At 38.8% G+C, this 115,343-nt stretch carries 110 protein-coding genes and 6 pseudogenes (2 of these 116 running past the window's edge); 30 read left to right on the top strand and 86 right to left on the bottom strand.

Annotation, left to right across the window (positions count from 1 at the left end; translation table 11 throughout):
- The 4 genes in view from HT679_RS05480 to HT679_RS05465 are tightly spaced (at most 30 nt apart) and all read left to right on the top strand, a layout consistent with a single transcriptional unit that may run on beyond the window.
- Positions 1–678, top strand: partial view of a gluconate 5-dehydrogenase gene (locus HT679_RS05480; RefSeq protein WP_000185889.1) — the 3' portion only. Its footprint begins 138 nt before the window's first position; only the last 678 of its 816 coding nucleotides appear in the window; its start codon lies off the left edge, out of view; it ends in the stop codon at positions 676–678.
- Positions 679–696: 18 nt separating this feature from the next.
- Positions 697–1,338, top strand: a complete 642-nt coding sequence (locus HT679_RS05475) for an RpiB/LacA/LacB family sugar-phosphate isomerase (protein ID WP_173213407.1) — start codon at positions 697–699, stop codon at positions 1,336–1,338.
- Positions 1,339–1,368: 30 nt separating this feature from the next.
- Positions 1,369–2,370 carry a sugar kinase gene (locus HT679_RS05470; RefSeq protein ID WP_173213405.1) on the top strand — a complete coding sequence of 334 codons (1,002 nt, stop codon included), beginning with the start codon at positions 1,369–1,371 and terminating at the stop codon, positions 2,368–2,370.
- Between the two features lie 9 nt (positions 2,371–2,379).
- The gene (locus HT679_RS05465; RefSeq protein ID WP_049513598.1) at positions 2,380–3,009 is read left to right on the top strand and encodes a bifunctional 4-hydroxy-2-oxoglutarate aldolase/2-dehydro-3-deoxy-phosphogluconate aldolase; all 630 of its coding nucleotides are present in this window, start codon (positions 2,380–2,382) and stop codon (positions 3,007–3,009) included.
- Between the two features lie 263 nt (positions 3,010–3,272).
- On the opposite strand, the pseudogene HT679_RS05460 reads toward HT679_RS05465, so the two are convergent.
- Positions 3,273–6,472: pseudogene (locus HT679_RS05460) on the bottom strand (LPXTG-anchored hyaluronate lyase).
- Positions 6,473–6,682: 210 nt separating this feature from the next.
- Here HT679_RS05460 and HT679_RS05455 point away from each other — a divergent pair.
- On the top strand, positions 6,683–7,159 hold the full coding sequence (locus tag HT679_RS05455; RefSeq protein WP_173213403.1) for a glutathione peroxidase: 477 nt from the start codon (positions 6,683–6,685) through the stop codon (positions 7,157–7,159).
- 287 nt (positions 7,160–7,446) lie between these two features.
- On the opposite strand, the gene HT679_RS05450 is transcribed toward HT679_RS05455, so the two are convergent.
- The 5 genes from HT679_RS05450 to HT679_RS05430 all read right to left on the bottom strand — a co-directional run bounded on the left by HT679_RS05450 (position 7,447) and on the right by HT679_RS05430 (position 13,912).
- The gene (locus HT679_RS05450) at positions 7,447–9,660 is read right to left on the bottom strand and encodes a TIM-barrel domain-containing protein (protein ID WP_173213401.1); all 2,214 of its coding nucleotides are present in this window, start codon (positions 9,658–9,660) and stop codon (positions 7,447–7,449) included.
- Positions 9,657–10,301 (bottom strand): YesL family protein, encoded by a 645-nt coding sequence (locus HT679_RS05445; protein ID WP_173213399.1) that lies wholly within the window; start codon positions 10,299–10,301, stop codon positions 9,657–9,659. Before HT679_RS05445 ends, HT679_RS05450 begins: the two co-directional genes overlap by 4 nt.
- Positions 10,302–10,505: 204 nt before the next feature.
- Positions 10,506–12,071 (bottom strand): extracellular solute-binding protein, encoded by a 1,566-nt coding sequence (locus HT679_RS05440; RefSeq protein ID WP_173213397.1) that lies wholly within the window; start codon positions 12,069–12,071, stop codon positions 10,506–10,508.
- Positions 12,072–12,080: 9 nt separating this feature from the next.
- On the bottom strand, positions 12,081–12,977 hold the full coding sequence (locus HT679_RS05435) for an ABC transporter permease subunit (protein WP_173213395.1): 897 nt from the start codon (positions 12,975–12,977) through the stop codon (positions 12,081–12,083).
- Between the two features lie 17 nt (positions 12,978–12,994).
- Positions 12,995–13,912 carry an ABC transporter permease subunit gene (locus HT679_RS05430; RefSeq protein ID WP_172931953.1) on the bottom strand — a complete coding sequence of 306 codons (918 nt, stop codon included), beginning with the start codon at positions 13,910–13,912 and terminating at the stop codon, positions 12,995–12,997.
- A 202-nt stretch (positions 13,913–14,114) separates the two neighbouring features.
- Here HT679_RS05430 and HT679_RS05425 point away from each other — a divergent pair, with 202 nt between their 5' ends.
- The 4 genes and pseudogenes from HT679_RS05425 to HT679_RS11290 form a co-directional block, all read left to right on the top strand.
- Positions 14,115–15,785 (top strand): histidine kinase, encoded by a 1,671-nt coding sequence (locus tag HT679_RS05425; protein ID WP_173213393.1) that lies wholly within the window; start codon positions 14,115–14,117, stop codon positions 15,783–15,785.
- On the top strand, positions 15,766–17,304 hold the full coding sequence (locus HT679_RS05420) for a helix-turn-helix domain-containing protein (protein ID WP_173213391.1): 1,539 nt from the start codon (positions 15,766–15,768) through the stop codon (positions 17,302–17,304). Before HT679_RS05425 ends, HT679_RS05420 begins: the two co-directional genes overlap by 20 nt.
- Positions 17,305–17,687: 383 nt before the next feature.
- Positions 17,688–18,896 (top strand): ATP-binding protein, encoded by a 1,209-nt coding sequence (locus HT679_RS05415; protein ID WP_173213389.1) that lies wholly within the window; start codon positions 17,688–17,690, stop codon positions 18,894–18,896.
- A 347-nt stretch (positions 18,897–19,243) separates the two neighbouring features.
- Positions 19,244–19,634 (top strand): annotated as a pseudogene (locus HT679_RS11290) (tyrosine-type recombinase/integrase); the annotation flags it as partial.
- A gap of 20 nt (positions 19,635–19,654) precedes the next feature.
- Here the strand turns inward: HT679_RS11290 and HT679_RS11660 are convergent.
- From HT679_RS11660 to HT679_RS05345, 13 genes and pseudogenes are all read right to left on the bottom strand, one after another.
- Positions 19,655–19,794 (bottom strand): annotated as a pseudogene (locus HT679_RS11660) (ATP-dependent Clp protease ATP-binding subunit); the annotation flags it as partial.
- Positions 19,795–19,852: 58 nt separating this feature from the next.
- Positions 19,853–20,614, bottom strand: coding sequence for a type II toxin-antitoxin system toxin PezT (pezT, locus tag HT679_RS05405; protein WP_112444310.1), 762 nt, complete (start codon positions 20,612–20,614; stop codon positions 19,853–19,855).
- Positions 20,614–21,090, bottom strand: a complete 477-nt coding sequence (gene pezA, locus HT679_RS05400) for a type II toxin-antitoxin system antitoxin PezA (RefSeq protein ID WP_025171938.1) — start codon at positions 21,088–21,090, stop codon at positions 20,614–20,616. Before pezA ends, pezT begins: the two co-directional genes overlap by 1 nt.
- 395 nt (positions 21,091–21,485) lie before the next feature.
- Positions 21,486–21,662 carry a hypothetical protein gene (locus HT679_RS05390; RefSeq protein ID WP_173213387.1) on the bottom strand — a complete coding sequence of 59 codons (177 nt, stop codon included), beginning with the start codon at positions 21,660–21,662 and terminating at the stop codon, positions 21,486–21,488.
- 382 nt (positions 21,663–22,044) lie between these two features.
- Complete coding sequence (gene celB, locus HT679_RS05385) at positions 22,045–23,391, bottom strand: PTS cellobiose transporter subunit IIC (protein ID WP_173213385.1); 1,347 nt, start codon at positions 23,389–23,391, stop codon at positions 22,045–22,047.
- Positions 23,392–23,470: 79 nt separating this feature from the next.
- Positions 23,471–23,977 carry a hypothetical protein gene (locus tag HT679_RS05380; protein ID WP_049511261.1) on the bottom strand — a complete coding sequence of 169 codons (507 nt, stop codon included), beginning with the start codon at positions 23,975–23,977 and terminating at the stop codon, positions 23,471–23,473.
- A gap of 18 nt (positions 23,978–23,995) precedes the next feature.
- Entirely contained in the window at positions 23,996–24,310 is a 315-nt protein-coding gene (locus HT679_RS05375) for a PTS cellobiose transporter subunit IIA (protein ID WP_001070943.1), read from the bottom strand.
- A 9-nt stretch (positions 24,311–24,319) separates the two neighbouring features.
- The gene (locus HT679_RS05370; RefSeq protein ID WP_173213379.1) at positions 24,320–26,293 is read right to left on the bottom strand and encodes a PRD domain-containing protein; all 1,974 of its coding nucleotides are present in this window, start codon (positions 26,291–26,293) and stop codon (positions 24,320–24,322) included.
- A gap of 123 nt (positions 26,294–26,416) precedes the next feature.
- A complete protein-coding gene (locus HT679_RS05365; protein WP_173213378.1) occupies positions 26,417–26,731 on the bottom strand; it encodes a PTS cellobiose transporter subunit IIB in 315 nt (104 codons plus the stop codon).
- A 129-nt stretch (positions 26,732–26,860) separates the two neighbouring features.
- Positions 26,861–27,100 (bottom strand): SemiSWEET transporter, encoded by a 240-nt coding sequence (locus tag HT679_RS05360; protein WP_000580381.1) that lies wholly within the window; start codon positions 27,098–27,100, stop codon positions 26,861–26,863.
- Positions 27,101–27,151: 51 nt separating this feature from the next.
- Positions 27,152–28,588 carry a 6-phospho-beta-glucosidase gene (locus HT679_RS05355; RefSeq protein ID WP_173213376.1) on the bottom strand — a complete coding sequence of 479 codons (1,437 nt, stop codon included), beginning with the start codon at positions 28,586–28,588 and terminating at the stop codon, positions 27,152–27,154.
- A gap of 189 nt (positions 28,589–28,777) precedes the next feature.
- Positions 28,778–29,116 carry a putative quinol monooxygenase gene (locus tag HT679_RS05350; protein ID WP_173213374.1) on the bottom strand — a complete coding sequence of 113 codons (339 nt, stop codon included), beginning with the start codon at positions 29,114–29,116 and terminating at the stop codon, positions 28,778–28,780.
- A gap of 76 nt (positions 29,117–29,192) precedes the next feature.
- A complete protein-coding gene (locus HT679_RS05345) occupies positions 29,193–30,629 on the bottom strand; it encodes a glycoside hydrolase family 1 protein (protein WP_173213372.1) in 1,437 nt (478 codons plus the stop codon).
- 107 nt (positions 30,630–30,736) lie between these two features.
- Between HT679_RS05345 and HT679_RS05340 the strand changes: the two genes are divergently transcribed.
- The 3 genes from HT679_RS05340 to HT679_RS05330 all read left to right on the top strand — a co-directional run bounded on the left by HT679_RS05340 (position 30,737) and on the right by HT679_RS05330 (position 33,166).
- Positions 30,737–31,618 carry an AraC family transcriptional regulator gene (locus HT679_RS05340; protein WP_173213370.1) on the top strand — a complete coding sequence of 294 codons (882 nt, stop codon included), beginning with the start codon at positions 30,737–30,739 and terminating at the stop codon, positions 31,616–31,618.
- Between the two features lie 96 nt (positions 31,619–31,714).
- Positions 31,715–32,554: an HAD family hydrolase gene (locus tag HT679_RS05335; RefSeq protein WP_173213368.1), complete on the top strand. Its 840-nt coding sequence runs from the start codon at positions 31,715–31,717 to the stop codon at positions 32,552–32,554.
- Between the two features lie 9 nt (positions 32,555–32,563).
- Positions 32,564–33,166, top strand: coding sequence for a histidine phosphatase family protein (locus tag HT679_RS05330; RefSeq protein ID WP_173213366.1), 603 nt, complete (start codon positions 32,564–32,566; stop codon positions 33,164–33,166).
- Between the two features lie 199 nt (positions 33,167–33,365).
- Here HT679_RS05330 and tnpA read toward each other — a convergent pair.
- The 3 genes and pseudogenes from tnpA to rplM all read right to left on the bottom strand — a co-directional run bounded on the left by tnpA (position 33,366) and on the right by rplM (position 35,140).
- Positions 33,366–33,880 (bottom strand): annotated as a pseudogene (tnpA, locus tag HT679_RS05325) (IS200/IS605 family transposase).
- A gap of 402 nt (positions 33,881–34,282) precedes the next feature.
- Positions 34,283–34,675, bottom strand: coding sequence for a 30S ribosomal protein S9 (gene rpsI, locus HT679_RS05320; protein ID WP_000075973.1), 393 nt, complete (start codon positions 34,673–34,675; stop codon positions 34,283–34,285).
- A gap of 18 nt (positions 34,676–34,693) precedes the next feature.
- The gene (rplM, locus tag HT679_RS05315) at positions 34,694–35,140 is read right to left on the bottom strand and encodes a 50S ribosomal protein L13 (protein ID WP_001044624.1); all 447 of its coding nucleotides are present in this window, start codon (positions 35,138–35,140) and stop codon (positions 34,694–34,696) included.
- A 359-nt stretch (positions 35,141–35,499) separates the two neighbouring features.
- On the opposite strand from rplM, the gene HT679_RS05310 reads away from it, so the two are divergent.
- Complete coding sequence (locus HT679_RS05310; RefSeq protein ID WP_061765502.1) at positions 35,500–35,817, top strand: DUF960 domain-containing protein; 318 nt, start codon at positions 35,500–35,502, stop codon at positions 35,815–35,817.
- A 6-nt stretch (positions 35,818–35,823) separates the two neighbouring features.
- Positions 35,824–35,946: a hypothetical protein gene (locus HT679_RS11550; RefSeq protein ID WP_257881503.1), complete on the top strand. Its 123-nt coding sequence runs from the start codon at positions 35,824–35,826 to the stop codon at positions 35,944–35,946.
- 75 nt (positions 35,947–36,021) lie between these two features.
- Here HT679_RS11550 and folK read toward each other — a convergent pair whose 3' ends face one another.
- The 6 genes from folK to HT679_RS05280 form a co-directional block, all read right to left on the bottom strand.
- Complete coding sequence (folK, locus tag HT679_RS05305) at positions 36,022–36,834, bottom strand: 2-amino-4-hydroxy-6-hydroxymethyldihydropteridine diphosphokinase (RefSeq protein WP_173213364.1); 813 nt, start codon at positions 36,832–36,834, stop codon at positions 36,022–36,024.
- Positions 36,835–36,875: 41 nt separating this feature from the next.
- Positions 36,876–37,430: a GTP cyclohydrolase I FolE gene (gene folE / locus HT679_RS05300; RefSeq protein WP_054378438.1), complete on the bottom strand. Its 555-nt coding sequence runs from the start codon at positions 37,428–37,430 to the stop codon at positions 36,876–36,878.
- On the bottom strand, positions 37,411–38,733 hold the full coding sequence (locus HT679_RS05295; protein WP_173213362.1) for a folylpolyglutamate synthase/dihydrofolate synthase family protein: 1,323 nt from the start codon (positions 38,731–38,733) through the stop codon (positions 37,411–37,413). The genes folE and HT679_RS05295 overlap by 20 nt, the downstream gene beginning before the upstream one ends.
- Before the next feature lies 1 nt (position 38,734).
- Positions 38,735–39,709, bottom strand: a complete 975-nt coding sequence (gene folP / locus HT679_RS05290) for a dihydropteroate synthase (RefSeq protein WP_049512093.1) — start codon at positions 39,707–39,709, stop codon at positions 38,735–38,737.
- A gap of 92 nt (positions 39,710–39,801) precedes the next feature.
- On the bottom strand, positions 39,802–40,509 hold the full coding sequence (locus HT679_RS05285) for a CPBP family intramembrane glutamic endopeptidase (protein ID WP_049512095.1): 708 nt from the start codon (positions 40,507–40,509) through the stop codon (positions 39,802–39,804).
- Positions 40,510–40,566: 57 nt separating this feature from the next.
- On the bottom strand, positions 40,567–41,985 hold the full coding sequence (locus HT679_RS05280) for an NCS2 family permease (RefSeq protein WP_173213360.1): 1,419 nt from the start codon (positions 41,983–41,985) through the stop codon (positions 40,567–40,569).
- Between the two features lie 189 nt (positions 41,986–42,174).
- Here HT679_RS05280 and HT679_RS05275 point away from each other — a divergent pair, with 189 nt between their 5' ends.
- The 5 genes from HT679_RS05275 to HT679_RS05255 all read left to right on the top strand — a co-directional run bounded on the left by HT679_RS05275 (position 42,175) and on the right by HT679_RS05255 (position 47,221).
- On the top strand, positions 42,175–42,987 hold the full coding sequence (locus tag HT679_RS05275; protein WP_173213357.1) for a Cof-type HAD-IIB family hydrolase: 813 nt from the start codon (positions 42,175–42,177) through the stop codon (positions 42,985–42,987).
- 224 nt (positions 42,988–43,211) lie between these two features.
- Positions 43,212–44,231, top strand: a complete 1,020-nt coding sequence (gene adhP, locus HT679_RS05270) for an alcohol dehydrogenase AdhP (RefSeq protein ID WP_000649181.1) — start codon at positions 43,212–43,214, stop codon at positions 44,229–44,231.
- Between the two features lie 234 nt (positions 44,232–44,465).
- Positions 44,466–45,455 (top strand): PTS sugar transporter subunit IIB, encoded by a 990-nt coding sequence (locus tag HT679_RS05265; RefSeq protein WP_138699697.1) that lies wholly within the window; start codon positions 44,466–44,468, stop codon positions 45,453–45,455.
- A gap of 27 nt (positions 45,456–45,482) precedes the next feature.
- Positions 45,483–46,286, top strand: a complete 804-nt coding sequence (locus tag HT679_RS05260) for a PTS mannose/fructose/sorbose transporter subunit IIC (RefSeq protein ID WP_000022712.1) — start codon at positions 45,483–45,485, stop codon at positions 46,284–46,286.
- 23 nt (positions 46,287–46,309) lie between these two features.
- Positions 46,310–47,221 carry a PTS system mannose/fructose/sorbose family transporter subunit IID gene (locus HT679_RS05255; protein WP_000136861.1) on the top strand — a complete coding sequence of 304 codons (912 nt, stop codon included), beginning with the start codon at positions 46,310–46,312 and terminating at the stop codon, positions 47,219–47,221.
- 160 nt (positions 47,222–47,381) lie between these two features.
- Here the strand turns inward: HT679_RS05255 and pepC are convergent, their stop codons facing one another.
- The 11 genes from pepC to rpsL all read right to left on the bottom strand — a co-directional run bounded on the left by pepC (position 47,382) and on the right by rpsL (position 59,890).
- Positions 47,382–48,716 (bottom strand): aminopeptidase C, encoded by a 1,335-nt coding sequence (gene pepC, locus HT679_RS05250; RefSeq protein WP_050971442.1) that lies wholly within the window; start codon positions 48,714–48,716, stop codon positions 47,382–47,384.
- Between the two features lie 111 nt (positions 48,717–48,827).
- Positions 48,828–49,550 carry a pseudouridine synthase gene (locus tag HT679_RS05245; protein WP_138699698.1) on the bottom strand — a complete coding sequence of 241 codons (723 nt, stop codon included), beginning with the start codon at positions 49,548–49,550 and terminating at the stop codon, positions 48,828–48,830.
- A 268-nt stretch (positions 49,551–49,818) separates the two neighbouring features.
- Entirely contained in the window at positions 49,819–50,049 is a 231-nt protein-coding gene (locus HT679_RS05240; RefSeq protein WP_000901572.1) for a GlsB/YeaQ/YmgE family stress response membrane protein, read from the bottom strand.
- A gap of 9 nt (positions 50,050–50,058) precedes the next feature.
- Positions 50,059–51,300 carry an aminopeptidase gene (locus tag HT679_RS05235; protein WP_173213355.1) on the bottom strand — a complete coding sequence of 414 codons (1,242 nt, stop codon included), beginning with the start codon at positions 51,298–51,300 and terminating at the stop codon, positions 50,059–50,061.
- Between the two features lie 21 nt (positions 51,301–51,321).
- Complete coding sequence (locus tag HT679_RS05230; protein WP_173213353.1) at positions 51,322–51,474, bottom strand: hypothetical protein; 153 nt, start codon at positions 51,472–51,474, stop codon at positions 51,322–51,324.
- 20 nt (positions 51,475–51,494) lie between these two features.
- Entirely contained in the window at positions 51,495–51,773 is a 279-nt protein-coding gene (locus HT679_RS05225) for a type II toxin-antitoxin system mRNA interferase toxin, RelE/StbE family (protein ID WP_173213351.1), read from the bottom strand.
- A complete protein-coding gene (locus tag HT679_RS05220) occupies positions 51,766–52,029 on the bottom strand; it encodes a type II toxin-antitoxin system RelB/DinJ family antitoxin (RefSeq protein ID WP_049551202.1) in 264 nt (87 codons plus the stop codon). Before HT679_RS05220 ends, HT679_RS05225 begins: the two co-directional genes overlap by 8 nt.
- Positions 52,030–52,131: 102 nt before the next feature.
- Positions 52,132–56,523: a PolC-type DNA polymerase III gene (locus HT679_RS05215; RefSeq protein WP_173213349.1), complete on the bottom strand. Its 4,392-nt coding sequence runs from the start codon at positions 56,521–56,523 to the stop codon at positions 52,132–52,134.
- Positions 56,524–56,626: 103 nt separating this feature from the next.
- On the bottom strand, positions 56,627–58,708 hold the full coding sequence (gene fusA, locus HT679_RS05210) for an elongation factor G (protein ID WP_000090350.1): 2,082 nt from the start codon (positions 58,706–58,708) through the stop codon (positions 56,627–56,629).
- Positions 58,709–58,986: 278 nt separating this feature from the next.
- On the bottom strand, positions 58,987–59,457 hold the full coding sequence (gene rpsG / locus HT679_RS05205; RefSeq protein ID WP_000087873.1) for a 30S ribosomal protein S7: 471 nt from the start codon (positions 59,455–59,457) through the stop codon (positions 58,987–58,989).
- A gap of 19 nt (positions 59,458–59,476) precedes the next feature.
- Positions 59,477–59,890 (bottom strand): 30S ribosomal protein S12, encoded by a 414-nt coding sequence (gene rpsL / locus HT679_RS05200; protein ID WP_001142332.1) that lies wholly within the window; start codon positions 59,888–59,890, stop codon positions 59,477–59,479.
- 275 nt (positions 59,891–60,165) lie between these two features.
- Here rpsL and HT679_RS05195 point away from each other — a divergent pair.
- A pseudogene (locus tag HT679_RS05195) lies at positions 60,166–60,326 on the top strand (helix-turn-helix domain-containing protein); the annotation flags it as partial.
- Positions 60,327–60,584: 258 nt separating this feature from the next.
- On the opposite strand, the gene HT679_RS05190 reads toward HT679_RS05195, so the two are convergent.
- Positions 60,585–62,582: a thiol-activated cytolysin family protein gene (locus HT679_RS05190; RefSeq protein WP_173213347.1), complete on the bottom strand. Its 1,998-nt coding sequence runs from the start codon at positions 62,580–62,582 to the stop codon at positions 60,585–60,587.
- A 475-nt stretch (positions 62,583–63,057) separates the two neighbouring features.
- Here HT679_RS05190 and HT679_RS05185 point away from each other — a divergent pair.
- Positions 63,058–66,880, top strand: a pseudogene (locus HT679_RS05185) (pullulanase).
- Positions 66,847–67,182, top strand: a complete 336-nt coding sequence (locus HT679_RS11280; protein WP_078137109.1) for an N-acetylmuramoyl-L-alanine amidase family protein — start codon at positions 66,847–66,849, stop codon at positions 67,180–67,182. The pseudogene HT679_RS05185 and the gene HT679_RS11280 overlap by 34 nt, the downstream one beginning before the upstream one ends.
- Positions 67,183–67,433: 251 nt before the next feature.
- Here the strand turns inward: HT679_RS11280 and HT679_RS05175 are convergent, their stop codons facing one another.
- The 9 genes from HT679_RS05175 to ruvB form a co-directional block, all read right to left on the bottom strand.
- Complete coding sequence (locus tag HT679_RS05175; RefSeq protein ID WP_173213345.1) at positions 67,434–68,483, bottom strand: LLM class flavin-dependent oxidoreductase; 1,050 nt, start codon at positions 68,481–68,483, stop codon at positions 67,434–67,436.
- A 118-nt stretch (positions 68,484–68,601) separates the two neighbouring features.
- On the bottom strand, positions 68,602–70,410 hold the full coding sequence (gene glmS, locus HT679_RS05170; protein ID WP_173213343.1) for a glutamine--fructose-6-phosphate transaminase (isomerizing): 1,809 nt from the start codon (positions 70,408–70,410) through the stop codon (positions 68,602–68,604).
- A 190-nt stretch (positions 70,411–70,600) separates the two neighbouring features.
- On the bottom strand, positions 70,601–71,980 hold the full coding sequence (gene bglA / locus HT679_RS05165) for a 6-phospho-beta-glucosidase (RefSeq protein WP_173213341.1): 1,380 nt from the start codon (positions 71,978–71,980) through the stop codon (positions 70,601–70,603).
- A 98-nt stretch (positions 71,981–72,078) separates the two neighbouring features.
- Entirely contained in the window at positions 72,079–73,932 is a 1,854-nt protein-coding gene (locus tag HT679_RS05160; protein ID WP_173213339.1) for a proline--tRNA ligase, read from the bottom strand.
- Between the two features lie 12 nt (positions 73,933–73,944).
- Positions 73,945–75,204, bottom strand: coding sequence for an RIP metalloprotease RseP (rseP, locus tag HT679_RS05155; RefSeq protein ID WP_173213337.1), 1,260 nt, complete (start codon positions 75,202–75,204; stop codon positions 73,945–73,947).
- 21 nt (positions 75,205–75,225) lie between these two features.
- Positions 75,226–76,029 (bottom strand): phosphatidate cytidylyltransferase, encoded by an 804-nt coding sequence (locus tag HT679_RS05150; protein ID WP_049524343.1) that lies wholly within the window; start codon positions 76,027–76,029, stop codon positions 75,226–75,228.
- A gap of 8 nt (positions 76,030–76,037) precedes the next feature.
- Complete coding sequence (locus HT679_RS05145) at positions 76,038–76,796, bottom strand: isoprenyl transferase (RefSeq protein ID WP_166736646.1); 759 nt, start codon at positions 76,794–76,796, stop codon at positions 76,038–76,040.
- A 344-nt stretch (positions 76,797–77,140) separates the two neighbouring features.
- A complete protein-coding gene (locus tag HT679_RS05140; RefSeq protein ID WP_173213335.1) occupies positions 77,141–77,713 on the bottom strand; it encodes a nucleotidyltransferase family protein in 573 nt (190 codons plus the stop codon).
- On the bottom strand, positions 77,694–78,692 hold the full coding sequence (gene ruvB, locus HT679_RS05135) for a Holliday junction branch migration DNA helicase RuvB (protein WP_319946277.1): 999 nt from the start codon (positions 78,690–78,692) through the stop codon (positions 77,694–77,696). The genes HT679_RS05140 and ruvB overlap by 20 nt, the downstream gene beginning before the upstream one ends.
- 133 nt (positions 78,693–78,825) lie before the next feature.
- On the opposite strand from ruvB, the gene HT679_RS05130 reads away from it, so the two are divergent.
- Together HT679_RS05130 and HT679_RS05125 are read left to right on the top strand one after the other, a co-directional pair.
- A complete protein-coding gene (locus HT679_RS05130; RefSeq protein ID WP_000969509.1) occupies positions 78,826–78,918 on the top strand; it encodes a type I toxin-antitoxin system Fst family toxin in 93 nt (30 codons plus the stop codon).
- Positions 78,919–79,236: 318 nt separating this feature from the next.
- Complete coding sequence (locus HT679_RS05125; RefSeq protein ID WP_000970382.1) at positions 79,237–79,329, top strand: type I toxin-antitoxin system Fst family toxin; 93 nt, start codon at positions 79,237–79,239, stop codon at positions 79,327–79,329.
- 825 nt (positions 79,330–80,154) lie between these two features.
- Here the strand turns inward: HT679_RS05125 and HT679_RS05120 are convergent.
- The 11 genes from HT679_RS05120 to HT679_RS05070 form a co-directional block, all read right to left on the bottom strand.
- A complete protein-coding gene (locus HT679_RS05120; RefSeq protein ID WP_173213333.1) occupies positions 80,155–80,571 on the bottom strand; it encodes a GNAT family N-acetyltransferase in 417 nt (138 codons plus the stop codon).
- Between the two features lie 11 nt (positions 80,572–80,582).
- Positions 80,583–81,278: a GNAT family protein gene (locus HT679_RS05115; RefSeq protein WP_173213331.1), complete on the bottom strand. Its 696-nt coding sequence runs from the start codon at positions 81,276–81,278 to the stop codon at positions 80,583–80,585.
- A 194-nt stretch (positions 81,279–81,472) separates the two neighbouring features.
- The gene (gene leuS, locus HT679_RS05110; RefSeq protein ID WP_173213329.1) at positions 81,473–83,974 is read right to left on the bottom strand and encodes a leucine--tRNA ligase; all 2,502 of its coding nucleotides are present in this window, start codon (positions 83,972–83,974) and stop codon (positions 81,473–81,475) included.
- Between the two features lie 349 nt (positions 83,975–84,323).
- A complete protein-coding gene (locus tag HT679_RS05105; protein WP_173213327.1) occupies positions 84,324–85,412 on the bottom strand; it encodes a glycerol dehydrogenase in 1,089 nt (362 codons plus the stop codon).
- 17 nt (positions 85,413–85,429) lie between these two features.
- Entirely contained in the window at positions 85,430–86,098 is a 669-nt protein-coding gene (locus HT679_RS05100) for a fructose-6-phosphate aldolase (protein WP_049524614.1), read from the bottom strand.
- An 18-nt stretch (positions 86,099–86,116) separates the two neighbouring features.
- Positions 86,117–88,555: a glycyl radical protein gene (locus HT679_RS05095; RefSeq protein WP_173213324.1), complete on the bottom strand. Its 2,439-nt coding sequence runs from the start codon at positions 88,553–88,555 to the stop codon at positions 86,117–86,119.
- Positions 88,556–88,716: 161 nt separating this feature from the next.
- Positions 88,717–90,006 (bottom strand): PTS sugar transporter subunit IIC, encoded by a 1,290-nt coding sequence (locus tag HT679_RS05090; RefSeq protein ID WP_153210277.1) that lies wholly within the window; start codon positions 90,004–90,006, stop codon positions 88,717–88,719.
- 16 nt (positions 90,007–90,022) lie between these two features.
- Complete coding sequence (locus tag HT679_RS05085; protein WP_173213322.1) at positions 90,023–90,331, bottom strand: PTS sugar transporter subunit IIB; 309 nt, start codon at positions 90,329–90,331, stop codon at positions 90,023–90,025.
- Between the two features lie 45 nt (positions 90,332–90,376).
- Positions 90,377–90,697, bottom strand: a complete 321-nt coding sequence (locus tag HT679_RS05080) for a PTS lactose/cellobiose transporter subunit IIA (RefSeq protein WP_173213320.1) — start codon at positions 90,695–90,697, stop codon at positions 90,377–90,379.
- 216 nt (positions 90,698–90,913) lie between these two features.
- Complete coding sequence (locus tag HT679_RS05075; protein ID WP_173213318.1) at positions 90,914–91,888, bottom strand: sugar-binding transcriptional regulator; 975 nt, start codon at positions 91,886–91,888, stop codon at positions 90,914–90,916.
- A 12-nt stretch (positions 91,889–91,900) separates the two neighbouring features.
- Positions 91,901–92,647 carry a DeoR/GlpR family DNA-binding transcription regulator gene (locus HT679_RS05070; protein WP_000824973.1) on the bottom strand — a complete coding sequence of 249 codons (747 nt, stop codon included), beginning with the start codon at positions 92,645–92,647 and terminating at the stop codon, positions 91,901–91,903.
- 121 nt (positions 92,648–92,768) lie between these two features.
- Between HT679_RS05070 and HT679_RS05065 the strand changes: the two genes are divergently transcribed.
- The 6 genes from HT679_RS05065 (at position 92,769) to HT679_RS05040 (ending at position 100,044) form a co-directional block, all read left to right on the top strand.
- On the top strand, positions 92,769–93,545 hold the full coding sequence (locus HT679_RS05065) for a glycyl-radical enzyme activating protein (RefSeq protein WP_000406173.1): 777 nt from the start codon (positions 92,769–92,771) through the stop codon (positions 93,543–93,545).
- A gap of 173 nt (positions 93,546–93,718) precedes the next feature.
- Complete coding sequence (locus HT679_RS05060; RefSeq protein WP_173213316.1) at positions 93,719–95,368, top strand: histidine kinase; 1,650 nt, start codon at positions 93,719–93,721, stop codon at positions 95,366–95,368.
- Complete coding sequence (locus tag HT679_RS05055; protein WP_173213314.1) at positions 95,361–96,134, top strand: response regulator; 774 nt, start codon at positions 95,361–95,363, stop codon at positions 96,132–96,134. Before HT679_RS05060 ends, HT679_RS05055 begins: the two co-directional genes overlap by 8 nt.
- Positions 96,135–96,245: 111 nt before the next feature.
- Positions 96,246–97,292 carry an ABC transporter substrate-binding protein gene (locus tag HT679_RS05050; RefSeq protein ID WP_173213312.1) on the top strand — a complete coding sequence of 349 codons (1,047 nt, stop codon included), beginning with the start codon at positions 96,246–96,248 and terminating at the stop codon, positions 97,290–97,292.
- A gap of 12 nt (positions 97,293–97,304) precedes the next feature.
- Positions 97,305–98,396: an ABC transporter ATP-binding protein gene (locus HT679_RS05045; RefSeq protein WP_023946788.1), complete on the top strand. Its 1,092-nt coding sequence runs from the start codon at positions 97,305–97,307 to the stop codon at positions 98,394–98,396.
- Positions 98,386–100,044 (top strand): iron ABC transporter permease, encoded by a 1,659-nt coding sequence (locus HT679_RS05040; RefSeq protein WP_173213310.1) that lies wholly within the window; start codon positions 98,386–98,388, stop codon positions 100,042–100,044. The genes HT679_RS05045 and HT679_RS05040 overlap by 11 nt, the downstream gene beginning before the upstream one ends.
- Positions 100,045–100,146: 102 nt before the next feature.
- Here HT679_RS05040 and HT679_RS05035 read toward each other — a convergent pair whose 3' ends face one another.
- The 26 genes from HT679_RS05035 to rpsC form a co-directional block, all read right to left on the bottom strand.
- On the bottom strand, positions 100,147–100,839 hold the full coding sequence (locus tag HT679_RS05035; RefSeq protein ID WP_173213308.1) for a histidine phosphatase family protein: 693 nt from the start codon (positions 100,837–100,839) through the stop codon (positions 100,147–100,149).
- Positions 100,840–101,071: 232 nt separating this feature from the next.
- Positions 101,072–102,553: an N-acetylmuramoyl-L-alanine amidase family protein gene (locus tag HT679_RS05030; RefSeq protein WP_173213306.1), complete on the bottom strand. Its 1,482-nt coding sequence runs from the start codon at positions 102,551–102,553 to the stop codon at positions 101,072–101,074.
- Between the two features lie 17 nt (positions 102,554–102,570).
- Positions 102,571–103,908, bottom strand: coding sequence for a PFL family protein (locus HT679_RS05025; protein ID WP_173213304.1), 1,338 nt, complete (start codon positions 103,906–103,908; stop codon positions 102,571–102,573).
- 9 nt (positions 103,909–103,917) lie between these two features.
- Positions 103,918–104,184: an ACT domain-containing protein gene (locus HT679_RS05020; protein WP_125454366.1), complete on the bottom strand. Its 267-nt coding sequence runs from the start codon at positions 104,182–104,184 to the stop codon at positions 103,918–103,920.
- 263 nt (positions 104,185–104,447) lie between these two features.
- On the bottom strand, positions 104,448–104,834 hold the full coding sequence (gene rplQ, locus HT679_RS05015) for a 50S ribosomal protein L17 (protein WP_000331493.1): 387 nt from the start codon (positions 104,832–104,834) through the stop codon (positions 104,448–104,450).
- An 11-nt stretch (positions 104,835–104,845) separates the two neighbouring features.
- On the bottom strand, positions 104,846–105,781 hold the full coding sequence (locus HT679_RS05010; RefSeq protein ID WP_000568988.1) for a DNA-directed RNA polymerase subunit alpha: 936 nt from the start codon (positions 105,779–105,781) through the stop codon (positions 104,846–104,848).
- Between the two features lie 42 nt (positions 105,782–105,823).
- The gene (gene rpsK, locus HT679_RS05005) at positions 105,824–106,207 is read right to left on the bottom strand and encodes a 30S ribosomal protein S11 (protein ID WP_001118385.1); all 384 of its coding nucleotides are present in this window, start codon (positions 106,205–106,207) and stop codon (positions 105,824–105,826) included.
- A gap of 17 nt (positions 106,208–106,224) precedes the next feature.
- A complete protein-coding gene (gene rpsM / locus HT679_RS05000; protein WP_000090781.1) occupies positions 106,225–106,590 on the bottom strand; it encodes a 30S ribosomal protein S13 in 366 nt (121 codons plus the stop codon).
- A 17-nt stretch (positions 106,591–106,607) separates the two neighbouring features.
- Entirely contained in the window at positions 106,608–106,724 is a 117-nt protein-coding gene (gene rpmJ / locus HT679_RS04995) for a 50S ribosomal protein L36 (protein ID WP_001808836.1), read from the bottom strand.
- A 24-nt stretch (positions 106,725–106,748) separates the two neighbouring features.
- The gene (gene infA / locus HT679_RS04990; RefSeq protein WP_001029883.1) at positions 106,749–106,967 is read right to left on the bottom strand and encodes a translation initiation factor IF-1; all 219 of its coding nucleotides are present in this window, start codon (positions 106,965–106,967) and stop codon (positions 106,749–106,751) included.
- A gap of 116 nt (positions 106,968–107,083) precedes the next feature.
- Entirely contained in the window at positions 107,084–107,722 is a 639-nt protein-coding gene (locus HT679_RS04985; protein ID WP_023932501.1) for an adenylate kinase, read from the bottom strand.
- Between the two features lie 263 nt (positions 107,723–107,985).
- Positions 107,986–109,296, bottom strand: coding sequence for a preprotein translocase subunit SecY (gene secY, locus HT679_RS04980; RefSeq protein ID WP_049511466.1), 1,311 nt, complete (start codon positions 109,294–109,296; stop codon positions 107,986–107,988).
- Positions 109,297–109,308: 12 nt separating this feature from the next.
- Positions 109,309–109,749, bottom strand: coding sequence for a 50S ribosomal protein L15 (rplO, locus tag HT679_RS04975; protein ID WP_050390701.1), 441 nt, complete (start codon positions 109,747–109,749; stop codon positions 109,309–109,311).
- A gap of 144 nt (positions 109,750–109,893) precedes the next feature.
- Positions 109,894–110,076 (bottom strand): 50S ribosomal protein L30, encoded by a 183-nt coding sequence (gene rpmD, locus HT679_RS04970; protein ID WP_000057241.1) that lies wholly within the window; start codon positions 110,074–110,076, stop codon positions 109,894–109,896.
- A gap of 13 nt (positions 110,077–110,089) precedes the next feature.
- The gene (gene rpsE / locus HT679_RS04965) at positions 110,090–110,584 is read right to left on the bottom strand and encodes a 30S ribosomal protein S5 (RefSeq protein WP_000874202.1); all 495 of its coding nucleotides are present in this window, start codon (positions 110,582–110,584) and stop codon (positions 110,090–110,092) included.
- A 17-nt stretch (positions 110,585–110,601) separates the two neighbouring features.
- Complete coding sequence (gene rplR / locus HT679_RS04960) at positions 110,602–110,958, bottom strand: 50S ribosomal protein L18 (RefSeq protein ID WP_000624044.1); 357 nt, start codon at positions 110,956–110,958, stop codon at positions 110,602–110,604.
- 83 nt (positions 110,959–111,041) lie between these two features.
- Positions 111,042–111,578, bottom strand: a complete 537-nt coding sequence (gene rplF, locus HT679_RS04955) for a 50S ribosomal protein L6 (RefSeq protein WP_000086635.1) — start codon at positions 111,576–111,578, stop codon at positions 111,042–111,044.
- Positions 111,579–111,803: 225 nt separating this feature from the next.
- Positions 111,804–112,202: a 30S ribosomal protein S8 gene (rpsH, locus tag HT679_RS04950; RefSeq protein WP_000245504.1), complete on the bottom strand. Its 399-nt coding sequence runs from the start codon at positions 112,200–112,202 to the stop codon at positions 111,804–111,806.
- A 284-nt stretch (positions 112,203–112,486) separates the two neighbouring features.
- A complete protein-coding gene (locus HT679_RS04945; protein ID WP_001085697.1) occupies positions 112,487–112,672 on the bottom strand; it encodes a type Z 30S ribosomal protein S14 in 186 nt (61 codons plus the stop codon).
- Between the two features lie 17 nt (positions 112,673–112,689).
- On the bottom strand, positions 112,690–113,232 hold the full coding sequence (gene rplE, locus HT679_RS04940; RefSeq protein WP_000013542.1) for a 50S ribosomal protein L5: 543 nt from the start codon (positions 113,230–113,232) through the stop codon (positions 112,690–112,692).
- Between the two features lie 23 nt (positions 113,233–113,255).
- Positions 113,256–113,561 (bottom strand): 50S ribosomal protein L24, encoded by a 306-nt coding sequence (gene rplX, locus HT679_RS04935; protein ID WP_000497691.1) that lies wholly within the window; start codon positions 113,559–113,561, stop codon positions 113,256–113,258.
- Positions 113,562–113,639: 78 nt separating this feature from the next.
- Positions 113,640–114,008: a 50S ribosomal protein L14 gene (rplN, locus tag HT679_RS04930; RefSeq protein WP_000616545.1), complete on the bottom strand. Its 369-nt coding sequence runs from the start codon at positions 114,006–114,008 to the stop codon at positions 113,640–113,642.
- 25 nt (positions 114,009–114,033) lie between these two features.
- Positions 114,034–114,294, bottom strand: a complete 261-nt coding sequence (gene rpsQ, locus HT679_RS04925; RefSeq protein WP_000440801.1) for a 30S ribosomal protein S17 — start codon at positions 114,292–114,294, stop codon at positions 114,034–114,036.
- A gap of 24 nt (positions 114,295–114,318) precedes the next feature.
- The gene (rpmC, locus tag HT679_RS04920) at positions 114,319–114,525 is read right to left on the bottom strand and encodes a 50S ribosomal protein L29 (protein WP_000772918.1); all 207 of its coding nucleotides are present in this window, start codon (positions 114,523–114,525) and stop codon (positions 114,319–114,321) included.
- Positions 114,526–114,534: 9 nt separating this feature from the next.
- Positions 114,535–114,948, bottom strand: coding sequence for a 50S ribosomal protein L16 (gene rplP / locus HT679_RS04915; protein WP_000960946.1), 414 nt, complete (start codon positions 114,946–114,948; stop codon positions 114,535–114,537).
- Positions 114,949–114,951: 3 nt separating this feature from the next.
- A protein-coding gene (gene rpsC / locus HT679_RS04910) for a 30S ribosomal protein S3 (protein WP_000529936.1) crosses the window boundary here: on the bottom strand, positions 114,952–115,343 show its 3' portion. Its footprint extends 262 nt past the window's final position; the window shows 392 of its 654 coding nt (coding positions 263–654); its start codon lies beyond the right edge, outside the window — the gene reads right to left on this strand; its stop codon occupies positions 114,952–114,954.

The raw sequence follows: 115,343 nt of genomic DNA, 5'->3' as shown, positions 1-115,343 counted from the left end.
ATCAATCAAGACCTGGTCAATAAAGGGATTGAAGCTTATCGTGAAGTTGGCATCGAAGCCCATGGGTATGTCTGTGACGTGACAGACGAGGACGGTATCCAAGCCATGGTCAAGCAAATCGAACAAGAGGTTGGTGTCATTGACATCCTCGTTAATAACGCTGGTATTATCCGCCGCGTTCCAATGTGCGAAATGAGCGCCGCTGATTTCCGTAAGGTCATCGATATTGACTTAAACGCACCATTTATCGTTTCAAAAGCAGTCATTCCTTCTATGATAAAGAAAGGGCATGGAAAGATTATCAATATTTGCTCGATGATGAGCGAACTGGGACGTGAAACGGTTAGCGCTTATGCTGCCGCTAAAGGCGGCTTGAAAATGTTGACCCGCAACATTGCGTCTGAATACGGTGGAGCCAATATCCAATGTAACGGAATCGGGCCGGGTTATATTGCCACTCCTCAAACAGCACCTCTTCGTGAGTTGCAAGAAGATGGTTCTCGCCACCCATTTGACCAGTTCATCATTGCAAAAACACCTGCTGCACGTTGGGGAAATCCTGAAGATTTAATGGGCCCTGCTGTCTTTCTCGCTAGTGACGCTAGCGACTTTGTCAATGGCCACATCCTATATGTAGATGGCGGTATCTTAGCCTACATCGGAAAACAACCTGAGTAAAAATAGAAAGAGGATCTTATGAAAATCGCATTAATCAATGAAAATAGTCAAGCTAGTAAGAATCACATTATTTATGATAGTCTAAAAGAAGCGACAAATAAAAAAGGCTACCAATTATTTAACTATGGTATGCGTGGAGAAGAAGGTGAAAACCCATTAACATACGTACAAAACGGCCTAATGGCTGCCATCCTTTTAAATACAAAAGCAGTCGACTTTGTTGTTACCGGCTGTGGTACGGGTGTAGGAGCTATGCTTGCTTTAAACAGCTTCCCTGGTGTTGTCTGTGGTCTAGCAGTGGACCCAACTGACGCTTACCTTTATTCTCAAATCAATGGTGGTAACGCCTTGTCTATCCCTTATGCCAAAGGATTTGGCTGGGGGGCAGAACTGACCCTCAAATTGATGTTTGAACGCTTATTTGCTGAAGAAATGGGCGGTGGCTACCCAAGAGAACGTGTAATCCCTGAACAACGCAACGCTCGTCTCTTAAACGAGGTAAAACAAATCACCTACAATGATTTGATGACCATCCTTAAAACAATCGACCAAGACTTCCTCAAAGACACCATCTCTGGCAAATACTTCCAAGAATACTTCTTTGAAAACTGCCAAGATGATGAAGTCGCTGCTTATTTGAAAGAAGTATTAGCCAAGTAAAGCTATTCTAAACCAGAAAGGAACTAATGGATGACGAAAATATTACTGTTTGGCGAACCATTAATTCGAATCTCACCATTAGATGCCACCAGTATCGGCGATCATGTTGCCAGTTCGACTTATTTTGGCGGATCAGAAATTAACATCGCTTGTAATTTGCAAGCCCTGGGTATCTCAACGAAAGTCTTTACCGCACTCCCTGCCAACGAGATTGGAGATCGTTTTCTCACATTCTTGAAACAGCACCAAATCGATACCAGTTCAATCTGTCGGCTTGGCGATCGAATCGGCCTCTACTTTTTGGAGAACGGCTTTGGTTGTCGTCAAAGTGAAGTTTTCTACGATCGTAAGCATACGAGTATCAGCCAGATTCGGCCAAACATGCTAGATATGGGTTCTCTCTTTCAGGGGATTAGCCATTTTCATTTTAGTGGAATCACTGTAGCTATCGGTCAAGAGGTTCGTACCCTCCTTCTCCTACTCTTGGAAGAAGCCAAGCGCCGAGGGATTATCGTTTCAATGGACCTCAATCTGAGGACAAAGATGATTTCAATCCTAGAAGCCAAGTATGAATTTTCTAAGTTTGCACGTTTCGCTGACTATTGCTTTGGTATTGATCCTCTCATGATTGATGACCAAAATCTAGAGATGTTCCCAAGAGACAGAGCCAGCCTAAAAGAGGTGGAAAATCGCATGCGACAATTAAAAGAAGCCTATGGTTTCAAGGCCATTTTCCATACCCTCCGCTCTAGTGATGAACAAGACAAAAATGTCTATCAGGCCTATGCTCTGGGAGAACGATTTGAAGAGTCTGTCCAACTAAAAACTGCAGTCTATCAACGAGTTGGTAGCGGGGATGCCTTTATATCTGGTGCCCTTTATCAACTACTCCATCATTCCTCCTTAAAAACTACCATTGACTTTGCAGTTGCGAGCGCAACTCTCAAATGTACTCTTCCAGGAGACCATCTCTCCACTTCCGAAACTAGTATTGAAAAATTACTGGCAAATGCACAAGATATCATTCGTTAGGAGAATTACATGACCAAATCAGATACGATTATTGAACTAAAAAAACAAAAAATTGTCGCTGTTATTCGAGGAAATACAAAGGAAGAAGGACTGCAAGCCTCGATTGCTTGTATCAAGGGAGGTATCAAAGCTATTGAAATCGCCTATACCAATCAGTATGCAGGGCAAATCATCAAGGAACTTGTAGACTTGTATCAGGACGATCAAAGTGTTTGTATCGGTGCAGGTACTGTGATTGATGCCGTAACTGCTAGAGATGCTATTCTAGCCGGAGCAAATTACGTTGTTTCTCCATCTTTCCATGCTGAAACTGCAAAAATGTGCAATCTCTATAGCACTCCGTACATTCCAGGCTGTATTACTCTCACAGAGATAACGACTGCACTTGAAGCCGGTAGTGAAATCATTAAACTCTTCCCAGGTAGTGCTCTCAGTCCAGCATATATCTCTGCAGTCAAGGCACCGATCCCACAAGTTTCCGTAATGGTAACCGGAGGAGTCGGCCTAAACAACATTCCTCAATGGTTCGCTGCTGGTGCAGACGCCGTTGGAATTGGTGGCGAACTCAATAAACTCGCTTCCCAAGGCGACTTTGACCGCATTAGCGAGATTGCCCAACAGTATGTTACACTCAGATAAAATGAAGTGAAAATAGTCTGGGACAAAAGTCTAACCTTAAATATAAAAAGCGAACAAAACGAGTTATCTGACACTCAGAATTCTGTATTGTTCGCTTTTTTGTCTAATCTATCGATTTTTAAAATTTATAATAAAGAATTTCTAAAATCAAAATCTTTTTGTTCCAAACTCTTTTTAAAAGAAAAATCCGAAGATGTTTGACTTTCTTCGGATTTTTTCTATTTTCCACAGTTTCATGTGATTCATCTTAGATGATGAACAAATCAGTTATTCTTTCCTCTACGGAATAGATAAGTCGCCCCAAGTAGCAAGAGCCCTAGACTTGCCAAGATTGACTGACCTTCTCCTGTCTGAGGGAGATTCTTTTGATCCGAATGGTTCTTTTCTTCTTCAGATTTTTCCTTTTCTTTTGAATCCTGAGTTTGTGGTTGAGCTGCTTGTTCTAACTTTTTAAAGACTTCCTGATCTGGAGCTGATTCCTGGGTTTCAGGATTGTAGTAGGCAACCTTATAGTCATCCCCTTCTTTTCGAATCGTATAGACCCCACGTTTCAAGACTTGGAATTGGTTGGAAATAGTAGAGACAGAATCATCATATTTCACAATGCCCCAAACTCCTTGTTTGGCATCATAAACAGACTGAAGGATCTCATTGTTATCGATGAGACTACTTTCTAACTCTTTTACCATTTGATTGAAGGTGGCACGATCCACGTTAGGGATGAGCATATAGCCATAAGAATCCCCATTTTACTTATGAGCCTGACTAATCATAAGAAATTCATTTTCAACTTCCTTGTCTGACTGTCCTTCATTGATATCCTTCCAAGATCCCTTTTGGACAGCCTTACTCATACTGATTGAACTCTTCTTAAAGAAAAAGTAACCAATATTCTTTTTCGAATCGGACGATTCTAAGAAGACACTTTGGGTTTCAGGATAATCCTTTTCTTGTTCCGTGAGGGAGGCTTCTTTATCATTGACATAGACTTTATATGGATCACTTGATTCCAGTTTTCTCTGGTCAATTGTAGTTGCAGCAGTATCTATTGAAGTGTTTTGGATATTACTTCCTAAAAAGGCGATCTTATCCTTCAGCATAAACCAGCTCTTATGAGCAGTCAGTGTTTGATTCCAGTTAGTGAGATCCATGGTTGCTGTCGCATTGGCCTCATCTAGTGTGCTCGTTCCAACGAAAGCAGACGGTAGAACTTTACCTGTATCACTATCCGATCTCTTAGCATCTGTTCCTGTCGCACCAGGCATCTTATATGGATTAACTGTTGGCCAGTAGCCATCGCTATAGTGACTCAAATCGCCATTGTAAAGATAGAACATCCCATCACTCGTATACCAACCACGTTTGTTTTCCTTGTTCATGTGTTCGTAATTCAAGATACGACTGGAAAAGAGTGACAAGCCAAATCCAAACCCTTTCTCCGCATTGTACATAGCTGTTTTATCCATCTTATTAAAGGCAGATAGATAACTGGTTCTTGGAACACTTGCGACTCCAGCATCGCTTAACAAAGATTGCATCAAACTGATATCCTTATAAGTCTTCAAATTCTTAAAGACATCATAATAACTATCCGATTGGACAATGGTCTTCACAAAACTCTGCAAACGTTGTTTGGTTTCTCCTTCAGACATATCCGCTATCCGGTGAATCCCTCTTAGCACTTCTACTACGGCCACGTGCCCCTCGCAATTTGCACGACTGATCGAGCGTCCACGACTCATATCCATCAGCTCTCCATTCACCAGCAAAGGGGCAAACGATTTATCAATCCAGTGGTACATAGTTTGCATTTTATCTTTATTGATTGGGCTCTTGGTCTTTTGAATGACTGGCAACAGTTGAGACAGGCCATCAATCAAGACATCCCCATAAGCACCCGTATAGGCAACATTGGTGTGGTCGATATAGAATCCATCTTGATAAAAACCTTCACCTTGGTCTACCAACTTGAACACTTGCTCAATCGAACGAATGGTAGAAGAAATTTCTTGGTCATCCTTGCGCAGTAAAACAGCTATTACTTTTACCCTTCCCATATCCACTAAGTTTCCACCTAGGGACTTAAATGGGTTATCAGTCGTCTTTCGGAAATATTCGGGATCTGGCGCAAATTTTTCAATCACATCTGTATACTTTTTAATTTCCTCATCAGAGAAGTATTCTTTCATCAGAGACAAGGTATTGTTGATGGCACTAGGTGTACTGATTTCATAATCCCGCCAACTCCCAACAATGTTTTTTTCACTATTGTAGACATGTTTATGCATCCATTCCATGGAATCCCTAACTGTTCGAATAACGGTTTCATCCTGATAATAACGAAAAGAAGGATTGGTCACTTGCTTGGCCATCTCCTCCAATTTCCGATAAGTAGCAGTTAGATTCGCAGACGTTTTATAATTTGAAAATTTTTCCCACAAATAGGTGCGGCCCGCCTGACTTGAAATACTGGATAGGCTATCAGCCACTTTTCCTTCCAGTTCCTGGTTTAATTTGGCCATCTGTTCATTTTTAGAATCATAGTATTGATTCCCAGCGATGATACCATTCCAGTCATCCAAACGGGCTGTGTATGCATCCTTAACAGAGGCTAGAATCTTCAAAGGAATCTTTTTCACCTCCTTTCCATCTTTACTGACAATGACATTGGTTGTCCCTTCCTTAAGAGGTTCTAAAATTCCATTTTTGACTGAAGCAAAATCAGGATTTTCTACCTTATAAGTATAGTCTGCAAGAGCAAAGACATGTTTTTTCCCAATTGGTAAATCAATCTTTTCCTCGAGCTGTTTATCTGTTTGAGAATCCTCAGAAGGCTGGTCTGCTACCTCTACCAGCTCAATATCCTTAAAAGAAATAGTCCCAGTTCCCGTTTCATAGAATAACTCCAGCTTGATTTTATCAACATCTAAAGTCGGGCTATAGTCTGCTTCAATGGTCTTCCAGTCCTTTGTTCCTGATGTCGTTTCAAAATTCCACAATTGCTTGTCCTTACCACTTTCCTCAATGATACGAACCTTAGCAATCCCGACTTTATTATCTGTTTTAATCTTGAAACGCAGTTTGTACTTTTTCTTAGCTTCAATAGGGACCATACGGTGAACCACTGCCCTTAATTTCTCATGGCTTGAGATAGTGATAGCCCCATCCTTAGCCTCAATAACTCGAGTTGAGGCATCTGCAGAACTATTCTTCTGGTCTACTCAAGCTGACCACCCCTTAGCTTTGCTTCCTGTCCACGGACTGCTTCCGTCCTCCGTCTGACCAAAATCACCATTTTCAACTAAATTTTTTGTATCCCTTTGCTGATACTGAACTTCTGGCTTTTCTGAATGGTATTCGTAGGCGTTTCTTCCGCTCCAACTGTCAGATAATGGTATAATAAAAATCCTGATAAAACAAGTGAAGACAAACTCACAATGAGTTTCTTTGTTTTTGTTTGCATTTATACACTCCAATAAATCAATAGGAACTAAATCTCAAATTAGAGATTTATAGCAACTAAGTAAATCGATTTAATTAAACCACACCATTTTTTAAGCTGTTTGTAAACGATTTCTATTATATCAAGGACCTATTTTTCAACAACATCTTCCATCCGACTCGACGAAAAAAGTAAAAACTGTTACAATGTAGAAAAAGAAAAGAGGCCCTCATGACTTCACTTTATGATTTTTCCGTTTTAGACCAAAACAACCAATCAACTCCACTAGATGCCTATCGTGGTAAGGTACTCTTGATTGTCAACACTGCTACTGGATGTGGTTTAACTCCCCAGTACCAAGGACTCCAAGAACTCTATGACCGCTATCAAGACCAAGGTTTTGAGATTTTAGACTTCCCTTGCAATCAGTTTATGGGACAAGCACCAGGCAGCGCAGAGGAAATCAATAGCTTCTGTAGCCTACACTATCAAACCACCTTCCCACGTTTTGCAAAGGTCAAGGTCAACGGTAAGGAGGCAGATCCCCTCTATGTTTGGTTGAAAGACCAGAAATCTGGCCCACTAGGAAAACGAATCGAATGGAATTTCGCTAAGTTCCTCATCGGTAGTGATGGGCAGGTCTTTGAACGCTTCTCTTCAAAAACAGACCCAAAACAAATTGAAGAGGCCATACAAACCCTACTATAATTTCACAATCTCACTATGATTAGGTTTCTTTTAGCCTGATGAATAGTGAGATTTTTATTTAACTTTGACTCATACTCAATAAAAATCAAAAAGCAAACTAGGAAACTAGATGCAGCCTGCTCAAACAGATAAAACTAACAGCGAAAAACACCTCACGGAGCGAACCATGAAGTGTTGTAAAGTCTATGTTGTAGGTGCTTATTTCACATTTTCAATGTGACCAATGATAACAAATACCATACCGAAGCTTCATATACACTAAACAAATGACTTTCTAATTATCTCAATTAGTTTTCGCTAGTAAATATCATTTCCAACAAACGCCCTCTCAATTCCTTATCCTGATGATGCAAGATATTCATTAACTCATGAGAATTTTTGGCATTGATGAATTGATTTAATAATCTATCTTTTAATTCATATGGGAGAGAAGCCGTCTTTAGTAGTCTAAAAACTTCATCATTTAGGGATGTCCTTTTATGATCTTTCCATTCAAATCTAGCTGTATCATTCTTATTTGGCAATTCAATGATAGACACATTCGTTCCTTTAAAATGAATTCTATGCCTTCTATTGCTTGGAACGATACTAGAATCTCCTTGTAATGTTAACTCTACCATCCCCATTTCCCAATCGATTGATAATCTTGTTTTATATCTTTGACCATTTTGATCTTCAATCATTTCAAAGGAATGTTGTTTGCCTGGGAATACATACCAATCTACAACTTCAGGTAAATCAACACCCATATCTATCTCAGAACCAACCAAGGGAATGATTGCACCACTTTTTGCAAACACAGGTATAGTCGAAATGTCTCTATAAACACTCAACTTCACACCACCTGTATATTTTTTCTCTGAAAAGAAGTCATACCATTCACCTTCAGGGAACCATACATCTACTTTTGCAGATTGGAATGCCAAATCCATCTTTTCTACAATGGGAGCCACCATCAGTTCTGTTCCAAAAAAGTATTGATTTGGAACATTATAACTCTCATCATTCTCTGGGTAGAAATAATAGATTGGGCTGATTAATGGGGCACCTTCCTCATGTGTCTTTACATTCATGGTATATAGATATGGAATCATCTGATGTCTCAAACGAAGGTATTTCTTCATAATCTTAGATGTTGTTTCTGAAAAAAACCAAGGTTCTTTACTATTGAAGGGACTTCTAGAACTATGTAATCGAGTGATCGGACTAAAAACACCAAACTGTAGCCATCTAGTTTGTAGCTCCTCGTCATAATCCCCCAGCATGTGCCCACCGATATCATGGCTCCACCAACTATAACCGATATTTGATGCTGTCGCTGTAAAATAAGGTTGAAATCTTAAGGAATTCCAACTAATAATAGTGTCCCCTGAAAAACCAACAGGGTAGCGGTGACTACCAGGACCTGCATACCTTGATAAAATTAAGCCACCTTCTGCATTTTTACAACTATCCTGATAGTGATAATGGTTTAAAAGCCACAGTGGATCCAAGACACCTTGAGTCCCTTGTTGCCAGTCAATCCACCAAAAATCTACTCCCTGCTTTTCTAGCTCATAATGAACATCTTTAAAGTAGGCTTCTCTAAAAGATGGATTAAAAAAATCAAAAATAGCAGGTTCTTCTAGTTCTACATTTAACCCCAATCGTTTTGCGACTCGAGGATAAGCTTCTTCATAAGCCCGTATACCATCAGCAGGATGGACATTTAAGGAGAGTTTTAACTTTCTATCATGAAGTTGTTGCAATAACTGTTCTGGATTAGGTATTAAGTTTCTATTCCAACTATATCCTGTCCAGCCACTTCCAAAACGAGCTGGAATTTCAGTTATATGCCAATCCATATCTAACACACCGATAGATAATGGAATGTTCTCTGTTTCAAATCTGTCTATTAAATCCAAGTATTCATCCGACGTATAAGGCCAATATCTACTCCACCAATTGCCTAAAGCATATCTTGGCAACAAGGGTGTTGAACCCGTCAAATGGTAAAAGTCTCTGATTGCTCCTCTATAATCATGCCCATAGGCAAAGAAATAGAGATCAATTTGATTTTCTCTCTCAATATAACCAGACTGTTCATCCCAAATAAATCCTTGAGAATCATCCAATAAGGCTATACCATTTCGGCTAATAATTCCATCTTCTAACGAGATTGCTCCATCTGCCTCATCCAGAGTCCGAGCTGTTCCTTTTAACGTTTCAATAGATTCACCAAAATACCAGCGACTACCATATACGGCAAAATTTCCTTTTAATTCTATAAATAAATTTTCGGCGTTAAATTCTCCTTTATTAAAGTGCAGATGAAAATAGTCCGTCATAATATCTAGTACGTTTGATGTCTCGATATAATCTAACGAAACTTGGCCAAAATCTCTATTATAGATAAGTTGTGTCGTTCTATCCTCAAAACTTCCAGTTTGAGAGTATTCTAACCTTACTAGCTTGTCTGTTAATACAGAGATTCGATAAAACTCTCCCTTAAAAATTTTCACTTTGTTTTCCTCCTTTTAGTAAATTTCTTTACCTTATCAAACATTTTATTTGTTATCGTTACATTCATCAATCCGCAAAAAGCAAATCCCCCAAATGTAAATACGTAAATAGCTGTTAAAACTCGTTCTGGACTACTAAAACTCATATACAGTACAGAAATATTAAATAAAACCAACATGATAGCTTGTATTGGATTTAAAATACAAATTAATACGCTATTTACAATACTATTTTTTAGATTATCTTTAAATAGACCAATATAGGTAAAAATAACACTCATCAAAAGTATTATAACAAATAAAAAGGGCAACACTAACAATAAACTATACTCTGAAAATAAACTTGAATAGCCCCAAAGACAATAGTTCACATATAAAAGTAATTCTATTAGGAGGATAAACAACCAAATAAAAGTTGATTGTTTAAAATTTTGTCTAAAGATCCGAAAATAATGATAAGCAATATCGGTATCTTTACCTTTTAAAATACGATACCACATTGTCGTAAGAGAAGTTAATGATGCCCCAATTGTAACTATTGGAATACAACTAACAATAAATAGAGTATTTAAAATAATTAAATCTGTCAAAAAAGTTAAAATTCTAACCACTTTTCCATCTAATGAAAATAATTTTTGCATAATATATTCTCCATAAAATCAATCGTCTTAACTCTATATTTTAGAATGTCAGTTGCACAAAAATATTACCTAAATTATTTAAAAAACATTTCCAAATTTCTTTAAAAATTAGAATAAAGGAAGCGAGATAATTTGATGTTATCAGTCTCGCTTCCTGTAACTAGCTAGTCCCTTGTTTATACAACCAAGAGTTCATATAAAGTATTACTCTTTTACTTCTTTTTGGTAACGATTATATGCTTCCTGTTGAATCTTCATAAATTCGTCCAATCCCATATTCTTAAGAGTTTCTTTGTATGAGTCCCATTCTTTTTCTATGCCGCCTTCAACTACCCATTTAGATGCTTGTTGTTTGACATAAGATTCAATACTCACATAGATTGATGATAATTTGTTAAGTTCTTCTTGTGAATAAATCACATTAGGGTAAGCTGGCAACGCAAATTGTTTCAAATCTTGGTCCATCTTCAATTTCAATCCATCACCTTGTGTTTGATCGATTTCTACGCGACTATTGATATCATCGCTTACGTATTTAGGACCAAAATCTCGAAGTGAATGAATCCATGCCCATTCATCAGCTGATTTACCATCTTTAGGAGGTAACACTTTAAACTTATCACCATTCTTTTCAGTAGCTATTCCAAATGATCCATAGAAATTCTGAATACTTGCTTCATCTGTATATAATTTATCCAACCATTTCAATAATTTAGCAGGATTTTTACTCTTATTTGTAATCAAAATCTCATTGCGACCATAGTTGTAATGATCTGGATCAGAAAAGACATATTGTTTTCCATCCATACCTTTTAAAGCAGGTAGAGCAATATACTCACTTGAATGTAAGCCAAACGTTGCATCTGCTGTCCAACCACTAGAAACACCTACTCTAGATACTCCCTTATCCATACGTTTCGCAACACTCATAGAGGTATCTTCTGTAAAGATTTCCGGATCAATCAAACCTTTTTTATAAGATTCGTGCATTGCTGCAATCCCTTGTTTATAACTTTCTTCTGTACGAAGGTAGACTGGTTTTCCATCTTTTACAGACATTTCATATGTATTATCTGCACCTAAACGATTATTGAACGGAAGAATATATGAGAATGTTGGATCAAAGTTTCCTGCTCCGAATGGAATTTCATCAGAAGCGTCTCCATTTCCGTTCGCATCTTTATCCTTAAATTCTTGTAGTACTTTTACTAAATCATCATAAGTTTCTGGAACCTTTAATCCTAAATTATCCAGCCACTTTTTATTAATAAATAGCTGATTAGCTACAGTAGGACGCATCGGTAATTTTTTAGGTAGACTGTAGATATGACCATCTGGTGAAGTAATCATCGCTTTAATCTTAGGTTCTTTCTCCATAGCCTTAGTTAAATTAGGCATATTTTCCTTGATTAAATCTTCCAATGGAATAAACAAAGATTGGTTCTGAGCAATTTCTGAATCTGTAAATGCATTTGAACCTAAAAATGCATCTGGTAAATCTCCGCTAGCAACCAACACAGATTTCTTATCTGCCCAATCTGCTGCTACAAGTGTATCCCATTTAACATCAATACCTGCTTCCTTGGCAGAATCTGTTAGAAAACCTTTATGATAATCTTCTCCCCAGTCAGACCAACGAACAGTTGTGATTTTATAAGAGTCTTCTCCAGATTTATCGTCCTTATTCGCATTATTAGAATTTGCACAGGCTGTTAAGCCAGCAAGTGTAACTGTTCCTAAGAACAAATATGTAAATGATTTATTTTTCATGTCTTTCTCCTATTCTTTCAACGCGCCAATCATTACGCCTTGATTAAAATATTTTTGAACAAAGGGATATAGCAACATAATCGGAGCGGTTGAAATAACAATTGCTGCATATTTCATCATATCAGCTTTGATACGAAGATCTGATGCCACTTCTCCTGTTGCTTGCGATTGTAACATTTGATTACTAATTAGTAAACGTCGTAAAATTAATTGCAATGGTTGTAAATTTTCATTCGTTAAATAAATTAAAGCATTAAACCACGAATTCCAAATACCAACTGCAGTCCAAAGTCCAATAACTGCTATAATAGCTTTTGATAAAGGAACGACTATCTTAATAAAATAACGAATTGTACCACATCCATCAATTTGCGCAGCCTCCCACATCCCGTCTGGAATACTATTATTAAAGAAAGTTCTAGCAACAATAATATTGTATGATGAAACTGCAAAAGGTATTACCATTACCCAAAATGTATCAATCAAGCCTACATTCTTTACTGTTAAGTAGGTAGGAATCAAGCCACCTGATACAAACATAGGGATTATGTATAGAATACTCATCCATTTTCTACCAACTAATTCTTTTCTAGATAAAGCATAACCAGCTGGAATATTGACTACTAAAGCAACTAAGGTACCAACAACAGTATATAAAATTGTATTTAAATAGCTACGTAAAAATAAAGGTTGTTGAATAAGATGTAAATATCCATCTAATTTCCATTCTCTAGGAATAAACCATACCTTCCCATTTGCAACATCTGAAGGATTACTAAAAGATGCAATCACTACAAACCATAACGGATAAACAATTAACAGGATGAGGAAAATTGCTAAACCATAGGTAACCATATCAAATAATAATTCAGAGTTTGTTTTTCTTGATTTATGAAACCATTTCACCTTGAGCACTCCTTCCTTTAAAAAAGACCCGTTCTAGTATATCTTTTCGAGAACCAGTTAACAGATAACAAAATTATTAGATTAACTACCGTGTTAAATAACCCTATAGCTGTCGAATAACTATACTGAAAGTTCACCATACCAACTTTATAAACATAGGTCGAAATTATCTCACTTCCTGCTAAATTAAGTGGATTCTGTAGTAGTAACACTTTCTCAAAACCTACACTTAATAAACTACCTGCTCTTAATATTAATAAAATCATAGCAGTCGGCAAAAGCAATGGTAATTCTATATGCCGAATTTTTTGTAACCTAGAAGCACCATCCATAGTTGCAGCCTCATAATATGTAGGATCAATTGCAGAAAGCGCCGCTAGATAAATAATACTATCCCAACCAATATGTTGCCATACATCACTCCAAACATAAACACCTGCAAAATGACTAGGTTTTGATAAAAAATCTGGAATAGTGATTCCAATAGACTTAAATACATTCGCTAACAAACCACTAGTAGGAGATAAAAATAAGATGATCATCCCACACATAACCATTGTAGAGATAAAATGAGGTAAGTAAGTTGTCACTTGAAATATTTTTCTAAATTTCCCAACTCTTAACTGATTACTAATGATAGCTAGTATAATAGGTAAGGGGAATCCTACTACAATACTATAAAGTGAAATTTTTAATGTATTGAACATAGTTGTCCCGAATTGGAATGATGAGAAAAATTGAGTAAAGTACTTAAATCCTACCCACTGACTAGCAAAGATACCATTGGCTGGTGAATAGTCTTTAAATGCAATAATTAGTCCCAACATGGGAATATAGGAAAATAAAATCAATAGCAATATTGAAGGAAAAAGTAATATATATAACGGAATACTATGCTTTAATTTTATTTTATGAAGTTGAGATGCTACTTTCATGTTTTTCCTCCCATCTGATTTTCTACGATTATTTTACACCATATAGAATTCTCTTAATAGAACTTTTTGGACTAGGTTTATCAATTTTTCAGTTTTTTAATTTTAAAAACTATTACTTTTCCGACATCTTGATAAAACATATCTGTTTTGTTACATGATATCGTATTTTCAAAGTGCTATAATTTTAAGAGGAGAATAGTATATGAAATTAAATCACGACTTATCAAAAAAACATTCCATTCATTTTTTCTTTAAACTCCTACTTGTACTACTATTGATAAATATTTTAATCAATATTGCTATGAGTAACATAACCAGAAATTTTATTAAAAACCAAAATATAGTACACCTACGTAGTTCAATTGAAATTTATGCTGATTCTGTTAATGAGAAATTGCATTCTGTAGAACGCTTTATGTACTCAACAATAACGCATAATGAATCTTTAGAGAACTTAAATCATGTACAAACGTTTCTTGAGTATCAAGAAAATCTTAAAAAAGTTCAAACTAGCTTTATAGAGTTTGAATATCAAAATGAAACTCATATGACATTCTTATTAGAAACCGATAGTACTGAACATTTTATAAATGTCTCCAATCTTTATATTCCATATGAAGATTATCTACTGTTAAAATCAAATCTAAAATCATTGCGTAGTGATATAAGTGACCGTAAATGGAAAAATATAACTACTAAAAACAGCGAATACTTAGTTAAATCTGTTCATTACGAAGGAAAAATCATTTATGCCGTCATATCTTCAGAAGATATCCTAAAACCTCTCAAAAAACTCAATATTGGAAATAATGGTAAACTTTCCCTAAAAGAGCCTAACAATATACCCTCCGAAAACTACCTGATTCATGCTCAAAATGAAAAAACGCATTTACCTTTCGATATTTATGTTTTAGTCGATTATGTCGAAGTCTTTAGAAATATCACACTCTTAGAAGTATTTTTATCAGCTGTTCCTATCATTATCACCATTTTATCAATCATCATTATCCTGTATATTCGTCAATGGATGATTAAACCAATAACAAGACTCACTGAACGGCTCTCTCAACTTGGGGACTCCATCCCCCCTTCTGAATTTTTTATATCTGAAGGTATACTAGAAATTGATAAGGCAAATGATAAACTTAATAAAGTAATATTTGACATGCAAGAATTAAAAATACGAGAATACCATTCACAACTAGAACTTAAGAAGATTGAGCTTAATTATCTTAAGAACCAAATTCGTCCGCATTTCTACTTAAATATGTTATCAATGATTCATAGTATGCTTCAAACAAAAAACTATAAAGAAATTGAAGAGTTAACTATCCTAACTTCAAATTATCTCCGTCATTTATTTATGGCTAATCAAGATTTTTCAGAACTTAAAGATGAAGTTCAGCATATTAAAGATTATTTAGAAATACAACGAATTCGATATGGAAATAGCATCTACTTTTCATTAAACTACAATGATGACCTACAAAATACTCTTGTCCCATCATTACTTTTACAAACATTTATTGAAAACACAATCAAACACGGTTTTTCATTTCAGGATTTATTTACAATTTTACTATCAATAAAAAAAGTAAAAACTGAGGACTCAGATTATATTCAGATTTGTATCGAAGATAATGGTCCAGGTTTCTCTGAAGAAATTTTATCAAAACTAAATCAGAAACAGTCTCTAATAACAGAAGATGGACATCATATCGGGATCACAAACACCATCGAACGTTTAAATCTTCTCTATCCCAACGACTATAGTATTGCATTTGAAAATAGTGAAGAAGGTGGGGCTAAAATTCTTTTACTTATTCCATACAAGATTATAGATGGAGGTTATAATGAACATCTTATTAGTTGATGACGATCGTTTTATCATTGAAGCTTTACGAGAGAAAATAAATTGGGCTAAACTACACATTGACACTGTTTATGTTGCCTATAGCCTCACTCAAGCTCAAAATATTATTAGAGAACATCCTATTGATCTCATGATAAGCGATATAGAAATGCCTCAAGGTAGTGGCCTCGATCTCTTATCGTGGATTAGAAATGAAAAATATGATATAAAAACAGTTTTTTTAACCAATTACGCCGACTTCAACTATGCTCAAAAAGCAATTGAATTACAAAGCTTCGAATACTATCTAAAACCCATTAACTTCGAAAAATTAGAATTTATTATTCAAAAAGCCATTAGTAAAATTGAGAATCATAACTTAAACGGAAAAAATGATGCACTTTTACAAATAGAAGATAACTTCTGGTATGATTACCTTAGAAAACCTCAAATTTCTCGCATTGATGAGCTAGAAAATATAGCAAGCAAACAAGATTTTATTCTTCAAAAACACCAGTATTTTTTTCTTGCAGTTTTAACAATCAATCTTAATGAAGAAGATTATTCTGCAGAAACTCCATCATGGACTTCTCAACTAAAAAGAGAACTTCAAAGAATTTCACAACCTTCTTATAAACTGATAAGTCTATTCAAAATGGAAAGCCAGGTTGATCAATATGTTTGTCTCTTTAGAGTAGACTCATCCAAACGTAGTGACAAATTGGCATATGAGATTCATTCTCAAATTTCTAATAACTTTAGTAAATACTCAAACATTATATATAAGAGTTGCCATAAAATATCCGATATTTTATTTCATACCAAAGAACTCTACACTTATAATGAACAATATGTTTCTTATTGGAATACTATTACATGTGTTCCACATAGTTTCCCAACTTCTTTCAAAACAGAAACTCTTTCAATTACTTTTTTAGATAGCTTAAGCGAATATGAATTAAGAGAAAAAATTGATTCACTTGCTTACAATTCTCAAATTCCTACTTTCACACTACAACAAATTTTACTAGATTGGACTCAACAAATAGGAATATATCTAGATCAAAATGGAATCTCGGCACATAAATTATTCCAAAACAGCACTCATGATTTCCTATTCCAACGACGCTTTCATTCAATTGAATCTTTTCAGGATTACTTTGATTATTACTGGTCACATGCTAAGAAATTTGCAACAAACATTGAAAATCAAAAAAATAGTATTCAACGCATCGTCGAATACATAGATCATCACTACTATGAAGATATAAATCGTTCTATATTAGCAGATATGGTTTATCTCAGCGCAGATCATTTAGCTAGAATTTTTAAAAAAGAAACTGGAGAAACTCTTGTTAAATATATAACGGATAAACGCATTAATGCTGCTAAATCTCTCCTATCTCAAACAAATATCTCAATATCACAAGTATCTTGTCAAGTAGGGTATGATAATTATTCTTACTTTACTAAAATTTTTAAACAAAGGACTGGACTTTCTCCTGGAGATTACCGTAAAACTTATCAAAACAAAACGTAAGCAATGTAAATTATTGAAATGCTAAAGACTGTGGTAAGCTTTGACACTCTACAATTTTTCCAAAGATAGCTCCATAAACTTATTTGAAATTGCTGATAAGGTAACTTCTTAAAAAGTCAGTTTGAGAAAAACATCCAGTAAATATTTCTAGGATAAAACGTATACTATCAAGCTTTTACGCCTGATAGTATGCGCTTTTTATTTGAATACTTGCTATAACACCTTATAAGGTTTACTATCATGCCATACCAAAATGGACTATTTTTTAATTACAGAAAAACACTATTTCTAAATACTTAGAAATAATAAAATAAATTCCATTTTATTTCTAAATATTTGAAAATAATATCTATTTGTATTATACTATCTTTGAGGTATCTATTATGAACTATATTAAAAGACCACATTATTTAGATTTTTTAAGAAGACATCGTGACCGTCAAATCATTAAGGTTGTGAGTGGAGTTAGACGAGCTGGTAAATCTGTGCTTTTTCAACTCTATAAAGAGGAGTTACTAGCAACTGGGGTAGACGAGGATCAAATCATATCCATCAATTTTGAGGATCTGAGTTATTATGACCTCCGACATTTTCAAACATTATACGCTTATATAAAAGAGCAATTAGTTAGCGAGAAAACATACTATATCTTTTTAGATGAAATTCAACATGTTGAAAAATTTGAACTGGTAGCAGATAGTCTATTCATCTTGCCAAATGTTGACCTCTATTTGACTGGATCAAACGCTTACTTTATGAGTAGCCAATTAGCTACAAACTTGACTGGTCGGTATGTTGAGATAGAGGTCCTTCCTTTGTCATTTGAAGAATACCTATCAGGTCAATCTCTCTCAGAGAATCTGAATACAACAGAAATTTTTAACAATTATCTCTTTAGTGCTTTCCCTTACTTATTGCAAACATCATCTTACGCTGAAAAAATTGATTATCTAAGAGGAATATATAACTCAATACTGTTAAATGATATTGTCACTAGATTGGGAAATCCAAATCCTACTATTATTGAGCGCATTGTCCGAACCCTTCTCAGTAGTACAGGTAGCTTAATATCAACAAATAAGATTCGTAATACCCTAGTCAGCCAAAACGTTTCAATATCCCATAATACTTTAGAAAATTATTTGACGACTTTGACAGACAGTTTACTTTTTTATTCCGTCCCACGTTTTGATGTCAAAGGTCGAGCATTATTGCAACGCTTAGAAAAATATTATCCCGTTGATTTAGGTTTACGACACCTCTTATTGCCAGACCACAAAGAAGACATTGGGCATATCTTGGAAAATATGGTATATTTGGAATTGAGACGTAGATATTCACAAGTATATGTTGGTAATTTAGATAAATATGAGGTTGATTTTGTTGTTGTAACTGATCTTGGTCACTACGCTTATTATCAAGTCAGTGAAACAACACTTGCTCCTGAGACACTAGAAAGAGAACTTAGACCACTAGAAGCCATTAAAGATCAATTTCCTAAATATCTATTAACAATGGATACGATTCAGCCAACAGCCAATTACAATGGTATTGAGAAGAAAAACATTATAGATTGGTTACTAGAAAAATAGATAATCATAAATCATACATCTAACTAGATTTGCAACAGTCTGTTATCAATGATTCTACCAAAACCCTAACAAGATATAGCGAATTTAGAACACTGATACTTGAAAGATAACATGGGATCTATAACTTTTGGAAGTACTATCATCATAGTCTTGTTAAAGAAAAGCATCACCCACTTTTTCAAATAAGATTAAATTATAACTAAATTATAATGAAAAAGAGACTGAGCAATCAGGCTTTAAAATCCTAAAAACGCATACTATCAGGTATTGAAAAAACTTGATAGTATGCGTTTTATTATGGAAATATTTCCTTCATTTTCTCCTGAAATAGGTTTTTTGGTCTTATTTTCTCTATTTCTAATGACTTACTTCAGCTTCTTACCTCTTGGGAAAAATAACAAAAATACGAACTATCAAAGTTTGGCACCCTCAGTAATCCAGAACAATTTATTTACATATATCGACACCAAAGGAAACATCAACAAACCTTTACATGCCGACTATCTAAACAATAAAATGAAAAGCATCAGAAAGTGACATAAAGAGCCGGCACATGCTACACCTCATAAACTGCGACATACAGGAGCGACACTTGCCAAACAAGCAGGAATGAGCTTAGAAGCTATTTCTGAAGCTCTAACACACAGTGACACAGGAACAACACAGGTTTATGTAAATACTTCTAATGTAGTTCCTATGACAGTTGGAGATATTGCTTATCGCAATCTTAAAAAGTAATGGTGTGAATTTTACCCTATGGAAACATCTACCAAGTAATTTATATCTTCCAACTTTCCCTTATCAAACATTTGATACTAACATTGTATAAAGCAGTATTTACTTTATCAAAGTCATCAATCAATACAATATTTGTTCCCCTGGACAATAAATATTTAGCTTCTATAAAAAAACTATTACTGTCGATTCATCGAAATAAATTACCCCTGCATCACATATCAATTATCACCTAACTCCCTCAACCTTTCCTGTCCTATCTTCAACATCTCTTCTTCCACCGTGTTCCATTTTCCAAAGAGGCATTCTTGTAGAACTTCTGCTGCTGAGGTTTGATCTACTTGCGAATCATAAACACACGATTGATCTCTTTGATAAATTTGAATTTGTCTAAAAAGTTCTTCCTTTTCCAACTCCCGTAAGTTACCAACCAAATGTCCTACAATTCCATCATGGTGTGTTTTAGGAGTCGCTCTAGCTTGACTAGGATCTATAGCGTAGAGCTCCTCATAACGTATCAAAGTACTGAGATAGGACAATTCTGGCTTAGTCGCAATCAGTGCAAGTGAGACTTGATAGCCTCTAGCTGTCAATAATTGTGCTGTTTTACGAGGAACTTCGGTCGTTCTCAAGGTACCTTCGATTAATAAATGATAACCTTGTTTACTCAATTCATCTACAAGATATTCAACCATTTGGCCTGCAAATACTTTGGTATAATCCACACTATCTTTACCATACTTTTCCTGTAGACCAAGGTAGTTCGGATGAAAAGAGCGATAACTATCTCCATCAATGATAATAATATTTCCTTGAAATTCCCTTTGTTTAATACGATGAATCGTTGTCTTACCAGCACCACTCTGTCCACCAAGCAAAATAGCCTTAGGCTGAGATGAAGTTGTTTTTCCACGAGTTAAAGAACGAATGAGTCGATTAGAGGCTTTAATAAAGTCATCCTGGCTAAATTTATCTAATTTCATTAAGCCACCACTAGATGACTAGCTTGTTCTAGCACACGTTCAATGCCATCCAAATAGCCATTATATCGCTCTACATCCTCAAAAGTTGCAACAAGATAAATCTTCGTGTTAATCAAATCAGAAAGATCATCGCTCATTAGAACCCAAGGATTAGAACTATCATCAAATTTAATTCCTTGTTCATCTTGAAAACGATAAAGTTGCGCTAAGATATTTGCTCCTCTTTCCTTTATCAATTCTATTTTTAATGTTAACTGATAATCTTCTACTGGTGTGAGCATTTTTTCCTCCCCTACGATATCGATATAGGAAACATTAAATTTTTTGCAGATACGATCTACTAATTCTGTCGAAACTGAACTTGTCCCATTCTCATAACGACTCAGGCTATTTCGAGAGATGCCAATAATCTTTGCGAATTCAGGTTGGGTGAGATCATGTGTTTTACGTAATGTTTTTATATTTTCTCCAATCATGAGAGTCCTCCTTTTATTTATTTCTATTATAGCAAAAAAAATAGAAACGCACCATTTTTGGTGCGTTATAAAAAACTTTATTGCTGTATCGAAAGACTGAATCGGCATAAAAGCATTACCACTTTTTGAAATATTGACTTTTCTAAATTCACCTGCCCAATGATACATATCTTCAAACAAAAATTGATGAATTTTCAATATATCTTCTACACTATAAACTGGGATAGGATTGATAAATAATTTCAAACTCTTACTAGCAACCATACGATATTCAAGCTCACGTGCTTTTTGTTCATCTCGTTCTTCCTGCTTATTTCTTAGAACTGAAGAATCTGGATAGGTATATAAATTATCTGGATCAATATAGTCATAAGAATTATAACATTTACGCTTCATTAAGCCATCCCCAGACCAAGAGCTTCATCTCGTAATTTTTCAACATCACTAACCGTAGGTCGCCATCCTTCAATCATATTTGTACTTAAAGCATACCAAACACTCTTAAAAACGGAGCGGTTTTCAAAAGCTACTCCCATGATTGTCATCTTTTCTTTATCTATATCTAAGGACATATGCTACCTCCTTTAGTTACATTATACCATGTTTCTATGTAGCTTTTAAATATTTTATTTTGTCTGTAATCTCTAAATTTCAGCACATTTAGCCTATTTTATAAACTTCAAACTCAAAGATGAAAACGCGTTCTTTTTGCTTTTTTACTATTGTATCGTATTCTACGATAACATACTTTACTGTATTGTTTTTTTAAAGTAACAGCAGTTCCCTGTTTATCAACTATTCGAACTACTTTCTATTTTGCTTCATACCCTACATAGCAAAAAAATAAAATGAAAAAGCAGAGAAGAATAACTTAAAAAGATTTCTTCACTGCTAATGTTAACATTCATTATTTAAACTATATGGATTCTATCATCGAATATACTTTTTTTCTTATTAAATGCCTTGCTCTTCTTTCACTAGTTTTTGATCATATACACGGATGAATGGGAGATAAACTAAGAATGCTGCAAATGCACAAACGAGAGCAACTAATACAGCTCGAAGATCTGCTGTCCCTAAGAAAGCTCCAATCCCTACTGGAGTTGGCCATGGAACCTGTGCGATAATTGGCTTAATAAAGTTTAGAGAATTCGCTACGTAATAAATAGTAGCAGTAACCATTGGTGCTAAAATAAATGGTATAGCCAAGGCTGGATTATAGATAATAGGTAATCCAAAAATTAATGGTTCATTAATATTAAATAAGGCTGGAACTACAGATGCTCGTCCTATTGCTTTAAGCTGTTCAGATTTAGAGGCAAAAGCAATATATAAACATAGGCCTAAAGTTGCACCAGAACCACCTGCAATTACAAACATATTAGAAAATTCACCTGCAACAGCGAAGTGCCCGCCAGCAGCATTTTCAGCCATATTAGCAAGAGCAATTGGACTAACAAATGCAAAAACAATGTTAGCACCGTGGATACCTACAATCCAAAGTAGTTGAGTCAATAGATAAATAATCATTAAACCAATCCATGAATTAGTCAGATTGGATACAAAACCAAATGGAATTGCAATGACTTTAAAAATATCTGTTCCCATTGCTACAAGAAGACCATTGATAAAGATAACAACAAATGCAACAACAAATCCCGGAACCAAAGCGGTAAATCCACGAGAAACTCCTTCTGGAACAGCTTCAGGCATTTTAATAACCCAATTATGTTTAACACACATACGATAAATAAGAACAGTCACAATTGCCATAATGATTGCGGTAAAAATCCCTGTTGTCCCAAAACGTGTGACTCCATTTCCCATTGCCCATCCATCTGCAATTACTGCACCTTCTTTTAGACTTGTCACAGTCTTCATCATTCCACCATCAAAAATGATTTGAGGTACTGTCATGACAAAAGCCATCAAGGCGAGCAAGGCACCATTAAGAGGATTCATATTGAGTTCTTCTTCCTCTGCATAAATTTTTGTCAATTCATATGCAAGTGAAAGAACAAAATAAAGAGATAGAGAACCCATAGTCGCATAATTTGCAACCATGTAAAGTGATGTGAATTTATCAAATGAAGCAGAGAAAATATCTGCCACAATTGGCCAAAATGAGAAAGCTTGTGGCAAAATACTGAATACCAAAAACATTGATCCTACAATAGTAAATGGTACAGCTGCCATACCAGCAGCCGTGATAGCACGTACTACTTTAAACTGGGCAAGTTTGCCCATTGGTTCCATAACATGGTTTTCAAGGAAACCAAACAACCCGTTTTGTTGATCCATAAATAGACCTCCTTAATAAAACATAATAATTTTTACTTTTTGAAGACTAGTTTCAAATACAAATGATACTAGATCAGGATTATAAACTAAGTGAGTTCTTTTCCAATTGGACAAATTGTTGATAAGCCTTATCTGTTCGTTTATAAATTTTTTTAATTCTTCTAATGTCTAACAAACTCAGAACTAAACCTAATAGAAGAACTACAAAAACAAATAAACGTGCTACTTGGTTATTTTCAAAAATCGGAAAAAGATTCGTAAACCAACTTGTCCAAGTTAAAACAAGTAATCCTATTGAAATAAGCATTTGTATTCTAACAAACATTAGTGTTATTCCCAACTTTTCTTTCCTATTTCCATAAAGTTTAAATTGTTCAACAGTTGCTAAAATAGAAAATACTATGAGCATAATGGGGAAAATAATAATAAGCGAGGGACTAATAAACTGATTCAAAAGCCAATAAACATTTCCAAAAAAGAAGAGTGCTATTGAATAACGTAGAAGAAGATATCGATTGAAAAAAGTATTAGTTAGAGCCATCTCTCGACGTTGTTGTTCAATTTTTTGTCGTTCTTTTCTATCCATATCATTCCCTCCTTATATTTAGTTAACTTTCTTATAAAGAGCTAACATTTCCTTTGCTACTTCTAATAATGTCATAGTGGTCATTAAATGATCTTGAGCATGTACCATGATAATTTCAATTTTAATTTCCACTCCACTTGCGTATTCTTGCAAGAGTTTGGTTTGTGCATGATGCGCTTCAAGAATTATCTCATTTGATTGATTTAATTTACTTTCTGCATCATCAAAACTACCTTCTCTCATTTTTGCAAATGCTTCATGTATTTCTGACCTTGCATTTCCCGAATGCAGGATAATTTCAAATGCTGCAACCTGCAGTTCCTCTTGATTCATATGAACCTCCTATTTTATCTTCTCAAATATGTTAATAAAATCTTCAAAGTTATTGCAAGATATTAGCTGATTTTGCAATTCATCATTCTCTGTCAGAGAGACTATCTTTTTAGTCACAGTTGCCAAACCTTCGTTCCCATATATTGATGGAGATAGAAGAAATACTAGCTGGACATGTGAACTTTGATTATCCCAGAGTAACGAATCTTTACAAATTGCAATCGAAACCTTTCCCTCTGTACCAAAGGGTTGAATAGGATGCGGAACTGCAATTTTTTCAGAAAAAACAACTGAACTTAATTCTTCTCGCTGTTTAATTCCATAAAGTAAAGATTGTTCAAACTCACTTGATTCACCAACAGATAAACCCTCAACCATCTTTTCAAGTAAATTTACCTTGTCTGATTCAGTACATATTAAAAAATTTTCTTTACTGAAATACTGTCTAAAGCTAGTATTTTCAAACTTGTTAATCTTTGATGATTGTACATGACTAGAAACTTGCATCTGATTCATAGATTTTCGAATCATTTCTATCTCATCACTCTTAAGAAATACACTAACTTTAAAAACTGGAATTTGAAAATATAGATTCGATAAATCAACAGCTGATACTATAAAATCTATTCCTCTAAGTTTTTCTTGATTCAATTCATAATAGCCTATTACATCAACAACTTCTACTCGGTTCCCAAACTCCGTTTCCAAACGATTTCTTAACATTTGGGCTGCACCAAATCCCGTTGCACAAATAGCAAGAATATTAAACTTAGTACTCTCTTTGCTACGTTCCATAGCAGCTAAAAAGTGAAGACTTACATATGCTATTTCATCATCTGATATTGACCACTCTATGAACATATCCATATTTGCAAGAATTTCTCTAGTCATAAAGAATATATCACTATAATTCTGTTTAATTTCATCTACCAAAGGGTTATTTAAGATGATCCGACTTTCTAAACGTACTTGTAGTGTCATTAGATGAGTTATCAATCCTTCAATTAGTTGGAAATCTGAAGAAAAGTTATACATATCATCTAATCCTAAATCCTGAAATGTTTTAAATAAAGATTTTTTTAAAACTTCTTCAGAAATATTCTTCTGATTTTTTTGACATTGTTGACTCTTAGCTAACAAATGCAAAGTAATGTAGTCTATTTCCTGAACTGGAAATTCCTGATTTGTTACTTGACTTACTTTAGAAAGAATTCTTTGGGCAACCTTTCTCTCTATTGCATCATCAGTCATCTGACAGTCTATATTTTTTATTTCAAATCCGGATTTTAAACGAATCATAGACAATGCTATGTGAACTACTAAGTTCTGTAGTACAAAATCAGATAGTTTTAGGTTGGCCTCTTGGCATTCATCCAAAACAATTCTAGCAAATTCTTCTAATGGTACAGTTTGATCAAAAAAGTTAAATTTTACATAGCAATGTATTGTTTTAAAAAATTGATTCTCTAGGAAATAATGCATGATAAAACGTCGTTTATCACGTTCCTCACCTGAGACATAGACTCCTTTATTCGCCCTACTCTCAATAGACAAATTATACTCTGATAACATCACTCGTATCTTTTTGAAATCATGAGATAATGTTGAACGACTAACGTAAAGTTCATCAGCTAAATCATCAAAAAGAACTGGAACTTGCTCAAATAATAATTTATTTAAGATAAATACTAAACGATCATCACCTTTTGAAACCGCAGTTTTCGTATAGTCTTCTTCCAGTTCATAAGTTTGTCTAAACTCCTGGTAAGCGCCTTGATTTTCAAAAAATATTTGATACCCTTGACCTTGTTTTGAAATCAACTGGACGCCTTGAATTATCATGGTCTTCTCAATTAGTTTCAGTGCATTACGAACAGTTCTATCTGAACAGGATAAATATTCTGCCAGTTCTTTGCTTGTAACAAAACGCTCCTTATTTTTTATTAAAAATTGAAGGATATCTTTCTCCTTAATGTTTAACACATTTATTCCCTCCTAAAACGTAGGTTTTCATATATTAAAGCATATTATACACTTAAATCAGTTTATATCAAACTCAAAACAATTTAGCTTAACTTAAATATTTAATGGCATTTTATATGTTTATTAAATATTCTCAAGAATCAAATTGGTCATTTTTTCAATACCAATTGGAATAGGAATATATGCTTGAGGAGGTATTTGTACAACTGGTTTTCCTGCTTTAGAACCAGCCTCTTCAAATTGCTTAAAGTACATTTTTGTTTGAGGACTAACAAGATATAAATCAAAATCCGCTGCTGCGATAGCTTTCCCTCCTTCAGTAGCACTAATAGCATCAACCACAATATCTTTCCCTTTTCCTTTTAGAAATTCTGTGGTTTTTTTTGCCATAAGTGATGAAGACATTCCTGCTGCACAAATAATTAAAGCTTTTGCCATAATATTTTCTCCTTTTCTTAAATCCAATCAAAGCTGTGCTAAGTTGGCTTATTTGTTATCTAATCTCATTATAAGATAAAGCGTTTTCAATGACAATTCCCTCATTTTCCTAAATGATATGGAAAAAAATTATTTATACTTCAATTTATAAAATAAAATTATTCCTGAAAATAGAAATGAAACACTATTTGCTAAAATCAAAGGTAAGTCACCTATACGAATACCATGAGCAAGCCACAATGCAATACCAATAACTTGCATAACATACATACCTAGAGCAATAGATTCCGTATCCTTTGTCTTAACTACACGAAAAACTTGTGGTAAAAATGCAAATGTTGTTAAAATTGCTGCAATACTTCCAATCATATGTTACCCCAATTTACTAAACAAACTGAGAATAACCTCAGTTTGTTTACACTATTCTACTGATTCGCCATTAGATGAAATAACTTCCTTATACCAGCCAAAAGATTTTTTCGGGGAACGATTATAACTTCCCTTCCCATTATCATCTTTATCTACATAAATAAAGCCATAACGTTTCCGCATTTCACCGGTACCAGCTGAAACCAAATCAATACATCCCCATGGAGTATAACCCATTAAATCAACACCATCTTCAACTACAGCCTTTTTCATTTCACGAATATGGGCACCTAGATATTCAATTCTATAATCATCATGTACCATACCATCTGCTGCAACTTGATCTATAGCTCCAAAACCATTTTCAACAATAAAGAGTGGTAAGTGATAGTGGTCTGTAAACCAATTTAACGCATAACGCAAACCTTCTGGATCAATTTGCCACTCCCATTCAGAAGCCTTAACATAATTATTTTTTACTAAATCCTCTGTTTCAAGATAATCAAAATAAGGATTATTTTCACGATGAGAATCGATAGCAAAGGACATGTAGTAACTGAAACCAATGTAATCTACAGTCCCACCAAGTAAATCTTCTTTATCCTGCTCTGTAAAATCAACTGAAATACCTTTTCGTTCCCAATACTTAAAAATATGTTCAGGATATTTACCTAAAACATGCACATCAGCAAAATAATAACGTTTCTGCATAGCTTTCATTGCCATTAAGATATCCTTAGGATTGCAAGTAGCTGGATAAATTGGACACATCGCAATCATACAACCTATTTGAAAATCTGGATTAATCTCATGACCAATTTTTACAGCTCGTGCAGAAGCAACTAATTCGTAATGTGCTGCTTGATACATAATTGCTTCTCTATTATCACCTTCCTCATATACAATACCTGAGTTAGTAAATGGTGCAAAATCTTCCTGATAATTCGCTTGATTATTGATTTCATTGAAAGTCATCCAATATTTAACCTTATCTTTGTAACGTTTAAATACGACTTCTGCAAAACGAGCAAAGAAATCAATCAATTTCCTATTTTTCCAACCACCATATTCGGTCACTAAGTGGTAAGGCATTTCAAAATGAGATAGAGTGATGACAGGTTCAATACCATTCTTTAAGCATTCATCAAAAAGATTATCATAAAACTGTAATCCTTCCTCATTCGGCTCTAACTCATCACCTTTTGGAAAGATACGTGTCCATGCAATAGAGGTACGGAAGCACTTAAATCCCATTTCAGCAAAAAGTGCTATGTCTTCTTTATAACGATGATAAAAATCTATCGCCTCATGATTTGGATAATATTTACCCTCTAAAACTCCCGAAGTAATTTCACGAGCTACTCCATGGCGACCAGCAGTCATAACATCAGCAACACTAATTCCCTTGCCACCTTCTTGCCATCCGCCTTCAAGTTGATGAGCAGCAACAGCTCCACCCCATAAAAATCCATCTTTAAAAGTAGTCATCTTTTTTCCTCCTGACTTTGATACTCTTATTATAAACCTCAAACCAAAAGATGAGAACGCATTCTTTTTCCTTATTGTTAAGGAAAGAAGTAATTTCAAATGGAAATAGAACAATATCTTCTTGTATTCTCGTAATGATATCTTTACGATTTGCAATACTTTCAAACTACAAAAACTCTCACAATAATTCTAATCCCCCATGTCTATAAACGACTTATCGCTTTCTGGTATCCCAGAATCATCTTCTATATAACGTTCAACTTGCATCTGCAAGTGATATTTTGTTCTTAAATCTAAGATTTTCTGCATTGTCTTTGATTGATGATGTTCATCTAAAGCTTCTTGATTTGTCCACTGATCAATAAGAAGAATAGTTCCTTCTTTTTCAATTGGTAAAAAATATTCGTATTTCAAGTTGCCTTTTTGATTTCTAATTTCTGCAACAATCCCTGATTCAAGCATTTCTCTTGCAAACTTTATTGCGTTTTCTCCATCTCCTTTATAATATACATGAATAGTCAATGTCATCTCATATCCTCCAAAATCATCCTTCAAATTTTTAAAAAACAAGTTTAGATGAGGATCTAAACTTGTTTTTTATGAACTAATTATCTAACGTTTCGCCATTACTTTCAATCACTTCTTTATACCAATAAAATGATTTTTTCTTATAGCGATTTAATGTTCCAGATCCATCATCATTTCTATCAACATAAATAAATCCATAACGCTTACTCATCTGGGCCGTTGAAGCTGATACTAAATCAATACATCCCCATGTAGTATAACCTAACAATTCTACTCCATCCTCAATAGCTTCACCTACTTGTTGTAGATGTTTTTTGAGATAATCAATTCTATAGTCATCATCAACAGTAGGTCCATCCGCACCTTCAATTAGAACGTCTTTAGCACCCAAACCATTTTCAACAATAAACAACGGCAACTGATAACGATCATAAAGATTATTCAACACTATACGTAAACCAATAGGGTCAACTTGCCAACCCCATTCTGAACTTCCCAAATAAGGATTAGCAATTCCTCCCAATAAATTTCCAATGCCTGATTGATAATTTTCAGGATCATGTGCTTGAACCGAACTCATATAATAAGAGAAAGAAATAAAATCCACAGTATTTTCAGCTAATAACTCCTTATCCCCTGATTCAAATTTGATATTGATATCATTTTCTTTAAAGAATCTTTGAATATATTTAGGATATTTACCGCGAGCATGAATATCTGAAAATAGATAATTCTGATTCTCAAATTCACGCGCAGCCAGCACATCTTCTGGCTTCGGTGTCATAGGATATGTTGGCATAGCCAAAACCATGCATCCAATTTTAAATTCTGGATTGATTTCATGTCCAACTTTCGTTGCCAAAGCGGATGCAACTAACTCATGATGAACCGCTTGATAAAGATCTTGTTTATATAATTTCTCGACTGGAGTTGCAATACCACCACTTATAAAAGGAACATGTAAAACAGAGTTGATTTCGTTAAAAGTCAACCAATATTTGACTTTATTTTTATAACGATTGAAAACAGTTCTTACATAGCGCTCATAAAAACCAATCAAATTACGATTAACCCATCCATTATATTTTCTAGCCAAGTGAAGTGGAGTTTCATAATGGGATAATGTTACTAAAGGTTCGATACCATATTTAGCTAATTCGTCAAAAAGATTATCATAAAACTGTAAACCTTCTTCATTTGGTTCCAATTCGTCACCATTTGGAAAAATACGAGACCATGCAATCGATGTTCTAAATACCTTAAATCCCATTTCTGCAAATAATGCAACATCTTCTTTATAACGGTGATAAAAATCAATTCCTTCCAATTTGAGATTATCTTCTGTAGGTAGTTCTGTAATGAATGGATTTAGATCATTATCACTTACTGGAATTCCACCCCTAGGTGTCACATCCTGAACCGATAAACCTTTACCACCTACATTATAAGCACCCTCATACTGATTAGCTGCTGTAGCTCCACCCCATAAAAATTCTTTAGGAAATTTACTCATTTATTTTCTCCTTTGTTTTTTTCTATACTTATATTATAATTAAATAAAAGTGACAAATCTTGCACAATAATAGCAAAAAACGATACTATCCTATTAAGAGGAAACCTATGATTGATCTTGGACAACTACATAAAAACACGCCTTATAAAAATGAATTAATTCCCTATTCTCTTACCCGGACTATTATGGAAGATGGTCTACCTGATATTCTTTTTCACTGGCATACAGATATGGAAATCATATATGTACACGAAGGACAAGCAAGATTCCATATAGATACAGACTATTTTAACAGTGAGAAAGGATATATTATTTTAATTCGTCCTAATGCCTTACATTCTATACATCCAATTGAACATACTTATCACTACATGGATGCAATCAACTTTCAATTAGACTTAATTGGTTATTCTACAAAAGATTTTGCAGCAATTCATTACTTACACCCCCTATATAATGGACAACTAGACTTTAAACGTGTGATTAAACCTAATCAACCTGGTTATACAGAAATTAGACAAACACTAATTAATTCAATGGAAATAGGATACTATAGAAAGACATTTTTTGAACTAGAATTAAAAAGTGAGTTACTAAAACTTCTTCATCTTCTCTTTCAATATAATTACGTTTATTCAAGTAAACAATCAATAGATGGTTATCGTAGAGAAGAAAAAATTAGAACAATTATCGATTATATAAGCGAACACTATCAGGAAGATTTATCAATTAATCTTCTAGCAAAACTATGTGGGTATAGTCCAACACACTTTATGAATTTCTTTAAAAAAAATTTAGGAGTTAGTTGTATGGACTATCTCATCCACTTCCGTTTACGTAAAGCTACTGAACTTCTTCAACACTCTACTCTCTCTGTTCTAGAAATTGCCTCAGAGGTAGGTTTTAAAAACTTATCAAACTTTAATCGCCAATTCAAAAAAATTTATAAAACTACTCCTCGAAAATATAGAGAAGAAATGGAAAAATAGATATTTTACCATAGAAAAGTATTACAATTGGCTAGAATAGCAGTAGAAAGATTCATTATCATACTGTAAAATCAAACTAAAAAATGGAGTAAAAGTATGAAAAAAATTATCTTCCTTGATGTTGACGGGACCATTGTTGACTACGATAACCACATACCCGATTCAGCTAAAATAGCTATCCAACAATCACGTAAAAATGGACATCTAGTATTCCTTTGCACTGGACGAAGTAAAGCTGAGATGCCAAACAAAATTTTAGATATTGGCTTCGATGGTATCATTGGAGGAAATGGTTCCTACATAGAGTACAAAAATCAAGTTCTCATGCATCAACTGATTCCGTATGAGACTGCCAAACAAGTTGTTGATTGGCTTGAATCAAGAGGATTAGAGTTCTATCTTGAAAGTAATAACGGATTATTTGCGAGCCGTAATTTTCGTGATGCTGCAAGACAGATACTCCGCATCTATGCCTTAGGTAAAGGAGCTAGTGAAGACCAAATTTTAAACATGGATCCAGAAGATGCGCTACATGGATTAGTTTATGGTGGAGAACTATACCGAGACGATCTTAATAAAATTAGTTTTATTCTCCATTCCTACCAAAATCACTTAGATTCTAAAAAAGCTTTCCCGCAACTAAAAGCTGGTACTTGGGGAGGCCGAGGAGAATCAGCTCTATTTGGTGACTTAGGGGTAAAGGATATTAATAAAGCCCATGCTGTTAACATCATTCTTAAGCATTTAGGAGCGAATCATACTGATACAATTGCTTTCGGTGATGCTAAAGTTGATATTCCAATGCTCGAAACCTGCCATATTGGTGTGGCTATGGGTAATGGGGGTCCTGAAATACTAGCTATGGCTGATATTATAACAGATGATGTTAGACAAGATGGACTTTATAATGCCTTTAAAAAACTTAATCTACTGTAGGATATTAAAATGAAGAAAACTCTCTATTTAATGCGTCATGGACAAACTCTTTTCAACAAACGTCATCTTATACAAGGTTGGTGTGATTCTCCGCTAACAGACTTTGGGATATACCAAGCTCAAGTAGCAAGTGAATATTTCAAAGAACATGGAATTATCTTTGACAGTGCTTTTAGTTCAACATCTGAGCGCGCGTGCGACACTTTAGAAATTGTAACCGATGGAAAAATGCCTTATAAACGAATTAAAGGTCTAAAAGAATGGAATTTTGGTGTTTTTGAAGGAGAAAGTGAAGAACTTAATCCATCTATTCCTTACGAAAACTTTTTCGTCTATTATGGTGGAGAATCTCAATTAGAATTACAAGAGCGAATAAATAACACTATTTGTTCGCTTATGAAGGAAGCTAAGGGCAACTCTATCCTTATTGTGTCCCATGGAGCAGCTATTCGAAATTTTGCTACAGTCTGGGAAAATTACGAAAAAACAACTATTAACAATAGAATGACAAATTGTTGTATTCTCAAATTCACATACTCTAACGATATTTTTTATCTGGAAGAAGTTATCAATCATGATTTTAGCAACTGGAATAATAATTCTATTCAATAAAAATTAGATAATTTAATTTATTACATCCGTTAGTTTTAACCATTATCATCTACGACAATCATAACCACCCGTCAAACGGGTGGTTTGTCACAGGGCTATAAGCCCAAATTACCAGCCAGCGCCTAAAAACGCTGGCTTTCACATTGTTCAAGCCTCATTGCTCTTGACTCGTCACTTGTCTCTTAAAGAGGCTTTAGTATTACTTACCACTATCCCTAAAGGGATCCTCATATTCTTTTACACTCAATTTATCTAGTGCTATATCATGCTTTACTCGTTCTCAAATTTTTATACTCGTGAAGAAATCATCCACTGGATAATTTCTTTAATCTTGAATATATTTCTTAATTGTGGCTTCATTGAGTCCAACCGTACTCACATAATAACCTTCCGCCCAAAAATGCCGATTCCCAAACTTGTATTTGAGATTGGCATGTTTGTCAAATATCATGAGTGCACTTTTACCTTTTAAATACCCCATAAAACTTGAAACACTTATCCTCGACGGAATACTTACTAACATATGTACATGATCAGGCATTAAGTGACCCTCGATAATTTCAACACCTTTATAACTACATAAGTGGCGGAATATTTCTCCCAAACTGCTTCGATAGTGATTATAAATGACTTTTCATCTATACTTAGGAGTGAGCACAATGTGATAGAACACATCCACTTTGTGTGTGATAAACTATGAGCCTTTTGTGCCATATTTTTCTCCTTTCGCTTTACAATTGGCTTGAACACCTTTATTGTATCGCGTTTGGAGTTTTTTGGTATAACCTTCGACGCGCACCCGCATAGCGGGTGGTTTTTTTGTCTCGCACCTAACGGAGCGAGACGGACTGAAAGTCACATAATAAGGTAAACTTTAAGGTAAACTTTTCAAAAAAACACGAAAAAAGCACCCATAAGATAAACTTTTGAGTGCTTTGAAACGTTGATATAATCGTATTGATTAACGTTTTGAGGCAACTGACCTTGTCAGGTTGTAGCCACATTTGTAAGCGACTAAAGTCGCAACAACTGTGTCAATTGCACCAATTTAGTAAGAAAGTATAAAAAAAGAACACCCCGAAAGGTGCTCTGTATAAGTATAGTAATTCTTTCGAATTAACGTTTACTAAATTGTGATGCTTTACGAGCTTTCTTAAGACCTGGTTTCTTACGTTCAACTTTACGTGAGTCACGTGTAAGAAGTCCTGCGCGTTTCAATGAATCGCGGAAGTCTGGGTCTACTTGAAGAAGGGCACGAGCGATACCGTGACGGATAGCTCCTGATTGACCAGCGTATCCACCACCTACAACGTTAACGAAAACGTCGTATGAACCTACAGTTGAAGTAACTGCAAATGGTTGGTTGATGACAAGACGAAGGTCAGCGTGTGGGATGTACTCTTCAACATCTTTTTTGTTAACAGTGATTTTACCAGTTCCTGGAACAAGGCGAACGCGTGCAACAGCGTTTTTACGACGTCCAGTACCTGCATATTGTGCTTGTGACATACTTTATTGTTCCTTTCCTTAGATAAGTCCTGAAATGTCAAGAACTTCTGGTTGTTGTGCAGCGTGAGTGTGCTCAGCTCCAACAAATACTTTCAACTTCATACCTTGAGCGCGTCCAAGTGTATTGTGCGGAAGCATACCTTTAACTGATTTCTCGATCAAACGTACTGCATTTTTAGAACGAAGTTCACCTGCAGAGATTTGTTTCAATCCACCTGGGTGGTTTGAGTGAGTGTAGTAGATTTTATCAGTTGCTTTTTTACCAGTCAATTTAACTTTTTCAGCATTGATAACAATCACAAAGTCACCTGTATCAGTGTGTGGTGTAAATGTTGGTTTGTTTTTTCCGCGAAGTACGCTAGCAACTACTGCAGAAAGACGTCCAAGTGGTACATCAGTTGCGTCAACTACGTACCATTTACGTTCAACTTGGCCTGGTTTAGCCATAAATGTTGTTTTGTTCATGATTTCTCCTATATATAGTTCGATTTTTGTTTACGGTGATGGGTGTTCCTTCCCATCGAAAAGTATTTGGAAGGTTCCGGGGCCTTTCAAATGGGGTAAACAATACCGCCTACTATAATACCAAATTTCACCCCTAAAAGTCAATAGATATGAAAAATATTTTTCCAAACCGTAACTTCTCAAAATAACTGAAAGTTATATAATCAAGTTAATTTGAGAATTTACCTATTAATTTCGATAGATTTTTGGGAATTTTTTCCCTATTTCTCCCTGTAACTAAAATCCTTTTCAAAAATCACCTTTTCTTGATTTTTAATCCTATTTGCTGTATGATAAGGGAAAAGAAAGGGGGCAAAAATATGGCTTTTACCAATACCCAGATGCGGTCGGCTAGTTTTGGCATTGTTACCAGCTTGCCTGATGACGTCATTGACTCTTTTTGGTATATCATCGACCATTTCTTAAAAAATGTCTTTGAATTGGAAGAAGAACTTGAGTTTCAATTGCTTAATAACCATGGAAAAATTACCTTCCACTTTTCAAGTCAACATCTCCCTACAGCTATTGATTTTGACTTTAATCATCCTTTCGACCCTCTTTATCCACCGAGAGTACTGGTTTTAGATCTGGATGGTAGAGAGACTATCCTCCTCCCAGAAGAAAATGACCTATTTTAATACTCAATGAAAATCAAAGAGCAAACTAGGAAGCTAGCCGCAGGTTGCTCAAAGCACTGCTTTGAGGTTGTGGATAGAACTGACGAAGTCAGCTCAAAACACTGTTTTGAGGTTGCAGATGGAAGCTGACGTGGTTTGAAGAGATTTTCGAAGAGTATAAAAACTCTAGCCTTCAGTTGCAAGTGACTGAAAACTAGAGTTTTTCTATTTTTTCAAAGCATTATACAAGTTGCGGATCGGTTGCTTTAATGTAGGATGGATAAAATGAGGCGCAATTTCCTGTAAGGACTCAAGGACAAAAAGGCGTTCCGCTATGTAAGGATGTGGCAAGATGAGGTCGTCTGTATAAAGAATCTGATCCTCTACAAAGAGCAAGTCCAAATCAATCAAACGAGGCCCCCAATGTACTTCTCTCACCCGTCCCATCTCTGACTCAATGGCTAACAAGGTCTCTAATAGAACTGGGGCTGGCAACCAGGTTTCAACCTCAACCACTTGATTAGCAAAGCTATCTTGCTCCACACCACCCCAAGGCTCCGTCGCTAAGACACTGGACTCTTTGAGAATATGGATGCCACGAGCTAGCAGTTTGTCAATGGCTTGTTTCAAGTTTGCTTGCTTGTCCCCCATATTGCTTCCTAGGGCGATAAAGGCCCGTTGCTTGCGACGATGAATGGTCACTGAGCAAGTTTCTAGTGGCAAATGCACTGGCGCCCAAGGCTTTTTCAGTTCCAGCTTTATTTCTTGGACAAGAGGATAGGCCTCAAAGGTACGTTCTACCAGTTTGTAGGCTACCGTTTCAATCAAGTCCTCAGTTGTTTCCTGAAACCAAGTCGTCCACTGCTGACACAGTTCTCCGTAATGGACAGAGGCCGTTAAATCCAAGTCTGTAGCCGCCTTGGTCATATCATAGGATAGGATTGCGGAAATAACAAACTTCTGCCCCAATTCTTTCTCACTAGGAAAAAGACCATGATAGGCAAAAATTTCCAAATCCTTAATCTGCAGTTGATCCATAATGATTCCTTTCTAGAAAAATCCGCTTCAAGCGGATTCTTTTACAGTCCCATTAAACGATAAGCTTGGTCGCGGAGGTCCTTATCTGTTTCAAATAGACCACGAGCTACTGTCGTCAAGGTTGCAGTTCCTGGTTTTCTGACACCACGCATGCTCATACACATATGTTCCGCCTCAATAACAACAAAGGCTCCTTTAGCGCCTAGATAGTCCATCAAGGCATCGGCTACTTCGATATTCAATCGTTCTTGAATTTGTGGTTTTTTCGAATAAACTTCAACTGTACGGGCTAGCTTAGACAAACCTGCCACACGACCATCTGGAATGTAGGCAATATGCGCTTTCCCATAAAATGGCAGAAAGTGGTGTTCACACATGGTATGGAAAAAGATATCCTTTTCTACCACCATATTATCGTCAATAATCTCAAAAGATTTTGACAAATGTTCCTCCGCTGTTTGACCAAGACCTGAAAAAATCTCTTGGTACATACGAGCGACACGAGCAGGTGTTTCCTGCAAGCCCTCGCGATTAACGTCCTCTCCTACAGCCTCGATAATCATTTTTACAGCAGTTTCAATCTTTTGTGTATCCATTTTCGTTTTTCCTCTCCATCAGATAGGCTCTCACTTGGCTCAAGAAATACAAGGAACCAGTGACAATCCTAACTGTTTGTTTCTCTTCTTTTTTATCTGTCAATTTCTGCTCTAGAAAATCCTGCCAATCTAGGTAGCTGAGATTTCTAGACTTAGCTGCCTCTTTCAGCACGCTTTCATCAGTCGCCCGACTGTCGTCAAAATGTGTCAGGGTAAGCTCGGTATCTGGCATGGCCCCCAGCAAGTCCAACATATCCTCTAAGGCCTTGGTTTTGATGCAAGTAAAGAGGATTTCCTTACGATAATCCGCAAAGCGTTCTTGCAAGGTTGCTAATAAAGCCTTGATAGCATGGGGATTGTGGGCCCCGTCCAAGATCATCAAGGGGTTCCTTGACACGACCTCCAGACGCCCCGGCCATCTTGTTTCTTCCAGAGCTTGAGCAATCAAGATATTAGCTGGTAGCTCTCGACCATCTTCTTGACAAAAAGTATCAAGTAAAGCTATGGCCATCCCAGCATTCTCTATCTGGTGCAAACCAAGCAGGCCAGTCTGGAAGCGACCTTGTCTGACAACACTTGTATAGTCAAAGACTTGACCTGTCACCACACTTTCTTTATGACGAACCTGATAATTTGCCCCGTAGGCAAGTCGCGGAGCATCTTTCCCTTCCGCAATGCGGTCAATCACAGCCAAAGCTTCTGGAGCGATACGACCTGTCACCAAAGGAATACCTTGTTTGATAATACCAGCTTTCTGCTCTGCTATGGCTTCCAGGGTGTCACCAAGTAGGGCTACATGGTCCAATCCAATAGTCGTAATTCCTGTCAAAATAGGCTGACAGACATTGGTACTATCTAAAAGTCCACCCATGCCGACTTCCATGATGGCCACATCTACTTGCTCTGAAGCAAAGTAGTCATAGGCTATGGCTGTGATAATCTCAAATTCGGTTGTCTCCTGCAAATTGGCAGCCACTTCTCCTTCAAGCAACGACTGATAGTCTGCCATGAGAGCTTCTAGTCTAGACACTGGAATGGATTCCCCATTGATGCTAATCTGATCTGTGTAATGAATGAGATAGGGCGAGCTAAACACTCCAACTCTCAGGCCTAGCTTTTCTAGCATTTTTTTCAAAAAAGCAATGGTCGAACCCTTGCCATTGGTCCCTCCGATATGGATGACCTTGAGTTTGAGATGGGGATTGCCGCGCAAAGCTAACAGTTCCACCATTCGTTCCAAGCCAAAATGCGGTTGATCCGTCCGATAGTTAGCAATCCACTGATTATTTTCAAATTCTTTCATCTTATTTATATTGTTTTAAATCTAAATTTTCCGCTTCATCAGCCAGACGAATAGCGAAGGCAATTTCAACTGCCATCCTATGACTAGCTACGTCATGCACGCGCACCACTTCTACACCCTGCCTTGCAGCGATACTGGTTACATGAGCCGAAGCCGTGTCCCGATTGCGGAAACCAAGCTCTGTCTCAGGATTGACTTCAAAACCATTCTCCTCTAGGATATTGATGACAAATCGCTTGCGCGAAACTCCGAGAAAGATTGGATAGCCTTTCTGATGTAGTTTATCCAGGTCCCGTAAAAGAAGTAGATTTTCTTTCTTGGTCAGACCAAAGCCGATTCCCGGATCCAACAGGATATTTTCTGGTGCAATACCAGCTTCGTCCGCTCTCGATAAGGCTCTGTCAAAGAAAGCCTCCATCAAGTCTTCGATTGGCAATGTTTCAAAGTCAGCTAACTCTTCCTCTGTAAAAGCTTGACCAAAGCCAAAATGAGGAAAGATGAGCGAGCTAGGATGCTGAGGTCGTGCCATGACTGGATTAAACATGATAACCACTTTCGCTCTCGCTTTAGCTACCACATGGGCCATTTTTTCATCACCCATGAGACCAGTGATATCATTAACTAGATTGGCACCAGCAGCCAAAGCAGCCTCTGCCACCTGACTTTTCCAAGTATCAATGGAGATAAGGACATCACTTTCCTTGCGAATCGCTTTAATCACTGGAACAACACGCTGGATTTCCTCTTCTATCTCAACATAGCTACTTCCCGGCCGAGTCGATTCTCCGCCAATATCTAGCATACTCGCTCCTTCTGCTATCAACTTCCGAGCCTGCTGGAGCGCTTGCTCAAGAGCAAAAAATTGACCACCATCCGAAAAAGAATCTGGGGTTACATTGATAATTCCGCAAATAGCTGTCTTTGCATGATTGGCTTTACTTGACATATCGGTCACTCCCTCAAGGCTTTTCATCATATTATTTCTCTATTTTACCATAAAAAGAAAAAGATGGACACGATTGCATTCATCTTTTTCCCAGTAGAAACAAGTAAGCAATTGTAAAAACCTTAAACAGAAATTCCTAAAATCCGACTCATGATCACCACAAGAGCCAACAAACAGAAAGCAACCCCATTCACAATCATGTGAAGTAAGATCGACATTTCCAAACGTTGGGTTTTGTAGGCTGTCCAAGATAGAACTGTCGACATACCTCCATAAATCAATAAAGAAGGTAAATTACTTGGTTGATGCAATAAAGCAAACACAACCGTACCGACTACAAATCCCAAGTTCTCTTTTCCTCGGAAAATCTTTTTAGGAACAATCCCACGGCACAAGATTTCCTCACAAATTGGAGCAAGCAAGGCCAATAAGAAGAAACTGGAAATCAGAGAACTATTCTGAACCATATCGTTAATCTGAGACTGGTTAGCTGTTGTCGTCTCATTTGACAGTTGCAACAAGATAGAACCAAGTATATTTGAACAGATAATGACTAAATAACTCAAGCCCAAGCGTGCCAAATCCTTAGCTCTTAGAAAAGAAAAATTAAAACTAGCTAATTGCGTTTTACGAGCTCCGATAATAAATAGTGCCAACACTACAATCGAAATACCAGCAACTATCAGTCCTGACTGTAACAGTGGTACTGCATTTAAAGTTAAAATAGCAGTAACCGCTAAAGGAATCTGATATAAAATTACGGCAAGTAAAAAGACCAAAATCCAGACTGCACGATTCAACAATTCTTTCCACATACTTTTCTCTTCCATCATTCATCTCCTAGACTTTGTATTAAAAAAAGGGGGAAATCCCCCTGGGTCATTCTATTATAGGGCCATGCTGATATAGTTAAGGATAAACAAGGCATCCAAAATCCAAATCATGACATGAACATCTTTAGCTTGACCTTTGACAAGCTTAGTCAAAGTGTAAGTCAAGAAACCAACTGCAATTCCTTGGGTGATAGAGTAGCTGAATCCCATAAAGATAGATGTGAAGAAAGCAGGAACCGCTTCAGACATATCGTCCCAATGGATATTTTTCAAGCTAGCCAGCATCATAATCCCAACGATAATCAAGATTGGAGCTGTAGCGGCTGTTGGTACAATCGCTAGAAGTGGGCTAAAGAAGCTTGAGATCGCAAAACAGATTGCTACAACCAAGGCTGTCAAACCAGTACGTCCACCTGCACCGATACCAGCAGCAGACTCAATATAAGTCGTTACGTTCGAAGTACCAGCGATGGCACCAATTGAAGTACCAATCAAGTCAGAGTAAAGAGCCTTGTCCAACTTAGCTGATTGGTGATTTTCACCATTTGTCGCTACGATACCAACTTTTTCACCTGTACCGATCAAGGTACCAATTGTATCAAAAATATCTGTCAATGAGAAGGCAAGAATGGCCATCAGAGTTTCAGGCAAGCGAGCTGTATCTGAAATCAAAGCTCCCAAACCTTCTGAACCAAGAGCTGCACCAAAGATTGTCTTCAAATCTTCAAAAGCTGCACCAACATGGTTATTAGCAAAATCAATACTAGACAAATCTACCAAACCAACTGCGATAGCAAGAACAGTTGTTGTCAAGATAGAGAGGATAATTCCCCCTTTAATTCCTTTGATAACAAAGAAAATTGTGATAGCAAGTCCTGCAAGAGCCACCAAAACAGCTGGATTATTAAAGCTAACCAATCCTGGAACTGCTGAAGAGTTTGCTGCAATCGTTGCTTGAGCTTTGTCAGCCCCTTCTCCTACAACAATATAGTTTCCTGGATCAATCGTGAATTTCAAAAGTCCAGCATTCTTAATCCCTACATAGGCAAGGAAGACACCGATACCAGCTGAAATAGCTGAGCGAAGAGCATTGGGAATCGATTCAATGATCATTTTACGAACATTTGTCAAGGTAATAATCAATGAAATAATCCCACAGATGAAGACCATAGCTAGGGCTTCTTGCCAAGAATAACCAAGTCCAAATACAACTGTAAAGGTAAAGAAGGCATTGAGTCCCATACCTGGCGCTTGAGCGTATGGCAAGTTAGCATAAAAAGCCATCATCAGGGTACCAGCAACTGCACCGATAATCGTTGCGAGGAAGACACCCTGAGCAGGCATTCCTGTTTGCGAAAGAATTTGTGGGTTTACAAAGAGAATATAGCTCATTGCAAAGAAAGTTGTTAAACCAGCGAGAACCTCTGTACGAACGTCTGTACCGTTCTCTTTTAGTTTAAATAATTTGTCCATTATCAATCTCCTTTTAATTTTTACGAACAATAATAGAATTATATCATTTATCATTCACTTTTTCAATATCTTTGTTTAATTTATTTAAGAATTTGATGGAATTTCATTTTTTGTTTGGAATCTGCTTTTCTGTCTGCTTTTTGTTATAATAGAAGACATCTTATCTGGAAAGACACTAGAAAGGTTCATATGACGAAAAAAATTATTGCACTAGACCTGGATGGAACCCTGCTCAACTCAGACAGTCAGATTTCTGACTTTACCAAAGAAACCATTAAAAAAGTTACTGAAAAAGGCCATCAGGTTATTATTACGACAGGTCGCCCTTACCGCATGTCAAAAGATTTCTACCGTGAACTAGGCTTAAACACTCCTATGATTAATTTCAACGGCTCCCTCACTCATTTACCAGACCAAGTTTGGGATTTTGAAAAGTGTTTAACTGTAGACAAAAAATATCTGCTAGATATGGTTCAACGTTCAGAGGACATTCAAGCCGATTTTATCGCTGGAGAATACCGTAAAAAATTCTACATTACAAATCCCAATGAAGAAATTGCCAATCCCAAACTATTTGGTGTAGAAGCTTTCCAGCCTGAAAATCAATTTCAGCCTGAGTTAGTAACCAAGGATCCTAACTGTATTCTGTTACAGACTAGAGCCAGTGACAAATATGCTCTGGCAAAAGAAATGAACGCCTTCTACCAGCATCAACTGTCTATCAATACCTGGGGAGGTCCGCTCAATATCCTTGAATGTATCCCAAAAGGTGTCAACAAGGCCTTCGCCTTAGACTACTTGCTCAAGGTAATGAACCGCGACAAAAAAGATTTGATTGCCTTTGGAGATGAACACAATGATACCGAAATGCTCGCTTTTGCTGGAAAGGGCTATGCCATGAAAAATGCCAACCCAGAGCTACTCCCCTATGCAGATGAGCAAATTTCTCTGACCAATGACCAAGACGGTGTTGCCAAAACCCTACAAGACTTATTCTTATAGTCCATTCTGACCAGCTTGCTAGCTGGTCTTTGTGCTCTTTTCACAGTCTCATCAACCAGTTAATCGATTGTTCTATTTTTTACCCCCAAAACCTTGGAAAAGGCTTTCTTTTGTGATATAATTCACATATAAGTACAAGAGAGCTCGTCACACTTGACTCTGTTGACATAAAATCAATCCAGTCCTGTTGTCCCTGTTCTCGGCCAATATCAAGGAGGATAGCTATGAAAGCTGTTGTTGTAAATCCAGAAAGCACTGGTGTTGCTGTTGAAGAAAAAGTACTCCGTCCACTTGAAACTGGGGAAGCACTTGTAGAAATTGAATACTGTGGTGTTTGCCACACTGACCTCCACGTTGCCCATGGCGACTTCGGTCAGGTACCAGGACGTGTCCTAGGTCACGAAGGTGTTGGTATCGTTAAAGAAATTGCCCCAGATGTAAAAAGCCTTAAAGTCGGCGACCGCGTCAGCGTTGCTTGGTTCTTTGAAGGATGTGGTACTTGCGAATACTGTACAACTGGCCGTGAAACTCTTTGCCGTACAGTGAAAAATGCTGGCTACTCAGTAGATGGTGGTATGGCTGAACAATGTATCGTAACTGCTGACTATGCTGTCAAAGTTCCTGACGGACTTGATCCAGCCCAAGCTTCTTCTATCACATGTGCTGGGGTAACAACCTATAAAGCTATAAAAGAAGCAAAAGTTGAACCAGGTCAATGGGTTGTTCTTTACGGTGCTGGTGGACTTGGTAACCTAGCTGTTCAATACGCTAAAAAAGTATTCAATGCTCATGTTATCGCAGTTGATATCAACAATGACAAACTTGCCCTTGCAAAAGAAGTAGGCGCTGACATTGTTATTAACGGCCTCGAAGTTGATGATGTACCAGGACTCATCAAGGAAAAAACTGATGGAGGAGCTCATTCAGCTGTCGTAACTGCTGTATCTAAAGTTGCCTTCAATCAGGCTGTTGACTCCGTTCGTGCCGGTGGTCGCGTCGTCGCTGTCGGTCTTCCTTCTGAAATGATGGAACTCAGCATCGTTAAAACAGTCCTCGATGGAATCCAAGTCATCGGTTCTCTTGTAGGAACTCGTAAAGACTTGGAAGAAGCCTTCCAATTCGGTGCAGAAGGTTTAGTAGTTCCAGTTGTTCAAAAACGTCCAATAGAAGATGCTGTTGCCATTTTCGACGAAATGGAAAAAGGTCAAATCCAAGGACGTATGGTACTCGACTTCACCCACTAATTTCATAGAAACTTATTTTAAAAGTTGGAAGCTTCTTCCAACTTTTTTATATTAAATTTTTAAATATGGATTCAAAAAAACTTCTCCAAAACTCAATATATCAACATTTTCAGATGTAATCTTTTTAATTATTTTATGATAAATAGTTGACTTTTAGATGAAAACGGTTTATACTTAAAAAGTCTTAAAGTTTTCTTAAACGAAAACTAAAACAAAAAAGGAGGAATGACAATAATGAGTATCGGAATCATTATTGCGAGCCACGGCGAATTTGCTGCGGGTATTCATCAGTCAGGATCTATGATCTTTGGTGAACAAGAAAAGGTTCAAGTTGTAACCTTTATGCCAAATGAAGGCCCTGATGATCTATACGCTAAGTTTAATAACGCTGTTGCTGCATTTGACGCAGAAGATGAGGTTCTAGTTTTGGCTGACCTTTGGAGTGGATCTCCATTTAACCAAGCTAGTCGCGTGATGGGAGAAAATCCCGAACGTAAGTTTGCCATCATCACAGGACTTAACTTACCGATGTTGATTCAAGCCTACACAGAGCGCCTCATGGACGCTGCTGCAGGTGTAGAAAAAGTCGCTGCTAATATCATTAAAGAAGCCAAAGATGGCATCAAAGCTCTTCCAGAAGAGCTAAATCCAGTTGAAGAAGTTGCAAGCGCTGCAGCTGCTCCAGTTGCCCAAACTGCTATCCCAGAAGGAACTGTTATCGGAGACGGTAAATTGAAAATCAATCTTGCCCGTCTTGACACACGTCTACTTCACGGTCAGGTTGCAACTGCTTGGACTCCAGATTCAAAAGCAAATCGTATCATCGTTGCTTCAGATAACGTGGCTAAAGACGACCTTCGTAAAGAATTGATTAAACAAGCAGCTCCAGGTAATGTCAAGGCTAACGTGGTTCCAATTCAAAAACTGATTGAGATTTCAAAAGACCCACGTTTTGGAGAAACACATGCCCTTATCTTGTTTGAAACACCTCAAGATGCCCTTCGTGCCATCGAAGGCGGCGTGCCAATCAAGACTCTTAACGTTGGTTCTATGGCTCACTCAACAGGTAAAACATTGGTCAATACCGTTTTGTCTATGGACAAAGAAGACGTTGCTACATTTGAAAAAATGCGTGACCTTGGTGTTGAATTTGATGTACGTAAAGTACCAAACGACACGAAAAAAGATTTGTTTGACTTGATTAACAAAGCCAATGTCAAATAAGCCATTATTTATGAAAGGATTTTAAATATGTCTATTATTTCTATGGTTTTAGTAGTCGGTGTAGCCTTCCTTGCAGGTCTTGAAGGCATCCTCGACCAGTTCCAATTTCACCAACCACTTGTAGCCTGTACCCTTATTGGGCTTGTAACAGGTCACTTGGAAGCAGGGATTATCCTCGGTGGATCGCTTCAAATGATTGCCCTTGGTTGGTCAAATATCGGTGCTGCTATCGCTCCTGATGCTGCACTTGCTTCTGTCGCTGCTGCCATTATCATGGTTCTTGGCGGTGACTTTACCAAGACAGGTATCGGTGTTGCCCAAGCGGTTGCTATCCCTCTTGCCGTTGCTGGTCTATTCTTAACTATGATTGTACGTACAATTTCAGTTGGATTGGTTCACACTGCTGATGCTGCCGCTAAAAAAGGTGACTTCGGCGCCGTTGAGCGCGCTCATTTTATTGCGCTACTTTTCCAAGGACTTCGTATCGCGCTTCCTGCAACTCTTCTCCTTATGGTACCAACTGAAACTGTACAAAGTATCCTTAGTGCCATGCCAGACTGGCTCAAAGATGGTATGGCTATCGGTGGTGGTATGGTCGTTGCCGTTGGTTACGCCATGGTTATCAACATGATGGCAACTCGTGAAGTATGGCCATTCTTCGCTCTTGGTTTCGTTCTCGCTGCTGTGTCAGATATTACTCTAATCGGATTCGGTGCTATCGGTGTTGCTATCGCTCTTATCTACCTTCACCTTTCTAAAACTGGTGGAAATGGTGGCGGAGGAGCCGCAACTTCTAACGACCCAATCGGCGATATCCTAGAAGACTACTAAGATAAGAAAGGACTGAAAACATCATGACTGAAAAACTTCAATTAACTAAATCAGATCGTAAAAAAGTTTGGTGGCGTTCAACCTTCTTACAAGGGTCTTGGAACTTTGAACGGATGCAAAACTTGGGCTGGGCTTATACACTCATTCCAGCTATCAAAAAACTCTATACTAAAAAAGAAGATCAAATCGCTGCTCTTGAGCGTCACCTTGAGTTCTTCAACACTCATCCATACGTAGCTGCTCCAGTCATGGGGGTTACTCTTGCGCTTGAAGAAGAACGTGCTAACGGTGTGGAAATCGATGACGCTGCTATCCAAGGGGTTAAAATCGGTATGATGGGACCTCTTGCTGGTATCGGTGACCCAGTATTCTGGTTTACAGTACGCCCAATCCTTGGATCTCTCGGTGCTTCACTTGCCCTTACTGGCAATATCTTGGGGCCACTCCTCTTCTTTGTTGCATGGAACTTGATTCGTATGTCATTCTTGTGGTATGTTCAAGAGATTGGATACAAGGCTGGATCAGAAATCACTAAAGATATGTCTGGTGGTATCCTTCAAGATATCACTAAAGGAGCTTCTATCCTTGGGATGTTCATTCTTGCTGTCCTTGTTCAACGCTGGGTAAATATTAAATTTGCTTTCGATGTTTCTAAAGTTCAACTAGATGAAAAGGCTTATATCCATTGGGATAAATTGCCAGAAGGGTCTAAAGGTATCCAAGAAGCATTCGCACAAGTAGGACAAGGATTGTCTCAAACTCCTGAAAAAGTTACTACTTTCCAACAAAACTTGGATATGTTGATTCCTGGATTATCAGGACTACTCCTTACTTTACTTTGCATGTACTTGCTTAAGAAAAAAGTATCTCCAATCACTATTATCCTTGCCCTCTTCGCAGTGGGTATTGTGGCACATGTTCTTCACATCATGTAATCAAGCAACTAAAAAGGAACCAGGTTCTAAGCCTGATTCCTTTTTTCTATGCTTTTATACTCTTCGAAAATCAAATTCAAACCACGTCAGCGTCGCCTTACCGTACTCAAGTACAGCCTGCGGCTAGCTTCCTAGTTTGCTCTTTGATTTTCATTGAGTATTATTCTGCCAAGGCACCCATTGGATCCCATGGTGCAAGCACAATTGGTTCTGCTTCATAGGCAGCTTGTTCTTCTGCTGTCAGCAATTCCTTACGGACAACGATTTGGTAAGTGTATTCGTCCATCCAAGCGTCTGAGGCAACAAAGTAACCATCTGTACCGACCTTGTCTCCCCATGAGTTTTCAACCTTCCACTTGGTTGATTTACCATTTTCGTCCAAGTCAACACCTGTCAAGACCATGGCGTGGGTCATCAAGCTTTCGCTATAGTCCAAACGTCCAGCCTTGTCTTGAGTAAGTTTAATGTCCATGCTTGATTCAAAGTCATAAACATCTGTCGCAAGGATTCCAGCTTTGCGGTTGCTGAGCTGGCCAACATCAGAACCAAACCAAACAGTCTCACCTGCTTGCATTTGGGCAATCGCCAATTCTTTCAAGCGCTCCATTGGAACGTTGATGTAACGAACCGCACGGCTACCAACGACATTTCCCAACATCTCAACTGTGTAAGATTTACCGTATGGTTTATCAGCAGTTGGAGCATTGATAACAGAAACGTAGTCTTCTAAAGGAAGATTGACATATTTCTTGTAAAATTCCTGTGGAGTAATACCTTTTTCGCTTTGGTAGTTATTATCCTTATCACGATAAGCAAAGTCAAATTTACGTGGTGGTAGTCCTAGTGACATGGCAAGGAAGTTAAAGATCTCTTGCAAGAGGTCTTCTTTCTTAGCTTGAACAGTCGCTTGGTCTGCGCCAGAAGCTAGTAAGTCACGCAAGATTTGAGCATCTTGGCGCAGCAATTTGTTAAGGATTGCATTTAGCTCACGGCTGCTACTAGATGAAACAGACTCAGGATAAACTGACTTAGGCACGACACCGTATTTTTCAAAGAGGGAAACGACCATATCCCATTGACCACCATCTTGTTGTGGTATTTGGAGTAAGAAGCTAACCTTACGGCTCGTCAATTCTTGGTCTGCAGTCGCAATGACTTGCTCCAAGAACCAGTTTGATTTCTCATACTTGTCCCAGAAGAAAGTGTGGGCTTGTGACAACTCAAAGTTCTCCAATTTGTATTGCGAGATGAGTTTGTGGCGAAAAGTGTTGAGAGCCGCAAACATCCAGCAACGACCAGACGCTTTCTGGTTAGTGACCTTGTCCTTGGTTAAATCCAATGAGAAAACAGGTGTGTTGTCTACATGGCTTTGGCGACGTTCCAGAGCTGCAAAAATTCCGTTGTGGCTAGCAGCATTTTCAATCGCTTGGTATTTTACATTTGCTTCATAGTTGGCAAATAGTTTATCAGTAAATGATTCTTGAATCGCGTTCATAGATTCCTCCTTTTATTCTACAGTCTATTATAACTCTTTTCACAAAGGAAGCAACTAAAAAACATAAAAGGCAAGGACATTCTTCCTCACCTTTTTCAAATATAAATCAAATTAAGCAATACTAGCAAGGAGAATTTCTAATTCTTCCTTGGTCAAGCGACGCCATTCCCCTCGTTCCAGGTTCTCATCTAATACTAAAGTTCCCATAGTCAATCGTTGCAAGTCCACCACTTCCTTGCCACAGTAGCCCACCATACGCTTGACCTGATGAAACTTTCCTTCTGCAATAGTCACACGGATTTGGCTCTGATTCTTTTCTGCATCTGTGGAAAGAATCTCCAGTCTAGCGGGTTGACAAGTAAAGTCTTTGAGAGGAATACCCTCAGCAAATATCTCCACATCTTCTTGTGTCATAATTCCCTTGACCTGAGCCAGATAGGTCTTATCCACATGACGCTTGGGTGAAAGAAGAGCATGGGCAAGCTGACCGTCATTGGTCAGGAGCAGGAGTCCATGCGTATCGATATCCAAGCGCCCTACTGGGAAAACTTCCTTGCTCCGAGCAATATCATCCAACAAGTCCAGAACGGTTCTGTGCTTGGGATCCTCAGTCGCTGAGATAACTCCTTGGGGCTTGTTCATCATATAGTAGACAAACTCTTCATACTCCAACACTTGCCCATCAAAGCGAATCTCATCTCTTTCTTCATCAATCTGCAATTTAGCTGATTTTTCTTTTTTACCATTTACCGTCACGCGCCCAGCCTTGAGCAAGTTTTTGACCTCAGTCCGACTTCCCACAGCGCAGGCAACTAAAAATTTATCTAATCTCATAGAACTATTATATCATACTCAAAAGGAGGCTGGTACAATGACCAACCTCCTTTTCGTTTCATACTCTTCAAAAATCTCTTCAAACCGCGTCAAGGTCGCCTTGCCGTATATATGTTACTGACTTCGTCAGTTCTATCTGCAACCTCAAAACGGTGTTTTGAGCTGACTTCGTCAGTTCTATCTACAACCGCAAAGCAGTGCTTTGAGTAGCCTGCGGCTAGTTTCCTAGTTTGCTCTTTGATTTTAATTGAGTATCAGATTTAAGAAATTAACTTCCTCGTCTCCAGAAAATCGCTAAGACAATCATGGAACCTAGTACTGCCGGAATAATGGCAGTTCCTGCTATTATCGGTCCCCAAGTCCCAAAAAGCAAGTGGCCTATAAAGGCACCAATCCAGCCTAGAAACATTTTTCCAAAACATCCCATTCGCTCTCCACGATTGGTCAGAGTACCTGCTAAAAATCCCACTAGGAGACCAACGAACATACTTCCTAACATATTATCTCCTTAATTTGCCCAATCTCCGTTACGGAAGAGTGGTACACGTGTCCCATCTTCACGGATACCATCGATATCCATTTGGTTAGAACCAATCATAAAGTCTACGTGAACATCTGAACAGTTAAGCCCCGCAGCTTCAAGCTCCTCTTCGCTCATCTCCGCTCCACCAACTACGCTAGTTGCATAGGCTGCACCGATAGCCAAGTGATTTGACGCATTTTCATCGAAAAGGGTGTTAAAGAAGGTAATGCCTGACTGAGAAATTGGGCTTGGATCTGGTACCAAGGCACATTCACCCAAGGCACGCGCACCCGCATTTTCAAAGACAAGGTCTTTCATGACTTGATCGCCCTTCTCAGCAGTGATGTCAACGATTTGTCCATCCTTAAAGGTTACCTTAATACCTTCAATAATATTTCCGTTATAGCTAAGCGGTTTTGTAGAAGTGACATAACCATCTGCGCGACGGAAGTCAGGCGCTGTGAAGACTTCCTCTGTCGGCATATTTGGCAAGAATCCTTCGCCCTGTGCATTGATAGCACCAGCTGATTCCCAAACGTGGTTCTTCGGCAAACCAAGTGTTAAATCTGTCCCTGGCGCTGTGTAGTGAAGGGCTGAAAATTGTTCTTTATTAAGCATATCTGCCTTGCTCTTGAGGATAGCTGCATGCTCTTCCCAAGCCTTAACAGGATTTTCTTCATAGACACGGCAAGTTTTGAAGATTTGGTCCCAAAGAAGATCGACTGCTTCTTCGTCGCTCGCAGCATTTGGAAAGACTTTCTTAGCCCACTCAAGTCCAGCAGCGGCTGCTACCGTCCAGCTAACCTTGTTGGATTGAGTTGCGATACGCATTGGCTTCATGGCAAGTCCCATAGCTTTGGCAGAAGCTGATAGCTTGTCAGCATCCACTCCGTTCAAGGCACCTGGATCAGATGAACGAACCCCAAGACGGCTAGCCTTATTTTCCAAGAGATAGTTCATCTCAGCAATCTTGTATTCTGGCACATTATTCAGACGCTCCATCGGAGCATGTAGGAATTTCTCACGGTTAATGACATCATCTGTCCACTGAACGATGACCTCATGCGCACCCAAGGCATAAGCTTCTTTGACGATTAAGTGAGCCAACTCACGTTGCTCCACATCGATAGAGAGAGCCAAAGTGTGACCAGGTTGCACATTGATTCCATTCGCAACCAATAATTTCGCATATTTTTCTAGATTTTCTTTAAAATTTGGTAAAACCATGTTATTTTCTCTTTTCTATTTTTATTTTTCTTTCAAAGCAGAGAATAATCCTGCTAAAGCAATAGCACCAGACAAGAGTCCTGTTGATAGAAGAATTGTCTGATCAGCAAGTTCTAATTGATATTCAAATACCTTCTCAGCCGGCTTGTCTTCCGCAAAAATTCTTAGTTTCATGAGAACCTCCTTAAAATAGATTAAAACAAATCACTATGACTGCCTGTCCTAAGCAAATTTAAAATCAATTCATCCTTGTCTACTTTATAAACCAAAAGCCAATCTGGCTGGATATGACATTCACGAACTCCTTGAAAATACTTGGATGCCGTCAATTGATGATCACGATATTTGGCAGGAAGTTCTTTTTCTTGAACCAGAAAATTCAAAACTTCTTCCAGTAATTCTGCTTTCAAACCACGCTTCATAGCCAACTTAAAATCTTTTTTAAACTGTTTATGGTAACGAATCTTAAGCACGCAAGTCCTCCATCAAGTCTGAGACTGATTCAAAAGACTGGCTCATATTACGATTTTGGTCTAAATCCGTTAACACTTGGAGCAACTTCCGATTTTCATCTAGTCTAACATCAAAAGGTAATCCCTGATATTGAATAGCCTGACGAAGGAAAATATTAATAGCCGTTGTCATATCCATTCCCAGATTACTAAACACCTGTTGGGCTTGCTCCTTAACCTCACTATCCAGACGGATGCTCATACTCGTCTTTGACATACTCTCACCCTCTTTCTATAGACTATTTTAACAAAAAAGAAGGCTAATGTAAATCTATTGGATATACATTAGCCTCTTTGGATAGATGATTAAACAATTTTTTTAAAACAACTCATCAAACAAACTCAACTGATTATCCTCTGGCATATTTCCCAGAATACCTATTTCATCCATCTTTTCAACCAAGGTTGATGAGAGTCCACCACGTTTGCGCAATTCTGTTTTAGAGAGGAATTCTCCCTCTTCACGCGCTCGCACCAGCTGCTTGGCAACGTTTTCTCCCAGACCATCCATTGCTACAAATGGCGGAATGAGGGTATCCCCATCGATGAGGAACTCTGTTGCCTGACTACGGTAGAGATCGAGTTTGCCAAACTTGAAACCACGCTCCCACATCTCATTGACAATCTCAAGAGTTGTATAAAGATCAATCTCCACATTAGAGGCTTCATTGTTCTTCCGTTTTTCAGAGATTTCTTCCATTCTGCGTTTGATGGCATCCAAGCCCGCCCCCATAGTCTTGATATCAAAGGCTTTCGCACGGATTGAGAAGTAAGCACAGTAGTAATAAATAGGATGGTGAACCTTGAAGTAAGCTACACGCAAGGCCATCATAACGTAGGCTGCCGCATGGGCCTTAGGGAACATATACTTGATTTTCCCACAGGACTCGATATACCACTCTGGCACCTTATTAGCCTTCATGGCTTCGATATAGCCATTGCGTTCCTCTTCGGAAATCTTGAGCCACAAGCCCTTACGTACCCGTTCCATAATGGTAAAGGCCATCTTAGGTTCCAGACCCGCATGCATGAGGTAAACCATGATGTCGTCCCGACAACCGATAACAGTCGATAGATCCGCAATCCCTTGCTTAATCAAATCCTGAGCATTGCCCAGCCAAACGTCGGTACCGTGGGATAGACCTGAGAGCTGAAGCAATTCTGCAAAGGTCGTCGGATGGGTTTCATCGACCATCCCTCGGACAAAGTTGGTTCCAAACTCTGGAATCCCCAGCATGCCCGTAGGCGTTCCGATTTGCTCAGGTGTTACCCCTAACACATCCGTCCCAGAAAAGAGTGCCATCACGCCTTCGTCATCCATAGGAATTTCATTAGGGTCAATCCCAGACAAGTCCTGAAGTTTCCGAATCATAGTCGGATCATCATGTCCCAGTACATCGAGTTTGAGGACGTTCTCATCAATATCATGGAAGTTAAAGTGAGTGGTCTGCCATTCAGCCGTCACGTCATCTGCTGGATACTGGACAGGCGTAAAATCGTAGACATCCATGTAGTTAGGAATAACAACAATTCCCCCCGGGTGTTGTCCCGTTGTCCGCTTGACACCAGCTGCACCTTGAGCGAGGCGTTCAACCTCTGCATCACGATAAAACTTGCCATAATCTCGCTCGTAACCCTTGACAAAACCATAAGCGGTCTTGGCAGCCACCGTACCAACCGTTCCTGCACGGAAGGCATATTCCTCACCAAAGATATCACGCACATCCAAATGGGCGCTAGGCTGGTCTTCTCCCGAGAAGTTCAAGTCAATATCGGGAACCTTGTCTCCATCAAAACCAAGGAAGGTCTCGAAAGGAATATCCTGTCCGTTTTTACTGAGTTTATAACCACAGTTTGGACAGTCCTTATTGGGCATATCAAATCCTGAACCATAAGAACCGTCTGTGATAAACTCACTGTACTGACACTGACCACAGACATAGTGAGGAGATAGAGGATTGACCTCCGTAATCCCAATCATGGTCGCAACGAAACTAGATCCGACAGACCCACGAGAACCAACCAAGTAACCCCGTTCATTGGAACGTTGCACCAGCATCTGCGATGCCAGATAAATCACAGCAAATCCATTCCCCAGAATAGAGGTTAGTTCTTTTTCAATCCGCAAATCGACAATATCTGGCAACGGATTTCCATAAATCTCAAAAGCTTTCTTGTAGGTCAATTCAGCGACTGTTTCTTCAGCCTTGTCGATGAAAGGCGTGTACAAGTCACCCTTAACAACCTCAACGGGTTCAAAGATTTCTGCCAAGGCATTGGGATTTTCAATAACCAATTTCCGAGCTAATTCCTCTCCCAAGAAGGCAAATTCATCCAACATTTCATTTGTCGTTCTAAAATGAGCCTTTGGAAGTGGTGCTGGTTGGGCATGTTCTCCATGCCCGATAGTTCGGTTAATCATAGCCCCCTGTCCCAAGCTACGGACGATAATTTCACGGTAAATCTCTTCTTCCGGTTCGATATAATGGACATTTCCCGTAGCTAGAACGGGCTTACCAAGACGGTCTCCAACTTCTATCAAACTCTTGATAATGGTCTGGAGTTCCTCCATATCCTTGACCTGCTCCTTAGCAATCAAGGGCGCATAGATAGCTGGTGGCATGATCTCGATAAAGTCATAATACTTGGCCACCTCAACTGCCGCATCCACACCTTGGGAAACAACTGCATCAAAAACTTCACCTTCTGCACAGGCTGATCCTAAAATCAAGCCCTCTCGATGGGCATCTAAAACCGTTCTCGGAATTCGTGGCACCCCTTCAAAGTACTTGGTATTAGACAAGGAAACCAGCTTAAAGATATTTTTTAGCCCTACTTGATTCTTGACATAAATGGTCGCATGTTTAATCCGAGCTTTTTTATAAGAATCTGGACTAATCAAATCAATGTTGAGTCTAGCTAGATTAGTCACACCATGTTTTTCTGCCACCTCTTTGATAAAGATGAAGAGCAGACGACCAGTCGCTTCCGCATCGTAGTTGGCCATGTGGTGATGTTCCAAAGCCACACCAAAACGCTTGGTCAAAGGCCCCAAACCATGACGTTTGTACTCAGGATAGAGGTTTCTAGCAAACTCCAGCGTATCAATCACTGGTTGACTAATCTTAGGCAAACCATGACGCTCATAATTGGCATTCATAAAGCCAACGTCAAAGGTAGCATTATGGGCAACTAAGACTGTATCCTTGCAGAATTCTTGGAATTCTTGCAAAACTTGTTCCAGTGGCTTAGCATTTTTGACATGGTCATCTGTAATTCCAGTCAACTCAGTAGTAAAGGCTGACAAGGGATGACCAGGATTAATAAATTCATCAAATTCAGCAATGACATTCCCCTTGTACATCTTAGAGGCCGCAACCTGAATCAAGTCATTATAGATAGCTGAAAGCCCCGTCGTTTCTACGTCAAAGACCACATAGGTCGCTTCCGACAAGTCCATCTCCACTTCGTTATAGACGATAGGGACACGATCCTCCACGATATTGGCTTCCATTCCATAAATCAACTGGATTCCCGCTTTTTTGGCCGCCTTATAGCCGTGTGGGAAGGACTGAACATTTCCATGATCCGTGATGGCAACCGCCTTGTGTCCCCACTTAGCAGCTGTCGCAACGATTTCTTCTACCTCTGGCAAAGCATCCATAGTCGACATGTTAGTATGAGCGTGAAACTCAACCCGACGCTCACCTTCTGACATCAAATCCTTCCGCTCATAGTGAACAACTTCCTGCACATCCTGCACATTCATCGTCAAATCGCGTGTGAAGTTATTCATCTCCACATTCCCACGCACTCGGAGCCAAGAATTTTTCTTAATTAGATCAAACTTCTGGGCCTCTTCCTCGTTCTTAACCCACTTTTGCATCGAAAAACTTGAAGTGTAGTCCGTCATTTTAAAGTTGATCAAAACACGCCCTGTTCTGGTCACTTTTTGCTCCACATCAAACACAACCCCTTCAAAGACCAGACGATTTTCCTCCGTCGTCACTTCAATCATAGGAGTAATCTCTGCCTTATCTAGCTTTGGCTTAACCGCAGCCTTTTTGGCCTGAAAATCAAAGGCTGGTTTCTCTTCCGCTGGAGGAGGTGCCATCTGTTCCAGTTGCTCCATAGCACGGAGCGCTTCCTCATTGGCGGCTTGAACAATCTGCTCATTTTCAGCATGAAAAGCCTCTTCCTGCTCTTGGGTCAGCACATCATTTTTCTCTACTTGACAGTTAAAAGTTGGAAAACCAAATTTTTCAAGTTGTTCGGCTAAATTAGGAAGATGATTTTTCTTAAAGTGTTCCTTATCAATCGCCTCAGATCCTTCAATAAAGAGTTGGTCCCCCTCCGCACGAACTTGCAAATTTTGATAAAGAGACTTAAAACCTTGACTAGCACATGGTCCCTCAGAGAAAGCCTCCCTATAGTAGGACTGCAAGAGCTGATTTGAAAATTCTTGAGACCGAGTCTTGATTTCAAAAACAGCTTTATTGCCTGTCTTAGAAAATTCCTCACTCAGCCCTTTTTTTAATTCTAAAAAGATTTCAATCGGTAAAATATTAGAAAATACGAAATGAAACTCCCATACCTTACTAATTTTATGAACCACAACTCGCTCAATATCGGCCTGTGATAAAGCAGGATCCTGCCTCATTTCAGCAGGCATCCCCAGTTGATTCATCAAAATTTCAAAACTGTTTGACATTTATTTTCCTCACATTATTCTCCTACTATTTTACCATATTTAGAGGTGTTTTCTAAAGACAAAAGGAAGCCACTAAGTGACTTCCTTCTAGAGTGAGGACAGATTAGTCTTCACCTTTGTTTTTCTTAATGATTTCTTCTTGTACTGACTTAGGTACATCTTCGTAGTGGTCAAATACCATCATGAATGTACCACGTCCTTGAGATGCAGAACGAAGAACTGTTGCGTAACCGAACATTTCAGCAAGTGGAACGTAAGCACGAACGATTTGGCTGTTACCATGTGCTTCCATACCATCTACACGTCCACGACGAGCAGTTACGTGACCCATAACATCACCAAGGTTTTCTTCTGGAACAGTGATTGTTACAAGCATCATTGGCTCAAGGATAGCTGGTTGTGCTGATTTAGCAGCTTCTTTAAGGGCAAGTGAAGCCGCGATCTTGAAGGCAGTTTCAGATGAGTCGACATCGTGGTATGAACCATCGTAAAGCTTAGCTTTAACGTCAACCATTGGGTAACCTGCAAGAACACCGTTAGCCATAGATTCTACCAAACCTTTTTCAACCGCTGGGATAAATTCACGAGGAACCACACCACCGACGATTGCGTTTTCGAATTCGAATCCTTTACCTTCTTCGTTTGGAGTAAATTCAATCCATACATCACCAAATTGACCTTTACCACCAGACTGACGTTTGAAGAATCCACGAGCTTGAGTAGAAGCGCGGAATGTTTCACGGTAAGATACTTGAGGAGCACCTACGTTCGCTTCAACTTTGAACTCACGACGCATACGGTCAACAAGGACGTCAAGGTGAAGCTCACCCATACCAGAGATAACTGTTTCACCAGTTTCAACGTTTGTTTCAACGCGGAATGTTGGATCTTCTTCAGCCAATTTTTGAAGGGCGATACCCATTTTGTCTTGGTCAGCTTTAGATTTTGGCTCAACCATCAATTGGATAACTGGTTCTGGAACGTTGATTGACTCAAGAATGATTTTAGCTTTTTCATCTGTCAATGAGTCACCAGTTGTAGTATCTTTCAAACCAACGGCAGCAGCGATATCACCTGAGTAAACAGTGTCAATTTCTTGACGGCTGTTAGCGTGCATTTGAAGGATACGTCCGATACGTTCACGTTTACCTTTAGAAGTGTTCAATACGTAAGAACCTGATTGAAGCACACCTGAGTAAACACGGAAGAATGTCAAACGACCTACGAATGGGTCAGTCATGATCTTGAAGGCAAGAGCTGCAAATGGCTCTTCGTCAGATGCTGGACGAGTTTCTTCTTCGTCTGTATCTGGGTTAACACCTTTGATCGCTGGGATATCAAGTGGGCTTGGAAGGTAGTCGATAACCGCATCAAGCATTAATTGAACACCTTTGTTCTTGAAGGCAGAACCACACAATACTGGGAAGAATTCAACGTTGATAGTCGCTTTACGGATACCAGCTTTCAATTCTTCGTTAGTGATTTCTTCACCTTCGAGGTATTTCATCATCAATTCTTCGTCAGTTTCAGCAACTGCTTCAATCAATTTTTCACGGTATTCTTGAGCTTGGTCAAGGTATTCAGCTGGGATGTCTTCTTCAAGGATATCTGTACCAAGGTCGTTCGTATAGATTTCAGCTTTCATCTTAATCAAGTCGATGATACCACGGAAGTCATCTTCAGAACCGATTGGCAATTGGATTGGGTGTGCATTTGCTTGAAGACGATCGTGAAGTGTGCTTACAGAGTAAAGGAAGTCAGCACCGATTTTGTCCATTTTGTTGGCAAATACGATACGTGGAACTCCATACTCAGTTGCTTGACGCCAAACTGTTTCAGTTTGAGGCTCAACACCTGATTGTGAGTCAAGAACGGTAACCGCACCATCCAATACACGAAGAGAACGTTGTACTTCGATTGTGAAGTCCACGTGTCCTGGTGTGTCGATGATGTTTACGCGGTGGTTGTTCCATTGAGCTGTTGTCGCAGCAGATGTGATAGTGATACCACGCTCTTGCTCTTGCTCCATCCAGTCCATTTGTGACGCACCTTCGTGAGTTTCACCGATTTTGTGGATTTTACCAGTGTAGTAAAGGATACGCTCAGTTGTAGTTGTTTTACCAGCATCGACGTGAGCCATGATACCGATATTACGAGTTTTTTCAAGTGAAAATTCGCGTGCCATGAGGTTTGTTTCTCCTATTTATTTTTGATTTCTATTCTATTATAACACGATTTTAATAAAAACGGATAGGCAGGACCTACCCGTTCTCAATGTTTTCATGCTATTGTTGGTTTCAACTTACGAGCTGGTAAGTTGAGTTATAGCTAATACTAATCGATTTAGCTAATTTGAACCCGGGCTAAAAGCTCGGAAAATAGATAAGCTCTCCTAGAATCTTCGATTCTTCGTCAAGCTTCCTAATTTTCAGTCGCTTTTTTAACGCCCTTAGTATCTTAATCTTACCAACGGAAGTGTGCGAATGCACGGTTAGCTTCAGCCATACGGTGAGTGTCTTCACGTTTCTTAACAGCTGCACCAGTGTTGTTAGCAGCATCCAAGATTTCTTTTGCAAGACGGTCTTGCATTGTGTGTTCACCACGAAGACGAGCGATTGTTACCAACCAACGAAGTCCAAGTGTTGTACGACGTTCTGGACGAACTTCAACTGGGACTTGGTAGTTAGAACCACCAACACGACGTGCACGTACTTCAAGTACAGGCATGATGTTTTCCATAGCTGTTTCAAATACTTCAAGTGCATCGTTGCCAGTAGCTTCTTTGATTTGCTCAAAAGCACCGTAAACGATTGAAGCAGCTGTACCACGTTTACCGTCAAGCATAACGCGGTTGATAAGACGAGTAACTAGTTGTGAATTGTAAAGCGGATCTGGCAATACGTCACGTTTTGGAGCTCTATTTTTACGACTCATTTCTCTTTATCCCCTTTCCTTATGCTTTTGGACGTTTAGTACCGTATTTAGAACGGCCTTGTTTACGATCGTTAACACCTGCAGTATCAAGTGCACCACGGACGATATGGTAACGTACCCCTGGAAGGTCTTTTACACGTCCACCACGAAGAAGCACCACGCTGTGCTCTTGCAAGTTGTGTCCGATACCTGGGATGTAGGCAGTAACTTCGATAAGGTTGCTCAAACGTACACGAGCGAATTTACGAAGGGCTGAGTTAGGTTTTTTAGGTGTCATTGTTCCAACACGAGTTGCAACACCACGTTTTTGTGGTGAAGAAACGTTTGTTTGAACTTTTTTATGACTGTTGTAACCAACGTTCAAAGCTGGTGATTTAGATTTTTCTACTTTTGATTTACGCGGTTTGCGAACCAATTGGTTAATTGTAGGCATCTACATTCTCCTGTGTTTTTTTATTTTTGGTGATGATACACTTGGTGACAGCTATCATCTGTGTGTACTTTTGCAACATTTGTCAGCACGTCCCTGTACACTCTTGAGAGACCAAAAGTAAAAAGTACTGTCTATTATTGTAACAAAATTTTCCCTTGGTTGTCAAGATATTTTTCTTTTTTATTGTTATTTTTAGCTGGGGGGTAAGTTCTCAAAGTAATTTCCACTTGCCTTACCAAAGTGGAAATTAGTCTAAAACGGATTTTTATGGTGGAATTAAGTGTGAGACTTTCCGTTCCATCGTTGAGAATATGGGAAAAGGCCCGTCAACGATTTCAAAGGAAATTAAGCGCAATCGCATCATGCATCCAACATCCGTCAAATCTGATTGCACGGATTGCCCACTTCTCAAAAAGCTCCTTATGTCTGTAACAACGCATTTTTTCTCATACTAAAAGCTAGGTTGTGGAAAACTGGAAGTTAGTTTTATATTGAATTGAAATAAGACATGAACAAATCTATTGGGAAAGTCAACTTAATTTCTAGAAATGTTTTAATAGCAACAACGTACTATTCTAGTTTCAATCTGCTATAGAAGTTACCCTTTTCATTCTCTCAAAAGTCAATCATAAAAGAGGAGAAATCGAAGTTTCTCCTCTTCACTGTTTACTATCGAATCAAGTAAATCAAATCGTTACTCATTCACAATTTTTTCATCAACTTTAGGGTTTAGAGTTGTTCCCCAATGTGTAATTGTACGCTGTTGTACTAGTGGTAAGTCTGTGCGGTTGTAAACTGTACGCCATGGTTCCCATACAAGACCCGTCTTTTCTTGAACCTTGATGCGAAGATTACGGACATTTCCTTTAAATTGAATCTCTGTTTGGAAGCCTGAAGTTCTGTTTTTTCCGTTATCTTCCCATTGACGTGAACGGATTTCTGGATTTCCTTGTTCATCATATGTAATTTCATCCCAATAGATGTAGTAACGCGCAACATAAGCACCCTTATGATGAAGTTTCAAGAAGCCATTTTTGTAAGAAGTAACCTTCGTTTCGATATAGTCTGTACTATTTTGTAAAGTTGCTTGGGCATTATCTTTTAGGAAGGCAGTCTTATATGAGATTGGCACAGCTGGACTTTGAGCGCTAAAGTTAGCTCCTTCTCTGATGAGTTCCTTCAAGTTTTCGACTGTTCCTGTGACAACTTTGGCGGCACCGCTAGCATTACCTCCTACAATTACCGCTGTTACAGAAGTATTCTTCAATAGACGGCTCCATTCAGAATTTGGAGCAATTGTTGCGCCTTTGATAACCGCATTGATAGCTGCTTTTAATTCAGTAGACTTACTTGTTGACTCAAACTTAACATAGATTTGACGTCCGTAAGAAACGTTTGATACATATACAGGTGGAGTTTGTGAATCAACGCCTCTTTGTTTTAAATCTTCAGGTGTCACACTCTTGTCAAATACAGCCGCTGGATTGGTCGGTGCATCAAATGTCGCTGTATAGTAGATTTGTTTGAAGTTTACAACTTCAATTTGCTTTTCACCCTTTTGCACAGCCTCAAAGTCAATCTTGAGCGGTGCACCTGCTTTTTCAAAGTCTGCACCAAATTTTGCTTTCAATTGGTTCATGCTATAGGCTGTAGTTGATTCATACTGAACACGGGCAGGAACGGAATGGCTAGATGAGTAATTCTTTGTCCATCTTTCAACCAAGGTATTCATCGCAGACTGCATACCACTAGTTGTAGGATCTGCTTCAATTCGGCTGTCAGACTGAATCATACCAGGTAAATCGACGCTGACTGTCCCCTTTGCACGGGCAAGACTAATCAATTCTGGCTGATTTTCTAGCAGATTTTGGTTTGCCTTATACAAGCCACCTAGGAAGACATTTTGATTTCCATTGATGGAAACATCTGCTGTGCCTGTAGAGAGGGTTTTCTTGATTTTTTCTACAACGACAAACTCTCCATTTTGTTCCTTAGCACTTGTGTTGTAGCGATTTTCTAAGGTTTCTCCCTTGCGAGTTAAAATATCCAAAGGATTATAAGTTAAGCCAAAAAGGTAGTCTTTCAATGCTGATGTTTGATCTACTACTGGTGCAGTTCTATCCTGTCCAACTTGAGTTGTTGCTGAACGGAATACTTCCACTTCTGCCAAGCTCAATGGGGTATTTTTAGTTTTCAACTCCACTTTTACATAACGAGCGTCTTTGGCGGTGAAGAAAACTTCAAGTTCTGCCTTCCCATTCAAACTATCAAAGTGTTGACGAGCAACTTCTTGTTTTGCTTCATTTAACAAAACAACATCAAAATTGGAAAGACGATTAGCTACATCCCCATCTCCACGATTGTAAAGTTTAACTTTTCCAACATTCTCTGTTTTTCCAAGATCAACTTGCCACCAAGCATTGTCTTCAAAGTTTGTGTGCGTTACAGAATGGTGCCCATAGTCACTATCAACATTACCATCCACTGCTCGTATAGCAGTTCCTCCATAAGCAGTAGAACTTTGACTAGCTTGTTTTCCACGAGCGATGTTTTCTGTCTCAACTGGACGATTCCCTTGCTCTGTAGCCAAAGCTACTCCCTGAGCGTTCAATAAAAAGGCCGCAACAACAGCACTACACACACCGAGTCCACACTTTTTGACAAAGCGATGCAAACGTTTTTCTTGATTCATTCCTTATTCCTCCGTTTTTAAATGAATACGTTTTCCTATTTGTCTATAGTCTATCAAATTTCAAGTAAAAGTCAAGCACAAACCAGCAAAAAAGTCAAGAAAATAAGAAGAAAACGTTTGCTGAATTTTTCTGATATTTTCTTTAGATTTCCAGTAAATACTATAGTTTGGAAACTAGATAAAACTTGAGAAGCGCTAGCTTTTTCTCTTCCTATTTATAGTTTCGCTAGATGAACTTTTTAAAAGAAATATTAGAGATCAATTTCTGAATAAAAATATCTGAGAACACATCCTCTTCCTAATAATACGTCTTGTCTTATGTGACATTTTTATCTCCACCATTTATACTGATATATAAAATAATACGGAAAACTTCTCAAAAGTAAGAATTTCTTTGACAAACCAAAGAAAACGCTTGCATATTATTTTGCTACATGCTATACTGATATAGAAATTTATTGATTGGAGAATCATTATGAGAAAAACACCAGCTCAAACTGAGAAAAAAATGGTCTACAGCATCCGTTCCCTCAAAAATGGAACTGGTTCTGTCCTTATCGGCGCAAGCCTTGTCCTACTTGCTATGGCTACGCCAACTATCTCAGCCGACGAAAGTACAACAACCACTAACGAACCCAGCAACGGAAATACAACCATCCTTGCCCAACCTCTCACTGATACAGCAGCTGGCTCTGGTAAGAAAGAAAGTGATATTTCTTCACCCGAAAATGCAAACGCTTCCCTAGAGAAAAAAGAAGAAAAACCTGCAACAGAGCCAACAACTCCTGTTGCAAGCCTAGCCGATTCAGCACCACAAACCGGACAAGATCGTTCAAATGAGCCAACCACTTCTGCTAGTCCAGTAACGACTGAAACTAAGGCAGAAGAGCCAATCGAAGACAATTACTTCCGTATCCATGTCAAAAAACTTCCTGAAGAAAACAAGGATGCTCAAGGACTATGGACTTGGGACGATGTTGAAAAACCATCTGAAAACTGGCCTAACGGAGCCTTGTCCTTTAAGGATGCCAAAAAAGATGACTATGGCTACTACCTAGATGTCAAATTAAAGGGAGAACAAGCCAAGAAAATTAGCTTCCTCATCAACAATACAGCTGGAAAAAATCTAACCGGCGATAAATCTGTAGAAAAACTAGTTCCAAAAATGAACGAGGCTTGGTTGGACCAAGATTACAAGGTTTTCTCTTACGAACCACAACCTGCAGGAACTGTTCGCGTCAACTACTACCGCACGGATGGCAACTATGACAAGAAATCTCTCTGGTACTGGGGAGATGTGAAAAATCCAAGTAGCGCTCAATGGCCTGACGGAACAGACTTTACGGCTACAGGCAAATATGGTCGCTATATCGACATCCCTCTTAAGGATGCCGCCAAAGAATTTGGCTTTTTATTACTAGATGAGAGCAAACAAGGAGACGACGTGAAAATCCGTAAAGAAGATTATAAGTTCACAGATTTGAAAAATCATAGCCAAATTTTTCTAAAAGACGATGACGAATCGATTTACACAAATCCATACTATGTCCATGATATCCGTATGACAGGAGCCCAACACGTAGGAACATCTAGCATTGAAAGTAGTTTTTCAACACTAGTCGGTGCTAAAAAAGAGGATATCCTCAAACACTCCAACATCACTAATCACCTAGGAAACAAAGTAACTATCACCGATGTTGCAATCGATGAAGCTGGTAAGAAAGTGACCTACAGCGGAGATTTCTCTGACACAAAACATCCTTATACCGTTAGCTACAATTCCGACCAATTCACTACCAAAACAAGCTGGCGCCTTAAAGATGAGACTTACAGCTATGATGGCAAACTTGGAGCTGACTTAAAAGAAGAAGGAAAACAAGTTGATTTGACCCTTTGGTCACCAAGTGCTGATAAGGTTTCTGTTGTTGTCTACGACAAGAATGACCCTGACAAAGTAGTTGGAACTGTCGCTCTTGAAAAAGGGGAAAGAGGAACTTGGAAACAAACTCTAGATAGCACAAACAAATTAGGCATCAAAGATTTCACTGGATACTATTATCAATACCAAATCGAGCGTCAAGGGAAAACTGTTCTTGCACTCGATCCTTACGCTAAATCTCTCGCTGCTTGGAACAGCGATCTTGCAAAAACAGACGATGCCCATAAAGTGGCTAAAGCTGCCTTTGTAAATCCAGCCAAACTCGGACCTCAAGACTTGACTTATGGTAAGATTCACAACTTCAAGACTCGTGAAGATGCCGTTATCTACGAAGCTCATGTGCGTGACTTCACTTCAGATCCTGCCATCGCAAAAGATTTGACTAAGCCATTTGGTACTTTTGAAGCCTTTATCGAAAAACTAGACTATCTCAAAGACTTAGGTGTGACCCACATCCAGCTCCTTCCAGTCTTGTCTTACTACTTTGTCAATGAATTGAAAAACCATGAACGCTTGTCTGACTATGCTTCAAGCAACAGCAACTACAACTGGGGATATGACCCTCAAAACTACTTCTCATTGACTGGTATGTACTCAAGCGATCCTAAGAATCCAGAAAAACGAATCGCAGAATTTAAAAACCTCATCAACGAAATCCACAAACGTGGCATGGGAGCTATCCTAGACGTAGTTTATAACCATACAGCCAAAGTCGATCTCTTTGAAGATTTAGAACCAAACTACTACCACTTTATGGATGCTGATGGGACACCTCGAACTAGCTTTGGTGGTGGACGCTTGGGGACAACCCACCATATGAGTAAACGGATCCTAGTTGACTCTATCAAATATCTAGTTGATACCTACAAAGTGGATGGCTTCCGTTTCGATATGATGGGAGACCATGACGCCGCTTCTATCGAAGAAGCTTACAAGGCTGCACGCGCCCTCAATCCAAACCTAATCATGCTTGGTGAAGGTTGGAGAACCTATGCTGGTGATGAAAATATGCCTACTAAAGCTGCTGACCAAGATTGGATGAAACATACCGATACTGTCGCTGTCTTTTCAGATGACATCCGTAACAACCTCAAATCTGGTTATCCAAACGAAGGTCAACCTGCCTTTATCACAGGTGGCAAGCGTGATGTCAACACTGTCTTCAAAAATCTCATTGCTCAACCAACCAACTTTGAAGCAGACAGTCCTGGAGATGTCATCCAATACATCGCAGCCCATGATAACTTGACCCTCTTTGACATCATTGCCCAGTCTATCAAAAAAGACCCAAGCAAGGCTGAGAACTATGCTGAAATCCACCGTCGTTTACGACTTGGAAATCTCATGGTCTTGACAGCTCAAGGAACTCCATTTATCCACTCCGGTCAGGAATATGGACGTACTAAACAATTCCGTGACCCAGCCTACAAGACTCCAGTAGCAGAGGACAAACAACCAAACAAATCTCACTTGTTGCGTGATAAGGATGGCAATCCGTTTGACTATCCTTACTTCATCCATGACTCTTACGATTCTAGCGATGCAGTCAACAAGTTTGACTGGACTAAGGCTACAGATGGAAAAGCATATCCTGAAAATGTCAAGAGCCGTGACTATATGAAAGGTTTGATTGCCCTTCGTCAATCTACAGATGCCTTCCGACTTAAGAGTCTTCAAGATATCAAAGATCGTGTCCACCTCATCACTGTCCCAGGCCAAAATGGTGTGGAAAAAGAGGACGTAGTGATTGGCTACCAAATTACTGCTCCAAACGGTGATATCTACGCAGTCTTTGTCAATGCGGACGAAAAAGCTCGCGAATTTAATTTGGGAACTGCCTTTGCCCACCTCAGAAATGTTGAAGTTTTGGCAGATGAGAACCAAGCAGGACCAGTCGGAATTGCCAACCCGAAAGGACTTGAATGGACTGAAAAAGGCTTGAAATTGAATGCCCTTACAGCTACTGTTCTTCGAGTCTCTCAAAATGGAACTAGCCATGAGTCAACTGCAGAAGAGAAACCAGACTCAACCCCTTCCAAGCCTGAACATCAAAATGAAGCTTCTCACCCTGCACATCAAGACCCAGCTCCAGAAGCTAGACCTGATTCTACTAAACCATCTGCAACAGTAGCTGATGCGGAAAATAAACCTAGCCAAGCTACAGCTGATTCACAAGCTGAACAACCACATAAGGACAATAATACTCAATCACTTCCATCTACGCCTACTCAAACTATTGTCACTTCCTATACTCCAGCTTATACAAATAAGAAATCGGAAACTCCAAATCAGACAACTAAAGCTAGTTGGAAACAAGAAAATGGCATCTGGTATTTCCATAAAGCAGACGGTTCTCTAGCTACTGGTTGGATAAAAGATGGAGATACTTGGTATTATCTAAAAGATGATGGCTCTATGGTAACTGGATGGGTCAAAGATGGCAATGTTTGGTACTTCCTAAATAGTAACGGTTCTATGTCAACCGGTTGGGTTAAGGATGGAGATACTTGGTACTATCTTGAGCCATCAGGAGCTATGAAAGAAAATCAATGGTTTGAAGTTTCTGGCAAATGGTACTATGTTGATTCATCAGGTAAACTTGCAGTTAATACAAGAGTTGAAGGCTATTTGGTCAATGAAAACGGTGAATGGGTTAGCTAAAACTGCTACTGTATAACCTTTGCATAGCTAGATATAACTAGATATAACTAGATATAACTAAGCACAACGATAACAAACTCCTGTTTACAGGAATTAGTCTCCTTGCCCTTCTAGGTCTCGGCTTCTTGCTAAAAAACAAAAAAGAGAACTAAACTAGCCCTCCTATAGAAAAATCCCCCAAGCATTAACGCTCGGGGGATTATTTTTTGTACAATATTTGTCGTCCTAATCAGCCTGATTAGGATTTTTTATTAAGCCTCTTTCATGGCAAAATAAGCCCGTACTTTTGGAGCCACTTGCGTGCCGAAGAGTTCAATAGCTCTCAGGACTTGGTCATGAGGCATGGAACCAAGCGGTAGATGGAGCATGAAACGGTCCAAATCTAAATCCTCAATCATGCGAATCAATTTTTCTGCCACCTGATCTGGATTTCCCACAAACATAGCACCATTTGGCCCAACTTGCTCCAAATATTGCTCATAACTCAATTCATGCCAGTGTGGACGGTCTTTGGAAATTGCATCCACCACTTGCTTGGTCGGATGGAAATAATCTTTTACAGCCTGCTCGCTATCTTCAGCAATCCAACCCCAAGAATGAGCTCCAACCTTTAGTTCCTGGCTAGCATAACCCGCTTCGCTCCCAATCTCACGATAAGCCTGAATCAACTTTTTAAAATAACGAGGGTTGCCACCAATAATGGCATAGACAATCGGTAGGCCTTCCTGAGCAATCTTCACTGTTGATTCGACATGACCACCTGTCGCTATCCACAAGGGTAATTTGTCCTGAACTGGACGAGGATAGACTTCTTTGCCAGAGAGTGTTTGGGTCAATCGCCCTTTCCAGTCTAGCTTGGTCTTTTCATTGACTAACTGAAGCAAGTCTAATTTCTCATCAAAGAGGGCTTCGTAGTCTTTCAAATCATATCCAAACAAGGGAAAAGATTCCGTGAAAGAACCCCTTCCGGCCATAATCTCCGCACGTCCATTTGACAAAGCATCGATAGTGGCATACTGTTGGAACAAGCGAATCGGATCCATGCTCGAGAGAATGCTGACTGCACTGGTCAAACGAATTTTCTTGGTATTGACTGCCCCAGCTGCCAGGACAATCTCTGGCGCAGATACCGCAAAATCCTCTCGATGGTGCTCACCAATCCCATATACATCCAAGCCAACCTTGTCAGCTAGTTCAATCTCTGCCACCAACTGACGAATGCGTTCGGCATGACTGTAAGTTTGCCCAGTCCCTTCAAGCTCCGTTGTTTCCCCAAATGTTGAAATTCCCAATTCTACCATTGTGATTCTCCCTGTCTATTTCTGTCCTTCAATTTGAAAAATTATTCTAACACGAATCTTGAGTACAGGCAACCAATTTGCTCACAAGAAAAAGCCTAGATAACTAGACTTTTTTAGCTTATTCTACCGTTACTGATTTAGCAAGGTTACGTGGTTTGTCCACATCGAGACCACGGTGAAGTGTTGCAAAGTAAGCGACTAATTGCGTTGGCACGACCATTGAAATTGGTGAGAGGTAAGGGTGTACAGTCGTAAGGACGATATCATCTGTCTCTTTAGCAACATTTTCTTCTGCGATAGTGAGAACCTTGGCACCACGGGCTGCGACCTCTTGGATATTTCCACGAGTATGGTTGGCAAGGACTGGATCTGACAAGAGGGCCAAAACAGGTATTCCTTCTTCAATCAAGGCAATGGTTCCATGCTTGAGTTCTCCTGCCGCAAAGCCTTCACACTGGATGTAAGAAATCTCTTTAAGTTTGAGACTTGCTTCCATGGCTACATAGTAATCTTGACCACGCCCAATATAAAAGGCATTGCGAGTTGTTTCAAGAAGCTCACGAACCTTGGCTTCAATGGTTTCTTTCTCTGAAAGAGTTGATTCGATAGACTGAGCTACGATTGACAACTCATGAACCAGGTCAAAGGCTTGCGCTTTAGCATTGCCATTTGCTTCTCCGACTGCTTTTGCCAGGAAGGCAAGGGCTGCGATTTGTGCTGTATAAGCCTTTGTTGATGCCACGGCAATTTCAGGACCTGCATGAAGAAGCATGGTATGGTTAGCTTCACGAGAAAGAGTTGAACCTGGGACGTTTGTCACTGTCAAGCTTGGGATTCCCATTTCATTAGCCTTAACCAAAACCTGACGGCTATCCGCTGTTTCACCAGACTGGCTGATAAAGATGAAGAGTGGTTTCTTGCTGAGAAGTGGCATACCGTAGCCCCACTCAGATGAGATTCCCAGTTCAACTGGTGTATCTGTCAATTCTTCCAACATCTTCTTAGAAGCAAATCCTGCGTGGTAAGATGTTCCAGCTGCAAGAATGTAGATACGGTCTGCGTCTTGAACAGCCTGGATGATAGCTGGGTCTACGACAACTTGACCAGCCTCATCTGTGTAGGCTTGGATGAGTTTACGCATAACCGTTGGTTGCTCGTCAATTTCCTTGAGCATGTAGTAAGGGTAAGTTCCTTTACCGATATCTGACAAGTCAAGTTCTGCAGTATAGCTAGCACGCTCACGACTGTTGCCATCATAGTCTTGAACTTCGACACTATCAGCCTTGACGATTACCAATTCTTGGTCATGAATTTCCATATATTGGTTGGTTTCACGAATCATAGCCATCGCATCTGAGCAGACCATGTTGTAGGCTTCCCCAAGACCAATCAAAAGTGGTGATTTATTCTTAGCTACGTAGATAACTTCAGGATCTTGTGAGTCAACCAAGGCAAAGGCATAAGAACCACGGATGATGTGAAGAGCTTTTTTGAAGGCTTCAAGAACTGAGAGGCCTTCTTCTTCCGCAAATTTTCCAATCAAATGAACGGCGATTTCAGTATCTGTTTGCCCCTTGAAATGGTGACCTGCAAGGTATTCTTCCTTGATTTCAAGGTAGTTTTCAATCACCCCATTGTGCACCAAAACAAAACGTTCAGTCTCAGAGCGGTGTGGGTGAGCATTGTCCTCAGTTGGTTTCCCGTGAGTTGCCCAACGAGTATGTCCGATACCAGTTGTTCCCTCAACACCAGCTGTCTTAGCAGACAATTCTGCAATACGACCAACAGCCTTCACCAAATGGTTCTCAGCACCACCTAAGACAAAAATCCCCGCAGAATCATAGCCACGGTATTCGAGCTTTTCAAGCCCTTGAATCAAAATATCAGTTGCATTTGTGTTTCCAACAACACCAACAATTCCACACATAGTATATACGACACAGGCAAGCTGTGCTTTCTCCTTAAATTGGTATAGTCTAATTCCTCTTTTATAGAATCAGCAAAAACAGTATATACTTGTTTCTTTCACTTGTCAAGAGTTAAAATTGGTATAGTTAAAATTCATCTCCTGTAAGCAAAAAACTCTGACCAATTAGGATAATCAGTCAGAGTCCTTTTTAAAATCCATTATTATCGCTTAATTCCTTGAACCAGTGCCCTGATTTCTTCAGACGACGTTCTTGCGTTTCCAAGTCTAATTCGACCAAACCATAGCGATTTTTATAGCTGTTGAGCCATGACCAGCAATCGATAAAGGTCCAAATTAAGTAGCCCTTACAATTGGCTCCGTCTTCAATGGCACGGTGCAGTTCACGAAGATGACCTTTTACAAAGTCAATACGATAATCATCTTGAATCATCCCATCTTGACGGAATTTTTCCTCTCCTTCAACACCCATACCATTCTCTGTCAACATCCACTCGATATTACCATAATTTTCCTTGATATTTTGGGCAATGTCATAAATCCCTTGCTCATAAATCTCCCAGCCACGATGAGGATTGATTTTACGTCCAGGCATCACATAAGGCTCGTAAAAATGTTCGGGTAAGAGTGGACTCTCTGGATGCTTAGCAAATCGAGGTGCCATAACACGCAAAGGCTGATAGTAGTTGACACCAAGGAAATCCACTGTATTTTCACGAATGAGCTCCAACTCTTCCTCCGTAGTATCAGGCAAGAGACCGTGTTCATGCAAGATTTCTACCAACTCCTGTGGATAAGTCCCCAAAACAGACGGATCTAAGAAAGATTGGGCCTGAAAGAGATCCGCAATACGAGCAGCCTTGACATCAGCAGGATGCTGGCTACGTGGATAAGCCGGTGTCAAGTTGAGGACAATCCCAATCTTGGAATCTGGCAAAAGTTCATGACAAGCCTTAACCGCCTGACTGCTGGCCAATTGTGTATGATAAGCTACTTTAACCGCCGCTTCTGCATCCACCTTATGTGGATAATGGGCATCGTAAAAATATCCAAATTCTACTGGAACGATTGGCTCGTTAAAGGTAATCCATTGATCCACTAAATCTCCATAAGTCTCAAAACAAAAACGAGCATAGTCTTCATAGGCTGAGACAGTCGCCTTATTTTCCCAACCGTCCCCATCTTCTTGAAGAGCAAAAGGCAGATCAAAATGATAGAGATTGACTAAAAGACGAATTCCTTTAGCCTTAATAGCCTCAAAAACCTTACGATAGAAATCCACACCTTGAGCATTGACTTCCCCACGCCCTTGTGGAAAAATCCGTGACCATTGAATAGAAGTCCGAAAGGCTGTGTGACCAGTTTCTACCAGTAGCTCAATATCCTGTTCCCAATTTTCATAAAAGGTCGATGTCTTATCTGGACCAATCCCATTATAGTAACGATTTGGCTCCACTTGGTACCAATAATCCCAGAGATTATCTCCCTTACCGTCACCAGCTACACGTCCTTCTGTTTGTGGTCCAGAAGTAGAGGATCCCCAGACAAAATCCTTTGGAAATCTTAGCATACATTTACCTCTTTATCTACTCATTTTTCCCATTATACAGAAAAAACAAGGTAAAAACTAGTTACATTTTTTCCTTGTTTTTCTTCTGATTATAGTTTTTATTTCTTGCTGAGAATTTCAAGCGTTTCGAGCAAGTTATCTGCATGAACTTCGATGGTATCACCAGTCGCTTTAATCTTCACTTCTACGATGCCATCAGCCGCTTTCTTCCCAACAGTGATACGAATCGGCAATCCAATCAAGTCACTATCGCTGAATTTGACTCCGACACGTTCATTACGGTCGTCTGTCAAGACTTCGTAACCAGCTCCCATCAAGCTTGCTTCAAGTTTTTCTGTCAGAGCTTGTGCTTCTTCGTCCTTGACATTGACAGTAATCAAATGCACATCAAATGGTGCCAATTCTTTAGGGAAGTTGATGCCCCATGCGTAACGGTATTCACCTTTTGGCGTTTTGTTAACAAAGAGACGAGCGTGTTGTTCCATCACTGCTGAAAGGAGGCGGCTGACACCGATACCGTAACATCCCATGATGATTGGCACAGCACGGCCATTTTCATCCAAAACATCTGCTCCCATGCTTGCTGAATAGCGAGTACCGAGTTTGAAGATGTGACCAATTTCAATACCACGCGCAAAGTTAAGGACTCCTTGCCCGTCTGGAGAAATTTCACCCTCACGAACTTCACGGATATCCACATATTCTGCAGTAAAATCACGGCCTGGGTTCACACCAGTCAAGTGGTAGCCATCTTCGTTAGCACCGACAACTGCATTGCGAACATCTTGCACCTTACGATCTGCAATGATTTTAACATTCTCTGGCAAACCAACCGGGCCAAGTGAACCAAATCCTGCTTGAACAACATTTGCCACTTCTTCTTCACTAGCAACGTCAAAGAAATCTGCTCCCAAGTGGTTTTTCAACTTGACTTCGTTGAGTTGGTCATTTCCAACTAGAAGGGCTGCAACAAGCTCACCATCTGCCATGTAGAAGAGGGTTTTAATCGTTTGTTCTTCTGGAACGTTGAGGAAGGCTGCAACTTCATCGATTGATTTAACATCTGGTGTTGCAACACGAGTCACTTCTTCTTCAGCGACAACACGGTTGCTTGGTTTGTACTCGTTTGTTGCCATTTCCAAGTTAGCCGCATAGCTAGATTCACTTGAGTAAGCAATGGTATCTTCACCAGAGACCATCCATTTGAGCAATTCTGCCTTGATGTCTTCTTGCACTTCTGTAGGAATTTCGTCAAATGAGGCAACTGACTTGTCCAAGACAACCCAGCGGTCAAGGTCTGTACGAGCAGGTGTAATGGCCATAAATTCTTGGCTGTCCTTACCACCCATGGCTCCACCGTCACCAATGATAGCCTTGAAGTCTAAACCACTACGAGTGAAAATACGCTCATAAGCAGCCTTATACTCATCATAAACACTGTCCAAGCTATCATAGTTAGCGTGGAAACTATAAGCATCCTTCATGATAAACTCACGTGTACGAAGAAGTCCATTACGTGGGCGTTTTTCATCACGATACTTAGGCTGGATTTGGTAAAGGTTAAGTGGCAATTGCTTGTAAGACTTAACAGAATCACGGACAATAGCTGTAAAGGTTTCTTCGTGAGTTGGACCTAGGATAAAGTCTGATTTTTCACGGTTTTTTAGTTTGTAAAGGTCCTCACCATAAGTTTCGTAACGACCTGATTCGCGCCACAATTCTGCACTGAGAAGGGCAGGAGCCAACATCTCCACTGCACCAATCTTATCGAATTCTTGGCGCATGATATTTTTAGCTTTTTCAATCACACGATTAGCAAGTGGTAGGTAAGAATAAACACCTGCAGATACTTGGCGAACATAACCAGCACGCAACATAAGAGCATGGCTGATAACTTGAGCATCGCTTGGCATTTCGCGAAGCGTTGGGATAGGCATTTTACTTTGTTTCATAATATTCCTCGATTATCTAAAAAAGAGTCGCATAATGTCATTCCAGGTCACAGCAATCATCAAGACAACCATGATGACCACTCCGGCCAAGGTGACATAAGTTTCAATTTCTTGTTTCAATGGTTTGCGGCGGATGGCTTCTAGGATATTGAGCACAATCTTACCACCATCCAGGGCTGGAATCGGAATAAGATTAAAAATCCCGATATTGATGGAAATCATTGCCAAGAAGTACAAGACATTCTCAATTCCATTTTTAGCAGCGTCACTACTTGCCTTAAAGATGGCAACAGGTCCACCTAGCTTGTTCAAATCCGGTTGGAAAATCAGATTTTTCAGAGCTGAGAGAATTCGGAGGGCCGAGTCAGCAGCAGTTGTAAAACCACCTACAAACATGGATAGAAAATCTGACTTAATCCCCGGTTGAACACCTAGAAGGTAACGGCCTTGACTTTCTTCCGGAGTAACCGTAACTTGTTTGTCACTACCCTTTTCAGAAATAGTCACATCCAAGGTTGGGGCCGTCTTATCTTTGGTTTCTGATTCCACAGCCTGAATCAAACTTTCCCAGTTGCTAATCTTATGTGAACCAATCTTGGTAATCTGTGCCGTTTCTGGTACTCCCACCTTAGCCAAAGCCCCTTGAGGCATGACATGGAACTGGTTGGTATCGACATCTCTGACACCACCCTGCATGAAGATTAAAATCCAGAAAACAACGACACCTAAGATAAAGTTATTCATAGGTCCTGCAAAGTTGGTAATCAGTTTGCCCCAGATAGTTGCATTTTGATATTGCACATCTAAAGGTGCAATCCGAACCTCAGTACCATCTGCTTCCACAACCGTTGCATCGTGATCCACTGCAAATGTTTTTTCTTCTTCCAGAACCAAGCCCTTGATAAAGAGCTTGTCTTCAAAGTCAAACTGGGTCACCTGCATAGGAAGAGCTGTTTGATCCAATTTTTTACCTGAAAGATTGATGCGTTTAACCTTACCATCATCAGTAAGCGTCAAACTGACAGGAGTTCCTGTCTTGATTTCAGTTGTATCATCACCCCAACCAGCCATGCGAACATAGCCACCCAGAGGCAAGATGCGAATGGTATAGGCCGTTCCATCCTTGCCAATATGAGCAAAGATCTTGGGTCCCATGCCAATGGCAAATTCACGCACTAGAATCCCTGATTTCTTGGCAAAGTAGAAGTGTCCGAACTCGTGCACCACTACAATAATCCCAAAAACCAGAATAAAGGTTAAAATTCCGAGCATAGTATTTCCTCCGTCTTTTGATTAAAAGAGTCCAAACAAGTGCATGATTGGAAATACAAGCAACATACTATCGAAACGATCCAAAACACCACCATGTCCAGGGATAAATTTCCCAGAATCCTTAACACCAAAGTGACGCTTAATCGAACTTTCTAGTAAGTCACCAAATTGTCCAGCAATGCTAAAGAAAATAGCAAAGACTGACATCTTGTAAATTCCATACGGAAGAGCGACTGTGCTGTCAACAATCATAAAGATGATAGTTACTAAAATAGCGCCTAAAATACCACCCAAGGCCCCCTCAAAGGTTTTATTTGGAGAAACTGTCGGAGCTAATTTTCGTTTCCCATAGTTCATCCCAACAAGATAGGCACCACTGTCTGTTGCCCAAACAATACACAAGGCTAATAATGCCTTATCTAAACCTGCAATTCTAGCATCTAATAGAGCATTAAAACCAAAGCCCACATAGAAACTCATAGCAAGCGGGAAAACAGCATCCTCAATTGTATAAGACTTGCTAAAAACGGTCGTTCCTAACATGATTGAAATCAAAACACTATAAGCAACCACATTCCCATCAACTGGCAAAAAAGTCAGGTAATTCTCCAAGGGAATGGTCAAGGCAAAGGTTGCAAAGAGGGTCAAGAGGCCCTCCATCGTCATGGTCTCTAGACCTCTCATCTTCAAAAGTTCATGCATGGCTAGCATAGCTATGATTCCAATTGCTATCTGAAGCAAGAGTCCCCCAATCATCAAAATCGGTAGGAAAATAGCCAGGGCAATTCCTGCAAACAAGGTTCTTTTCTGTAAATCCTGTGTCATATTTCCTCCTAAACTCCTCCAAATCGGCGATGACGACGATTGTAGGCAAGAATGGCTTCCTGCAAGGCTGTCTCGTCAAAATCAGGCCACAAGGTGTCCGTAAAATAGAGCTCACTATAGGCTCCCTGCCATGGAAGGAAATTACTCAAACGCAATTCCCCACTAGTCCGGATAATCAAGTCCGGATCTCGTAAGTCCTTAGGCAAATGCTGGGTGAAGAGATAGTTGCCAATCAATTCCTCTGTGATGTCACCTGGGTTGATTTTGGCATCTAAAACATCCTGAGAAATCAACTTAAGAGCCTGTGTAATCTCAGCACGTCCACCATAGTTGAGGGCAAAATTAAGAATCAAACCTGTGTTGTTCTTAGTCAATTCCTCAGCCTTGGTCAGAGCTTCAAAAGTTTGCTTAGGCAGGCGGTCCGTTTCCCCAATCATTTGAATCTTAACATTATTCGCATGTAGTTCTGGAACATAATTATCATAAAACTCTACTGGCAAGTTCATGATAAACTTGACTTCCTGATCTGGACGGGTCCAATTTTCCGTAGAAAAAGCATAGACCGTAATAACCTTAACGCCCAGTTTGTTGGCTGCCTTGGTCACAGTTTGCAATGCTTCCATGCCCGCCTTGTGTCCAAAAACTCGCGGTTGCATACGTTTTTTAGCCCAACGGCCATTGCCATCCATAATGATGCCGATATGAGCAGGAACCTGTGTCGGAACCTCTACTTCCACAGCCTTATCTTTCTTAAAAAATCCAAACATGATCTTATTCCTATTCAAAAATCTATCGTTTCATTATACCATATTTCCTCATTTTCTTCTATCACTAAGCTATTTATACTCTTCGAAAATCTCTTCAAACCATGTCAGCTCTATCTGCAACCTCAAAACAGTGTTTTGAGCAACCTGCGGTTAGCTTCCTAGTTTGCTCTTTGATTTTCATTGAGTATTATTCTCAGGCACAAAGCCCATTTCCAAAAAAATAAGCCGCCTGATTTGGCGACTTTATTTTTTATAGGGAGATTATTATGAAAAAGTTTTAGGAGTTTAAGTTAAGGTCTTCTTAACTTATGGACTTAGTATACACTTCCTAGCTTAAAGTTTCCTTAAGTATTTTTAAAAATCAAATTTTTCCATTTCTCCTGCCAATTTTTCTTGGATAATCGTGTTTGATAGAGCTTCATTCGGTCTTGATTCTCTAAAAAATGAGGAGTTGGACGAACTTGAAAATTCAAAATATCCTCCAAACTATAAGGTGCATAGAGTTCCAAAGCGGATTCTTCATTCAAGCGTAGTCCAACAGCCGTACATCGTTCTGGATACTTACTCATAGCATCACGAGAACTGGTATAGGGAGCAGTGTGAGGACTGTGCTGATGCATATAGACCTGATTTTTCAACTCCCATTGGTACTGAGGAGAATCCTCTCGTAGCTTTTTCTCCAGTAATAAGGTTTCCTCATAAGAAATATCTGGATTAAAGAAAATCACATCTACATCTGTTTCACAGTCAAAAGGGGATTTGTCTGACAAGAGATTCCAGATGAAATTTCTGACAGAACCCGCTGCCAACCAGGAATCTGTCAACTCCAGGTTTCGGATGATAGTCAGAATAGTCATCATATCTGGATTTTTTCTAAAAGCCTCTAGAATTTCTTGCTTATTTTTCACTGTACTCATACCCCAAATGCTCATATGCCTTAGCAGTCGCCACCCGTCCAGACCGCGTACGCATGATAAAACCTTTTTGAATCAAGTAGGGCTCATACATGTCCTCCACTGTCTCACGCTCTTCTGCTATGTTAACAGAAAGAGTTCCTAGACCAACAGGGCCACCACCGTACATCTCAATCATGGTCCGAAGGATTTTTTGGTCCACATAGTCCAAACCTTCATGGTCAACATCCAGCATGGTCAAAGCCTTATCGGTAATAAGATCATCGATCACCCCATTCCCCATTATCTGGGCAAAATCACGCACGCGCTTGAGGAGACGATTGGCAATACGAGGGGTTCCACGACTACGCAAGGCCAACTCGGATGCTGCCTCATGAGTGATTTTCATCTCAAAAATATCTGCCGTCCGCTCAACAATTTCCGTCAAATCAGCATGGGCATAATACTCCATATGACCTGTAATTCCAAAACGTGCCCGTAGCGGATTTGAGAGCATACCAGCCCGAGTCGTCGCACCAATCAAGGTAAAAGGTGGCAACTCCAAATGAACACTGCGACTACCTTCACCAGCACCAATCATGATGTCAATGTAAAAGTCCTCCATGGCACTATAAAGCACCTCTTCCACCGACATGGGCAAGCGATGAATCTCATCAATAAAGAGAACATCCCCAGGCTCTAAGTCATTCAAAATCGCTACTAGATCTCCGGCTTTTTCAATGACAGGCCCAGACGTCTGCTTGAGATTGACACCCAGTTCGTTGGCAATAACAAAGGCCATGGTCGTTTTCCCCAAACCTGGAGGTCCAAATAAAAGGACATGATCCAGCGCTTCATCCCGCATTTTGGCAGCTTCGATAAAGATTTGGAGCTGATCCTTGACCTTATCCTGCCCGATATATTCACGTAAATACTGAGGACGGAGCGTGCGTTCTACTAACTCTTCATCCCCCATTATCTCATTGTCTAAAATTCTACTCATGGCTCTATTATATCAAAAAACCAAGCCACAAACAAAAAAGCCACCCGATTGGGTGACTCCCGAGTTTAGCACGTATGTGGTATAATATTATACGGCACTGCTACACCGCCTGCGAAAGGAGGTGAGATAGCCCATGATGGATACAATACTTAAAACTATCATCGGACCAATTGTGGTCGGTGTCGTTCTTCGCTTAGTCGATAAATGGCTAAACAAGGATAAATAGTGTCAAAAAGACCCCAAGCTTATTTGGACGTGAGCTTGGGGTCTTTTCTAGCCTATGATATAGACACAATACTTAATTCCCTTTTATTATCCCATAGTTCACAAAATTTGTCAAAGGTTTATATTCTCTTAAACCTCTGTACAACAAGACTTTCAAGATTGCGAAAGTTATCGGAAAATGATGTTTAGAAAACTCCCGAAAAGCCTGAAATAGAGCCAAAAAACTCCACCTGATTGGGTGACTCCCGAGTTTAACATTTATGTGGTATAATATTATACGGCACTGCTACACCGCCTACGAAAGGAGGTGAGATAGCCCATGATGGAATTAGTACTCAAAACTATCATCGGACCAATTGTGGTCGGTGTCGTTCTTCGCTTAGTAGATAAATGGCTAAACAAGGACAAATAGTGTCAAAAAAGACCTCAAGCTTATTTGGTCGTGAGCTTGGGGTCTTTTCTAGCCTATGATATAGAACTAGTACTCAATTCCCTTTTATTATCCCATAGTTCACAAAATTTGTCAAAGGTTTATATTCTCAGCTTCTCAAGCTTTAACCGCTTTACAACAAGACTTTCAAGTTTAAGAGAAAGTTAGGGATTCTATCAATTTCATAGAAATTTTGATTTAGTAAACGAATAGAAAATCTTACATGTCACTCCTCATTTAATACGCCACTACTGGACAAGCAAAATCATTATTACAGCAGTTCCAGTCCTTCAATTAACAGTCACTTACAATCAAATTGAGTTTGAAGTAGCTGAAGTAACAGCAAACCTATTTCTTAGTCATATTTCCTAAAAAGTCCCCGCCAATTCCCCAACCAAAATCCGAAAAATACCGGAAAATATCGGAAAATGATGTTTAGAAAACTCCTCAAAAGCCTGAAATAGAGCCAAAAAACTCCACCTGATTGGGTGAAGTTAAGGGAGATTATGATGAAAAAGAAAAGTTTAGGATTTTATTAAATAAAGTTAGGAGGTCTTTATTTAATAACTATATGATACAAGACGAAGCTTAAAACTAGCTTAACTTTTTTCAAATTCTACCATTTTTCAAAAAATTTCTATTACCATCACCTCACCCCACAAAAAAGCCACCTGATTGGGTGGCTTCATTAGGAGATTATGATGAAAAAAGTTTTAGGATTTCATTAAATAAAGTTAGGAGGTCTTTATTTAATAACTATATAATACTAGATCATCCTTAAACTTTGCTTAAGAAAAACAGGTTTTATTATTTTTCTCGATTCATCCAAGTCATTCCTATACAATTATAGGTGGATAAGATTTCAAAGCCCATAGAACGATAAAATCCCACGTTTTTTTCTGTCTCTTCTGTCACCAGCTGGACTTGATAGGCATCTTTGTAATCCTCTAAAGCCTCTTTCATTAGGGCACTACCAATCCCTTGGCGCTGATAGATTGGTAAAACGATTAAATCCTGAACCAATACTGATGAGAATCCATCTCCAACCAAACGAATCAAGCCCACCACAGCATCACCATCAAGTGCCACATAAATCGCTAATGAATGAGACAAGGCCTGCTCCAGCATCTGAGGTTGATTTGTATAATTTGTCCAACCGACAGCCTGATAGAGATGCAAAACATCCTCTAGCTTGACAATTTCTTGCTTTTTAATAGTAATCATGTCACCACCTCTTAAAATTCTCTCAAGCTCTTGTACTGTCGTCCATTTTTATCAAAATTTTCAGGAGTCAGCCATGATTCCAATCGAGCTTTGACTTTTGGCCAGTCCTTATCAATCATAGACAACCAATCCGTATCCCTCGTACGCCCCTTATAAACCACTGCCTGACGGAAGGTTCCTTCATAAATAAAGCCCAAACGTTCTGCAGCTCGCCTTGATGGCAGGTTAAGAGCATCGCATTTCCACTCATAGCGACGATAGTTAAGCTCCTCAAAGACATAGCAAGCCAAGAGATACTGGGCTTCTGTCCCTATCCGTGTCCCCCTGAGTTTTGGAGAAAAAGTGACAGCTCCCACTTCTATTACTCGGTTATCCTGGTCAATACGCATTAGAGAAAAAGTTCCCAAAGCCTTACCAGTTGCCTTATCTATGATTGCATAGTAAAAACGGTCCTTACGAGCCAACATCTGATTTAAAAGGGTAACCAACTCCTCCATATCTGCCACTGGTTCCTGAAAGAGGTATGTCCACATCTCCCGAGGAGTATCCGGACCATAAACAGCTAGCAAATCCTCCGCATGCTTTTCCACTGAAAGAGCTTCTATTCGAGCATATCGCCCTTCTAAGAAATCAATAGAAGGCAATTCACCTGGTGTATAACCTTCCATTGACTCACCAATCATTTGACCATATTCATTTACTGGCATAACTTTCCCCTTGTTTTGCTTTCCAAACTTTATAGTTGCCCATAGTATATCATACTTTCATAAGAAGATTCAAAAAATCCCCCAGATTCTACTCTAAAGGATTCCTATCTTATTTCACAACAATATTAACCAATTTAGTTAGCTTCAATAGTCCAGTGGACTATTGAAGGTGGCAGATAGAGCTAATAAACTCGTTATTTAACGACGATATTAACGAGTTTGTTAGGTACTGCAATCACTTTCACGATGTCCTTACCGTCAATTTCTGCTTTGACTTTTTCATCAGCGAGAGCAATTTCTTGCAATTCTTCGCGTGATAGATCTTTAGCGACCATGAGTTTGGCACGGACTTTACCTTTGATTTGGACAACGATTTCGATTTCGTCTTCAACTAATTTGCTTTCGTCCCATGTTGGCCAAGCCACGTAAGAGATTGACTCACCTGTTGCCGCAACTGTTTGCCAGAGTTCTTCTGCCAAGTGAGGAGCAAATGGTGCAATCAATTGGATAAATCCTTTGGCGTAGTCCACATAGAGTTCGTCTTCCTTGTTAGCCGCATTGACAAAGACCATGAGTTGGGCAATAGCTGTGTTGAATTTCATAGACTCGATTTGCTCAGTGACAGATTTGACTGTTTCATTGTAGACCTTGTCAAGAGCGCCATTGTTTTCCGCAAGGATTTCCTTACTCATAATCAAACGGTAAACACGGTCAAGGAACTTACGGCTTCCTTCCAGACCTTCTTCAGACCAAGCGATTGAAGCATCAAGCGGTCCCATAAACATTTCATAGACACGAAGGGTATCAGCACCGTATTGTTCCACCACGTCGTCTGGGTTGACAACGTTCTTTAGAGATTTAGACATCTTGGCTGGTGCTTGCTCCAACTCTTCCCCTGTTTCCACATGGAAGAAAGAACCGTCACGTTTTTCAACCTTATCGGTTGCCACAAGAGCCCCACGGTGGTCACGGTAGCTTGTTCCCAAAATCATTCCTTGGTTAAAGAGTTTTTGGAATGGTTCCTTAGTTGGAACGACACCGAGGTCATAGAGGAATTTATGCCAGAAACGAGCGTAAAGCAAGTGAAGAACGGCATGCTCTGCACCACCCACGTAAATATCTACTGGCAACCATTGTTTGAGAAGGTCCTCATCAGCCAATTTCTCAGTATTGTGTGGATCAATATAGCGGAGGTAGTACCAGCTTGAACCTGCCCATTGTGGCATAGTGTTAGTTTCACGACGACCTTTGACACCATCTTCACGAGTCACTTCAAGCCAATCTGTCAAGTTAGCTAGTGGACTTTCACCAGTACCTGAAGGACGGATATCCTTGGTTACAGGCAAGACAAGCGGCAGTTCATTTTCAGGAACAGCTGTTGAAGTTCCATCTTCCCAATGAATGATTGGGATTGGTTCACCCCAGTAACGTTGACGGCTAAAGAGCCAGTCGCGGAGACGGTAGGTAACCTTCTCTTGTCCACAGCCTTTTTCTTCCAACCAAGCCACAATCTTGGCAATAGCGTCTTCTTTGTTGAGTCCATCTAGGAAGTCTGAATTGACATGAAGACCATCCTCTGTGTAGGCAGCTTCTGCTACATTTCCACCTTCAAGTACTTCTACGATTGGAAGGTCAAATTGTTTGGCAAATTCCCAGTCACGTTGGTCATGGGCAGGTACAGCCATAACGGCACCTGTTCCATAACTAGCAAGAACGTAATCCGCAATCCAGATTGGAATTTCCTTGCCATTGACAGGGTTGATGGCATAAGCACCAGTCCAAACACCAGTTTTTTCTTTGGCAAGGTCTGTACGAGCCAAGTCAGACTTAAGGCTAGCTTGGTGTTTGTAGTCTGCTACTGCCTCTGCTTGCTCTGTGCTTGTGATGGCATCTACTAGTTCATGCTCAGGAGCCAAAACAGTGAAAGTCGCACCGAAAAGGGTATCAGGACGAGTGGTAAAGACGGTGAATTCCTTGTCGGTTCCCTTAACTTTAAAAGTTACATTGGCACCAGTTGATTTCCCAATCCAGTTGCGTTGCATGTCCTTGATAGACTCTGGCCAATCAAGTTCATCTAAGTCATTGAGCAAGCGCTCTGCGTAGGCCGTAATTTTGAGCATCCATTGGCGCATTGGCTTGCGGACAACTGGATAGCCTCCACGCTCAGAAGTTCCGTCAGGAAGAACCTCTTCGTTGGCGATGGCTGTTCCCAATTCCTCAACCCAGTTTACTGGCACTTCCGCTTCATAGGCCAAGCCTTTTTCGTAAAGCTTGGTGAAGATCCACTGAGTCCATTTGTAGTAGTTTGGATCTGTTGTATTGACTTCACGATCCCAGTCATAAGAAAATCCAAGCGCATTGATTTGGCGTTTGAAGTTGGCAATGTTCTCAGCTGTAAATTCTGCTGGGTCATTACCAGTATCCATAGCGTATTGCTCTGCAGGCAAACCAAAAGCATCCCAACCCATTGGGTGAAGGACATTGTAGCCTTGCGCACGTTTGTAACGGCTGAGGATATCCGTTGCTGTGTAACCTTCTGGGTGTCCTACGTGCAGACCTGCTCCAGATGGATAAGGGAACATATCAAGCGCATAAAACTTAGGTTTTGACGCATCTGTTCCAGTCTTAAATGTATGATGTTCTGCCCAGTAGCCCTGCCACTTAGGCTCAATTTCTTTATGATTGTAAAAACTCATGGTCTCTCTCCAATTTTGTGATGTTACTATTATACCATTTTTGAGGGAATTTGAAATGTGTTAAAAGAAAAAACTGTATACTGTATTTCATTAATTTTGATTACTATGACTTGCCCTATCTCCCACTTTTTATCCCATTGTTATGCAGAAAATCAAGGAGTAAACCAAGAAGCTTATCTCGTATAGCACAAAATACTTATTTTAGACCGAAGATAAGACTGGAATACTAATTAATGTATTTACAATAAATAGCTGACAACCTGTATTACTTCCTGATTTATAAAGAGCTTCGGATACAATATGAGGATAAATAAAAGACTACCATTTGTAAAACAGTAGTCTCTATTGTTTATTGCGAATTTACATATGCATCTACAGCGATAATGGCTTGTGCAACATCTGAAGGCGAAATCTTAAACGGCATCTGATGGATTGTCTCACCCTCCATAGTTGCTTGTTTACCAACTTTTATTAAATCATCATATCCAACTTGATCCAAATGCATTTCTTTTAGAGTTGTTGGCATACCAATTTTTTTGTAAAACTCAATATACTTATCAAGTTCTTCTTTAGGTCTATTTTCCAATAAAAGTTGTACCAAAGTTCCATAAGCTACTTTTTCACCATGTGTTAAATGATGAATGTCACCCGTCAATGCAGTAAAACCATTATGAATTGCATGCGCCGCAGCCAATCCTCCACTTTCAAAACCTAGGCCACTCAATAGAGTATTAGCTTCAACAATATTTTCTAATGCTGGTGTCACCACTTTAGCTTCACAAGCTGCCATAGCCTGTAAACCATCTGCAAACAGCGTTTCTTCACATTTCTTCGCAATTGCAACTCCAGCCAACGTTTGTTCTTGTCCCAACATAGTTTTTCCATTTGCCTGCATAACTGCACGCGCCTCAACCCAAGTTGCTAAACCATCTGCAATACCAGACGCTAATAAACGCTTAGGAGCTTGTGAAATAACTTTTGTATCAACCAAAACTAAATCTGGATTTTTAGAATAAAATAGATAATGATCAAATGCACCTTCATCTGTATAAATAACAGATAAAGCAGATACAGGTGCGTCGGTCGATGCAATTGTTGGAGCAATAATAACAGGTTTTTCAATCAAATCTGCAATAGCTTTTGCACTATCAATCGTCTTTCCACCACCGAGCCCGATAATACTATCACAATTTTCTTTCTCAGCCAAGGCAACAACTCGATTGATTTCATTGTCAGAAGCTTCACCATTAAACTGGGCTAGAACAATATGGAAACCATACCTATGTAGGTAATCTTCAAATCGTTTTCCAACAATATCATAAACCAACTGATCGCATAATAGAATCGGACGATTTCCCAAATCCAATATTGATTTGGCATTTTCGAACAAGGCATTTTCCCCTTGAATATATCTCGAAGGACTAGCAAAAATTCTCATGTTTGTTTCCTCTCTATCTAAATGGAACGACTATTTTGAGTAACAAACCAGTCGTCAGAAAAATCATCAACCGCCTTTTGGATAGATGGCATGGCGAAAGCTGATTCAAAAACATCTGCTCCTGCTGTAACAGCATGCGCACCTGCAGCTAAAGCATTATTTACTTGTGCTACATTTTTAAAGGATGCAGCTAAAATCTTACTAGGAGAGTTCTGTCTATCAATAGCAAGAGCTAATTGACGAATGACAGAATTTGAATCAATGTTCAGATTTTCCATTCTATTATAATATGGAGCTAGGTAATCCGCTCCTGCTTCGATAGCTAATAATCCCTGAATAACTGTATAAATAGCTGTTGCAGTGATAGGGTAGCCCTCTTTTTTTAGCACCTTTATTGCACGTAATCCAGCTGGAGTAACAGGTACTTTGATAAATATATCATCTCCTGCTTGTCTCCGAATTTCATGAGCATCCTTTAAGATGCCTTCAAAATCTTGAGAAATCACCTGAACATGAATAGAGGGTGCAGAGCCAATCAATTCTCTTACATCTTTGATTCGTTCAAAAAAATTAATAGAACCCTCTCTTTTTGCAATAGTGGGATTTGAAGTTACCCCAGCTAGCGGTAAAATTTCAGACCACTTTTTAATCTCATCTAAATTTAATGTGTCAAGCATAAATTCCATAAAAAGAACCTCTTTATTTTACAAAGTATGCTCAGTACGTCCTATAATATCATCTTGGGTTGCCTTAGAAAGAACATTGAAGAATGCAGAGTATCCTGCAACACGAACAATTAAATCTCTGTGTTTTTCAGGATGTTTCTGAGCGTCAATCAACGTCTCTCTGGAAACAACATTGTATTGAATATGGTACCCATGTAAACGATTAAAGAATGTTCGTAACAAAGCAATTAGTTTTAATTTATCTTCTTCTTTGGCTAACGTTTGAGGATTTACTTTCTGATTTAAGAGAACCCCACCTACAATTTCATCTGTTGGTAATTTTGAAACAGATTTTAAAACAGATGTAGGGCCGTGTTGATCCATATTATGTGATGGTGAACAACCCTCTGCTAGCGGTGTACCTGCATTGCGGCCATCTGGAGTTGCTAATGTCCCACGTCCCTGCCCTACGTTGGCTGAGATAGAAGATGTTCCTGAATAACGAATTCCTCCAATAGGTCCTCTTCCATAACGTGTATTAGGATATTTAGCAATTTCATCAACATAAATGTCATAAGCAGCAGTAACTAAATTATCAGCATAATCATTATCGTTACCGTACTTAGGAGCGTCATTAATCAACATTTCTTGAATGGCTTTACCTTCTTCTCCGGCATAATCTGTTTCCAATGCATGCCAAAGTTGACTTGGGCTTATACGTTCTTCCTCAAATACTAACTTTTTAATTGCAGCTAATGAATCCGACAAATTTGCAATTCCAACTTGCAAACCTGATATATAATCATATACTGCTCCACCTTCTTTAAGGTGTTTTCCACGACCAATACAATCATCAGTCAATGCCGAGCATAGAATATCAGGAACTTCTCGTTCCAATGATAAATCAATAGAATTTTCAACAATAACACTCATTCGTGTCAAGTATCTTAGTGTTTTATCCCAAGCGTTTTCTAATTCAGAAAAGTTCTTCATATCCTTAAAATGCCCAAAGCTTGGTGCAAACCGTTTCCCCGAAGCTGGATCAATTCCATCATTCATCGTGATAAGTAGAACTTTAGGGAAGTTCATGTAACTCATACCCGTGCAACGATAGCCCCATTTCCCTGGAACTGCCGTTTCAACACATCCAATGGCACTGTAATCATAAGCATCATCTTCCAATACTCCTTTTGCAATAAAAGAAGGGATAATAATCTCATCATTATTAAATGCAGGCATACCAAAACCAAGTTTCATCACTTCAATACACTCATTCATGAAACGAGCATCTAAACCTGCATGGTAACGTACAGTTAGATTAGGCTGCGGCAGATGGGTTTGTGCAACTGATTTTAATACCAAATAAGATAATGGGTTAACAGCATCCTTCTTATCTCGAGTCTGTCCACCAATTGTAACATTTTGATATAAAGGACTTCCTGCTGAAGAAAATGTATGTGCTTGACTGCGAACCTTATTAATTGTAATTGTCTTAATCCAAAGATTTGTCAGACGTTCAACAATGCTATCTTCTGTTTCTTTACCACTTTCTAAATCAGCCTTCATATATGGATACATATATTGATCAAAACGACCATATGAAAGAGAGTGGCCATTAGATTCAATTTGTAAAATACATTGAATAAACCAGACTGATTGAATAGCTTCTGCAAAAGTAGTTGCCGGTTCATATGGGACTCTAGAGCAAATATCTGCAATCTCAAGTAATTCTTTCTTACGTTTAGGATTTGCATTTTCGGCTAAATTTTTAGCAAGAGCAACAAAGCGATTTGCATATACTTTAATAGCATCGATTACGATAAATATAGAGTCGTAAAAATGATATTTATCAATACTTGCTGGATCCGTTAAATCTAGAGCTGCTTTCGCTTTACGAGCTCGCTCTTCAAAACCTCTTAAACCAAATTGCAACAGTTTCTGATAGTTAACTGCTAAGTGAGCATCTCCAGAATTCATCTTACCTTCCATACCGAAGAATCCTGTTTCCATATAAACAGACACTTCTTCAGGTAACAAGGCACCAGCTCTAGCACGTAAATTATTATTTTCCCAAAACGGAGCAATACTTCTAAGTTGTTCTTTTGTTTCTTCAGTAATATAGAAAACATCTCCATCACGCTTTTCAAAAAGATCCAACTCATTGAGAACAAATTCTAGCGTATATTCTGGAAAAATAGGAGCATCTTTATTGGAAGAAGCTTGATTTCCCGCAATCATAGATTCTTCTTCAATATAGATAGTCATGTTTTCCAAAATTTCTTTCAGCATATAGGCGCGTTTTAGGACATTAGGTTGTTCCTTATATCGATCATAAGCGCGTGTTGCTAGAACTGCTCTCTCAGCATCAATATAAGGTTTTTTATTTAAAACATCTTCTCGATATTTGTTCATCCTTTCAGTAAGGCTGCCAAAATATTCTGTCTTGATTGTTGTTCTTGCTACTTCTGTATTTACCATCGTAAGCACCTTTCTTTCGAAAATATTTTTGTTTCTTTCGAAAATATAATACCTGATTTTTTAGAGAATTTCAAGCTTTTAACTAGAAAAACTTTAACTCTCTAATTTTTAGCACAAATGTGTGTGTTTAATGACAATACACAAATGTTTTTTTAGAATTATCATGCTTCATTCTGATAAGCTAAACGATCCTGTACTTTAAAGAATGGGAAATAAACTAATGTAGACATCGCTAATATCACCAGCTGAGTAATAACTCCTTGCCATCCACCAACCATAAATCCTGATATAATAGCTGGGGTGCTCCAAGGTAATGTAACTCCTGAAAATGGCTGCATGAAACCTGTTGCAATAGCTCCATATACTATCACAGCTGCAAGTACAGGAACAAGAATGAAAGGTACAAACATAACTGGATTCATAACAATTGGAAATCCAAATACAACTGGCTCATTTACGTTAAATATTGCTGGAAAGGCTGCTACTTTACCTAACGCTTGGTACTGTTTCGATTTTGCTGCAAAAAGCATCGCAACTACAAGACCAAACGTAATCCCTGAACCAGATAGAATTAAAAATGAATCTAAAAACTGTTGGGTAACAATATGTGCTCCATTTTCTAATGATAGATTACCAGAGGCTAACATAGCTTTATTAGCATCAAGATTAGATAAAAGCAGAGCTGTCACTACTCCATTTACTACCGATTGTCCATGGACACCAAACCACCATAAAAATGATATAAAGAATGCAATTCCAATTGCACCATACAAAGATCCAGTTAAACCTTGCAATGGAACTTGAATAGCAGAATAAATCATTTCTATGAATGTTCCGCCATTAGTCAATGAGCTCGCTAAAATATATACAATCATAGAAAGTAAGAAAATTACAAATGCTGGAATCATTGCTTCAAACTGTTTGGCAATAGCTTGTGGAACTTGTTCTGGCATCTTAATAACAATTTTTCTCTTTATAAAGAAGGTATAAATACTTCCTACTACCAAACCTATAATGATAGCACCGATAATTCCTTGACCTCCAAACCAAACTTTACTAATAGCATCCCCAATTGCCTCACCTTGTTTAGGGATATAAGATGATCTTAGCAAAATAAAGAATGCAGATACAGATAGAACCCCAGCTGGCAAAGCCTCTACTCCGCTATTCTTAGCATAAGAATAGGCAATTGAAAAACAAGAAATTAGACCCATAATCGCAAAAGTTCCTGAATAGACTTGCATAAACGGCTCTGTCCAATTTGCTCCAAATACACTAGCAATGCTCTTGTTTAATCCTTCAAATGGCAATTGTCCCATAATCAAGAATAAACTACCAACTACTGTCAATGGCAAAATTGCTAACATACCATCTTTTAGAGCTATAATACCACGCATATTCACAAATTTCATCATTGGTGCAATGATTTTCTGAACATCCATCTTTGCCATAATAAAACTCCTTTTCTTACCCACTAATCAAAGATAGGGCCAAATCTAATACTTTTTTCCCATCTAACATACCATAGTCCATCATCGGAATAACAGCTATCGGAACATTACACTTATCACAAATTTCTTTTGACTTATCTAATGTATAAGCAACTTGCGGTCCCAATAGTGCGACATCTATATTTGGGGCATAATCAGCTAATTTAGACTGAGAAAACGCCTCTATTTCTGCTTCAACTCCACTAGATTGCGCTGCAATTTTCATATTATTTACAAGCATACCAGTAGAAAATCCTGCTGCACAAAACAAACCAATCTTCACCATTATATTTTCCTCCTCTATGTTAATAACAATGACAATACTCTAGTATTATTTTTTTTGAAGTTCTTTTCTCAAACTAATAATTTCTTTGATTAAATTAATCTCCGTCATACTAGTCATGAGATGATCTTGTGAATGAACAAAGAGAGCTGTTATTTCTGTCTTTGTACCAGACGCTTCCTGGGCCAAGAATTTTGTTTGTAGATTATGGGCTTCTAATAAAGCTGCATCAGCTAACTGGATTTCTTCTTCACATCGTTCACATGTACCGTTTTTTATATAATCTAACGCTTTATAAATATGTTGTTTCGCATCGCCAGCATATAAAATTAAACCCATGATAATTTGATCTGGAACAATCATTTCCATAAATTCCTCCTCATTTCACTATGTAAAAAGCTTTTTTCATTTGAAATTTTAAAATTTTCTTTTGTAACTATAGAATACAACTACATAATAAACTTGTCAATCTAAAAACAACAAATAAACAATTTTTATTTATATAAGCACAAATGTGCAATCAACTAAAAAGAAAAAAGAAAAAAGAAAAAACGATAAACTGATATCAGTCTATCATTTTCACTCTCATAAAATATTTCGAAAAGAAAAATCACCATCTTCTTCTAAAACTTTTAAAATTGTATTTTTATCTGTAATCAGATGATTTACTAGATTAGCACGCAAGACAGAAAGAATCGCAGATACTTTCGTATCACCATAAGCAACAGCTAAACTTTGAGGAATATTTTTTAAATCTTCCAAAGAGATTGCTATCGTTCTTTCCTGTAAGTTCTCATAAACTTCTTTACCTTTTGAATCAAAGAATCGACAACAAATTTCCCCTACAGTTTTAACTTTTGTCAATTCTTTAAAGTCATCCTCTGTAAGCATGTCTAACCATTGATGTTTTCCTTTATTACTAAAATCACCAATCCCAACCACAACTATATCTAAATCTTTCCAACTGTTTTTCAAATCTTCAAAATATCTTGATTGCAAAATACCATCTGCTAACAATTTATTTTCTTGCACAATTGTTGCATTCATAAATGTACACTCTCCATGAAATTTTCTAGACATTTCATAAATCAGTGTATTCACATGGTATTTAGCGTGTATATGACTAGGACCACCTGCTAGAGGATAGAAGTGAACATTTCGGACACTTTTGCTGTGAATTAAATCTACTAAATTACTTAAACTTTTCCCCCAAGAAAAGCCAATTTTCATATTATCATCAATTAAATTCCTAAGGACACCTGCTGCAACTTGAGAAATTCTTTCAGATAAAATTGTTGGATTGTCATCAAATTCATTTGGAATAATTTCTAAACTTTCCAGACCATATTTTTCTTTTACATAATTTTCCAACTTAAACATATTGGTATCAAAATTCTCTATTTCAATTTTAACAATTCCTGCATTCCTTGCTTCTGTTAACATTCTACTAATAGAGGTTCTATAAATTCCTAATTTTGCTGCTATTTGTGACTGATTTAAGTTTTCAATATAATACAGATAAGCAATTTTAGAGAGCAGTTTATTCCTATCTTGATTCATACACTTAACCTCTTACGAAACTACCTTAACCATTATCCCAGCATTTTCTAATGTAGCTATATTTTGTTTAGAAAGTTTTTCGTCTGTTATTACTTCATAGACTTGACTTAAAGCAAATCTTCTTACTGTACCCCTTTTATCAAATTTACTTGAGTCAGTTAGCACAATGACTTTATCCGACGCTGCTGAAATATATTGAACTACCTCACTGCGCATTAAATCTTTTCCTGTAAAGCCCATCTCTTTATCGTAGCCATCTGTCCCAACAAAAGCTTGACGCACATGAAAAGTCTGTATCATTTCTTTTAATAAAGGTCCTACGGTAACCTGTGAATCTTTCTGAAACTCTCCACCAAGAACAATAACACGACATGAATCATAACCTCTTACAAAATTTGCTATAAAAAATGAATTTGTTACAATAGTGACATTTCTTTTTTGCTTGCAAATTTCCTCAGCAAGTAAAGCACAGGTTGAACCAGATTCTATCATTATTGTTTCATTATCTGATACCAATTTTACTGCTTCTTGAACAATTTTTCTCTTAATTTCATAATTAATTGACAAGCGTACATTTAAGTCATCTCCACTATTTAACACAGCATATCCATGCTCTCTGTGTAATAAGCCTTTTGACTCTAATTTATCTAAATCTTTTCTAATCGTTACTTTCGATACATTTAATTTTTCCGATAATGTATTAACATCAATCTTTTCATATTCTGATACTAATTTAATAATTTGTTCCAATCTTTTCATTTTACACCTCCGTTTTATTCTACCAAAATAAAAAGCAAAAAACAACAAATTAAACTTTCGTTCGTAATTGTTTTTCTTTCGTTTTTGTGATAGGATAGAATTATAAAGAGGAGGAACTCTTATGGAAATATCTAAAGGAATTATTTTTAATATTCAACACTTTTCAATTCATGACGGTCCGGGTATTCGTACAACTGTTTTTTTAAAAGGATGTCCTCTGCGCTGTCCATGGTGTTCTAATCCTGAATCTCAAAGAATGAAACCTGAAAAAATGAAAGATGCTCAACGAGAAAAATTCACTTTAGTAGGTGAAGAAAAAACTGTAGAAGAAATTATTACAGAGGTATTAAAAGATAAAGAATTTTACGAAGAATCCGGTGGAGGTTTAACTTTATCAGGGGGTGAAATATTTGCTCAGTTTGAATTTGCTAAAGCCATCTTAAAGTCAGCTAAAGAACATCACATACACACTGCCATTGAAACTACTGCCTTTGTTGATCATGAAAAATTTGTTGATTTAATCCAATATGTGGATTTTATCTACACAGACCTAAAACATTATAATTCTATAAAACATAAAAAAGTGACTGGAGTTTTTAATCAAATGATTATTAAAAACATTCATTATGCTTTTTCTCAACATAAAACTATCGTTTTAAGAATCCCAGTTATCCCTGATTTTAACAATAGTTTAGAGGATGCAGAAGAATTCGCTACTCTATTTAACTCATTAAATATCGACCAAGTTCAACTACTCCCTTTTCATCAATTTGGTGAAAACAAATATCGTTTATTAAATCGGAAATATGAAATGGATGGAGTCAACGCACTTCATCCTGAAGATCTTATTGATTATCAAAAGGTATTTCTGAACCATCATATTAATTGTTATTTCTAGTTCATTTCCTTGAAATGCTCTAGCTATTTGCAGATAACAAGCATCTATAATACATACTTAACTTCTCAAAAGGTTTAGCCAAAAATTTTAGCCAAACCTTTTCTATTTTACCTTGCTCTAGAATTTTTAAACTGCTATACTTATAACAGAAAACCCTTCCAAGGAGGTAGCGGATGTCTCATTCCTTTAAAAAATCTCTCCAAAAAGAAATTCTCCATAGAAGCTCTATCGCAGCCTTTGTGACCTCACTTTTACTACTCATTTTACTTTTTGGTTTTTCCTATTTTTTACAAAAGCAACAACTCTCCAAAGACACGAGACAGATTGTCAAGCAGGTTCAAGAGATGAAAGAAGCCAATAATGAGCTCCTGACTACCATGAACCATAAAATGATTCTTGGATTTTTGGATGGCAAACACACAGAGCGAGAAGTCTTTAGCTTATTTTACGAGACAAAAGCTAAATTAAAACTTAGTTCTGACCTCATTATCCTAAGCGATACAGGTGAATTACTATTTAGTACCAATCGCAATCATCAAGAAAGTATTTTATCTCCCTACTATCTAAAACTACTCATTCAAAATCCTTCTCAAGAAAAAGTGACAGAAAAAATTGCACTCTCTTCAGATAAGCAACATTACACACTCTTTATCAAACCACTACTTCAAAACCAACGAGTTAAGGCCTATACTATTGCTTTCGTAAATGAGAATGATTTCATCTCAAGTTTCCCAATGATCAATTCCAAATACATCATTACCGATAGCTTTGGAAATATGTTTTCCAACAATACAAATCAGTTTACTCGCTCCACTCTTGAAAAATTTGATGAAAAACTCCTACACTCTCGCACCCACTGGTATGCGAATGAACCGCTTATTGTTCAAAAAGAAAAAGTCGGTGCTATTTTTTCAATCTATACTTTTCAATCCTTTTTTCCCATTCCTAGCTTACTCGGCCTAGCCTCCGTCCTCACCTTATGTATATTCTTCCTCTACTTCTGGCAAGCAAGACGAATTGCTCATAAAATTGCCACACACAACGCTGTTCCTATTGAAAGTTTGGTTTACCAACTTCAAGAAATTCCTAAACAAGCAGAAAAAAGGCTTTCTCTACAAACAGGTGATGAGTTTGAGTTTATGGCAGAAAAAATCAACAATATGTTGTACGAATTAGATCAACTTCATCAAAAAATGTTGACCATAGAAAAAGAAAAGTGGATTTTTGAAAGAAAAATGCTGGAAGCTCAGTTCAATCCTCATTTTCTCTACAATACACTTGAGACGATTAAAATCACTTCTTTAATGGATGCCGCTCTCACACAAGACCTGATTCAAAACCTCACGCGCATTCTTCGCTACAGTATCACCGATTTAGAAAAAGAAACAACCATTTGTCAGGATTTAAAGATTATAGAGGATTACCTTATTATTCATAAGATTCGTTTCGAGCACTTTTCCTATGATATTGTCTGCCCAGAAACTGTCGATAATCAGCCTATTCCTAAACTTTTCTTGCTTCCTCTAGTAGAAAATGCTATAAAATATGGGATGCAATACCGTATTGATCTTCATATAGATATCCAAATTACCTTGAAAGCAGATTCTCTAACTTTTTTAGTCAAGGATAATGCTGGAGGACTCACAAAACAAGAGCGACTCGCTATTTTAGACTCTTTAGAAAGCCCTCATACCCAGCATGGCATCGTTAACAGCTATAAACGATTGAGCAATTTCTTTTCTGATGTCCAGCTAGATTTAGGAGTCAATCGCCAAGGAGAAACTTGGGTCAAATTTATAACGAAAGGACTAACTCATGTTTAAGCTCATTATCGTAGAGGATGAACACCTCATCCGAAAATGGTTAGAAATTGCCGTAGACTACTCTGCCTTAGGTATCCAAGTCGTAGGAACTGCCAGTCACGGTCAAGAGGGAATGAAACTCATCCAAGAAAAAGAACCTCATATTGTCTTAACAGACATCACAATGCCAATTATGGATGCTTTTATGATGTTCGAAGCTACTCGTACTCTTTCTTATGAAAAAGTTATCTTATCAGGTTATAACGATTTTCAAAATGCCAAAAAAGCCATGCAATATGGGGCAGTTGATTTCTTATCCAAACCAATTGATACCAAGGAGTTGACAGAATGTCTTCAAAAAATTGTTTTGCGATTACAAGGTAGCACCTATCAAGAAACTCCTTTTTTAGAAGAATATCAAACTTTACTCACCTCTATCCAACAGGTTGATACACAAAACCAAATCATTCAACAAATTATTTCCTTTGTCCACAAGCATTATGCAGAGCATTTTACGATTGCGACTATTGCTGAAGCTTTAAACTATAGCGAAAGCTATCTATATAAAGTTATCAAAGAAGACTTCCCCATGACTCTAAATGAATATATCTTACAATATCGTCTGAAACAAGCTATAGATAAGATGGCTGAATCTCCCAACTCCCCTCTAAGCGACATCTCTGATCAAGTTGGATTTTCAGACTATAAATATTTTGCCAAAGTATTTAAAAAGTATCTCCATATTTCCCCAAAGGAATTGAAATCACTCGGAAGAATAGTAAAATAAGCTATTCTTCTTTTTGTAGAGAATTTTACTCTAATAGAATAGAATTGTCGGTTTTAAAAACGCTTACATTGTTTTAAAATAAACTTAAATAACACAACGGAGGTATCCATCATGAAAAAGAAATGGATGTATTATGCTGCTTGCGGACTAGCTCTTTTTGGTCTTGCTGCTTGTTCTTCTAATGAATCTGCCGATGGCGGTTCATCTGATAAAGGAGACGGCGGTTCGCTAGTCGTTTATTCACCAAACTCAGAGGGCTTAATTGGAGCAACTATTCCTGCCTTTGAAGAAAAATATGGTATCAAAGTAGAACTGATTCAAGCTGGTACTGGAGAACTTTTCAAAAAACTAGAGTCAGAAAAAGAAGCTCCTGTAGCTGATGTCATCTTTGGTGGTTCTTATACACAATATGCTACCCACGGAGAACTCTTTGAAAACTATACTTCAAAAGAAAATGATAATGTTATCAAAGAATATCAAAACACAACTGGCTACTCTACACCTTATACACTAGATGGTAGTGTTTTAATCGTCAATCCTGATTTAACGAAAGGCATGAATATCGAAGGATATAGCGACCTTCTCAAACCTGAACTCAAAGGAAAAATTGCAACTGCTGACCCAGCAAACTCTTCTAGCGCCTTTGCTCAATTAACAAATATGCTACAAGCTCAAGGTGGTTACAAAGACGATAAAGCCTGGTCTTATGTAAAAGATCTCTTCACGCTTATTGATGGTAAAATCGGTTCAAGCTCATCTGGTGTCTATAAAGCAGTCGCTGACGGAGAAATGGCTGTTGGTCTCTCTTATGAAGATCCAGCAGTTAAACTCTTAAATGACGGAGCTAACATTAAGGTAGTCTATCCAAAAGAAGGAACCGTCTTCCTACCTGCTAGTGCTGCTATCGTTAAAAAAGCGAAAAACATGGAAAATGCCAAGAAATTTATCGATTTCATTATCTCTCAAGAAGTACAAGATACACTTGGTACAACCACTACTAACCGTCCTGTTCGTAAAAATGCCAAAACAAGCGAAAATATGAAACCAATTGACAAAATCAAAACACTCACTGAAGATTATGATTATGTCATCAAGAATAAATCAGATATCGTTAAGAAATACAACGAAATCTTTACAGATATCCAATCTAAACAGTAAAAGAGGTTCACTATGAGTGAGATCAAAATTATTAACGCCAAAAAAATCTACCACGATGTCCCTGTTATTGAGAATTTGAACATTACAATTCCAAAAGGAAGTCTCTTTACCCTTCTTGGACCTTCAGGGTGTGGGAAAACGACTCTTCTTCGTATGATTGCAGGTTTCAACAGTATCGAAGGCGGAGAATTTTACTTCGATGATACAAAAATCAATAATATGGAACCCAGCAAACGCAATATCGGGATGGTTTTCCAAAACTACGCTATTTTCCCACATTTGACTGTTCGAGATAATGTTGCTTTTGGTCTCAAGCAAAAGAAAGTTCCAAAAGAAGAATTGATCCAACAGACCAACAAGTATCTTGAACTCATGCAAATTGCTCAATATGCGGATCGGAAGCCCGATAAACTCAGTGGTGGACAACAACAACGTGTCGCCTTGGCACGTGCCTTAGCTGTTAATCCAAGTGTTCTCCTCATGGACGAGCCGCTCAGTAACCTAGATGCCAAACTTCGCTTGGATATGCGTCAAGCTATTCGAGAAATCCAACACGAAGTGGGAATTACAACTGTTTATGTAACCCACGACCAAGAAGAAGCTATGGCTATTTCAGACCAAATTGCTGTTATGAAAGACGGAGTCATCCAACAAATCGGCCGACCAAAAGAACTCTATCATAAACCAGCTAATGAGTTTGTGGCTACCTTTATCGGACGCACAAATATTATCCCTGCCACTCTTGAAAAACGGAGCGACGGCGCTTATATCGTCTTTTCAGATGGCTACGCCCTTCGAATGCCCGCCCTTGATCAGGCTGAGGAACAAGCCATTCATGTAAGCATCCGTCCTGAAGAGTTTATCAAAGATGAATCTGGAGATATTGAAGGAACTATTAGCGATAGCGTCTATCTTGGACTAAATACGGAGTATTTCATTGAGACAGGTTTTGCCTCAAAAATTCAAGTTAGTGAAGAATCAACTTTTGAAGAAGATCTACAAAAAGGCGATCGTATTCGTCTACGAATCAATACGCAAAAATTAAACGTCTTTTCTGCAGATGGTTCCCAAAACCTGATAAAAGGAGTCAACCATGGAACGTAAAAAACTAAATATTTGGACAGCCTCCTCTTTCTTCATCTTTCTTACCTATCTTGTCTTTCTCGTTTATCCTATCGTTACCGTGCTCAAGCAAGCACTTATACATGAAGGGCAATTCTCACTAGCTAATTTTGTCACTTTCTTTGGTAAAGCCTACTACTCTGAGACACTTGTCAACAGTTTCAAGGTTTCCATTACCGCTACTGTCACTTCCTTAGTTGTAGGAACCCTATTAGCTTATCTCTTCTCTATGTATGACTTCAAGGGGAAGAAATTTCTACAAATATTGATTATCATTGCTTCCATGTCAGCTCCTTTCGTGGGAGCCTACTCCTGGATTCTCTTGCTGGGACGAAATGGGGTCATCACTAAATTCCTGACAAATACCCTTCATCTTCCAGCTATCGATATTTATGGATTCAAAGGAATTGTACTTGTCTTTACACTGCAACTATTCCCACTGGTATTTCTATACGTTGCTGGGACAATGAAAAGTATTGACAATTCTCTACTTGAAGCCGCTGAAAGCATGGGTTCCTTCGGATTTAAGCGTATCGTAACAGTTATTTTACCTCTCCTAGTTCCAACCTTACTAGCAGCTGCCTTACTTGTATTTATGAGAGCATTCTCAGACTTTGGAACACCTATGTTAATTGGTGAAGGATATCGGACTTTCCCTGTCCTGATTTATACCCAATTCATTAGCGAGGTTGGAGGAAATTCTGCTTTTGCATCTGCTTTAGCAATTATGGCGATTATCATTGCCTTGGCAATTTTCCTTATCCAAAAACACATTGCAAACCGCTACAGTTTCAGCATGAATTCGCTCCATCCAATTGAGCCTAAAAAAACTACAAAAGGAAAAATGGCTGCTATTTATGCAACAGTCTACGGAATTATCTTTATCTCTGTTTTACCTCAAATCTACTTAATTTATACCTCTTTCCTAAAAACATCAGGTATGGTATTTGTCAAAGGTTATTCTCTAAACAGTTACAAGGTAGCTTTCAATCGTATGGGCTCTGCTATTTTCAATACCATTCGTATCCCTTTGATTGCCTTAGTCCTAGTTGTCCTATTCGCAACATTTATCTCCTACCTAGCCGTTAGAAAACGGAATTTGTTTACAAACTTAATTGACAGCCTCAGTATGGTACCTTATATTGTACCAGGAACCGTTCTAGGGATTGCCTTCATTTCTTCCTTCAATACCGGTCTATTTGGAAGTGGATTTCTTATGATTACAGGGACAGCTTTCATCTTGATCATGTCCCTATCTGTCAGAAGATTGCCTTATACTATTCGCTCATCTGTTGCTAGCTTACAACAAATAGCCCCAAGTATTGAAGAAGCCGCTGAGAGCTTAGGAAGTAGTCGTCTCAATACCTTTGCCAAGATTACAACTCCAATGATGCTATCTGGTATTATTTCTGGAGCCATCCTATCTTGGGTCACAATGATTTCAGAACTCTCTACTTCTATCCTCCTCTACAATGTCAAAACAAGAACAATGACTGTAGCCATTTATACAGAAGTTCTCAGAGGAAATTACGGTGTAGCCGCAGCCTTGTCAACTATCCTGACTGTTCTAACAGTAGGTTCCTTGCTCTTGTTCATGAAAATCTCTAAAAGCAACAGCATTACACTTTAGTTTCCCCCATCAAAAACAGCCGAAAGGATTACCCTCGGCTGTTTTTTCTTATCTTGATATTCTTATCAAATCCCTAGCTCATGGCAAGTAAGTCTAAACTGATTAAATAGAGACTTCTTCCATCTTCTCACGTCCTAGTTCTCGGTAACTACAATCGCCAACAACCTCAACGCTAAACTGGCCGTCCTCATATTCAAGGATCGTCACGCTACCATTATCAAGACCATGTGGATGCATACCATTGATCAGATAAACAATGGTTCCAATAGTCATTCCGTGGCTGACAACGAGGGCATTGCCCCCGCCTTGTTCTTCCATTTCTTTGGCAATTGCTTCAAAACCTTCCTTGATTCGGCCACTGAGTTTTTCCCAGCCTTCAGCCCAACCAGCTGTATCGACCTCTACCAAACCCTCAGCCAGTTCAGCATAAGACAATTGGTGAACGTGGTCCACATTAAAGATACGAGGAATAATGCCCATGAAAAGATCACCATCATAAGCTCCGTCAAAGCTACCAAAACACCATTCTCTGATCCGCTTGTCCATTCGATAAGGGATTTTTTCCTGCAAACCAAGTTCTTCAAGAATAATTCCCATAGTCTGAATGGTGCGACCAGAATCACTGGAATAAGCGCGCTCAAACTGTAGACCAGATTCTCGCAAACCGATTCCTAACTCTTGAATCCCTCTCTCACCTTCAGCCGTTAAGGGAGTATCGCTCCAACCTTGCGCTCGACCAATCGTGTTAAACATAGTCTTGCCATGACGTACCAAATACAATCGTACTTTTACCATTTTCCGTCCTCCATTTGTTTCTATTATATCATGGATGATAAAACAAAAGCCACCCAGACAGGTGACTTTTGCAGGAGATTATTATGAAAAAGTTTAGGAGTTCTATTAAATAAAGATATTAGATGAAAATCAAATTCAAACTAAATCAGTGTTATCTGTTTCAAATAATATTAGGAGGTCTTTATTTAATGATTATAGTATACACAGATAACCTTAAATAGAACTTAAAAAATTATACCCACTCACCTTTTTCATTTACTTTATAGCCATTAATGGTCATATTTTTTGCCAATTTCCCATCAGCTAACAAGTAATACCACTTATCTCCATCCTTAATCCATTGGTTACGAGCGTACTTACCATCTTGGTTCAGATAATACCAACTATCATACTGAGAATCAAATACCCACTCACTCTTAGCCATGTAACCGCCACGTTTTAGGTAGTATTCGCCCTGCCAAGCTTTCTCCACATAACTACCAGTTGAATCTACATAAAACCAGCTCTTATAATCTTCATCATAAATCCATTCACTAGCAGCCATTGAAGCATCTGCTTTTAGATAATAACGGCCTACCCAGCGGTTTCTTACAAGGTTACCCGAAAGGTCATTATAATACCATTTGCCAGACTCTTTAAACCACTTACTTGCTTGATGATTTTTCTTAGCCTCTCCATTAGAGGTAACGATAGACTGAGATGAAGATGAAACTGTGGCTGATGTAACAGTGGAAACTGCTTGAATAGCCTCTTCTTTTGTCACCTTAGGCTTAGCTTTTCCTTGGTAAACATCTTCGATACGCTTAGTAAATACAGATAACTCTTCAGGGGAGAGCATATTAACAATATCGGTTCCATTGTCAGGAATATAACCAACAGAGTGTGTCCCAATTTTTGCTAGTCCCTCTTCTAATATGTCCTCAACATTATTCAATAAAGCGATCTTCTCAGATTTAGAAAGAGAATCATCACTACTAATAGCTGTTTTCTCCATAAAAGCAACTGCTTTAATTTCTTTAAAATATCTCTCTGTCGGAAGTGATATATAGATATGAAACTCATCTGACACAATCGGAATAAGACTCTTTAAATATTCATTTACACTTCTCTTATCATAATAATTATCAGATTCAAAGTTTTTAAATTCACTTGTAGACTCAAGGTTTTTTAACACATTTGATTTTTCTTTAGCCGTATAATCTTGATTGTTATTTATTTTTGGAATCAGATTTTCCTTTTTCTTTAATATTACTAGATTTAAAGCTTCTGTTTTTATTCTATAACTAGAATCAAAATTTCTGTTAATACGGTAACTCATAGAATTATACAATCTATTTAAAGCACCTTGGAAATCCTTTGAAGTCTCTAATGCTTCTTTCTCCACTCTTTCTATCTCTTCTAAAAAAGATTGATGTTCTTTATTAAATCTTTCTATAGCATTATTCTTAATTGTTTTTATATCATCCTGAGAAAAAGAAAGGATACTCCTGTCTACTTGATCCGCTTCATTTGATAATTTTTCTTTATTCTTACTTAAAAATTCTTTATAAGATTTCTTAATTTTCTCTACTTCATTTTTAAAAAGTTCTAAAGTTACCTGAGTAGCAGTTTCATGGCTTTCTTCCTGCGCATAAACTACTTGATTGGCAAAAGTTGGGACTAGTAAAGTCGACAGTCCTAAAGCTACTAAAGCACGTTTCATTTCTTTTTTCATCAATTTCTCCTATTTTCTTAATTTTTAAAACTATGAATTGGTGCTGGAATTTGTCCTCCACGAGAGATGAAATCAACAGACGAAGCCCCATTGACTTTCATAACAGGTGCAGTTCCTAATAGGCCACCAAACTCAATCATATCGCCTTCTTTTCCTTTTGGAATGATACGAACAGCCGTTGTCTTCATGTTAATAACACCAATTGCAGCTTCATCTGCAATCATAGCCGCAATGGTTTCAGCAGGTGTATCCTCCGGAATGGCAATCATATCCAAACCAACAGAACAGATAGCCGTCATAGCTTCTAGTTTTTCCAAATTAAGAGAGCCATTTTGCACTGCAGCAATCATTCCTTCATCCTCGGAAACAGGAATAAAGGCACCAGACAAACCACCGACTTGGTTGCAGGCCATCACTCCACCCTTTTTAACTTGGTCATTCAAGAGAGCCAAGGCAGCCGTCGTTCCATGCGTACCAACTGTTTCTAGCCCCATTTCTTCAAGGACACGTGCTACAGAATCTCCAACCGCAGGAGTTGGCGCCAAACTCAAGTCCACAATACCAAACTCCACACCCAGTCTCTCACTGGCCATTTGACCAACCAATTGACCGATACGAGTGATTTTAAAGGCAGTCTTCTTGACCGTTTCTGCTACTACGTCAAAGCTCTCTCCACGAACTTTTTCCAGGGCACGTTTCACCACACCAGGACCAGAAACTCCGACATTGATGATAACATCTGCCTCCCCAACACCATGGAAGGCACCCGCCATAAATGGATTGTCCTCAACAGCATTAGCGAATACAACCAACTTAGCTGCCCCCATATCAGATAGAGTTGCCGTTTCCTTGATAACACGTCCCATATCTGCGACAGCCGTCATATTGATACCAGACTTGGTTGAGCCGATATTGACTGACGAGCATACCTTGTCCGTTTCAGCCAAAGCACGAGGAATAGAATTGATGAGAATCTCATCTCCCTTTTGATAACCTTTTTGTACCAAGGCAGAGAAACCACCAATAAAGTCCACTCCAATCTCTTTCGCAGCCTTATCAAGCGCTTTTGCCAGAACCACGTAGTCCGTCGCATCTGTCGCTGCCCCTATCAGAGAAATAGGAGTCACTGATACGCGCTTATTAACGATAGGAATTCCCAACTCAGACGCAATTTCATCGCCAACAGCCACTAAATTAGCTGCCTTGGCCGTAATCTTTTGATAAATTTTCTCCGCAGCACGATTGATATTTGGATCAATACAGTCCAAAAGGGAAATCCCCATGGTAATGGTTCTAATATCGAAGTTTTGCTCCTCAATCATGGCGATGGTTTCAGTAACTTGTCTAATATCCATGTGCACCTCCTAGATATTATACATAGCTTCGAAAATTGCTGCACTCTGAATATTGATTTTCACATTCAAAGTTTGACCAAAAGTTTCAAATTCATTACGAAGATGGGTAAAATCCTGCTTTTCATCGCTAGAAACGACAGCCATCATCGTGAAATATTCATCCAAGACAGTTTGAGAAATATCATCAATGTTCAAACCTAATTCTGCAATTTTACCAGAAACACCTGCAACAATTCCAGATTTATCTTTACCAACAACAGTTATAATCGCTTTCATAAGCAAACTCCAATTCTTCTTTTAATAGGAAACCTGAACATTAAACAGGATTCTTTTCAAATAGTATAGCATAATTCTAACGAAAATACTCAAAAACGCCTGCTTACGAAGTTGTTCTTAAGAAAAAAACAATTTCGTAAACAAGCGTCTACTATCCCAACTTATGATGAGTGTTCCCGCTAGGACCGAAATCCTAGCGGTAGACCAGAGCTAGACTAAGAGCACAAGACTCCATCATCATAACACTCAACAAAATTGATGATTTATACTAATTCGATGATCGCCATTGGCGCTGCATCACCACGACGTGGTTCAGTTTTAAGGATACGAGTGTATCCACCGTTACGTTCAGCATAACGAGGTGCGATTTCTGAGAACAATTTTTGAAGTGCTGTAGTAGAAGTGTACTTATCAGTTGCTTCATCATAGTTTTCAGATGCGATTTCATTACGTACGAAAGCAGCTGCTTGACGACGTGCATGCAAATCACCACGTTTACCTAGAGTAATCATTTTTTCAACAGTTTTACGGATTTCTTTAGCACGAGCTTCAGTTGTCACGATTGATTCGTTGATCAAAAGGTCAGTTGTCAAATCGCGAAGCATTGCTTTACGTTGTGAGCTAGTGCGTCCTAGTTTACGGTAAGCCATGTATTCCTCCTTTATTTATCTTTTAATCCAAGACCCAAATCAATGAGTTTGAGTTTCACTTCTTCCAAACTCTTGCGTCCAAGATTTCGTACTTTCATCATCTCTGCTTCAGATTTTTCTGTCAAATCATGCACAGTATTGATACCGGCACGTTTCAAACAGTTGTATGAACGCACAGACAAGTCCAGTTCCTCAATCGTACGATCCAAGATACGGTCGTCAGATTCAGTATCAGCTTCTTTCATCACTTCAGTTGACTTAGCAATCTCAGTAAGATTTGTAAACAAATCAAGATGTTCTGTCAAAATACGTGCTGAAAGCCCTAAAGCATCTTCTGGAATAATTGTTCCATTTGTCAAGATTTCAAGGGTTAATTTGTCAAATCCATCATTGCTACCTACACGAGCAGGTTCCACTTGATAGTTGACTTTTGTAACTGGTGTATAAATAGAATCTACAGCAAGTGTTCCAACTGGTGCATTATCTTTTTTATTTTCATCAGCAGGTACATATCCACGACCACTGTTAACAGTCATAGTCGCTTTTAGAGAAGAACCTTCACCGATTGTAAAGAGATAATGATCTGGATTTACAATTTCAATATCGCTATCTGTCAAAATGTCACCAGCTGTTACTTCAGCAGGACCTTCAACATCCAGTTCGATGATTTTTTCGTCTTCAACGTACGATTTCACTGCAATTCCTTTAATGTTCAGAATGATTTGCATCACGTCTTCACGAACACCTGGAACTGTGTCAAACTCATGTAACACACCATCAATGTTGATAGATGTCACAGCTGCTCCTGGTAGAGAAGCTAGAAGTACACGACGAAGAGAGTTACCAAGAGTTGTACCGTAGCCACGTTCAAGTGGTTCAATTACAAACTTGCCATAATCTTTATTTTCATCAATTTTTGTTATATTTGGTTTTTCAAACTCGATCATTTAGTTACTCCCTCTTAAACGAAAAGCAGTGTAATGCGATGATTATACACGGCGACGTTTTGGAGGACGAGCACCATTGTGTGGCACTGGAGTCACATCACGAATTGCTGTTACTTCAAGACCAGCGGCAGCAAGCGCACGAATAGCTGACTCACGACCAGAACCTGGACCTTTTACAGTAACTTCAACTGATTTAAGACCGTGTTCTTGTGCAGATTTAGCAGCAGCTTCAGAAGCCATTTGAGCAGCGAATGGTGTAGATTTACGAGAACCTTTGAAACCAAGAGCACCAGCTGATGACCAAGCAATTGCATTACCATGCACATCAGTAATCATAACAATAGTGTTATTAAATGTAGCGTGAATATGAGCAATACCAGATTCGATATTCTTTTTCACACGACGTTTACGTGTTGGTTTAGCCAAGACTTTTACCTCCTATATTATTTTTTCTTACCAGCAATCGCAACAGCTTTACCTTTACGAGTGCGAGCGTTGTTTTTAGTGTTTTGTCCACGGACAGGAAGTCCACGACGGTGACGGATACCACGGTATGAACCGATTTCCATCAAACGTTTGATGTTCAAGTTTACTTCACGACGAAGGTCACCTTCAACTTTGATTGCATCCACTTCACGACGGATAGCATCTTCTTGATCTGATGTGAGATCACGTACACGAACATCTTCTGAGATTCCAGCAGCAGCCAAAATTTTCTTAGATGTTGCAAGTCCGATACCATAAACATAAGTCAATGAGATTACTACGCGTTTGTCATTTGGAATGTCAACTCCAGCAATACGAGCCATGTTTTCTCCTTTCTATCTTATCCTTGACGTTGTTTGTGTTTTGGATTTGCTGGGCAAATTACCATAACACGACCATTACGACGAATAACTTTACAGTATTCGCAAATTGGTTTGACCGATGGTCTTACTTTCATTTCTTATCCCTCCAAGTTTTTCGATTATTTAAAGCGGTAAGTGATACGTCCACGTGTCAAGTCATATGGACTCATTTCGACAGTAACACGATCTCCCGCTAAAATACGAATATAGTTTTTACGAATTTTACCAGAAACTGTTGCTAAAATCTGATGTCCATTTTCAAGTTCAACCGTAAACATTGCATTCGGCATTGTATCAACTACTTTGCCTTCAACTTCAATCACATCGTCTTTTGCCACGCAAAAGCACCTCCATAAATTTCGATTCGATGCCTCTAGACACAGAGACAACAATTATAAGTCAGACTATCTCAGTATAACATTTGTAGCGGATTTTTGCAAGTGTGAAAAACGCTTTATTTCAAATTTGTCAATACTTTTTCGATATCTGAGAAGACATCATTGATATCTTGATTACCTTCGATGTCATGAACCAAACCTTTGGCACGGTAGTGAGCAATGATTGGTTCTCCTTGAGCAATATTCACATCCAAACGACGTTTTACTGTCTCAGGCTTATCATCTTCACGTTGGTAGTAATCTTCTTCTTTATAGTCAACTGGTGGATTAAAGACCTTGTGGAAAGTTTCTCCAGTTACGCGGTGGATGATACGGCCACTCAAACGTTCCAAGAGGCTGTCAGGATTCACTTCAATGTTGATGACACCTTCTAGTTCAATGCCAAGTTCAGCCAATGTTTTGTCCAAGGCATGAGCTTGTTCGATTGTACGTGGGTAACCATCCAATAAGAATCCTGTTTCTTTAATATCATCTTGTGAAAGACGTTCTTTTACGATCCCATTTGTAACTTCGTCAGGAACCAATTCACCCTTGTCAATGTATGACTTAGCAAGAACACCCATTTCAGTTTGATTTGCTATTGCAGCGCGGAACATATCACCTGTTGAGATATGTGCAACATGGAATTGTTCTACGATTTTTGCTGCTTGAGTTCCCTTACCTGCACCAGGTAAGCCCATAATCAAAAGATTCATGATCTGATCTCCTTATTTTATTTTTAAATAGAAGCAAAAAATCTTTTCACCCCTATTTAAAAACAAAATAGAAGAGGGGAGACCAAACTCTCACTAATGTTAGAGTTAAACCTCCACTCCCTCAGCATTTACTGATTCATACTCAATGAAAATCAAAGAGCAAACTAGGAAGCTAGCCGCAGGTTGCTCAAAGCACTGCTTTGAGGTTGCAGATAAAGCTGACGTGGTTTGAAGAGATTTTCGAAGAGCATCAGTAAATACTTTTATTCTGTTCTATCCATGAAACCAACATACTTACGTTTCAATAGGTAACCTTCCAATTGCTTGATTCCTTCGATACCAGTAGAGATAATGATCAAGAGACTTGTTCCACCAAAGGCAACAACATCAGAAAGACCAAATACATCTTTAGCTGCAATCGGCAAAATGGAAATCACACCAAGGAAGAGGGAACCAACCGTTGCAAGACGACGAAGAAGTTTAGACATATATTCTTCTGTACCTTTACCAGGACGAACTCCGTGGATATAGGCACCGCTCTTTTGTAGGTTCTCTGCCGCTTTTTCAGGATTAATCTGTACAAACGTATAGAAGAATGTAAAGAGAATAATTAACAAAGCATACATGGCAATACCAGTTGGAGAAGTGGTTGCCAACATCTCTTGTGCTACCCTTACCCAAGCCCAATCATGACCTGTAGCGCTCAAAAACTGAAGAATCGCCGCAGGCGCTGCAGTAATGGAACTTGCAAAGATAACAGGGATAACTCCAGCAGGGTTTACCTTCAATGGAAGGTAAGAGCTGGATGGAGCACCTTGTGCAACCTTAGTATATTGGATTGGAATTTTGTATTCTGCTTGTTGAACATAAGTTGTAAAGTAAATGATCAACAATACAGTAATAATCAAAATGATTACGAAAATGATAGATGAAGTGATACGGCTACTTGGGACGTTCACAAAGTAGTCCACATAGATGCCCTGAATCATCTCTGGAATTGAGGCAACAATCCCGGCAAAGATAATCATAGAAACACCATTTCCGTATCCCTTATCTGTAATTTGCTCACCCAACCAAGTGACAATCATACTACCAGCTGTTAAGATGATACCAATCGTCAGAAAAACTTGTGGAGTTAAAGCAGTTTTAATCAATTGAGCTCCAGCCAAGGTATTAAAACCAGCTGTAATCCCGATAGATTGCACAAAAGCGAGAACTAGAGCAATATAACGAGTAGCTTGATTCAATTTTCTTCGGCCTACTTCCCCTTGTTTTCCCCACTCTACAAACTTGGGTAAAATATCCATTTGCAAGAGTTGGACAACGATAGAAGCAGTGATATAGGGACTAACTCCTAGGGCAAAAATCGAAAAGTTTTTTAGGGCATTCCCCGACACCAAGCTCAACATGTTTAAGAAGGATAATCCACTTAAAGCATTCAAGCTATTGGCATTCACACCAGGAACTGTAATGCTAGTCCCGATACGAAAGACCAAAACGATAAAAATTGTAAATAAAATTTTTGATCGAACTTGCTTGACTTTAAGAGCTTCTCTTAATAATTTAAAAAACATAGGTCACCTCTCTTAGATGACTTCTACTGAACCACCTTTAGCAGTGATAGCTTCTTCAGCTGATTTAGAGAATTTAGCTGCTTTCACAGTCAATTTCTTAGTCAACTCACCGTTACCAAGAATTTTAATGCCTGATTTTTCAGCTTTAACAATTCCTGTTTCGATAAGAACAACTGGAGTAACTTCAGCACCATCGTCAAAGACATTCAATTGGTCAAGGTTCACAATTGCGTATTCTTTAGCGTTGATGTTAGTGAATCCACGTTTTGGAAGACGACGGAACAATGGAGTTTGTCCACCTTCAAAACCAAGGCGAACTCCGCCACCGCTACGAGCTTTTTGACCTTTTTGACCACGACCAGATGTTTTACCGTTACCTGATGAAGTACCACGACCAACGCGGTTACGTACTTTACGAGAACCTTCTGCAGGTTTCAATTCATGAAGTTTCATTTTTATTTTCTCCTCTTTTGTAAAATGCTAGCGCCGATAAGGGAGAAAAGGTTGTCTCCCCCATCAACTCGCCTATACGACGTCATCATAGATGACTATATCTAGTTTTAGGGGATGGTATAGTGCACATCCCCTAAAAATTCATTAGTTTACTTCTTCAACTGTTACCAAGTGAGATACTGCTGTGATCATACCACGGATAGCAGCGTTATCTTCTTTAATAACAGAGCTGTTCAATTTGCCAAGTCCAAGTGCTACAACAGTTTTACGTTGTGATGGAATGCGTCCGATTGGAGACTTAGTCAAAGTAATTTTAATTTGAGCCATTTTATCCCCTTTCTTATGCCAAATCAGAAACTGAAATACCACGAAGGGCAGCAACTTCTTCAGCGCGTTTCAATTGTTTCAAACCTTCAACAGTTGCACGAACAATGTTGATTGGAGTATTAGAACCAAGTGATTTAGATGTAATATCTGCCACACCTGCCAATTCCACAACGGCACGAACTGCACCACCAGCGGCAACCCCAGAACCTTCTACAGCAGGTTTCAACAATACTTTAGCTCCACCGAATTCTGAAAGAACTTCGTGTGGGATTGTTGTTCCAACCATAGGAACTTCGATCAAGTTTTTCTTAGCATCATCTACTGCTTTACGGATTGCTTCTGGAACTTCTTGAGCTTTACCAGTACCAAATCCTACGCGACCGTTGTGGTCACCAACAACAACAAGAGCTGCGAAACGAAGACGACGTCCACCTTTAACAACTTTTGTAACACGGTTGACAGCAACTACGCGTTCTTCTAATTCAACTGCATTGTCTTTAAATGCCATTTTCTAGTGTCCTCCTATTAGAATTTCAATCCGTTTTCACGAGCTGCATCAGCCAAAGCTTTCACACGTCCGTGATATAGATATCCACCGCGGTCGAACACCACTTCTGAAATACCTTTAGCGTTTGCACGTTCTGCAACGAGTTTACCGACAGCAACGGCTTGTTCAGTTTTAGTTCCTTTTGAAACTTCTTTGTCAAGAGTTGAAGCACTTGCGAGCGTTACACCCGCTACGTCATCAATCACTTGAGCGTAGATGCCTGTATTAGAACGGAATACGTTCAAACGTGGGCGATCAGCAGTTCCAGAGAGTTTTCCGCGAACGCGACGGTGGCGTTTTTGGCGGAGTTTGTTTTTATCTGGTTTTGAAATCACAGTTTTCACCTCTTTAGTTTTAAATCGTGTGCTATGCACAAAGTTGGAAAATAGGTTGGTGGTTGAGAATCAACCACTCAACATTATTTACCTGTTTTACCTTCTTTACGGCGAACGAATTCACCAACGTAACGGATACCTTTACCTTTATATGGTTCTGGTGAACGAAGGCTACGTACGTAAGCAGCTGTTTGCCCAACTACTTCTTTTGAAATTCCGCTAACAACGATTGTTGTTGGGTTTGGAAGTTCAAAAGTAATTCCTTCTGGAGCTTCAACTTCGTCTGGATGAGATTTACCAACAGCCAAAACAAGTTTAGATCCTTGAAGTTGTGCACGGTAACCAACCCCGCGCATTTCAAGTTCTTTCTTGAATCCTTCTGATACACCAACAACCATGTTGTTCAAAAGGGCACGAGTAGTTCCGTGGATAGTTTTCATTTCTTTTGAATCGTTTGGACGGTGAAGAGTTACTTCAGTGCCTTCCACACGGATTTCAATATCTTTTGAGAACTCACGAGTAAGTTCTCCTTTAGGTCCTTTTACAGTTACAAGGTTGTCATTGTTAGTGAGTTCAACACCAGCAGGCAACACGATAACTTTATTACCAATACGTGACATGTTTATTTTCTCCTGTTAAATTGTCAGGCCAGAATGGCCAGTTTTCACGGGGTTCAGATACTTATTTAGCTCAAGAGCTGAACTGAACACACTCTAACGAGCTTTGTATCTTGATTTGAGTTCGAGCTAAGAATTTGGTGAAAAAGATAAGTTTGTCTTGGAGCATCGCTCCTGCTACAAACTTCCTATTTTCACTGCATTCTTTTAACGCTCTCACATCATCAATTACCAAACGTAAGCGATAACTTCTCCACCAACATTCTTTTGGCGTGCTTCTTTATCAGTAAGCAAACCTTCAGAAGTTGAAAGGATAGCAATTCCAAGTCCGTTAAGAACTTTTGGAAGGTCTTCACGTTTTTTGTAGACACGAAGTCCTGGTTTAGAAACACGTTTCAAGTTAGTGATAACTTTTTCACCGTTTGGTCCGTATTTAAGGAATACACGGATGATGCCTTGTTTGTCATCTTCGATGATTTCAACGTTTTTTACAAAACCTTCGCGTTTAAGGATTTCAGCAATCCCTTTTTTGATGTTTGATGCAGGTACTTCAAGTACTTCGTGTTTCGCTTGGTTAGCGTTACGAATACGAGTTAGGAAGTCTGCGATTGGGTCAGTCATAACCATTTTGTTTTTCTCCTCTTACTAGTAGTTTGCAAGTTGCACTTGCTAGTTAATACATGATACAAAGAGCGTAACAGCAAGAGCAAAAATAGGCAATTTGATGCAGGAGCGATGCTCCAAAGAAAATTGATCTTTTTTGCCAAAGCTGTAGCGCGTGTTCAAATTGGCAAGTCCAACTGAACCCGGGCTAAACTCTGTGTGAAAAAGATAAACTTTCCTAGAAACTTCAGTTTCTTCGTCAAGTTTCCTATTTTCACTTGGAGTTTTGACGCCCTTGAGATCTTAAATTACCAAGATGCTTTTGTTACACCAGGAATTTGTCCTTTGTAAGCTAATTCACGGAAGCAAACACGGCAAAGTTTAAATTTGCGGTAAACTGAATGTGGACGACCACATTTTTCACAACGAGTATAAGCTTGAGTAGAGAACTTCGCTGGACGTTTGTTCTTAGCAATCATTGATTTTTTAGCCATTAGATTTACCTCCTATATTATTTTGCAAAAGGCATTCCAAGGCCTGTAAGCAATGCACGTGACTCTTCGTCAGTGTTAGCAGTTGTTACGATAACGATGTCAAGACCACGAGTTTTGTCAACGTCATCGAAGTTGATTTCTGGGAAGATCAATTGTTCTTTCACACCAAGTGTGTAGTTTCCGCGTCCATCAAATGATTTTGTTGGAACACCGTGGAAGTCACGTACACGTGGAAGTGAAACTGAAACCAATTTATCCAAGAATTCGTACATACGTTCACCACGAAGGGTAACTTTTGCACCGATCGCAACACCTTCACGAAGACGGAAGCCGGCGATTGATTTTTTAGCTTTAGTGATAAGTGGTTTTTGACCTGAGATAAGTGCCAATTCTTCAGCAGCTTTTTCAAGGCTTTTAGCGTTTGATACAGCTTCACCAACACCCATGTTCAAAACGATCTTATCTACTTTAGGCACAGCCATCACTGATGAGTAGTTGAATTGTTCTGTCAAAGCAGGAACTACTTCATTAAGATATTTTTCTTTTAAACGATTTGCCATTATACTTCTCCTTTCCTTCGTGATTAATCAAGCACTTCGCCTGATTTTTTGTTGTAGCGAACTTTTTTACCGTCTACAAATTTGTAACCAACACGACCAGCTACACCATTTTTGTCCAATACTTGAACGTTTGATACGTGGATAGCTGCTTCTTTCTCGATGATACCACCTTGAGGAAGTTCGTTAGTTGGACGTTGGTGTTTCTTAACGATGTTAACACCTTCAACGATAACTTTGTTTACTTTTGGAAGGGCAGTAAGGACAACAGCTTCTGTTCCCTTATCTTTACCAGCGATTACGCGAACTTTGTCGCCTTTTTTTACAAACATTAGGTTTCTCCTTGATTTTTCTTACGCCCATAAGGGCACCCTGGAGGTAAATCCAGGGGACTAGTTTGTTTCTAAAAATTAAAGTACTTCTGGAGCAAGTGACACGATCTTCATGAAGCCACCTTCACGCAATTCACGTGCAACTGGACCAAAGATACGTGTTCCGCGAGGAGTTTTGTCTTCACGGATGATAACTGCTGCGTTTTCGTCAAATTTGATGTATGAACCATCAGCACGACGAGCACCTGATTTAGTACGAACGATAACTGCTTTAACAACGTCACCTTTTTTAACCGCACCACCAGGAGTAGCTTGTTTTACAGATGCCACGATAACATCACCGATGTTTGCAAATTTACGTCCTGAACCACCAAGAACTTTGATAGTCAAGATTTCGCGAGCACCGCTGTTGTCTGCGACTTTCAAACGAGTTTCTGTTTGAATCATTTCAGTTTTCTCCTTTCAGGTTTGATTAGATGATGACCGCTTCTTCAACAACTTCTACAAGACGGAAACGTTTTGTAGCTGAAAGCGGGCGAGTTTCCATGATACGTACGATATCGCCTTCTTTGGCAACATTGTTTTCATCATGAGCTTTGTATTTTTTAGAGTAGTTAATACGTTTACCATAGACTGGGTGGTTACGTTTTGTTTCAACTACAACTGTGATTGTCTTGTCCATTTTGTCAGATACAACACGTCCAACAAGAACTTTACGATTATTGCGTTCCATTGAAATTTCTCCTTCCCTAGTCTATTATTTCGCTTCAGATTGAACTGTTTTGATACGAGCGATTTGTTTTTTAACTTCTTTCAAGCGAGCTGTTTGTTCCAATTGACCAGTAGCAGCTTGGAAACGAAGTTCAAACAATTCTTTTTTCAATTCGTTTTCGCGCTTCGCGAGTTCTTCTTGAGAAAGACCACGAAGTTCTTTAACAAATTCTTTTACTTCATTAAGTTTCATGCCTTCTCCTTATTCTGCTTCACGTTTTACGAATTTACATTTAACTGGCAATTTGTGGCTAGCAAGACGAAGCGCTTCGCGAGCGATCTCTTCAGATACACCAGCGATTTCGAACATCACTTTACCACGTTTAACTGGTGCTACCCAACCTTCAGGTGCCCCTTTACCAGATCCCATACGCACACCGATAGCTTTAGCAGTGTATGATTTGTGTGGGAAGATTTTAATCCAAACTTTACCACCACGTTTCATGTAACGAGTCATGGCGATACGAGCAGCTTCGATTTGGCGGTTAGTGATCCAGTGGCTAGTTGTAGCTTGAAGACCGTATTCACCGAATGCTACTTCTTTTCCACCTTTTGCTTCACCGCGCATTTTTCCACGGAATTCACGACGGTGTTTAACACGTTTAGGTACTAACATTGGTTATTTACCTCCTTTAGTGTTTTTGCGAGCTGGAAGAACTTCACCACGGTAGATCCATACTTTAACACCAAGTTTACCGTATGTAGTATCTGCTTCTTCCCAAGCGTAATCGATATCTGCACGAAGTGTGTGAAGTGGAACAGTTCCTTCAGAGTATCCTTCAGCACGGGCGATATCTGCACCGTTCAAACGACCTGATACTTGAGTTTTGATTCCTTTAGCTCCAGCACGCATTGCACGTTGGATTGCTTGTTTTTGTGCACGACGGAAAGCAACACGTTGCTCCAATTGACGAGCAATACCTTCACCTACAAGGTGAGCATCCAAATCAGGTTGTTTGATTTCGATGATGTTGATGTGTACTTGTTTTCCAGTCAATTTGTTAAGTTTTG

This window comes from Streptococcus sp. 4886, from assembly GCF_013276485.1.
Classification (GTDB): Bacteria; Bacillota; Bacilli; order Lactobacillales; family Streptococcaceae; genus Streptococcus.
This window is presented reverse-complemented; position numbering and strand designations above follow the sequence as displayed.

Excerpts from the sequence above, each read along its gene's own strand:
- HT679_RS05295 (WP_173213362.1), bottom strand. The coding sequence starts at position 38,733 with ATGAAAGAATTTGAAAATAATCAGTGGATTGCTAACTATCGGACGGAT.
- rplX (WP_000497691.1), bottom strand. The coding sequence starts at position 113,561 with ATGTTTGTAAAAAAAGGCGACAAAGTTCGCGTAATCGCTGGTAAAGAT.
- HT679_RS05065 (WP_000406173.1), top strand. The coding sequence starts at position 92,769 with ATGGAAATATCTAAAGGAATTATTTTTAATATTCAACACTTTTCAATT.
- glmS (WP_173213343.1), bottom strand. The coding sequence starts at position 70,410 with ATGTGTGGAATTGTTGGTGTTGTTGGAAACACAAATGCAACTGATATT.
- HT679_RS05125 (WP_000970382.1), top strand. The coding sequence starts at position 79,237 with ATGATGGAATTAGTACTCAAAACTATCATCGGACCAATTGTGGTCGGT.
- HT679_RS05095 (WP_173213324.1), bottom strand. The coding sequence starts at position 88,555 with ATGGTAAATACAGAAGTAGCAAGAACAACAATCAAGACAGAATATTTT.
- rplO (WP_050390701.1), bottom strand. The coding sequence starts at position 109,749 with ATGAAACTTCATGAATTGAAACCTGCAGAAGGTTCTCGTAAAGTACGT.
- HT679_RS05150 (WP_049524343.1), bottom strand. The coding sequence starts at position 76,029 with ATGACACAGGATTTACAGAAAAGAACCTTGTTTGCAGGAATTGCCCTG.
- rpsI (WP_000075973.1), bottom strand. The coding sequence starts at position 34,675 with ATGTCACAAGCACAATATGCAGGTACTGGACGTCGTAAAAACGCTGTT.
- rpsM (WP_000090781.1), bottom strand. The coding sequence starts at position 106,590 with ATGGCTCGTATTGCTGGAGTTGACATTCCAAATGACAAACGCGTAGTA.
- HT679_RS05145 (WP_166736646.1), bottom strand. The coding sequence starts at position 76,796 with ATGTTTGGATTTTTTAAGAAAGATAAGGCTGTGGAAGTAGAGGTTCCG.
- adhP (WP_000649181.1), top strand. The coding sequence starts at position 43,212 with ATGAAAGCTGTTGTTGTAAATCCAGAAAGCACTGGTGTTGCTGTTGAA.
- HT679_RS05360 (WP_000580381.1), bottom strand. The coding sequence starts at position 27,100 with ATGATTGGAAGTATTGCAGCAATTTTAACAACATTTGCATTTTTACCA.
- pezT (WP_112444310.1), bottom strand. The coding sequence starts at position 20,614 with ATGAAATTAGATAAATTTAGCCAGGATGACTTTATTAAAGCCTCTAAT.
- HT679_RS05100 (WP_049524614.1), bottom strand. The coding sequence starts at position 86,098 with ATGGAATTTATGCTTGACACATTAAATTTAGATGAGATTAAAAAGTGG.
- pezA (WP_025171938.1), bottom strand. The coding sequence starts at position 21,090 with ATGATTGGAGAAAATATAAAAACATTACGTAAAACACATGATCTCACC.
- ruvB (WP_319946277.1), bottom strand. The coding sequence starts at position 78,692 with ATGAGTAGAATTTTAGACAATGAGATAATGGGGGATGAAGAGTTAGTA.
- rpsH (WP_000245504.1), bottom strand. The coding sequence starts at position 112,202 with ATGGTTATGACTGACCCAATCGCAGACTTCCTAACTCGTATTCGTAAC.
- HT679_RS05010 (WP_000568988.1), bottom strand. The coding sequence starts at position 105,781 with ATGATCGAGTTTGAAAAACCAAATATAACAAAAATTGATGAAAATAAA.
- HT679_RS05355 (WP_173213376.1), bottom strand. The coding sequence starts at position 28,588 with ATGACTACTTTTAAAGATGGATTTTTATGGGGTGGAGCTGTTGCTGCT.
- HT679_RS05020 (WP_125454366.1), bottom strand. The coding sequence starts at position 104,184 with ATGAAAGCGATTATAACTGTTGTTGGTAAAGATAAATCTGGAATTGTT.
- HT679_RS05105 (WP_173213327.1), bottom strand. The coding sequence starts at position 85,412 with ATGAGAATTTTTGCTAGTCCTTCGAGATATATTCAAGGGGAAAATGCC.
- HT679_RS05475 (WP_173213407.1), top strand. The coding sequence starts at position 697 with ATGAAAATCGCATTAATCAATGAAAATAGTCAAGCTAGTAAGAATCAC.
- rseP (WP_173213337.1), bottom strand. The coding sequence starts at position 75,204 with ATGCTCGGAATTTTAACCTTTATTCTGGTTTTTGGGATTATTGTAGTG.
- HT679_RS05090 (WP_153210277.1), bottom strand. The coding sequence starts at position 90,006 with ATGGCAAAGATGGATGTTCAGAAAATCATTGCACCAATGATGAAATTT.
- rpmJ (WP_001808836.1), bottom strand. The coding sequence starts at position 106,724 with ATGAAAGTAAGACCATCGGTCAAACCAATTTGCGAATACTGTAAAGTT.
- HT679_RS05215 (WP_173213349.1), bottom strand. The coding sequence starts at position 56,523 with ATGTCAAACAGTTTTGAAATTTTGATGAATCAACTGGGGATGCCTGCT.
- leuS (WP_173213329.1), bottom strand. The coding sequence starts at position 83,974 with ATGAGTTTTTACAATCATAAAGAAATTGAGCCTAAGTGGCAGGGCTAC.
- HT679_RS05045 (WP_023946788.1), top strand. The coding sequence starts at position 97,305 with ATGAGTGAGATCAAAATTATTAACGCCAAAAAAATCTACCACGATGTC.
- rpsE (WP_000874202.1), bottom strand. The coding sequence starts at position 110,584 with ATGGCATTTAAAGACAATGCAGTTGAATTAGAAGAACGCGTAGTTGCT.
- rpmC (WP_000772918.1), bottom strand. The coding sequence starts at position 114,525 with ATGAAACTTAATGAAGTAAAAGAATTTGTTAAAGAACTTCGTGGTCTT.
- HT679_RS05175 (WP_173213345.1), bottom strand. The coding sequence starts at position 68,483 with ATGGTAGAATTGGGAATTTCAACATTTGGGGAAACAACGGAGCTTGAA.
- HT679_RS05440 (WP_173213397.1), bottom strand. The coding sequence starts at position 12,071 with ATGAAAAATAAATCATTTACATATTTGTTCTTAGGAACAGTTACACTT.
- HT679_RS05255 (WP_000136861.1), top strand. The coding sequence starts at position 46,310 with ATGACTGAAAAACTTCAATTAACTAAATCAGATCGTAAAAAAGTTTGG.
- HT679_RS05120 (WP_173213333.1), bottom strand. The coding sequence starts at position 80,571 with ATGATTACTATTAAAAAGCAAGAAATTGTCAAGCTAGAGGATGTTTTG.
- HT679_RS05340 (WP_173213370.1), top strand. The coding sequence starts at position 30,737 with ATGATTGATCTTGGACAACTACATAAAAACACGCCTTATAAAAATGAA.
- HT679_RS05310 (WP_061765502.1), top strand. The coding sequence starts at position 35,500 with ATGGCTTTTACCAATACCCAGATGCGGTCGGCTAGTTTTGGCATTGTT.
- HT679_RS05140 (WP_173213335.1), bottom strand. The coding sequence starts at position 77,713 with ATGAGTACAGTGAAAAATAAGCAAGAAATTCTAGAGGCTTTTAGAAAA.
- fusA (WP_000090350.1), bottom strand. The coding sequence starts at position 58,708 with ATGGCACGCGAATTTTCACTTGAAAAAACTCGTAATATCGGTATCATG.
- HT679_RS04945 (WP_001085697.1), bottom strand. The coding sequence starts at position 112,672 with ATGGCTAAAAAATCAATGATTGCTAAGAACAAACGTCCAGCGAAGTTC.
- HT679_RS05070 (WP_000824973.1), bottom strand. The coding sequence starts at position 92,647 with ATGAAAAGATTGGAACAAATTATTAAATTAGTATCAGAATATGAAAAG.
- folK (WP_173213364.1), bottom strand. The coding sequence starts at position 36,834 with ATGGATCAACTGCAGATTAAGGATTTGGAAATTTTTGCCTATCATGGT.
- folP (WP_049512093.1), bottom strand. The coding sequence starts at position 39,709 with ATGATGAAAAGCCTTGAGGGAGTGACCGATATGTCAAGTAAAGCCAAT.
- HT679_RS04985 (WP_023932501.1), bottom strand. The coding sequence starts at position 107,722 with ATGAATCTTTTGATTATGGGCTTACCTGGTGCAGGTAAGGGAACTCAA.
- rplQ (WP_000331493.1), bottom strand. The coding sequence starts at position 104,834 with ATGGCTTACCGTAAACTAGGACGCACTAGCTCACAACGTAAAGCAATG.
- HT679_RS05040 (WP_173213310.1), top strand. The coding sequence starts at position 98,386 with ATGGAACGTAAAAAACTAAATATTTGGACAGCCTCCTCTTTCTTCATC.
- folE (WP_054378438.1), bottom strand. The coding sequence starts at position 37,430 with ATGGATACACAAAAGATTGAAACTGCTGTAAAAATGATTATCGAGGCT.
- HT679_RS05420 (WP_173213391.1), top strand. The coding sequence starts at position 15,766 with ATGAACATCTTATTAGTTGATGACGATCGTTTTATCATTGAAGCTTTA.
- HT679_RS05455 (WP_173213403.1), top strand. The coding sequence starts at position 6,683 with ATGACTTCACTTTATGATTTTTCCGTTTTAGACCAAAACAACCAATCA.
- HT679_RS05330 (WP_173213366.1), top strand. The coding sequence starts at position 32,564 with ATGAAGAAAACTCTCTATTTAATGCGTCATGGACAAACTCTTTTCAAC.
- celB (WP_173213385.1), bottom strand. The coding sequence starts at position 23,391 with ATGGATCAACAAAACGGGTTGTTTGGTTTCCTTGAAAACCATGTTATG.
- HT679_RS05055 (WP_173213314.1), top strand. The coding sequence starts at position 95,361 with ATGTTTAAGCTCATTATCGTAGAGGATGAACACCTCATCCGAAAATGG.
- HT679_RS05240 (WP_000901572.1), bottom strand. The coding sequence starts at position 50,049 with ATGTTAGGAAGTATGTTCGTTGGTCTCCTAGTGGGATTTTTAGCAGGT.
- HT679_RS05380 (WP_049511261.1), bottom strand. The coding sequence starts at position 23,977 with ATGGATAGAAAAGAACGACAAAAAATTGAACAACAACGTCGAGAGATG.
- HT679_RS05115 (WP_173213331.1), bottom strand. The coding sequence starts at position 81,278 with ATGCCAGTAAATGAATATGGTCAAATGATTGGTGAGTCAATGGAAGGT.
- HT679_RS05445 (WP_173213399.1), bottom strand. The coding sequence starts at position 10,301 with ATGCAAAAATTATTTTCATTAGATGGAAAAGTGGTTAGAATTTTAACT.
- HT679_RS05285 (WP_049512095.1), bottom strand. The coding sequence starts at position 40,509 with ATGGAAGAGAAAAGTATGTGGAAAGAATTGTTGAATCGTGCAGTCTGG.
- HT679_RS05465 (WP_049513598.1), top strand. The coding sequence starts at position 2,380 with ATGACCAAATCAGATACGATTATTGAACTAAAAAAACAAAAAATTGTC.
- HT679_RS05080 (WP_173213320.1), bottom strand. The coding sequence starts at position 90,697 with ATGGAAATGATTGTTCCAGATCAAATTATCATGGGTTTAATTTTATAT.
- HT679_RS05130 (WP_000969509.1), top strand. The coding sequence starts at position 78,826 with ATGATGGATACAATACTTAAAACTATCATCGGACCAATTGTGGTCGGT.
- rpsQ (WP_000440801.1), bottom strand. The coding sequence starts at position 114,294 with ATGGAACGCAATAATCGTAAAGTTCTTGTTGGACGTGTTGTATCTGAC.
- HT679_RS05190 (WP_173213347.1), bottom strand. The coding sequence starts at position 62,582 with ATGAATCAAGAAAAACGTTTGCATCGCTTTGTCAAAAAGTGTGGACTC.
- HT679_RS05235 (WP_173213355.1), bottom strand. The coding sequence starts at position 51,300 with ATGGTTTTACCAAATTTTAAAGAAAATCTAGAAAAATATGCGAAATTA.
- HT679_RS05425 (WP_173213393.1), top strand. The coding sequence starts at position 14,115 with ATGAAATTAAATCACGACTTATCAAAAAAACATTCCATTCATTTTTTC.
- HT679_RS05335 (WP_173213368.1), top strand. The coding sequence starts at position 31,715 with ATGAAAAAAATTATCTTCCTTGATGTTGACGGGACCATTGTTGACTAC.
- HT679_RS05345 (WP_173213372.1), bottom strand. The coding sequence starts at position 30,629 with ATGAGTAAATTTCCTAAAGAATTTTTATGGGGTGGAGCTACAGCAGCT.
- HT679_RS05030 (WP_173213306.1), bottom strand. The coding sequence starts at position 102,553 with ATGAAAAAAGAAATGAAACGTGCTTTAGTAGCTTTAGGACTGTCGACT.
- HT679_RS05160 (WP_173213339.1), bottom strand. The coding sequence starts at position 73,932 with ATGAAACAAAGTAAAATGCCTATCCCAACGCTTCGCGAAATGCCAAGC.
- HT679_RS05430 (WP_172931953.1), bottom strand. The coding sequence starts at position 13,912 with ATGAAAGTAGCATCTCAACTTCATAAAATAAAATTAAAGCATAGTATT.
- HT679_RS05470 (WP_173213405.1), top strand. The coding sequence starts at position 1,369 with ATGACGAAAATATTACTGTTTGGCGAACCATTAATTCGAATCTCACCA.
- HT679_RS05265 (WP_138699697.1), top strand. The coding sequence starts at position 44,466 with ATGAGTATCGGAATCATTATTGCGAGCCACGGCGAATTTGCTGCGGGT.
- rpsG (WP_000087873.1), bottom strand. The coding sequence starts at position 59,457 with ATGAGTCGTAAAAATAGAGCTCCAAAACGTGACGTATTGCCAGATCCG.
- HT679_RS05245 (WP_138699698.1), bottom strand. The coding sequence starts at position 49,550 with ATGAGATTAGATAAATTTTTAGTTGCCTGCGCTGTGGGAAGTCGGACT.
- HT679_RS11550 (WP_257881503.1), top strand. The coding sequence starts at position 35,824 with ATGAAAATCAAAGAGCAAACTAGGAAGCTAGCCGCAGGTTGCTCAAAG.
- rpsL (WP_001142332.1), bottom strand. The coding sequence starts at position 59,890 with ATGCCTACAATTAACCAATTGGTTCGCAAACCGCGTAAATCAAAAGTA.
- HT679_RS05375 (WP_001070943.1), bottom strand. The coding sequence starts at position 24,310 with ATGAATCAAGAGGAACTGCAGGTTGCAGCATTTGAAATTATCCTGCAT.
- bglA (WP_173213341.1), bottom strand. The coding sequence starts at position 71,980 with ATGCTAAGATTTCCAAAGGATTTTGTCTGGGGATCCTCTACTTCTGGA.
- rplM (WP_001044624.1), bottom strand. The coding sequence starts at position 35,140 with ATGAACAAAACAACATTTATGGCTAAACCAGGCCAAGTTGAACGTAAA.
- HT679_RS05220 (WP_049551202.1), bottom strand. The coding sequence starts at position 52,029 with ATGTCAAAGACGAGTATGAGCATCCGTCTGGATAGTGAGGTTAAGGAG.
- secY (WP_049511466.1), bottom strand. The coding sequence starts at position 109,296 with ATGTTTTTTAAATTATTAAGAGAAGCTCTTAAAGTCAAGCAAGTTCGA.
- rplE (WP_000013542.1), bottom strand. The coding sequence starts at position 113,232 with ATGGCAAATCGTTTAAAAGAAAAATATCTTAATGAAGTAGTTCCTGCT.
- HT679_RS05415 (WP_173213389.1), top strand. The coding sequence starts at position 17,688 with ATGAACTATATTAAAAGACCACATTATTTAGATTTTTTAAGAAGACAT.
- HT679_RS05035 (WP_173213308.1), bottom strand. The coding sequence starts at position 100,839 with ATGGTAAAAGTACGATTGTATTTGGTACGTCATGGCAAGACTATGTTT.
- HT679_RS05260 (WP_000022712.1), top strand. The coding sequence starts at position 45,483 with ATGTCTATTATTTCTATGGTTTTAGTAGTCGGTGTAGCCTTCCTTGCA.
- HT679_RS05275 (WP_173213357.1), top strand. The coding sequence starts at position 42,175 with ATGACGAAAAAAATTATTGCACTAGACCTGGATGGAACCCTGCTCAAC.
- rpmD (WP_000057241.1), bottom strand. The coding sequence starts at position 110,076 with ATGGCTCAAATTAAAATTACTTTGACTAAGTCTCCAATCGGACGCATT.
- HT679_RS05350 (WP_173213374.1), bottom strand. The coding sequence starts at position 29,116 with ATGACATTGACTATTCATGTATATTATAAAGGAGATGGAGAAAACGCA.
- HT679_RS05060 (WP_173213316.1), top strand. The coding sequence starts at position 93,719 with ATGTCTCATTCCTTTAAAAAATCTCTCCAAAAAGAAATTCTCCATAGA.
- HT679_RS05085 (WP_173213322.1), bottom strand. The coding sequence starts at position 90,331 with ATGGTGAAGATTGGTTTGTTTTGTGCAGCAGGATTTTCTACTGGTATG.
- HT679_RS05390 (WP_173213387.1), bottom strand. The coding sequence starts at position 21,662 with ATGTCCTTAGATATAGATAAAGAAAAGATGACAATCATGGGAGTAGCT.
- HT679_RS05230 (WP_173213353.1), bottom strand. The coding sequence starts at position 51,474 with ATGAAACTAAGAATTTTTGCGGAAGACAAGCCGGCTGAGAAGGTATTT.
- HT679_RS05365 (WP_173213378.1), bottom strand. The coding sequence starts at position 26,731 with ATGGCAAAAGCTTTAATTATTTGTGCAGCAGGAATGTCTTCATCACTT.
- HT679_RS05280 (WP_173213360.1), bottom strand. The coding sequence starts at position 41,985 with ATGGACAAATTATTTAAACTAAAAGAGAACGGTACAGACGTTCGTACA.
- HT679_RS05075 (WP_173213318.1), bottom strand. The coding sequence starts at position 91,888 with ATGAATCAAGATAGGAATAAACTGCTCTCTAAAATTGCTTATCTGTAT.
- rplP (WP_000960946.1), bottom strand. The coding sequence starts at position 114,948 with ATGTTAGTACCTAAACGTGTTAAACACCGTCGTGAATTCCGTGGAAAA.
- rplF (WP_000086635.1), bottom strand. The coding sequence starts at position 111,578 with ATGTCACGTATTGGTAATAAAGTTATCGTGTTGCCTGCTGGTGTTGAA.
- HT679_RS05025 (WP_173213304.1), bottom strand. The coding sequence starts at position 103,908 with ATGGATATTAGACAAGTTACTGAAACCATCGCCATGATTGAGGAGCAA.
- pepC (WP_050971442.1), bottom strand. The coding sequence starts at position 48,716 with ATGAACGCGATTCAAGAATCATTTACTGATAAACTATTTGCCAACTAT.
- rplN (WP_000616545.1), bottom strand. The coding sequence starts at position 114,008 with ATGATTCAAACAGAAACTCGTTTGAAAGTCGCAGACAACAGCGGTGCT.
- HT679_RS05050 (WP_173213312.1), top strand. The coding sequence starts at position 96,246 with ATGAAAAAGAAATGGATGTATTATGCTGCTTGCGGACTAGCTCTTTTT.